Annotated in this window: 97 protein-coding genes and 1 pseudogene (1 of these 98 cut by a window edge); 58 read left to right on the forward strand and 40 right to left on the reverse strand. The window is 39.4% G+C overall.

The window, feature by feature from the left end; all coding sequences use genetic code 11:
• Positions 1–186: 186 nt before the first annotated feature.
• From pgi to ubiA, 3 genes are all read left to right on the forward strand, one after another.
• The gene (gene pgi, locus M1F03_RS01990) at positions 187–1,833 is read left to right on the forward strand and encodes a glucose-6-phosphate isomerase (RefSeq protein WP_154623878.1); all 1,647 of its coding nucleotides are present in this window, start codon (positions 187–189) and stop codon (positions 1,831–1,833) included.
• A gap of 258 nt (positions 1,834–2,091) precedes the next feature.
• A complete protein-coding gene (gene ubiC, locus M1F03_RS01995) occupies positions 2,092–2,598 on the forward strand; it encodes a chorismate lyase (protein WP_154623877.1) in 507 nt (168 codons plus the stop codon).
• A 32-nt stretch (positions 2,599–2,630) separates the two neighbouring features.
• Positions 2,631–3,485, forward strand: a complete 855-nt coding sequence (gene ubiA / locus M1F03_RS02000; protein ID WP_167520930.1) for a 4-hydroxybenzoate octaprenyltransferase — start codon at positions 2,631–2,633, stop codon at positions 3,483–3,485.
• Between the two features lie 80 nt (positions 3,486–3,565).
• Here ubiA and M1F03_RS02005 read toward each other — a convergent pair whose 3' ends face one another.
• The 4 genes from M1F03_RS02005 to plsB all read right to left on the reverse strand — a co-directional run bounded on the left by M1F03_RS02005 (position 3,566) and on the right by plsB (position 10,853).
• On the reverse strand, positions 3,566–4,645 hold the full coding sequence (locus M1F03_RS02005) for a hypothetical protein (RefSeq protein ID WP_272578412.1): 1,080 nt from the start codon (positions 4,643–4,645) through the stop codon (positions 3,566–3,568).
• A gap of 80 nt (positions 4,646–4,725) precedes the next feature.
• Positions 4,726–5,493 carry a ZirU family protein gene (locus M1F03_RS02010; protein ID WP_318840066.1) on the reverse strand — a complete coding sequence of 256 codons (768 nt, stop codon included), beginning with the start codon at positions 5,491–5,493 and terminating at the stop codon, positions 4,726–4,728.
• Between the two features lie 41 nt (positions 5,494–5,534).
• Positions 5,535–7,631, reverse strand: a complete 2,097-nt coding sequence (locus tag M1F03_RS02015) for an inverse autotransporter beta domain-containing protein (RefSeq protein WP_251464940.1) — start codon at positions 7,629–7,631, stop codon at positions 5,535–5,537.
• Positions 7,632–8,384: 753 nt separating this feature from the next.
• Complete coding sequence (gene plsB / locus M1F03_RS02020; protein WP_154623872.1) at positions 8,385–10,853, reverse strand: glycerol-3-phosphate 1-O-acyltransferase PlsB; 2,469 nt, start codon at positions 10,851–10,853, stop codon at positions 8,385–8,387.
• A 114-nt stretch (positions 10,854–10,967) separates the two neighbouring features.
• On the opposite strand from plsB, the gene M1F03_RS02025 reads away from it, so the two are divergent.
• A complete protein-coding gene (locus M1F03_RS02025; protein WP_154623871.1) occupies positions 10,968–11,342 on the forward strand; it encodes a diacylglycerol kinase in 375 nt (124 codons plus the stop codon).
• A gap of 136 nt (positions 11,343–11,478) precedes the next feature.
• Positions 11,479–12,102, forward strand: a complete 624-nt coding sequence (gene lexA, locus M1F03_RS02030) for a transcriptional repressor LexA (protein WP_154623870.1) — start codon at positions 11,479–11,481, stop codon at positions 12,100–12,102.
• A 185-nt stretch (positions 12,103–12,287) separates the two neighbouring features.
• Here the strand turns inward: lexA and zur are convergent, their stop codons facing one another.
• Complete coding sequence (zur, locus tag M1F03_RS02035) at positions 12,288–12,803, reverse strand: zinc uptake transcriptional repressor Zur (RefSeq protein WP_154623869.1); 516 nt, start codon at positions 12,801–12,803, stop codon at positions 12,288–12,290.
• Positions 12,804–13,866: 1,063 nt separating this feature from the next.
• Here zur and M1F03_RS02040 point away from each other — a divergent pair.
• The 16 genes from M1F03_RS02040 to M1F03_RS02115 all read left to right on the forward strand — a co-directional run bounded on the left by M1F03_RS02040 (position 13,867) and on the right by M1F03_RS02115 (position 31,364).
• Complete coding sequence (locus M1F03_RS02040; RefSeq protein ID WP_154623775.1) at positions 13,867–14,448, forward strand: fimbrial protein; 582 nt, start codon at positions 13,867–13,869, stop codon at positions 14,446–14,448.
• A gap of 83 nt (positions 14,449–14,531) precedes the next feature.
• Complete coding sequence (locus M1F03_RS02045) at positions 14,532–17,024, forward strand: fimbria/pilus outer membrane usher protein (protein WP_163860578.1); 2,493 nt, start codon at positions 14,532–14,534, stop codon at positions 17,022–17,024.
• 33 nt (positions 17,025–17,057) lie between these two features.
• Positions 17,058–17,795, forward strand: a complete 738-nt coding sequence (locus M1F03_RS02050) for a fimbria/pilus periplasmic chaperone (RefSeq protein ID WP_163860579.1) — start codon at positions 17,058–17,060, stop codon at positions 17,793–17,795.
• 9 nt (positions 17,796–17,804) lie between these two features.
• The gene (locus tag M1F03_RS02055; protein ID WP_230085856.1) at positions 17,805–18,299 is read left to right on the forward strand and encodes a fimbrial protein; all 495 of its coding nucleotides are present in this window, start codon (positions 17,805–17,807) and stop codon (positions 18,297–18,299) included.
• A gap of 11 nt (positions 18,300–18,310) precedes the next feature.
• On the forward strand, positions 18,311–18,805 hold the full coding sequence (locus M1F03_RS02060) for a fimbrial protein (protein WP_154623778.1): 495 nt from the start codon (positions 18,311–18,313) through the stop codon (positions 18,803–18,805).
• Complete coding sequence (locus M1F03_RS02065; RefSeq protein WP_163860580.1) at positions 18,805–19,338, forward strand: fimbrial protein; 534 nt, start codon at positions 18,805–18,807, stop codon at positions 19,336–19,338. The genes M1F03_RS02060 and M1F03_RS02065 overlap by 1 nt, the downstream gene beginning before the upstream one ends.
• A 71-nt stretch (positions 19,339–19,409) precedes the next feature.
• Positions 19,410–20,270, forward strand: a complete 861-nt coding sequence (locus tag M1F03_RS02070) for a hypothetical protein (RefSeq protein WP_163860581.1) — start codon at positions 19,410–19,412, stop codon at positions 20,268–20,270.
• 1,968 nt (positions 20,271–22,238) lie between these two features.
• On the forward strand, positions 22,239–22,790 hold the full coding sequence (locus tag M1F03_RS02075; protein WP_318840067.1) for a fimbrial protein: 552 nt from the start codon (positions 22,239–22,241) through the stop codon (positions 22,788–22,790).
• Positions 22,791–22,861: 71 nt separating this feature from the next.
• Positions 22,862–23,608 (forward strand): molecular chaperone, encoded by a 747-nt coding sequence (locus M1F03_RS02080; protein ID WP_163860583.1) that lies wholly within the window; start codon positions 22,862–22,864, stop codon positions 23,606–23,608.
• Positions 23,583–24,164, forward strand: a complete 582-nt coding sequence (locus tag M1F03_RS02085; RefSeq protein ID WP_163860584.1) for a fimbrial protein — start codon at positions 23,583–23,585, stop codon at positions 24,162–24,164. The genes M1F03_RS02080 and M1F03_RS02085 overlap by 26 nt, the downstream gene beginning before the upstream one ends.
• Positions 24,165–24,180: 16 nt before the next feature.
• Positions 24,181–24,744 (forward strand): fimbrial protein, encoded by a 564-nt coding sequence (locus tag M1F03_RS02090; protein ID WP_163860585.1) that lies wholly within the window; start codon positions 24,181–24,183, stop codon positions 24,742–24,744.
• A gap of 76 nt (positions 24,745–24,820) precedes the next feature.
• Positions 24,821–25,477 carry a molecular chaperone gene (locus M1F03_RS02095; protein ID WP_318840068.1) on the forward strand — a complete coding sequence of 219 codons (657 nt, stop codon included), beginning with the start codon at positions 24,821–24,823 and terminating at the stop codon, positions 25,475–25,477.
• A gap of 93 nt (positions 25,478–25,570) precedes the next feature.
• Positions 25,571–28,126, forward strand: a complete 2,556-nt coding sequence (locus tag M1F03_RS02100; protein WP_163860587.1) for a fimbria/pilus outer membrane usher protein — start codon at positions 25,571–25,573, stop codon at positions 28,124–28,126.
• 58 nt (positions 28,127–28,184) lie between these two features.
• Positions 28,185–29,393: a hypothetical protein gene (locus M1F03_RS02105; RefSeq protein WP_163860588.1), complete on the forward strand. Its 1,209-nt coding sequence runs from the start codon at positions 28,185–28,187 to the stop codon at positions 29,391–29,393.
• A 39-nt stretch (positions 29,394–29,432) separates the two neighbouring features.
• On the forward strand, positions 29,433–30,209 hold the full coding sequence (locus M1F03_RS02110) for a molecular chaperone (protein ID WP_251464945.1): 777 nt from the start codon (positions 29,433–29,435) through the stop codon (positions 30,207–30,209).
• Between the two features lie 102 nt (positions 30,210–30,311).
• On the forward strand, positions 30,312–31,364 hold the full coding sequence (locus tag M1F03_RS02115; RefSeq protein WP_251464947.1) for an isoaspartyl peptidase/L-asparaginase family protein: 1,053 nt from the start codon (positions 30,312–30,314) through the stop codon (positions 31,362–31,364).
• Between the two features lie 84 nt (positions 31,365–31,448).
• On the opposite strand, the gene M1F03_RS02120 is transcribed toward M1F03_RS02115, so the two are convergent.
• The 8 genes from M1F03_RS02120 to M1F03_RS02155 form a co-directional block, all read right to left on the reverse strand.
• Complete coding sequence (locus tag M1F03_RS02120) at positions 31,449–31,928, reverse strand: FidL-like protein (RefSeq protein WP_154635631.1); 480 nt, start codon at positions 31,926–31,928, stop codon at positions 31,449–31,451.
• Positions 31,929–32,909 carry a winged helix-turn-helix domain-containing protein gene (locus M1F03_RS02125; RefSeq protein WP_154621983.1) on the reverse strand — a complete coding sequence of 327 codons (981 nt, stop codon included), beginning with the start codon at positions 32,907–32,909 and terminating at the stop codon, positions 31,929–31,931.
• 477 nt (positions 32,910–33,386) lie between these two features.
• On the reverse strand, positions 33,387–35,393 hold the full coding sequence (locus M1F03_RS02130; RefSeq protein ID WP_247047403.1) for a TonB-dependent receptor plug domain-containing protein: 2,007 nt from the start codon (positions 35,391–35,393) through the stop codon (positions 33,387–33,389).
• 125 nt (positions 35,394–35,518) lie between these two features.
• Complete coding sequence (modD, locus tag M1F03_RS02135) at positions 35,519–36,364, reverse strand: ModD protein (RefSeq protein ID WP_154621795.1); 846 nt, start codon at positions 36,362–36,364, stop codon at positions 35,519–35,521.
• Positions 36,361–37,179, reverse strand: coding sequence for a class I SAM-dependent methyltransferase (locus M1F03_RS02140; RefSeq protein ID WP_251464949.1), 819 nt, complete (start codon positions 37,177–37,179; stop codon positions 36,361–36,363). Before M1F03_RS02140 ends, modD begins: the two co-directional genes overlap by 4 nt.
• Positions 37,180–37,189: 10 nt before the next feature.
• Positions 37,190–37,957: an ABC transporter ATP-binding protein gene (locus tag M1F03_RS02145; protein WP_251464950.1), complete on the reverse strand. Its 768-nt coding sequence runs from the start codon at positions 37,955–37,957 to the stop codon at positions 37,190–37,192.
• Entirely contained in the window at positions 37,954–38,958 is a 1,005-nt protein-coding gene (locus M1F03_RS02150) for a FecCD family ABC transporter permease (protein ID WP_251464952.1), read from the reverse strand. Before M1F03_RS02150 ends, M1F03_RS02145 begins: the two co-directional genes overlap by 4 nt.
• Entirely contained in the window at positions 38,955–39,992 is a 1,038-nt protein-coding gene (locus M1F03_RS02155; RefSeq protein WP_318840069.1) for an ABC transporter substrate-binding protein, read from the reverse strand. The genes M1F03_RS02150 and M1F03_RS02155 overlap by 4 nt, the downstream gene beginning before the upstream one ends.
• Positions 39,993–40,195: 203 nt before the next feature.
• On the opposite strand from M1F03_RS02155, the gene gntR reads away from it, so the two are divergent.
• From gntR to gntU, 3 genes are all read left to right on the forward strand, one after another.
• Positions 40,196–41,191, forward strand: a complete 996-nt coding sequence (gene gntR, locus M1F03_RS02160; protein ID WP_154621800.1) for a gluconate operon transcriptional repressor GntR — start codon at positions 40,196–40,198, stop codon at positions 41,189–41,191.
• Between the two features lie 193 nt (positions 41,192–41,384).
• On the forward strand, positions 41,385–41,927 hold the full coding sequence (gntK, locus tag M1F03_RS02165; protein WP_154621801.1) for a gluconokinase: 543 nt from the start codon (positions 41,385–41,387) through the stop codon (positions 41,925–41,927).
• Positions 41,924–43,282, forward strand: a complete 1,359-nt coding sequence (gene gntU / locus M1F03_RS02170; RefSeq protein WP_154621802.1) for a gluconate transporter — start codon at positions 41,924–41,926, stop codon at positions 43,280–43,282. The genes gntK and gntU overlap by 4 nt, the downstream gene beginning before the upstream one ends.
• A gap of 74 nt (positions 43,283–43,356) precedes the next feature.
• Here gntU and ptuB read toward each other — a convergent pair whose 3' ends face one another.
• The 11 genes from ptuB to M1F03_RS02225 all read right to left on the reverse strand — a co-directional run bounded on the left by ptuB (position 43,357) and on the right by M1F03_RS02225 (position 55,851).
• Entirely contained in the window at positions 43,357–44,004 is a 648-nt protein-coding gene (gene ptuB / locus M1F03_RS02175) for a retron Ec78 anti-phage system effector HNH endonuclease PtuB (RefSeq protein WP_251464956.1), read from the reverse strand.
• A 2-nt stretch (positions 44,005–44,006) separates the two neighbouring features.
• The gene (gene ptuA, locus M1F03_RS02180) at positions 44,007–45,629 is read right to left on the reverse strand and encodes a retron Ec78 anti-phage system effector ATPase PtuA (RefSeq protein WP_251464958.1); all 1,623 of its coding nucleotides are present in this window, start codon (positions 45,627–45,629) and stop codon (positions 44,007–44,009) included.
• Complete coding sequence (locus M1F03_RS02185; protein WP_251464965.1) at positions 45,626–46,564, reverse strand: retron St85 family RNA-directed DNA polymerase; 939 nt, start codon at positions 46,562–46,564, stop codon at positions 45,626–45,628. The genes ptuA and M1F03_RS02185 overlap by 4 nt, the downstream gene beginning before the upstream one ends.
• A 298-nt stretch (positions 46,565–46,862) precedes the next feature.
• The gene (locus M1F03_RS02190; RefSeq protein WP_251464967.1) at positions 46,863–48,095 is read right to left on the reverse strand and encodes an SGNH/GDSL hydrolase family protein; all 1,233 of its coding nucleotides are present in this window, start codon (positions 48,093–48,095) and stop codon (positions 46,863–46,865) included.
• Positions 48,046–49,233 (reverse strand): DUF459 domain-containing protein, encoded by a 1,188-nt coding sequence (locus tag M1F03_RS02195; RefSeq protein ID WP_163860597.1) that lies wholly within the window; start codon positions 49,231–49,233, stop codon positions 48,046–48,048. The genes M1F03_RS02190 and M1F03_RS02195 overlap by 50 nt, the downstream gene beginning before the upstream one ends.
• Positions 49,220–50,638 carry an MBOAT family O-acyltransferase gene (locus M1F03_RS02200; RefSeq protein ID WP_154621805.1) on the reverse strand — a complete coding sequence of 473 codons (1,419 nt, stop codon included), beginning with the start codon at positions 50,636–50,638 and terminating at the stop codon, positions 49,220–49,222. The genes M1F03_RS02195 and M1F03_RS02200 overlap by 14 nt, the downstream gene beginning before the upstream one ends.
• 257 nt (positions 50,639–50,895) lie before the next feature.
• Positions 50,896–51,702, reverse strand: a complete 807-nt coding sequence (locus M1F03_RS02205) for a protein bax (RefSeq protein ID WP_154621806.1) — start codon at positions 51,700–51,702, stop codon at positions 50,896–50,898.
• 473 nt (positions 51,703–52,175) lie between these two features.
• A complete protein-coding gene (locus tag M1F03_RS02210) occupies positions 52,176–53,321 on the reverse strand; it encodes a DUF4056 domain-containing protein (RefSeq protein ID WP_251464969.1) in 1,146 nt (381 codons plus the stop codon).
• Entirely contained in the window at positions 53,321–54,466 is a 1,146-nt protein-coding gene (locus tag M1F03_RS02215; RefSeq protein WP_154621808.1) for a BamA/TamA family outer membrane protein, read from the reverse strand. The genes M1F03_RS02210 and M1F03_RS02215 overlap by 1 nt, the downstream gene beginning before the upstream one ends.
• Positions 54,466–55,467 carry a hypothetical protein gene (locus M1F03_RS02220; protein WP_272578427.1) on the reverse strand — a complete coding sequence of 334 codons (1,002 nt, stop codon included), beginning with the start codon at positions 55,465–55,467 and terminating at the stop codon, positions 54,466–54,468. Before M1F03_RS02220 ends, M1F03_RS02215 begins: the two co-directional genes overlap by 1 nt.
• Positions 55,468–55,668: 201 nt before the next feature.
• Positions 55,669–55,851 carry a hypothetical protein gene (locus tag M1F03_RS02225; RefSeq protein ID WP_154621810.1) on the reverse strand — a complete coding sequence of 61 codons (183 nt, stop codon included), beginning with the start codon at positions 55,849–55,851 and terminating at the stop codon, positions 55,669–55,671.
• 236 nt (positions 55,852–56,087) lie between these two features.
• Here M1F03_RS02225 and M1F03_RS02230 point away from each other — a divergent pair, with 236 nt between their 5' ends.
• From M1F03_RS02230 to arnT, 7 genes are all read left to right on the forward strand, one after another.
• The gene (locus M1F03_RS02230) at positions 56,088–57,548 is read left to right on the forward strand and encodes a DUF4026 domain-containing protein (RefSeq protein ID WP_196713979.1); all 1,461 of its coding nucleotides are present in this window, start codon (positions 56,088–56,090) and stop codon (positions 57,546–57,548) included.
• A gap of 83 nt (positions 57,549–57,631) precedes the next feature.
• Complete coding sequence (locus M1F03_RS02235) at positions 57,632–58,087, forward strand: regulatory protein RecX (protein WP_251464971.1); 456 nt, start codon at positions 57,632–57,634, stop codon at positions 58,085–58,087.
• Positions 58,088–58,264: 177 nt separating this feature from the next.
• The gene (locus M1F03_RS02240; RefSeq protein WP_251464973.1) at positions 58,265–59,656 is read left to right on the forward strand and encodes a carbohydrate porin; all 1,392 of its coding nucleotides are present in this window, start codon (positions 58,265–58,267) and stop codon (positions 59,654–59,656) included.
• 230 nt (positions 59,657–59,886) lie between these two features.
• Entirely contained in the window at positions 59,887–61,245 is a 1,359-nt protein-coding gene (gene dcuC, locus M1F03_RS02245) for an anaerobic C4-dicarboxylate transporter DcuC (RefSeq protein ID WP_154622210.1), read from the forward strand.
• 298 nt (positions 61,246–61,543) lie between these two features.
• Complete coding sequence (locus M1F03_RS02250; protein ID WP_163860601.1) at positions 61,544–62,782, forward strand: aromatic amino acid transport family protein; 1,239 nt, start codon at positions 61,544–61,546, stop codon at positions 62,780–62,782.
• Positions 62,783–63,063: 281 nt separating this feature from the next.
• On the forward strand, positions 63,064–64,338 hold the full coding sequence (locus M1F03_RS02255; RefSeq protein ID WP_251464976.1) for a bifunctional O-acetylhomoserine aminocarboxypropyltransferase/cysteine synthase: 1,275 nt from the start codon (positions 63,064–63,066) through the stop codon (positions 64,336–64,338).
• A 482-nt stretch (positions 64,339–64,820) separates the two neighbouring features.
• Positions 64,821–66,482 (forward strand): lipid IV(A) 4-amino-4-deoxy-L-arabinosyltransferase, encoded by a 1,662-nt coding sequence (arnT, locus tag M1F03_RS02260; protein WP_154622213.1) that lies wholly within the window; start codon positions 64,821–64,823, stop codon positions 66,480–66,482.
• Positions 66,483–66,527: 45 nt separating this feature from the next.
• Here arnT and M1F03_RS02265 read toward each other — a convergent pair whose 3' ends face one another.
• Together M1F03_RS02265 and M1F03_RS02270 are read right to left on the reverse strand one after the other, a co-directional pair.
• Positions 66,528–66,704, reverse strand: coding sequence for a hypothetical protein (locus M1F03_RS02265; RefSeq protein ID WP_251464978.1), 177 nt, complete (start codon positions 66,702–66,704; stop codon positions 66,528–66,530).
• Positions 66,701–69,805 (reverse strand): MexW/MexI family multidrug efflux RND transporter permease subunit, encoded by a 3,105-nt coding sequence (locus tag M1F03_RS02270; RefSeq protein WP_154622214.1) that lies wholly within the window; start codon positions 69,803–69,805, stop codon positions 66,701–66,703. Before M1F03_RS02270 ends, M1F03_RS02265 begins: the two co-directional genes overlap by 4 nt.
• Positions 69,806–69,954: 149 nt before the next feature.
• Between M1F03_RS02270 and M1F03_RS02275 the strand changes: the two genes are divergently transcribed.
• Positions 69,955–71,226, forward strand: a complete 1,272-nt coding sequence (locus M1F03_RS02275) for an IS4-like element ISPa13 family transposase (protein WP_000813355.1) — start codon at positions 69,955–69,957, stop codon at positions 71,224–71,226.
• Here M1F03_RS02275 and M1F03_RS02280 read toward each other — a convergent pair.
• On the reverse strand, positions 71,223–72,320 hold the full coding sequence (locus tag M1F03_RS02280; RefSeq protein ID WP_318840070.1) for an efflux RND transporter periplasmic adaptor subunit: 1,098 nt from the start codon (positions 72,318–72,320) through the stop codon (positions 71,223–71,225). The two genes, M1F03_RS02275 and M1F03_RS02280, sit on opposite strands and share 4 nt — an antisense overlap.
• A 12-nt stretch (positions 72,321–72,332) precedes the next feature.
• The gene (locus tag M1F03_RS02285) at positions 72,333–72,761 is read right to left on the reverse strand and encodes a DoxX family protein (RefSeq protein ID WP_154622216.1); all 429 of its coding nucleotides are present in this window, start codon (positions 72,759–72,761) and stop codon (positions 72,333–72,335) included.
• A 159-nt stretch (positions 72,762–72,920) separates the two neighbouring features.
• On the opposite strand from M1F03_RS02285, the pseudogene soxR reads away from it, so the two are divergent.
• Positions 72,921–73,408: pseudogene (soxR, locus tag M1F03_RS02290) on the forward strand (redox-sensitive transcriptional activator SoxR).
• A gap of 286 nt (positions 73,409–73,694) precedes the next feature.
• Here soxR and M1F03_RS02295 read toward each other — a convergent pair.
• Positions 73,695–74,690 (reverse strand): Ig-like domain-containing protein, encoded by a 996-nt coding sequence (locus M1F03_RS02295; protein WP_251464982.1) that lies wholly within the window; start codon positions 74,688–74,690, stop codon positions 73,695–73,697.
• Between the two features lie 1,227 nt (positions 74,691–75,917).
• On the opposite strand from M1F03_RS02295, the gene M1F03_RS02300 reads away from it, so the two are divergent.
• From M1F03_RS02300 to M1F03_RS02355, 12 genes are all read left to right on the forward strand, one after another.
• Positions 75,918–76,709 carry an inositol monophosphatase family protein gene (locus M1F03_RS02300; protein ID WP_163860604.1) on the forward strand — a complete coding sequence of 264 codons (792 nt, stop codon included), beginning with the start codon at positions 75,918–75,920 and terminating at the stop codon, positions 76,707–76,709.
• 43 nt (positions 76,710–76,752) lie between these two features.
• Positions 76,753–78,060, forward strand: a complete 1,308-nt coding sequence (gene uhpC / locus M1F03_RS02305) for an MFS transporter family glucose-6-phosphate receptor UhpC (RefSeq protein WP_318840071.1) — start codon at positions 76,753–76,755, stop codon at positions 78,058–78,060.
• A 682-nt stretch (positions 78,061–78,742) separates the two neighbouring features.
• Complete coding sequence (locus M1F03_RS02310) at positions 78,743–80,389, forward strand: Na+/H+ antiporter (RefSeq protein WP_251464983.1); 1,647 nt, start codon at positions 78,743–78,745, stop codon at positions 80,387–80,389.
• A gap of 905 nt (positions 80,390–81,294) precedes the next feature.
• On the forward strand, positions 81,295–81,564 hold the full coding sequence (locus M1F03_RS02315) for a helix-turn-helix domain-containing protein (RefSeq protein WP_154623372.1): 270 nt from the start codon (positions 81,295–81,297) through the stop codon (positions 81,562–81,564).
• Between the two features lie 206 nt (positions 81,565–81,770).
• Positions 81,771–82,322 (forward strand): fimbrial protein, encoded by a 552-nt coding sequence (locus M1F03_RS02320; protein WP_318840072.1) that lies wholly within the window; start codon positions 81,771–81,773, stop codon positions 82,320–82,322.
• A gap of 59 nt (positions 82,323–82,381) precedes the next feature.
• On the forward strand, positions 82,382–82,972 hold the full coding sequence (locus M1F03_RS02325; RefSeq protein WP_244316467.1) for a fimbrial protein: 591 nt from the start codon (positions 82,382–82,384) through the stop codon (positions 82,970–82,972).
• Between the two features lie 59 nt (positions 82,973–83,031).
• Positions 83,032–85,578, forward strand: a complete 2,547-nt coding sequence (locus tag M1F03_RS02330; RefSeq protein ID WP_251464992.1) for a fimbria/pilus outer membrane usher protein — start codon at positions 83,032–83,034, stop codon at positions 85,576–85,578.
• 21 nt (positions 85,579–85,599) lie between these two features.
• Positions 85,600–86,337: a molecular chaperone gene (locus M1F03_RS02335; protein WP_163860606.1), complete on the forward strand. Its 738-nt coding sequence runs from the start codon at positions 85,600–85,602 to the stop codon at positions 86,335–86,337.
• A 40-nt stretch (positions 86,338–86,377) separates the two neighbouring features.
• On the forward strand, positions 86,378–86,785 hold the full coding sequence (locus M1F03_RS02340; protein WP_251464994.1) for a fimbrial protein: 408 nt from the start codon (positions 86,378–86,380) through the stop codon (positions 86,783–86,785).
• Positions 86,778–87,305 (forward strand): fimbrial protein, encoded by a 528-nt coding sequence (locus tag M1F03_RS02345; RefSeq protein ID WP_251464996.1) that lies wholly within the window; start codon positions 86,778–86,780, stop codon positions 87,303–87,305. Before M1F03_RS02340 ends, M1F03_RS02345 begins: the two co-directional genes overlap by 8 nt.
• Entirely contained in the window at positions 87,305–87,826 is a 522-nt protein-coding gene (locus M1F03_RS02350) for a fimbrial protein (protein WP_251464998.1), read from the forward strand. Before M1F03_RS02345 ends, M1F03_RS02350 begins: the two co-directional genes overlap by 1 nt.
• A 14-nt stretch (positions 87,827–87,840) precedes the next feature.
• Positions 87,841–88,944, forward strand: a complete 1,104-nt coding sequence (locus M1F03_RS02355) for an adhesin (RefSeq protein ID WP_249999761.1) — start codon at positions 87,841–87,843, stop codon at positions 88,942–88,944.
• Between the two features lie 140 nt (positions 88,945–89,084).
• Here M1F03_RS02355 and M1F03_RS02360 read toward each other — a convergent pair whose 3' ends face one another.
• Complete coding sequence (locus M1F03_RS02360) at positions 89,085–89,873, reverse strand: AraC family transcriptional regulator (RefSeq protein WP_251465000.1); 789 nt, start codon at positions 89,871–89,873, stop codon at positions 89,085–89,087.
• A gap of 238 nt (positions 89,874–90,111) precedes the next feature.
• Positions 90,112–91,509, reverse strand: a complete 1,398-nt coding sequence (gene chiP / locus M1F03_RS02365; RefSeq protein WP_154623380.1) for a chitoporin ChiP — start codon at positions 91,507–91,509, stop codon at positions 90,112–90,114.
• A 484-nt stretch (positions 91,510–91,993) separates the two neighbouring features.
• Here chiP and M1F03_RS02370 point away from each other — a divergent pair, with 484 nt between their 5' ends.
• Both M1F03_RS02370 and M1F03_RS02375 read left to right on the forward strand, forming a co-directional pair.
• Positions 91,994–93,190 carry an MFS transporter gene (locus M1F03_RS02370; protein WP_154635536.1) on the forward strand — a complete coding sequence of 399 codons (1,197 nt, stop codon included), beginning with the start codon at positions 91,994–91,996 and terminating at the stop codon, positions 93,188–93,190.
• A gap of 2 nt (positions 93,191–93,192) precedes the next feature.
• Positions 93,193–93,543, forward strand: a complete 351-nt coding sequence (locus M1F03_RS02375) for an SDR family NAD(P)-dependent oxidoreductase (RefSeq protein ID WP_318840073.1) — start codon at positions 93,193–93,195, stop codon at positions 93,541–93,543.
• Here the strand turns inward: M1F03_RS02375 and M1F03_RS02380 are convergent.
• Positions 93,479–94,641, reverse strand: a protein-coding gene (locus M1F03_RS02380) for an IS3 family transposase (RefSeq protein ID WP_130574490.1) whose coding sequence is annotated in 2 segments (ribosomal slippage) — positions 93,479–94,377 and positions 94,377–94,641 — 1,164 coding nt in all. Because the reading frame shifts where the segments join, the coding sequence is not laid out codon by codon here. The two genes, M1F03_RS02375 and M1F03_RS02380, sit on opposite strands and share 65 nt — an antisense overlap.
• A 53-nt stretch (positions 94,642–94,694) precedes the next feature.
• On the opposite strand from M1F03_RS02380, the gene M1F03_RS02385 reads away from it, so the two are divergent.
• From M1F03_RS02385 to M1F03_RS02405, 5 genes are all read left to right on the forward strand, one after another.
• Complete coding sequence (locus M1F03_RS02385; protein ID WP_318840128.1) at positions 94,695–96,206, forward strand: SDR family NAD(P)-dependent oxidoreductase; 1,512 nt, start codon at positions 94,695–94,697, stop codon at positions 96,204–96,206.
• A gap of 10 nt (positions 96,207–96,216) precedes the next feature.
• Entirely contained in the window at positions 96,217–97,887 is a 1,671-nt protein-coding gene (locus M1F03_RS02390; RefSeq protein ID WP_251465003.1) for an amidohydrolase, read from the forward strand.
• 62 nt (positions 97,888–97,949) lie between these two features.
• On the forward strand, positions 97,950–99,089 hold the full coding sequence (locus tag M1F03_RS02395; protein ID WP_154624238.1) for a class II histone deacetylase: 1,140 nt from the start codon (positions 97,950–97,952) through the stop codon (positions 99,087–99,089).
• Positions 99,090–99,170: 81 nt separating this feature from the next.
• The gene (locus M1F03_RS02400) at positions 99,171–100,223 is read left to right on the forward strand and encodes a RidA family protein (protein ID WP_251465005.1); all 1,053 of its coding nucleotides are present in this window, start codon (positions 99,171–99,173) and stop codon (positions 100,221–100,223) included.
• Between the two features lie 20 nt (positions 100,224–100,243).
• Positions 100,244–101,032, forward strand: a complete 789-nt coding sequence (locus M1F03_RS02405) for a MoaF C-terminal domain-containing protein (protein WP_154635539.1) — start codon at positions 100,244–100,246, stop codon at positions 101,030–101,032.
• Here M1F03_RS02405 and M1F03_RS02410 read toward each other — a convergent pair.
• Positions 101,020–102,069 carry an AraC family transcriptional regulator gene (locus M1F03_RS02410; RefSeq protein ID WP_154635540.1) on the reverse strand — a complete coding sequence of 350 codons (1,050 nt, stop codon included), beginning with the start codon at positions 102,067–102,069 and terminating at the stop codon, positions 101,020–101,022. The two genes, M1F03_RS02405 and M1F03_RS02410, sit on opposite strands and share 13 nt — an antisense overlap.
• Positions 102,070–102,572: 503 nt before the next feature.
• On the opposite strand from M1F03_RS02410, the gene M1F03_RS02415 reads away from it, so the two are divergent.
• Complete coding sequence (locus M1F03_RS02415) at positions 102,573–102,995, forward strand: DoxX family protein (protein WP_154622989.1); 423 nt, start codon at positions 102,573–102,575, stop codon at positions 102,993–102,995.
• 56 nt (positions 102,996–103,051) lie between these two features.
• Here M1F03_RS02415 and M1F03_RS02420 read toward each other — a convergent pair whose 3' ends face one another.
• The 5 genes from M1F03_RS02420 to M1F03_RS02440 all read right to left on the reverse strand — a co-directional run bounded on the left by M1F03_RS02420 (position 103,052) and on the right by M1F03_RS02440 (position 107,659).
• The gene (locus M1F03_RS02420; protein ID WP_163860616.1) at positions 103,052–103,651 is read right to left on the reverse strand and encodes a glutathione S-transferase family protein; all 600 of its coding nucleotides are present in this window, start codon (positions 103,649–103,651) and stop codon (positions 103,052–103,054) included.
• Positions 103,652–103,701: 50 nt separating this feature from the next.
• Entirely contained in the window at positions 103,702–104,400 is a 699-nt protein-coding gene (locus M1F03_RS02425; RefSeq protein ID WP_154622991.1) for a helix-turn-helix transcriptional regulator, read from the reverse strand.
• Positions 104,401–104,501: 101 nt separating this feature from the next.
• The gene (locus M1F03_RS02430; protein WP_251465007.1) at positions 104,502–105,302 is read right to left on the reverse strand and encodes a DNA polymerase beta superfamily protein; all 801 of its coding nucleotides are present in this window, start codon (positions 105,300–105,302) and stop codon (positions 104,502–104,504) included.
• Positions 105,303–105,310: 8 nt separating this feature from the next.
• Positions 105,311–106,537, reverse strand: a complete 1,227-nt coding sequence (locus M1F03_RS02435) for an RtcB family protein (RefSeq protein WP_318840074.1) — start codon at positions 106,535–106,537, stop codon at positions 105,311–105,313.
• Positions 106,538–106,540: 3 nt separating this feature from the next.
• Positions 106,541–107,659 carry a slipin family protein gene (locus M1F03_RS02440; protein ID WP_251465010.1) on the reverse strand — a complete coding sequence of 373 codons (1,119 nt, stop codon included), beginning with the start codon at positions 107,657–107,659 and terminating at the stop codon, positions 106,541–106,543.
• A gap of 482 nt (positions 107,660–108,141) precedes the next feature.
• On the opposite strand from M1F03_RS02440, the gene rtcR reads away from it, so the two are divergent.
• Complete coding sequence (gene rtcR, locus M1F03_RS02445) at positions 108,142–109,722, forward strand: RNA repair transcriptional activator RtcR (protein WP_196713994.1); 1,581 nt, start codon at positions 108,142–108,144, stop codon at positions 109,720–109,722.
• A 92-nt stretch (positions 109,723–109,814) separates the two neighbouring features.
• Positions 109,815–110,729 carry a ribonuclease Z gene (rnz, locus tag M1F03_RS02450; RefSeq protein WP_251465012.1) on the forward strand — a complete coding sequence of 305 codons (915 nt, stop codon included), beginning with the start codon at positions 109,815–109,817 and terminating at the stop codon, positions 110,727–110,729.
• A 99-nt stretch (positions 110,730–110,828) separates the two neighbouring features.
• Here the strand turns inward: rnz and deoR are convergent, their stop codons facing one another.
• A complete protein-coding gene (gene deoR / locus M1F03_RS02455) occupies positions 110,829–111,608 on the reverse strand; it encodes a DNA-binding transcriptional repressor DeoR (RefSeq protein ID WP_251465014.1) in 780 nt (259 codons plus the stop codon).
• Positions 111,609–111,654: 46 nt separating this feature from the next.
• Entirely contained in the window at positions 111,655–112,323 is a 669-nt protein-coding gene (gene deoC, locus M1F03_RS02460) for a deoxyribose-phosphate aldolase (protein ID WP_251465016.1), read from the reverse strand.
• Between the two features lie 173 nt (positions 112,324–112,496).
• On the opposite strand from deoC, the gene rbsK reads away from it, so the two are divergent.
• The 3 genes from rbsK to M1F03_RS02475 all read left to right on the forward strand — a co-directional run.
• Positions 112,497–113,417 (forward strand): ribokinase, encoded by a 921-nt coding sequence (gene rbsK, locus M1F03_RS02465; protein ID WP_154623537.1) that lies wholly within the window; start codon positions 112,497–112,499, stop codon positions 113,415–113,417.
• An 81-nt stretch (positions 113,418–113,498) separates the two neighbouring features.
• Positions 113,499–114,803 carry an L-fucose:H+ symporter permease gene (gene fucP, locus M1F03_RS02470; RefSeq protein WP_154623538.1) on the forward strand — a complete coding sequence of 435 codons (1,305 nt, stop codon included), beginning with the start codon at positions 113,499–113,501 and terminating at the stop codon, positions 114,801–114,803.
• A gap of 58 nt (positions 114,804–114,861) precedes the next feature.
• Positions 114,862–115,343 carry the 5' portion of an aldose 1-epimerase family protein gene (locus M1F03_RS02475; RefSeq protein ID WP_163860622.1) on the forward strand. Its footprint extends 535 nt past the window's final position, so the window shows 482 of its 1,017 coding nt (coding positions 1–482); its start codon is at positions 114,862–114,864; its stop codon lies off the right edge, out of view.

Raw genomic sequence — 115,343 nt, forward strand, 5'->3', positions numbered from 1 at the left:
AAATCAGTAATTCTAATGATGGCTAATTGATTATCGCTTTTCTCGATGGCTGTAATAAGCTCTGGAAAAATTGTAAAAAATTGACCAATATCATTAGGATGATTAGATCACAGGAAACTGATAGGTCGAGATGTCTCGGCGAGTTACAATTGACTTTTATTTCAAATCTTTTGGAGAGTGTTATCCATGAAGAGTATTAATCCAAGCCAGACGGCAGCATGGCGGGCGCTAGAGCAACATTTTTCGCAAATGAAAGAGACTCATATGCGTGACCTGTTCAAACAAGATAATGATCGCTTTCATAAATTTTCCGCGACATTCGGCGACCAAATTTTGGTGGACTACTCCAAAAACCGAATTACTGAAGAGACCCTGGACAAATTATTAGCGCTGGCGGAAGAGACAGCGCTGAAAAGTGCGATTGAAAGTATGTTCAGCGGCGAAAAAATTAACCGTACGGAAGACCGTGCCGTTTTACATATTGCGTTACGCAACCGCGACAACACGCCTATCTATGTTGATGGCAAAGATGTGATGCCGGATGTCAATGCAGTATTAGAAAAGATGCATCAATTCAGTGAGCGTATCATTAAGGGTGACTGGAAAGGGTATACAGGGAAAGCAATTACGGATGTCGTGAATATTGGTATTGGTGGTTCTGATCTTGGCCCATTTATGGTGACAGAGGCACTACGACCTTATAAAAACCATCTCAATATGCACTTCGTTTCCAATGTTGATGGGACTCAGATAGCTGAAACGTTGAAAACATTGAATCCAGAGACAACACTCTTTCTTATCGCGTCGAAAACATTTACGACTCAAGAAACCATGACCAATGCGCATTCCGCGCGTGACTGGCTACTTGCACAAGCAAAAGATGAACAGCATGTGGCTAAGCACTTTGTTGCGCTATCAACGAATGGTGAGCAAGTTGCTAAGTTTGGTATTGATACAGCCAATATGTTTGAGTTCTGGGATTGGGTTGGTGGTCGTTATTCTCTATGGTCTGCAATTGGGTTATCCATCATTTTATCCGTAGGTTATGATAATTTTGTGCAACTCCTTGAAGGTGCGCATGCGATGGATAAACATTTCACTCAAACCGCCTTTGAAAATAACATTCCTGTGCTACTTGGGCTTATTGGCATTTGGTATAACAACTTTTTTGAGTCGGAAACTGAAGCGATTCTGCCATATGATCAATATATGCATCGTTTTGCCGCTTACTTCCAGCAAGGCAATATGGAATCGAATGGTAAGTATATTGACCGCAATGGCAATAAAGTCTCTTATCAGACTGGCCCGATTATTTGGGGTGAACCGGGGACTAATGGGCAACATGCATTTTATCAATTAATTCACCAAGGAACGAAAATGATCCCTTGTGACTTTATCGCCCCGGCGGTAACGCACAATCCATTAGGTGATCACCACGATAAACTGCTGTCTAACTTCTTCGCTCAAACCGAGGCCCTAGCATTTGGTAAGACTCGTGAAGTGGTTGATGCGGAATTCGCAGCACAAGGTAAAAACCCAGCGGATATGGAATATGTTGCGCCTTATAAAGTGTTTGAAGGCAACCGTCCAACTAACTCGATTTTACTCAAAGAGATAACGCCTTATTCATTGGGTGCATTAATTGCAATGTATGAACATAAGATCTTTACTCAAGGGGCGATCCTCAATATCTTCACGTTCGACCAATGGGGTGTCGAGCTGGGTAAACAACTGGCAAGCCGTATTTTGCCAGAGCTAGAAAGTACCGATGATGTCAGTAGCCACGATAGTTCAACAAATGGATTAATTAATCGTTATAAAGCATGGCGTTAATTAACCTATCAGTGATAGCCTGCTAAGTTAGCAGGCTATTGCGGTTTAGTCATTTCAATATTAATAATTCTTTTATTGTTGATAACTCATTAGTTATTAAAAATTATTTCAAAAAATTTTCACAATTCATGTTTAATTTGTGAGTTTTTAACTAATTTGTTAGCTAACTTTAACCTTACAGCAAAACAACGTGATATCCTTCATAGTATGAACCAATATGATGCACAACCACATATTTTAGTGGTGGAATTATGAGTAATGGATGAAACGCTTTTTACCTCTCACCCGATAACTTGGCTGTCAGAAACGGATAACCTTGTTCCTGAAAATATTTTAGACTGGTTATATGAACTCGGGTCAATGACAAAGCGCTTAGAGCAGCACTGCCAACGTGTCACCGTCGTGCCTTATACACAACGTTATGTGACCAAAGAAGCTTTAAGTGAAGAAGAAGTCCAGTGTTTGCCTCCCAGTGAATATTATTGGTTACGAGAGGTCATTATGTATGGGGATAATATCCCGTGGTTGCTTGGGCGAACCCTGATTCCTCAAGAAACATTGACCGGAGAAGATCGTCAATTGATTGACATTGGTGCCGTTCCATTAGGGCGTTATCTTTTCAGTCATGATAATCTTACTCGTGATTATATCCATATAGGGCAGCAAAATTTACGATGGATCCGGCGCTCCCTATTAAGATTATCAGAAAAACCGTTATTATTAACCGAACTATTTTTACCTGAATCACCTGCATATAAAAGATAAAAAATAAAGGAGCACGACAAATGGAGGGAAGTATGGCGCTAAGTAAATGGCATGCCTACAGCCGTTTGATGCGTATTGATAGGCCCATTGGTTCATTACTGTTGTTATGGCCAACCTATTGGGCACTATGGATTGCAGCTCAAAGTATACCCAGTTTACATATTCTGATTGTGTTCACCGCTGGCGTGTTTTTGATGCGGGCAGCAGGGTGTGTGATTAATGACTTTGCTGATCGCCATTTTGACGGACATGTTGAACGCACGAAACATCGCCCATTACCTAGTGGTGATGTGACCGAAAAAGAAGCCAAAATGTTGTTTGCTGGCCTTGTCGGGTTATCGTTCTTGCTCGTTCTGACATTGAATGCTATGACTATTTGGCTTTCTATTGCTGGATTAGCGTTGGCATGGGTTTACCCTTTTGTAAAACGTGTTAGCCATTTACCTCAAGTCGTTTTAGGGGCCGCATTTGGTTGGTCTATTCCGATGGGATTCTCTGCGGTGAGTGAATCATTACCACTGGTTTGCTGGCTGCTGTTTCTTGTCAATATTTTATGGTCGGTGATTTATGACACCCAGTATGCGATGGTGGATCGCAATGACGACTTAAAAATTGGTGTGAAATCGACGGCTATTTTATTTGGTCAGTATGACAAATTGATCATCGGTATCTTACAAGTGGTGATGATTGGCTTGCTGGTGGCGATTGGGCTACTCGCCAATTTAGGTGTCACTTATTATATTTCGTTATTACTGGCTGCGTTATTGTTTGTTTATCAGCAAAAACTGATGGTCAATAGAGAGCGCGCTCCCTGTTTTAAAGCCTTTATGAATAATAATTATGTGGGTTTTATCTTATTTGTCGGGATTTTAGTCAGTTACTGGTAAACCAGTTTTTGATTAGTCAAAGGGGTAATGCGACTTACATTACCCCTCAGATTGCTAATTAAATTAACGATGCTGCTTGGCTACTCCAGTGTTATATAACCCGAACTGCCTTGTAATCTTTTTCCATTTTGAAAATGAAGGGTGGCATAAACAGAAATTGTAGCCCCCGTATTACTTCGTGCATTTTTTCCAAACTTTATAGCGCTTCCAGAATCAGTAACAAGTGAATGACTGTTAGTGAGTTCGCCAACTTTAACCTCATCTAGAGGATAATTTTTTTCTGGACCTCTTAAGTGCTCTTGAAATACTATTGCCTTAAGAGCACCATAACCAGGGTTCACATAATTTATCTCTATATTGTATCCAGGGCCGGAACGATCCCCTATCTGGTTGCCGTTAAATAGCCGAATTTCCGGTGGTGGTACTGCTTTAATCACATTGAGCGCCTTTGACTGAGCTTGCGCACCGGTATTCGGTATCCCACTGATTGAACGAGGGGTGACGTTAAAAGAAATTGCACACCCGACATCTGCATCTTGTAGGGTATAAGTCTTAGCTGTTGCTAGTGTTTTTTTACTACTACTACGGGAACAAATCCACTCGAATTGGGTACCGCTGCTTGAGGTATCTTCAAGGTCTTTGGGGGTATCACTATCATGGTAGAGATAAGATCCAGTCAGCAATTGTCCTACTTCTGGTTTGCCATAAATTTTCACTGCGACGGCCTCAGGTGCCAGCCCTTGGGTGATGATAGGGGATGAAGTGAATGCTATGCCAGTTGCTGGTTCCGTGATTGCAGGATCGGTTTGCGGTGTGACCATGATGGTCAGTTTTTTCCCGTTGCCATCTCCGGGCACCAGTCGATAGCTATTTTCTGTGGCCTTTGGAATATCTTTACCATCCAGTTGCCACTGATAAAGTGATGTCACTGGCGTGTCATGATCCTCATCTGTTATCGTTGGAGTGGCCGTGACGGTATCATGGACGGCTGGTGTCATCTTATCAAATGTCACATCACTCACGACGGGGGCGTGCCCTATAACGGGAGCGGTTCTTGTATTAACCTCGCTCACAGAAGCGGACACACTTCCTCCGATGATCAGTCCTATTGCTAGTGTTACCAGACAAATAAGATGGTTGATTTTTGTCCTCTTAGCCATTTCATGAATATCCTCTTCTAGTGTCGTCGTTTGTGATAAAAATGACCGCAACGGGAGCAACCCGCCGCGGCTCATACTGATTATTTGTTAGAGACGATAACTTGAATTTTTCGTTTCTGGTCAGTACCCTTAACGGTGTACTCTTTCGTGGTTGCGCTCGGAATATTACTGTATAAGCCTGAACCCACTGCACTCTCAAGCTGCCACTGGTAAGTCAATTTGCTAATGTCACAAGTGCCATGACAGGTAACATCTGCTGTCAGCTTTTTACCAACCTCTGGTTTTCCTGAAGTGAGACCGGAGATGGTCACGGCTTTCACGACACTACCATTCACTGTTGTAATTCCGCTACCGTCCGGTAGCTTGGTTCCTTTAATATCTAGGTAGGTTTTCGCTCCCACGGGTTTGCTCTCTGCGGGATCGGTAGCATTTGGATCAGTGTGCGCAATTGCTTTGACTGTGATAGTTTTCCCCAGCAACTTATTTGTCAGTATTAGCTTGTCACTGGTCTCGCTTGGAATCGTTGTTCCGTCTGCAAGCCACTCATAGCTAATGGTGACTTTATCGCCATCTGCATCGTCGAACGCAAAGCCTGAAGCCTCCAAAGTGTCATTTTCTCCTAAAACATTGTCACCATTTTTGTCATTGGCTTTGATTTGCCCATCTGTTTTCAGAACTGGCGCATGACCGATAACCGATTTTGTCGCGGGGGAGGTCACCGAGACAGGAGTCGTCGTGGAGGCTGCGAGTACAGGCGTACTGACAGCCATGCTCAGAACTGCACCCGTTATCAGGAGAGCGAGTTTGCCTTTGCCTGCTATTAGGTTTGGTTGCTGATTTTTGTTCATCTGATTGTTACCTCATATTTTTAAATGCCCGATGGGCGTATTTAGTGTGCCGTTACTCGCAGTCTGCGCTTTTGCATCTCTGTCGTGACGGTATACGTAATGGCTGTCGCGCCACTTATAGGCTGATACTGTCCTGACCCTTGAGTTGTCTCTACTTCCCACTGCCACGCGGTTGGCAAAATACAGTTATCTTGGCAGTCTGGGGTGGCAGTCAGGACATCACCAACCACAGGATGCCCTGTCATGGCGGTACCGTTTCGAAATATCTGTATCCCCACGGGGGCTGCCATCACTTCTACTGTCGTCGACGCGATACTGATACCATCTACCTGTGGGGTCAGGGTAAGAGTGCCGGGAAGCTTTCCAGCTGTTATGGTGGTGGTGTAAACACCGGGAGCCGTTTCTTTCAATGCCGCCAACTTAATGCCACTTTGCGAAGGCGACAGGGATGGCCCATCTTTCTTTGTTTTGAAGGTAAATGGCAACTGAATAGAAGAAGCTAGCCCCGTTACCGGTGCGTTTTGTTCATCTCGCATCGTCAGAGTCAATATTTCGGATTGAGCGATATTCAGTGAATCTGACCCCACTGTTAGACGTGAGTAGCGGTTAGAAAGCCCAGCGTCCACGATGATCGTGACATAGACCGGTTTTGACGCATTTCCCTTCCCATCCCATGCGCTGGCACTCAGGGTATAGGTATTCGTTGACCCCGCTTGCCAAGCTGGTAGGCGTATCTGCCAAGCAGTCAGACTTTTGCCAGCAGACTGCACTTTCCCGCCTTTGGATGAGAATGCGCTAAGCATTCCCCATTCCACGCGTTCAGCGCCGTATTTTGCGTTCAGAATGGCGTTAACTAACTGCTGGCTAGCGCCACGGCCGCGGATGACCTGTGGCAGTATCAGACTGATAAGTTCCTGTTTACGGTATTCGAGCACGATGTTGTTATTGCGCTCTACCAGTGCCATACGGTTGCCTGAGAGCGTGCGTAGATTCGCTACTGCGGCAGATGACACTTGATCTTTCCAAGGCACGCCTAATGAATAGGTTAGTTTTGCTTGCAGCTGAAGTTCATCGCTCCCGTTTCCTTTACGCCAGTCAGCGCCGAGGGTGACCAATGGGAAAGGGGTATAGTTCACTCCCACCGTGATCGCTTTTGGAGCCTGACTACGCGTATCCTTATCTTTTAGCGCCACTTCATCCCCGAAATATTGTTCATATTTCAGTTTGCCGCCAAGCTGTGGATAAGACGGTAACCAGCCACTGGCGGTCATATCAAACCCATTGGCTGGTCGTTCATCATAGTCGTCAAAATCCCGTGACTGATGCCAGTTGCTGAGTCGTAGATAACCATTAGCAGAGAAACGTAGGTAATCGGACGACAACTCTCCCCCGATACCGGCTCGACGGTTATTACCAGTAATATCGATGTCATAAAAGGTGTTTACACCATACATCCATTGGTCATTGAATCGACGAACTCCACCCCCTAAGTTTAGCGTGGTGCGCTCATCAAGGTTTCGCCCACCGAACTGGGTGAAGACGAGCCAATCCGGGTTTTGATACAGGGGGAGCAGCATGTCAGCAGATAGGGTACTCTGTGACAGTTTGTCTCCCGGCTGCACACCAATCTGTGCAGTGCCATACTGATTCAGCCAGTTTTCTACGGTTGATGAGGCTTTGGTAACGGCCATATTTTTGGCTTGTCTGGAAAGATACTCGTTAGGACTTTGTGTGTTCATAGACTCAAAAAAGTCGGGAGCAGTACGAGACAACCAGTTCTGTATTTCATGATCTTGTTGGTCAGCCTGCTCTTTTGTTGTTGCTTTTTTGTTAGCGGCCTTTATTGCGTGTGTGCTTGGAACATCAATTTCATCTCCTGCCGATAGCTGTTCAAAAGCGCGGGGAAACTGACGCATTTGATTCAGGGTTTTCAGTTCCTCCACGGTCAGATCATACTGATGAGCCACGCTGTAAACGGTCTCTCCTGCTCGCAAATAGTAAGGTTTCACTTCCACCTCACCCACAAAGTCCGTCGCAAATACTGTCGCTGCGGGCATGATGGAGACGGACAGTAAAACGGGAAGTAATAAGTGCCTCTGAGATGATTTGATACTGTGATGGTTAATACCAAAAATCATTGATCTATTCCTTTTATTCCTTCCTTTAGGAAGGTATTTCCATTGCGGATAGCTGGGTAATAAATGCTAATTACCTTACTTAGAGAGATCAGTTATTAGGTTATTTAAACAATAACGATAGCTGAACGCACCAGAGTGCTAAACACCAATAATAAAGTGCGATAGGCAGATATTGAGTTGTATATCTATAATTGATTGCTATATAAGTCTGCGCTTTATTTGGTTTGTGGATATTAAAACCTGACTCAATATTGCTGTCTCGTTTTGACGTGTAATGTATATATTCAGGCTAATAATGAGAACGTACTTGTTTGGATTAAATAGGAAGTCAGAAACGGTGGGATGAATTAAGGAAGGGGAATGTATTATCAATTAAGATCACTTTTTTATACTCGTCATATTCCAAGCCGCGTATTATTGGCTATGTTCATTTGCACTCATCAATTCACAACCTCTTAGCCAATGTTTCTTTAGGTGATTGACGTTTTCTTCTATTAATTCAAAATCACGCCGCGATATGTTGAATTCGTTTTCTGTCAGGAATATTGAACCTTAAAATAATAGGCACTCATTCAGAAACGGTAAGAACGCTTATCGTCAGCACCTTCAACAAGTGACATATTCCTATTTAAGTGGGTCTTGATGAAGCGGTATGTGATTTTGGGCTAAGTCGGTATAGCTGACGAGATGGATACAAATAAGGGGGAATGTTAGACACATTCCCCCTTAGTTTAGGGTTGTAGAGTAAACTAACTAATCTTCTTTTGCGGGTTCTTTCTCAGCAGAACGCTCTTCTGGCTGGCTGACGCTTTCGATAGTTAAACGTATTTCTGGCGACATTAAACGTGAAATAACAGAATACAGTTTTTTCGCGTTGGCCGTAAAAATGTCGTTTTCATCGTTATCGATATAGCCTTCTTCTCGGAGTGTTTCCACTAAAGTTGAAAAGACAGCTTTGTCAAAGAACTCCGGTGCATTAATGCCATGCAGCACAGAAAGTCGCTGAGCAAGCATGCGGCTTTCTTTCTCTAAGGTATTACGGCTAATTTCAGGGCTCGCATTGAGTAGAGAAAGCGTAATCGCATAGCGTTGTAATGTCTCGCGGACACCTGCGGCAAGTAGCTGCAACGGTCGAATACGACGAGGATTGAGTACCACGACGCCGTCTTCTTTCACGCATACCAACTGTTGATGGTTGAGTTCATCAATTAAAGTATCAACGACCTCTATCAAAGATTCGTTATCAAAGCGCATAAATAGTTCCGCTTTGAGGAACGGGTAAATTTGCCCAACCTGATAGTGGATATCTTGGCGACTGATGCGCTCATGGTGTAGCACAATACTTGATATCAGTGATGGTAAGACCAAAAGGTGATGGATATTATTGCGATAATAGGTCATTAAAACAGCATTTTCACGAGGCAGAATAATAATATCCCCCATGCTATCTTTTTCGACTTCAAATTTATCCATCTGCAAAGCATGTTCTAACAATTGCTCGGCGGTTTTATTGGGTGTCGTTGTATCCGCAGTGTAAGGAACATTACGTAATAATTGCAGGTAACATTCGACTTGCTCAATCAGTTGTTCACGCGTTAGAGAGCGTTGACGTGAAGCCAGTAGTGCCGTTGAACAAAGGTTAATCGCATTGGCAGCCGCTGCGTTATTGATATTCACCATAATATTATCGGCCAAACCACTCACAACAGGGTTTAACCAACTTGGTCTTTGAGGCTCAATAGGATCGATAGAATCACGCCAATGAGGCACATGTTTCGTTAAATACTGTGTTAACGAAATCGGCTGGCCAAAATTAACGTAGCCTTGACCTAAATTACGTAATTTACGCAGGCCCCGTACCATCGAAAAGAAGCCTTCCTTCTCCTTTTCAGCACCTCGTAGCTCTTTTGCATAGGTCCCCACCTCCATAACATGTTCATAACCAATATAAATCGGTACGATAGTAATAGGGCGAGAGTCACCACGTAGCATGGCCTGTAGTGTCATCGACAGTGTGCCTGTTTTGGGTTGCAACAAGCGACCTGTGCGAGAGCGTCCACCTTCAACAAAGTATTCAATGGAATAACCCCGTGCAAACAGCTCACTGAGATATTCACGAAATACGGTCGAATAAAGTTTGTTTCCTTTAAACGTACGGCGTATAAAGAAAGCGCCTAAATGGCGGAAAATTGGACCTGCTGGCCAAAAGTTTAAGTTGATACCTGCCGCGATATGAGGGGGGACCAACCCTTGATGATACAGAACATAAGAAAGCAATAAGTAATCCATATGACTACGATGTGATGGCACATACACAATTTCATGGCCATCTTGCGCTAACTGACGAACGCGTTCCGCATGCTGAACATTGATCCCTTGATATAAACGGTTCCAAGTCCAGCCTAATACTCTATCCGTCAAGCGTATTGCTTCATAAGAGAAGTTAGCCGCAATTTCTTCCATCATATTGACGGCATTTTGCTGTGCTTTCTTCAGTGGAATTTTTTTACTACGTGCTTCATCTTCAACCGCTTTTTCAATCGCTTTTGAGGTTAATAGCTTATTGAAAAGATCTTGGCGGGCAGGCAGTTTCGGACCAACTGCCGCGAGGCGTTGACGTGAATAATGGATACGGGCAACACGTGCTAGTTTATTCGCAATAATCGTATCGGTACCATGCTCTTGCGCCATCACTCCCATGGATACGGTTGGCGAAAAACGGACAAAACTATCTCGCCCAAGCCAAATCACGGCAAAGAATTTTTGGATACCGTTGAGTAAGCGTAAGGGGGGAGCCGGTGTATGGCCTTCTCGTCCAGGTGCACGACCAAACATCACGGATGCAGGTAGCATTTGAATATCGAGATTCGGATTACTACGATGCAAGTCTAGGTATGCATGGAATATTCTTACTGACTCTTTACGTGGGTTTGGTGAGTAGTAGCGAAAGACTCTCGGACCATCATCAATGAAGACATAGGCCGGTAATTTAGTGCCATTAATGTCATTATCGACCAACGGGTCAGGTAGACCGATCGATAAGCATTGGTGACGTAATGTTAAAAGGTCAGACTTGGAATGATAAGGCAACACGTATAACGTGGGCCGGCTGGTGTCCAATTCCAGTTCTGATATCGGGTCTGTTGGAACGAGTTTACTCTTTACCAGTAATTTAAGTGGTAAATTCAACGTGTTGTAATATATTTTACGCCATAGTGACATAAATGATTATAGCCTCTTGTTAACAATGCTTCGCAAGCATACCAGAAATCAACTGGCAAATGATTAACTTTGACCGCAAAAAATGATTATTGTTTGTAATTTTGAGGAATAAATATGGCGAACCAAACTAAGGGATTGACTCGTGTAATAAAGGCTGCGGGGTATTCCCTTAAAGGATTAAAGGCGGCTTGGATTAATGAAGCGGCCTTTCGGCAGGAATCTGTTGCGGCATTGATTGCCGTCATTATCGCGCTGTGGTTGGATGTGAGTTATATCGATCGATTATTGTTGATCAGTTCCGTTGTGCTGGTGGCGATTGTTGAATTACTGAATAGTGCAATTGAAGCGGTGGTTGATCGCGTGGGCAGTGAATATCATGAATTGTCTGGTCGAGCTAAAGATATTGGTTCTGCCGCGGTGTTTGTGACCATTGGACTCGCGTTGGTTATTTGGGCAACCGTTTTATGGCAACACTATTTTGCTGGCTAATGTCGAAATTGTCGCAAAGCGATAAATCCTTGATGAGCTTTCAACAAATATGGCACTTCAGTGATTTAAGTGTTTCAAAACTTCATTTACCTGTATATACTCACAGTCTGACTGTATAAACAAACAGGGGAACGAGATGAAAGCACTGACGGCTAGACAACAGCAGGTTTATGATCTGGTGCGCGATCACATTTCTCAGACGGGTATGCCACCTACACGCGCTGAAATAGCAGCAAGCCTTGGTTTTCGTTCGCCTAATGCGGCAGAAGAGCACCTTAAAGCCTTGGCACGTAAAGGGGTCATTGAGATTGTTTCAGGGGCTTCTCGTGGTATCCGTTTACTACTTGAAGAAGAAAATGATGCTGAAGTTCAGGGGCTTCCTTTGATTGGACGTGTTGCTGCTGGCGAACCTCTATTGGCTCAAGAGCACATTGAAAGTCATTATCAAGTGGATCCTGCTCTATTTAAGCCCCATGCTGATTTTTTATTACGTGTTAATGGTATGTCAATGAAGGACATTGGGATTATGGATGGCGACCTTTTAGCTGTGCATAAAACACAAGATGTCCGCAATGGGCAAGTGGTTGTTGCACGTATTGAAGATGAAGTGACTGTGAAACGCTTTAAGCAGCAAGGTAACCGTGTTGAGTTAATCGCTGAAAATGCAGAATTTGCTCCGATTATTGTTGATCTGCGTCAGCAGAATTTTACAATTGAAGGGCTAGCGGTTGGCGTGATCCGTAATGGTGACTGGTGCTAATGTTAGCGCCATAAAATACCCTCAAAAATATTGCTGGCAGATTTACTATGTATCTATTTTAGGAGTCTGCCTGCGATACCTTTCTTTTACTCATTAGTGAGTTTATCTGTGCACCCGACTTATTAAGAGACATAAAATATTACGCTCTACTATAGTGTGTTTTGTCTATTTTATTGTCTTAGTGATTACTTTTTCTTTGTCTTAATAGGTTGTTCATGGTCATGATGACAATGCTCATGGTCTTTACAGCTAGCTAACTCACTGCATACTCGGCATAAACCATGGTTCTCAACGACGGTATGACGGAGTTGAAATTGATTTTGATTAGCTAAATCTAAAATAGCAGCTTCTATGGTTCCGCAATCACTTTCTGCTACGCCACCGCAATGATCACAAATCAACATGACTGAGATATGGCTAGGATTGTCAAAGTGATGGCAGATAACATAGCTATTTGTCGATTCGATTTTATGAATAAAGCTCTGTTCCATTAAAAATTCAAGCGCACGATAGACTGTTGGTGGCTTGGCTTGAGGCTCGACTTCACGCAGCAAATCGAGCAGGTCATAAGCACTTATTGCACCGTGTTGTTGCGCTATTAGCCGTAGAACGGTTTCCCGCTGAGGCGTTAGCCTAACACCTCTTGATTGGCAAATTCTTTCGGCCATCACTAGCAGCTTATCCTCACTCATTATTTTCATGGTCGTTGACCCCACAGCAAAAATCCCAATGATAGTGAAGACAAGTTTACCATAACTTTATGATACATAGAGACTGAAATGAGAATGAATAAAAAGTGAGGCTTAGAAAAAAGCGTATTAGGAAAAAATCACAACCATTTAATATTCAAATAAATAAATCACATCTCACAATATACGTTAATATTGTATTTTAAACATGTTACTAAAAGTGAGTGAAATAGGGTTATAAATGGCACTATTATACTCTGATACAATAAGTAATTTATTATCACGATAAAAACAAAACCAATACAAAATAATAACAATTAAAATGTAACTTTAAATTTAAAAAGTAACCTTCAGTAACACATTTCAATTGGGAGTTTTCTTATCTAAATTTTTCTCTATAGATTTTTATTTTGTTTTTATTGTTTTTTTATTTTTTAATTCTTATTTTTTGTTCTTAATCTATTGATGCCATTGTTTTTTTGCTGTTACTGCGTGTCTCCTTATAAAAAAACGACTTTCTTTTTAGAAAAAATTATTAAGTTTTTATAAATACAAACTTACATTTTTATATATATTTTTCTAATTATTACTACTTTTAGGAGTTGGCGCTGCCTTTTTTAAGGGTTGGAAACTGAAAATAAGAAAATAACAACATAATTGACTGCCTGTGTTTCGTATTCCGGTTAATTTTGACAAAAAATATCGTGTGTGTAGGATTGTCTATAGAAAATATGGGTCATCAAAGTATGGGTAATCCAGTTCTGTTTGAGTTTTGTGGAATATATATTGATTATTTACTTCAACGTTGAAAAAGGTTGGAGAAAAAAGGATTTTACCTCATTAAATATTCCATGTTTAAAGTAACAAATTGAATATTTCAATTTTTTCTTTTTATAAAAATAAATTAAATGAATTAATTTATTTATTTTAAAAAAATCTCTTCCTAAAAGGTTCTAGTGGAATAAGGAAATTTTCACTAATGCTAATTCTAATCGAAAATGAGCTTATGGGTTCATTTCTTTAGAGTTTATCGGGATAGAGAATGCTACTTCCTACATATCTAAAGGAAATCTTTATGAAATTTAATAAATTAGCGGTAAGTTTGGCATTAGGTTTAACTATGGGTGTTTCTATGACTGCGATGGCAGATGATCCTGCTCCAGTTGAAAGCTCACAAGGTAAAATTCAATTCACTGGTTTCATCAATGATGTACCTTGTTCAATTGATGATGATAACCTGAATCAAACTGTTCGTTTTGGTGAAATCGCATTGCACGAATTAACATCTGGTAAGTTCCGTTCAGATAGCCGTCCATTTGATATCGTGCTGAAAAATTGCTCAACTGAAACGTACAAAAACGCAAAAATCACCTTTACGGGTGGAACAATTTCTGGTTTCACAGGCTTTACCGGTGAATTACTTGGTTTAGGTAAAGTACAGAACGCGGGTATTGTTATCACTGATGGTGGAAGCAAAATCGTTGAGTTCGGTAAACCATTCCCAGGTACTGGTAATGGCTATGACCTAAATAACGGTGATGGTTCAGAAACAACTCTGCATTTCGAAGCTTATGTGAAAGGTAACGAAGATCCTAATAACAAAGCAACAACAGGTCGTTTCGATACTGTTGCTAACTTCAAAATCATTTATCAATAAGACTTAATGTGTCCAACATATGGCGTATTTGCGCCATATGTTGATGACCTTATTTTATCTATTCTTATTAGTGGGTTAGTTAAATGAAAAGCATGAAATTAAATGTAATAACAAAAATAATGCTTTTGATGCTAATTCCAACGATAGTTTGGTCTGAAGAGGCTATCGACTTTAATACGGATTTTCTAGATGGTGAGGGAACTGAAAATATAGATTTCAGTAAGTTTTCTCATGCCAATTATGTTCCCCCTGGTGATTATTCTTTAGATCTTGAAGTTAATAACACGAAAATAATTGCTGAACAGCCAGTCATTTTTTTTAATCCTAATTACGATAAGAAAGTCTCTTTGGCTTGTATTACGCCAGAAATATATCCACTGCTAGGATTGAAAGAGGAGTGGGAAAATAAAATTCAATGGCTGAAAGATGGGCAATGTTTAGATATTCGTAGCATCCCTGAAATGAGTTTTCAGGGGGATTTAGCTAAAAACACGTTAAAAATTAAAATACCGCAAGCATATATGGAGTACCAAGATGCAAGCTGGGATCCCCCTACACGTTGGGATGATGGTATTTTAGGCGCTTTTCTTGACTATAACGCAACAGGCCGTTTGGTCAAAGAGCAAAAAGGCAATGGGAAGGGAACGCAAACAGGTATCACTGCAACAGGGACTATGGGCGCCAATATCGGCCCATGGCGTTTCAGAGCGGATTGGCAATCACAAAACGGAGAGCTCAATAAACGTAGCCAATCATGGGCTTGGAACCAACTCTATGCTTACCGTGCAATTCGTTCACTCAGTGCTCGTTTAACTCTCGGTGAACAATATCTATCCTCAACCTTGTTTGATAGTTTTCGCTATCTCGGGGTGAGTTTAGAAACGGATGAATCAATGTTCCCGCCTCGCTTACAGGGTTATGCGCCTGAAATAGCAGGGGTAGCAAAAACTAACGCCACCGTTATCGTTAAACAAGATGGCCGTATTATTTATCAAACAGAAGTGAGTCCTGGGCCATTCCGTATCCAAGACGTTAACTCGTTTGGTGGCGGTACCATGGATGTGACTATTCAAGAGCAGGATGGAAGTGTCACGAGCTATAAAGTGGAAACATCAAAACTGGGGACTTTGACTCGCCCAGGACAACTTATTTATCAATTCGTCTTGGGAAAACCGACCAAAGACGAACATAATACGCAAGGCCCTGAGTTTAGTTTAGGTTCGTTATCTTGGGGGGCGACAAATAATACAACAATTTATGGTGGCTTATTAGCTTCTTCAGAATATCAAAACGTAGCGATTGGTTTTGGTCGTGACTTTGCGCCGTTTGGTGTGTTATCGGGTAACATCAATATCTCTCGGGCGCAAATGGGCAATATTGATAATAATCGTACGTTAAGTGGTAACTCTTATAACATTACCTACTCCAAACAGTTCGATGAAATTAATAGCCAAATTACGTTTGCTGGTTACCGCTTTTCTGAAAGAAACTATATGAGCATGCCTCAGTTTATTGATCGTCGTTATAACGGCGATACGATAGATAGCGGTAAAGAGTTGTATACCATTATTTTTGGTACAGCGCTTCCTGACTACAACACGAACCTGTATTTAAACTATTCACACCAAACTTATTGGAACCGTCCTTCATCGAATCAATATAACATGACGGTATCTAATTATTTCGATATTGGTAAGATGAAAAACGTCAGTTTAAGTTTGACTGCTTATCGAACTAAAAGTCGTGAAACGACTGATGATGGTGTGTACGTTAACTTAAATATTCCATTAGAAAATAACGATTCGAGTATCAGTTATTCTGGCTCTTATTCCAGAGGTACGCACAGTAATAATGTTAACTACTTTAGTCGAATTGATAACAGGCAAAGTTATAACATTTCCGCGGGAACATGGGATAAAGATAAGCTCACCACTTCAGGTATGTATACTTACGAAGGGGATGCGACGCAATTAAATGCGAGTGGTACTTATATTCAAGATGAACAAAGTGCACTATCTATGCAAATTAAGGGAGGGATGACAATCACTCCTGAAGGTGGAGCATTGCATAGAAACAACTCAGTAAGTGGTGGTTCACGTATTTTAATTGATACCAATGGGATTGAAGGTGTTCCAATACATAATTCTGTTACGCCGGTAAGAACAAACAAATACGGTAAAGCCGTTATTACCAGTGTGATGGATTATAACCGTAACAACCTAAAAATTGATTTAGATAAATTGCCTGATAATGCGGAAGCGGTACAGTCAACTCAGTATGCAACATTAACGGAAGGCGCAATTGGTTACCGAAAATTTAATGTGATAGAAGGTCAAAAAATATTAGCGACCATTACATTAGCTGATAATAGTTACCCTCCTTTTGGGGCATCGGTAACCAACAAATCCAATAAGGAAGTTGGGATTGTATCTGATAAAGGGTTTGTATACTTAGCGGGTATTAATCCTCTTGAGTCACTTGACGTTCTTTGGGGAGACGATACTCGCTGCCATATTCAATTACCCGAAAAAATAGATGGAACCATGGCAAATGTTATGTTGTTGCCATGTAAATAATGAAAAATAGATTTTACGGTCAATGGTGAAAATATGTATTTATCAAAAATTATACCGATATTAACTGCAATAACTGCGTCATTATTTGTACAATCTGCTTATTCAGCAATTGCATTGGATAGAACTCGTGTTATCTATAATGAGGGAGAAAAATCTGTCAGCATTGTTTTAACAAATGAAAATAAAAATAACCCTTATTTAGCACAAGCATGGATTGAGAATGAAAAAGACGAGAAGGTGAATTCTCCTTTCATTGTGACACCTCCTGTACATCGTATTGAAGCCGATGCGAAAAGTCAGATTAAAGTACAATCGGTACCCGCTATTTCACAGTTGCCCCAAGACCGTGAAAGTGTCTATTACTTGAACGTTAGAGAAATTCCTCCTCGTAGCGATAAACCTAATGTTTTGCAAATTGCCTTACAAACAAAAATTAAACTTTTTTATCGTCCGAAAGACATTGTTAAAAAAGAAAGAATGGAAATTATTCCTCAAGAGAATGAGATAAAAATTGTTAAGCAAGGCCAAAACTATGTAGTGAAAAACCCTTCTCCATTCTTTATGTCTATTACCCGATTGAAAAAAGGGAATAGCGACGTTGATAAATTTGAACCGATTATGGTTCCCCCTAAGGGAGAAATGGCATTAGGCAGTAGCGCTGGCGATATTGGGATGTCCCCGACCCTGGTTTATCTTAATGACTTTGGTGGCACCGTTGATTTGAAATTTACTTGTAATGCTAGTCAATGCTCTGTGGTACCTAGAAAATAAGGTTATAACATGATGATGTCTATTAAATATTTTACACGGTTATTACTGCTAGGGCTTATTTTCCATACGCCTTATACCTTAGGTTTTTCAGGGTATTTATTTGTGGAAGTGAGAGGTGAAGTTTTAGCAAAACCCTGTTCAATTAATAATGGACGCGCCATTGAGGTTGACTTTGGTGATGTTATGACGACACGTATCGAAGGCGACCTCTATAAGCAACCTTTAGAGTATGAAGTGAGTTGTGTTGGTGGTGGAAAGCCGAATTTAACGTTGTTTGTTGATGGTACCCCTTCCACTTTTGACCAACGTTCTTTAAAGACAGATGTTGATGGTTTAGCGGTGCTGTTTAAAGCGGGTACGGAAGACTTACCTATTAAGAAAAAACGCCCTTTTAATTTAGATACTCCGCCTAAATTATTTGCTGTTTTGGTAAAACAAAGTGGTGTTAATTTGCCTGCACGTAAATTTACAGCCAATGCAACGCTTAAAGTTGAATACCAATAAGGGCGAAATATATGCAAAAGGTAAAAGAATTAGTGTATGCCGTGCTCTGCCTATTCATTGTGTCTCACCATGCGACCGCAAAAGATGGCGAAGCAGATATACGCATTAAAGGTAATTTGATCACACCTCCACCCTGCAAGATTGATAACGGTAAAGAAATCGAAGTTGATTTTGGTAATGTACCCGTTAAGTCGATTCAAGGAAAAGAGCAAAAACGACAGGTTAATTACCAAATTGAGTGTGGTGAAAACAAAAATAACTGGGCAATGTACTTAACGCTTAATGGCGTGAAAAGTAAGTTCGATATTAATGGATTAAATACTGGTATTGATAATTTAGCAGTGAAATTTCAATTAGCAGATCAAGAATTGGAACTCGGTAAAAAATATTTAATTAATCCTAGCTCACCAGGAGTATTGTGGGCGGTGTTAATTCGTAATGGAAACAATGAACTTGCTACGGGTAACTTTATTGCTAATGGTTCATTAGTTGTGGAGTATCAGTAATGTTGAAAAAATGGCTAGCTTATACCTGTATTATCTTCATGAGTAGTTGGTCCGCATTTTCTCTGGCGAATGATCTTAAAGTAAAAGGCACTTTAGTGAATGCTCCTTGTACTATCGCCCCTGAAGATAAGAATGTTGAAATTAATTTTGGTGATATCAGGCTATTAGATATCTATGAGCGTGGTTTTGAGTTCTCCAAGAAAGAGTTAATACTGGTTATTTCTGAATGTGATTTAAGTATTGCGCAAAAATTAAAAGTTAAATTTATTGGTACTCCACATCACCAGTTAGCAGGTTTTTTATCACTTGATGGTAGTGATACAAATCCTGGCTTAGGCATTGGCTTTGAGACGGTTGATGGGAAACCTGTATTACTTAATGAAAATACTGATTTAATACTAATTGAGAAAAATGGCCGCAATGAGTTGAAATTCAATACCTTTTTAAAGGCAAGCCAAGACGCCATCAACAATAAATCAATTAAACCTGGTCGTTTTTCGGCCGCTGCAACATTTTTAATACAATACGAATAGGCAGATAAACCATTTTACATCCTAAGTCATGCCTTATTTTTATCACTAACTTGTTTTATGGGAAGAGAGTTATGTTCAAGATAATTGCTAATTTTGGAGTCGGGCTATTACTAGCACTTTCTTCTTCAGCAATGGTTTATGCATCAACTTATTTTTCGTATGTAGAAGAGGTTGAAAGTCATAGTAAAACCGAAAATACCTACCATTATGTGATTGAAAATTGGAAGGTAAGTTCTCCTTATGAGCCTAATCCGTGCAAAACGATATTAGGTAGCAATGCGAGAGGGTGTTATTTCTCGATTAACCACTTACATGCAGCCCCTTCAAAAGGGGGAACGGCGAGTCGTATTGACTGGTCTTGCTCAATAAATTTTATTAACTATACCTCGATGGCCGCAATTATTAGGGATGCCCAATCTCAATGTGGTTTAGCATTTCCAAAAAGTGGTAAAACTCGCCATAGTGGGCCCATAACAACAGAAGAGTGTGTCGGTATATTTGTTGCGACAACAGACAAAAAAGGCGGAGCAACGATGCTACCTGGTGGTGTCTGTGGGATTGTACCGCCACCAGCAGGAAAATGCGCATTTAAATATATCAATAATCAACAGTTAGTCTTAGATCACGGGGCATTAAATCCGGATGAGCTGAATGGTAATCAAAAAAATAGTTGGTTTTCGGTAATGTGCAACAAAGATATGGCGATTAAAATTATGTCTAACATGGACGGCGACTACGTTAATTTACGTCCCGATGGTTCATTAAAATCGCATATTACCTTAAATGGCTCACCAGCATCAGCTGGAGTGGTTTATAACATGCAGGCCAATATGGAAACGCCTGTCTTTACTGAGTCAACATTAATCACTCATGGCGAAGTCAAACCGGGCAAATTCAGCGGGCGCATTACATTAGTTATGGTTGTACCATAATCATTTGTGGCTATTGTCTATTTCCCTATTATTGAAATGCTTCAATTCAGTGTTCTCTAAGCGTTCACGAAACATTCTCTGAGGGAAATGATTGAAATGTTAGCGTGTTTGGTTTTGGTTATCATCTTGTAGCCAAAACCAAGCTGCTTTTCTTATTTAGCTTAATGAGTTTGAACAATCGGTATTTAAAATTGACAGCGAAATATGCGATTAACTCGTTCCATAAAGTTATTTTATGGTGATGTATTGGGTTTGACATCATTCTTTGATTATTTTACAACAACCGAGTAAAGCAATAACGACCCATGCATTACCCTTACTTACATGAGTTTGTTTCAGTCATCTTTAGCTTATTTTTATGATTGCGCATACGATTTTTTCTCATCTTGCTATTTTCCTCTGAGACTCTTCTCATCTTTTACATCATTTATTTCTGTACCACCACCATACATTCTTCTTCAATCCCCTCCACTGTTGTCATCCTTTTAACAATCTATATCTTCGAGTGCGTGCCTGAATCCGTTAGTTTTAAAATAGTAACGGGTATGAGCTTCCGTAAAACCACATTTTTATCACCCACTCTGTCATTTGAGAGGGTGAAAATCTCATTATCGCTGTTTCATTTTAGCTCGTGATCTAATACGAGAAAAAACACTTGTATTAGCTTAAATGCAAAGTATTCATTGGGTATTAGGCTTTATACATGGCCATTTATATCGTGATAATAAGCTAATGAAATGGAATATAATAAAATATGAATATTGGGTGATTGAGCGTTATTCCTTACCACGTGTTGTTTTTCTGACGCGTATATTGAGAATTTGAAAATCGAAAGAGTGTGAATAAAGTAAGTTTTGTGGTGTGAATGTTAATTAACCTATTGATTTATTAATGATAAAGTTAAGCCTCTATATTATATGTAATCTGATATACATCAACTTATGCTATAAAAAATAAATAAATGTTATGTTTTAGGTTAAATGTTAATTAAGAGTTTTCTGACCTAAGTTTTTTCTTATAGTTTTATATTCTAAAATTTAAGTGTTTTTATCGCCTCAAATTCTTTTTGTGGCCTACATTTTGGTTTTTTTTAATGAGAATGTCGTTGTATATAGTTTTATTTATAATGAAATAACTTTAAATAAATTGACATAGATCAAAACATTTATAAATTTTTTTATTCTATAAAGATAAATTGCTCTAATTATTTTTGCATAAAAAAAATATCTTTAGCTTTGGTTGGATGAAAATTTTGTTTGTTGTCTTGTTTTTGTTTTTAAATTCTAATTGTAATTCTTTATTTGTGTTTTTTTGACAAGGAATATTGATTGAGTAATATTGAAATCAGTCGGGGAGATATTTGAAGGTTTCCTCATATTTAAAATGGTTATTATATTACGACGCTGGGCTATAAAACTAGGAAAGAAGATTCTAGGAAGATTTAATACTTATAGATTCTAGTGCATTGACATATAAAAGGTATTCCTAACATGAGCTGTCTTTCCGTTATTGGGATTTATCTTTGCCAGAAAAGTAGTTAATGAGTTAACTAATTATGTTAGCTAGAAAGTCGATATACTATTCATAGAATAGTTATGCTATTCATGTATAGAAATAGTGAACTTAGTTATCTCATTAGATAAGTCTTATCGGTTTATTGATATATCCCTTAAAAGATAGATGCATATATAAGATGTCATGATTGCTTACAGCATACTTATCAATGCATAAAGGGAAATGTTAGTGTCTTTTTTTATAATCAGATTCTCTTAGTAATTTGATTTTCAAAAAAGGGATTAAAAGGATTTTTTACCCCAAAACGTTAGCTTTTAGGCTAACGAACGTTTATTCAAATTTATATTCAACATTATTAGGAAAGGATCTACAAGGATGTAATGAATTTAAATTTGAACATTGACAACAATGTGTCTTTCACTACTACATGATATAAATACAGAGGTATTTAAAATGTTATTCAACAAAAAATTAGCAGTTCTAGCAGTATTAGCAAGTTCAATGGTAGCTGGTTCTGCACTCGCAGATGATGGTAAAAAAGGAACTGAAGTAACGTTTAAAGCACAACTACGTGCGGCTTCTTGTGACGTAATTTCTACAACTAAAGGCTCAGTAATTGACTGGGGTGTTTTTACAGTTGATCAAGCTGCTGGTAAAGGCGTTAAAGATACTTTAGGTGATGTTAAAGAGTTTAACTTAGTTCTGACTAACTGTTCAAAAGATGGTTCTGACACCACTATGAGCGTTTATGCTCAAGGTCAAGAAGCAACAGGTTTCCCTGAGCTATTTGCTAACAAAGATGCTAAATCTTTAGCCGTTAAATTAGAATCAGGCGCTACTCCAATTCTGCCAAATACGGATTCAGCGGTAACTTTAGCTGAAGGCGTAAAAGCTAACGACGGTGCAACTATTCCAATGAAAGCTTCTCTGCTGTTAACTAAAGCAGATGGCGTTGCTCCAGACGTTTTACAAGTTCCAGTTACTTTCACTGTATCTTATAACTAATAAATTTAGTTAATTGTTAAAGAGGCTTATTTTAAGCCTCTTATTAAGATTTTTATATATGAGATAAGATAATGCAAACAATAGAAACTAAAAAAAATAGACTAAGTAAAGTAGGTGGTTTTAAGCAAAATCTTTTAATTCTACTGTTTTCATTAACTTCTATTTCAGCTTATTCCGCAGGTGGTGGTGTTGGATTAAACTCGACACGCATTATTTATAATCAAGGTGAGAAGAGTGCTTCTATTGGTGCTAGAAATAATACTGACATTAATTACTTAGCAAAATTTATGGTGAATAAATCACCTGATGGTTTAAAGGGAGATGCACCATTTACGGTGACTCCTCCATTGGTTAAGGTTGATAGCGGTAAAACTCAAGAAGTTAAAATTTATGGGCAAACACATAATTTGCCAACGGATAGAGAATCAATTTTTTATTTTAGCGCAACGATGATCCCAGCGACTAATGGGCCAGTGAATGGTGCAGCGCTCAATATTGGCTATAACAATGTCATTAAATTGTTTTATCGTCCTGGAAAATTACCGGTTTCTCCGAAAGAAGCACATGAACAATTAAAGATAGAGTCTAGCGCTACAGGAATAACAGTAGTGAATAACTCCCCTTATTACATCTCATTGAGTAATTTAAGCGTGAACGGTGTTAAGGTTGATATGAGTATGAAAAAACGTAATACCATGATTTCACCTTATGATTCATTTAGTTATATCACTCCTGCGAATGGTCGTAAAGGCGTTGCAAAATGGACTGTTATTAATGATTTGGGAGGTGAAGATGTTTATCACGGACAAGTTCACTAAATCATTAATAAGTGTAGGGAGTACGCTGTTATTTGCCATGCTGACCTTTGGTTATACGATTCAGAGTGTTCAAGCCGTTGAAATGAAGGTTATTGGTAAGGTGATTAAAGGTACTTGCGTTGTTGATGTCGATAGTATGGAAGTTAAATTTAATCAACCTATTTTTATTCCTGAAGTAAAAGAAGATATTAACGATAAAACTTTTTTAAAGCCATTTTCGTTAAAATATAACTGTTCTGGGTTTGATTTATCAACAGGAACAGCTCCATATTTAATGAAAATTACAGCGAGTACGGGAACTTCAATAGATACAAGTAACAAAATTTACCCAACAACAAACAATACAAAAGCCGCTTTTGTATTGAAAAAATGTGATGATAGCAAGGCGAATTGTAATATTGTCGATATTAATGGTGGTGGGGTTGTTCCTTTTCAAGTTACGGAAAATGCAAGTTTAGAAAGTCATTTTGAAGTTAGTGTTGTTCAACTCGGAGCCAGTAAGCCAACGCCTGGAGAATTAGTTGCTGCGGTTGATATTACATTGCTTCAACCATAATAAAAAGGAATAAATAATGAAAGCTTTAAGTTTTTTAATCGGTGGAAGCTTATTTTTATTTAGCAGTATTCTTAATAATTCTCAGGCTAGAAATGATGGCTTACATGATTTTACCTTTAATCTTACTATTCCTAAGAATACCTGTGATATTAACATTGAAGGAACATCTGCGAATGAAGTGGATTTTGGTAATATCCCGATGAATAAATTTAAAGATGATGTTCCTAAAGGTAATTTAAAGCTGCCATTTAAAGTTACGGTTCTAAACTGTAAAACTAAAAATTATGATGGAGCTTATATTACGTTAACTGGTAATTATAAAGAGGAGCAAAATGGCTTCTTGGATGATGTAGGAAAAACATTTGCGATTAGAATATCGAGTAAAGATAATGCAACACAAGATGATCCTGATTTTATTACCGATAAAAATAACAAGTTATTCCCTAAGATAGAGAGTACAACTTTATCAAGAACTTTTTATGCCTATGTTATGTGTCAAACGGGTGCAACAGAGTGCGCGGATGATGTTAACACGGGTAATTTTAAAGCGACACTGACCTTGACCTATATTTCTGATTAAGAGAAATAATATGTTATTTCGATTTCTAATAGTAATCTTTACTTCTTTTGTAACATGTGTTGTCAATGCGGATGGCGTGTCATTAAATCAAAGTCGTATTGTCTTTTCACAGAAAGATAAAAGTCAAGTATTACAAATACATAATGGTACCTCATCGCCAGTTTTAGCGCAGCTTACTGTTTTAGAAGAGGTTGATGGTAAGGCGGTTGATAATTTTATTTTGACTCCACCTCTATTTAGAGTTGATGCAAAGAGTGAATTTGCATCAAGAGTTTTACCCAATAATATTGCATCTTTACCTGAAGATAGGGAATCCATATTTTATTTAAAAGCAAGGGTGATTCCTGCCATAAATAAAACAGAAGAAAAAGATAAACCTAGTTTGGTTTTTGTAACGGCATTTGTTATTAAATTAATTTACCGACCAGACGTAATTAGTGCTCCAGGATTGATGGATTATAAAAAAGTTAATTTAGTCAGGAAAAATGGTAAGTGGGAGTTCCAAAACGTAACACCATATTACATGACTGTGGTTGGTTTAAGTATAGATGGGAGTGTAGAGCAAAACTCATTGCTATTAAAACCATTTAGCAGCTATGAGATAAATAAGAATATTAAAGATCCATCAAGTGTCAGTTGGTATTTTTTAAATGATTTTGGTTCAACAACAGAAAAACAACTAATTAAAAAAGAAACTGAAATAGCGAAAGACTCAATAGTTAAGGATAAATAGGGTCATAGCTAATACTAGGTACATATATAACACTTTAATATCCAATTAAATGTTGATGTGAAACTAATATAAAGATGAATAAAGGCTATAGAAATGGACAACAAATTATTTAAAACAAGCTTATTATCTTCATTGATATGTCTATCTCTATATTCTTATGGTGATGACTATTTTGACCCTAGTATGTTAGAAAGCCAATTGGGGGTTGATCCTAGCCAATTAGATCTTTCTCAGTTTAGTCGTTCTAATAGCATTCCTGCCGGTGATTATCATGCCGATCTTGAAGTTAATAGAAATAGCTTGGGGGATAAACTATTAACATTTTCGCCAAATAAGCAAGGAGATGTTGTCCTTGTTGTCACCCCTGCTTTATTAGAAGAATGGGGTGTCAATGTTAAAGCTATTCCAAGTTTAAAGGCTCTTGAGCCGAATACTAAAATTTTAAATATTGGCGAATATATTAAAGACGCTTCTGTTATTACGGATATGTCTAAATTAACAGTACGTGTTGAAATTCCTCAAATTGCTATGTTGGAAAAATCACGGGGCTATATTGATCCTAAATTATTAGATGATGGTGTATCAGCACTATTCCTTAACTACTTTATTAGTGGTAATAAAAGCCGTAATGATTCTGGCTATTCTGGCGTCAATAACTCAGACAATATTTTTGCGACTATCGCTAGTGGTTTAAATATAGGTGCATGGCGGCTACGCTCAAATATGTCTTATTCCCGTAGTAGTGGTGATTATGGCTCCCAATCTTCAACGAATTTTAATAATACCTATATGATGCGAGCAATACACTCTATTCGCTCTACATTTATGGTAGGGGAGATTACTACTGGGAGTGATGTTTTTGACAGTATCCCTTTCAAAGGGATAAAGCTGACATCTAATGAAGATATGCTACCAAGTAGCCAGCGTGGTTTTGCCCCTGAAATTAATGGAATAGCGTCATCGAATGCACGCGTCACTATTCGGCAGAATGGTTATATTGTTTATCAAACCTATGTGTCCCCTGGTGCATTTAAATTAAAAGATGTGTATGCGACAGGAAATGCGGGTGACCTCGATGTTACTGTAACGGAAGAAAACGGAACTGAAAAAACATTTACCGTGGCTTACTCATCCCTACCTGTCATGTTGCGTCCAGGAAGCTATAAATATGAAACAAGTGTAGGTCGTTTTAATGGCGGTTATACAAAAACATCCAGAGAATCAGATTTTTTCTTAGGCTCTTATATTTATGGTTTACCCACCAATGCCACGCTATATGGCGGTTTATTGATGGCGAAAAACTATTTCTCTGTTGCTGGAGGGGTGGGAATATCATTAGGTTCGTTTGGTGCATTATCTGCGGATGTAACGCATGCAACGGCAAATATGGATGGTGCATTAGGTGATAAATCCGGCCAATCTTATCGTATTCGTTATTCTAAAAGTATGACGACAACAGGGACCTCAATAGATTTAACGGCGTTACGTTATTCGACGCGTTCGTATTTTAGTTTCTCTGACTTTAATACTTATGACCATCGGTTAAAAGATGATGTCGCACCATGGTTAAATCAACGTCAACGTGCGAGCTTCACTACATCTATCTCTCAATCATTAGGTAAATACGGCAGTATTTTCTTATCTGGAAGTATTTCTGATTATTGGGATATTAACCGTGAAGTACGCCAAGTTGCATTTGGTTATAATGGGAGTTTCAGAGAAATTAACTACTCGATTCGTTATAGCATTGACCGAGTGAAAGGTGAATCTGCTTGGCCGGAAAACCGTCAAATTTCCATTAATGTCAATGTCCCATTTAGTCTCTTTTCGAACCATGAAATGGCAAGAAATATGAGTAGCAGCTATATGTTTACTCAAGATAATAACCATAGAATGACGAATCAACTCGCGGTCAATGGTAGCGTTTTAGACAATAAATTGTCATATGGCATTTCCCAAGGATATGAAAATAAAGGGGGGGGTAACACAGGCTCAGTGAATGCTAGTTACTCTGGTTCTAAAGGAAGTGTTTCCGCAGGTTATAGTTACAGTAAAGATAATCGAAGCATGAATGCAAGCGTGAGTGGCGGTGCATTGATTCACTCTGGTGGGGTATTACTTGGAAGGCCAGTGAGTAGCAGTATGGCAATTATTGAAGCTGATGGAGCCGCGGGAGCTGAAGTTGGAAGTAAGGATACGGTGATTAATAGCTCTGGTTATGCGTTATATCCTTATACCTCACCATACAATGCCAATATTATTAATATGGATGTAAACACGTTGCCTAACGATGTCATGCTCAAAGAAACAAGTAAAACGATTTATCCGACCGAGGGTTCAATTGTTAAGGTGAAGTTTGATACCAAACTCGGTTTGCAAGCCATTATTAATTTAAAAACGCCATCAGGTACACCGATTCCATTTGGAGCGGTGGCGGTTTTAGAAGAGCTTAATGTAACAGATGTAAATACGGGAATTGTTGGTGATAACAATCAAGTGTTTATGAGCGGGTTGCCGGCAAATGGTAAGCTAAATGTTAGCTGGGGTAGTAATAATAGCCAACGCTGTACTGCCACTTTCTCAGGATTAGATACATTAAAAGTTAGTCAATCGCAACCCGTGCGTACAATCTCGGCCGTTTGCCAATAAACATATCATCGCAGAACTTGTATGTCATGCTGTATAAAAAATTATGGAAGGATGCAATATGGTCAGTGCTAAGTCTAAAATTTATCGAAAGCTCAGTGTGATGACGCTACTGATGGGCTTGTCCTCTGGTCAAGTGCATGCGGAGATGAATATCATTTTAGATGGATTGCTGGATTTAGATATACCGAAAGCCCCGAGTGATCCCTATCTTGTTGAAGCCCGTTTAACCGGTAGAACCTACCTAAGTACTCAAGGAACCTATGGTAATCATGGTTTCTGGGATCAGGAATGGGCTCTTGTTGGTTTAACGAGCAGTGGTACTTATTGCCAAAAAGAAAACTCAGGATTTGTTGTCTCAATACCCGGTACCAATAAAAAAGGATTTGCATTAGATTTCTACCTTCCTGATGGAACAAAACCTTCAGGCGCAGAAGCTTGGATTATTCCAACAATTAACTACAATGTGAGTATTCTCGGGAGTGATGAAGAGTTTAATAGTCAATGGCGTAATTTAGAGCGTAATTATACAGGCACCTTTTTTAGGCCCACTCCTGGATTAGTCGATACTTATACCAGAGCAAATATCTGTATGTATCCATCAAGGGCCTATCAGCAAGCTTATGATACGACGCGAAAATATATCACATTTAATATCAGTGAGAAATTTGAGTTATATACCAACTTCCCAATGCGGCCCGGACGTTTTCAATTACAAAAAGTGGTATATGTACGCACTGATGGCCCTAGACTTACTCCGCATGGAGCCAAGGATTCCGAGCGTCTTCAATTTGAGACCAACATACGTGTGGTACGTATCTGTAAAATTAAAAATGTGACACAGTCAACTTTTGATATCGTGATGGGGCGTAATAACCAAGAAACACGAGAATCACGCTTCCAATATACTTGTACGGCTGATAATAAGCCTATTTATATTACAGCAATCCCTCGTGAAGGACGTGTGGATTCGAATAACCCAAGAAAACTGTGGTTCAATAAGGTTGATGGAACGGAACTTGATAACAGTAAGTCGCCTTGGTTACTCGCTCTCCCTTACAAAGATGGCGATGATTCTACGCTTTTATGCAGCAATGAAACCAATACTAAATTAATGAAATTTAATAATAGTGACCAAGCGGTTGGTCAGAATTCGGTATCAAATAAGGATGAAAGTCTCAACATTAAATGGGCGATTTGTGCAAATGATAATGTTGATCCAGGTAAATACCGTGCTCGTGTTGAAGTCGCTGTTTATACAAAAATTTAGCTTATACTAATAATTCAATAAATTAATGAAGGTTTACTGATGAAAAACTGGGCAAGTCTTTTGATAACGGGTTTCATGCTATCATTACTCTTCGGTGTCATGCCATCGTCTGCATCTGATTTCGAAAGTGCAAGTTCAGATACCCTTGTTTTTCCTTATGAGCGAAAAACCTTTATTGAAGGGGATAAAAGTGTCTCATTCCGTTTACGGAATGCAACAACTACAACACCCTATTTGGTGCAAGCGAGTATTGAAAAGTTAGATGAAGTGACAGGGGTAAACACCTTGGGTAAAGCGGATGATTTTCCGTTTATGATTACCCCTCCTTTACATAAACTAGAACCTGGCCAGCGTTATGATTGGCGAGTTATGTTTGTTGGTGATACAGCGAAAATGCCCAGTGACCGAGAAACGGTTTATATTGCAAAATTTAGAGCGATACCGCCATCAACACCAAACACAGAAGGTAGTCAAGACACGACCGAATTTGATGCCATTCAAGCATTGCATTTTAAAGTGTATTACCGCCCTAAAAGCATAAAGAATCTGACACTTGAAGATGCACAAAAAAAATTAAGCTTTAGAAAAGAGGGCAATGAATTGGTTGTTATGAATAACTCTCCAATATATCTGGCATTTGATAGCGTCAGTGTAGGGGGAAATAATATCGATAGCAATGAGTTATTCAAACCACTTAAACCTCTGAGTGAGCAACGCTTTAAATTACCAAAAACGATGAATGGCAACCAATTAAAATGGACTGTTTTAGATGAATTAGTGTTGCCAATGAAAGAACAAACAGGCACGCTGCAATAGCTTGCGATGAAAAATAAATGAGATATTCGTTTAGGGTAATGATGACTTACCCTAAATTGATAGGAATTTATTGCATCAAATAAGGTTAATAATAAATAACCTATGAAAAAATTAAATTTATTTAAATATATTTCAGGCTCTATTTTATTATCTGCCATTCTTCTGGCATTTCCATCAAGCGCTCAAAAAAATAACTTTCGTCTAGTGATCCACGGTGGGGCTGGTGATATTACAGAGCAACATATTACTATTGAGCAGAAAAAAGCGCACGAAGAAAAACTGACAGAAGCTTTGCAAGCGGGATACGGTATCCTTGCTCAAGGCGGCGACAGTGTTGATGCCGTACAGGCAGCGGTGATCGTCATGGAAGACTCACCACTTTATAATGCAGGTAAAGGAGCCTCTTTAACTACAGATAATAAAGTGGAATTAGATGCTTCCATTATGGATGGGCGAACTCGGAAAGCAGGTGCTGTCGCGGGGGTGTCGAATGTTAAAAACCCCATCATGGCAGCTTACAAGGTCATGACTAAAACGCCTTATGTGATGATGGGCGGGGTTGGCGCTGAACAATTTGCTAAGTCTGAAGGGCTTGATATCGTAGATCCCACTTATTTTATGACTGAACAACGCGTTGAACAGTTAAATAAAGTCAAAGAAATTAGCCGTAAAATCGACCATGAGAAAGGCGCGAATGCCGCTTTATTTGTTGATCCGCTGATGTATGATTACAAATATGGAACGGTAGGCGCTGTGGCTATTGATACTCGAGGGAACTTAGCTTCCGCCACATCGACTGGCGGTAGTACCAATAAACATTATGGCCGTATTGGCGATTCACCCATTATTGGTGCAGGCACGTATGCGGATAATAAGACAATAGCGATCTCTACAACGGGGCTAGGTGAAGTTTTTATGCGTTCTGTGGCTGCTTATGATGTTGCCGCACAAATTCAATACCAAGGCCTCCCATTATCTGAAGCGGGTATGAATACCTTAAATACGGTGCGCAACCTAGGTGGAACGGGGGGCCTTATCGCAATAGATAAAAATGGCAACTTTATTATGCAATTTAATACCAAAGGCATGTTTAGAGGAACAATTGCAGAAGATGGAATTCCTCAAGTGGCTATTTTTAATTCTAATAGCCATTGATTAGCCACCGCACAACCAGTTTTGAATAGTTTTCCATGTTGGCGATTTGCCTACTTAAAACAGCAATGTTAGTAGGCTTTTTTTTTATTTATCTGCATAACAGGTGAACGATGAATAAGCTTCATCTTTAATAATATAAATATTATCATTCATTTTTGTCACATTAATGTAATAATTTATTTTCTCTTCTTCTAATTGAATGAAGTTAGCGAAGAGGGCTTGAGGGACGTTATCTGAGCTGGTAATAGATAATGTTTTAAAACGAATAGAGTAATTGTTTTTTTTATCAATCGATTGGTAATTAAAATAGAGCGCTCTATCAAGGCGATAGAAAACATTATTCTCTTTGACGTAACCATACATATTCATTCTTCCCATATTATCACTGGTAACCAGAATACTTGTTTTTGATTTTAGCATTAGCCCGTCATCAGTACCGTTATCTTTTATCCAGAGAATATCAGAGTGACAAAGATTTACGTCATCACTCTCAGTGTGCAGGGCAAATGATGTTATTAACACTAAAGTGAAAGAAAATAAAAGCAATAAAATGTATTTTTTCATTTAAATTCTCTGATCATTAATTGATACGCAGTCGTATTGAGTATTTTTTTCCTTACAGATACTAATGGATATGTTTTTATCAACAGGTTGGATGGTGTTTAGTTCTGAAAGTAAGATAACGCGTTTAGGTTCTTGGCAGTTAACATTGTATTTATCGAGTTTCTTGTTGACATAATCGATACTATCTTTTGTTGAACTTTCCACTAAATGAACAGGAACTTGTATTAAACATTTATCTCTCTCACTGACCGTAATATAGTCATTCTCTTTCATGCTCGCGTTAGAGCTTGTTATAAAATGAAAGGCAAAAGTTAATGAAACTGAGAAGAGAGCAATAAAAGCAACTACCATATAACTACTTTTTAACTTACTTTGTTTTCTTATTTTTTTTGTATCTTTTTGTTCTGTTAATGTTAATTCTAATGGTTCATGATGCTGTGTGTTCCTTGGGGGATATTCAGTCACAGGTGGCTGACTATCAATGGGATTAGTGAGCAATTCTTCGCGACTATGCTCAATATTTTGCTGAGGGGAAGGGTCTGACAATATATAATTATTTTTACTTAAAATAATGTTGTTGTCATTGTGAACCACCATTTCTTCCTGTAAAAGGTCAGAATTGTTTTCATTAGTGATTATTTCTAATGACTCACAATCAAAGCGAAAACCTTTTTTAGGAACAGTGATGATAGATTTAGGATCTAAGCCGATGAGTTCGAATTTTTTTCTTATCTCGCTAACATAAGTATTGAGATTATTGTTTGACCCTACAAGGCCATACTCCTCCCAAACATTAGTCAGTAATTCTTCTCTTGTGGCGATTTTTGCACGTTGATTAAGAGTGATGATTTCACTCAATAAGCGTGATGCAGGCTTTGATAACTCTACAAATTTATCGCTTTCATCTTTTAAGAAAACAATACTTTTGCTTGTCTCAAAGATAAATGTATCGTTAATCAGATAATCTTTGTTATTTGTCATAAACACGGTTTGCTCTCTCTAATTCTAACTCTAGAACAGCGAAATTATTATAATCAACTGAATCAGTTTATAATTTTTAGAAAAATTTAATTAATTTATATTTTTATAAATATTTTTAATGCATATAGTCTAAATACGGATTGAATTAACTTCAAGTATATAGAAGTGAGCTTTTTTGTATCTTGCTATCAAATATATTGATCTAAGTGATGCAATGGAGTTATGGTTTGTTTTTTTATTATTTTTTAGTTTTATATTTTGTTGAGGTGCATTTTTTGTGTGTAAAAAACAATATATTTCTAAAATGTGGCTTTTGGTTAGTTAGCGGTCTTAAAAAAGGAGATTAATTGAGAGAAATCCTAAGTGATACTGCTTAATTATTAAATTGTTTTTGAAAATGTCAATTTAATAAAAATGATAAGTGCTTTTTTTTATTATTAGGCGAGAGGGAGAATATCTCGCCTAATTTAATTTTATTTAATAGTTGTATTCAATACCTAACCAGTAGTTACGCCCTTCTTCAATATACCCTTTTGTGTATTGGTATGATTTATCAAACAAATTGTTAATTGATAAATTTATAGATAAACCATGATTTAGATCATAATCCATGCGAATATCTGTTTTTGCAAAACCGTGAATTTTGTCATCTTTATCAATATAATTAAAAGCCCAGCTTCTTGCTTCTTCTGTTGCCGTGATACTGAGAGATTCATATGGGGTAAATTGCACCCAAGCAAAAGCTTTATGTGTTGGCAATTCCGCAACATGTTTCACACTTTTATGTTTGGGATCTGCATGAATATAGCTGTAATTTATGCCTACACTCATCCAATCGGTGATTTCTCCATGAGTGCCTAGATCAATACCAGCATAGTTAATTTTACCGCTATTACGATTTTGATATACGTCAGAACCTGCCACGCTATCATAATACATATGGTGTGCCATAATGGCGTCAGAGACATGATTATAATAGGCGCTAGCATTATAAAACCAAGTTGGTGTGATATGGCCTTTATAAGTGGCATCAAAGGTCAGCGCGCGTTCTGCATCAAGATGAGGGTTAATGATGAAGCTGTCATTATTTTTCATCTTGTTTTTAGTATAACGCTCTTTTTGTGTTGGGAAACGGCTCCGATCTGAAACCGAGAGCTGGACGGTGTCGCTATTTTCTAAGTGGTAACGAGCCATGAATTCCCAGTTAAAAGCCTGCTGGTGGTTATCTTCATAATTCTCAATGCCAGTCACTACATTCTTGTTATTGTATAAATAACGTTTTCCTTCATCACTGCGACGCCAGTCATAACTTATCCCACCAATAATATCGAGCTTATCCGTTGCGACCCATTGATATTCGGTGGCGATTGACCATGTTTGATCTTGATAGCGGTCATAAGGAACGACTTTATTGCTACGTGCGCGATGGGTATCTTCTTTCCAATGCGCCGCAAAAGATAACATGTCTAATTCACGTAATGTAAAGTCCACTCGCATATCAACACCATTACTGTAATCATCATAATGGCTGTAGTTGTACTTGCCGTCTTTATAGTCTTGAACGGATTTATATTGGTGCAGCGTATTTTTGAACTTATCGTGATAGAGTCGACTTTGTAAGGCAATATCACTGGTGAGTTGTGTGGTGCCATTAAAGTAAAGACTCTCTTTATTATATTCTGGCCATTGCCAAATTTGTTGTTTCTTATTATCTGCACTTGGCGCACTATTTTTATCACCATCTTGTTTTAAATAAGTCAGCACATATTCGTCAGTTTCACGTGGTGTCCAACCCATCTTTAGCGTTAGGCGTTTATCATCAGTTGCAGAGTTAGTGCGTCTCCCATGGCTCCCCGCCAACGGATTATTATCAGCGGAATGAGGTAATCCCATAAACCGTTGCTGATATTGACTACCGCTGACTTGAATAAAGCCAAGGTCGTTACGTCCACCCAAGCGGGCACTCATATTATGTGCATTATCTGCACCCCGAGCAAAACCTTGATTCAGGTTAATATTCACTTCAAGAGGTTTTTTCGGTGTTGCCGTTGTTAAGTTTATCGCGCCCCCCATCAAGTTTGGGCCTTGCAACAGAGATGTATACCCGGTGGATAACTCGACGCTTGCGAGTTCACTGGTCATAAAACGCCCGAGGTCTAATGTGCCATCATAGGGGACGTAGGTTGGGATGCCATCGAAAAAAACAGGTATTTGGCGACTGTCGAAGCCACGCACATTCACCTGAGTTTCATTACGATTACCTGATTTTTGAATCACAACGCCTGGCATGGTATTCAGGGCTTGTGCAACATTCGTTCGATTTAATTGTTGCATTTGCGATTGTGTAATGACATTCGCATCAGCAGCAAGAGGCGTACTCCAAACCGTCATGACATCACGGCTCGTTTGGTCTTCTGTGGCGGCGAAACTCGATGCTGTGAATAATGCCATCCCAATCAAATAGCTAATCTTTTTTATTTTCATAGTTAAATTCCAGTTGATTAAATGCAATATGTAACTTTTTATATAACGATGTTGGTGTTTATTGATAAGCGAGATCATCCATCAAATTAGGTGGATGATGCTCTGGGTTTGTATGATTGCTAGGTTCACGCTACGGAAATTTTTACCTTAATGTCTCTCGGTGGGGCGTAGTAGGGAGCCGATGTGACAAATAAAGAAATGCCTGTTTGCGCATATTCTTCTATTGTTTGTAAATTGATGCCACCGGCCGCGGATAAACGGCACAAGCTGTTTTGTTTATAAATATCTTGCTGTAACTGGCGGATCTGTTGTGGTGTAAATTTATCTAATTGCACAATATCAGCCCCTGCTTGAATGGCTAGATTCGCTTGTTCGATATCATCCGCTTCAACAATAATCTGCTGTTCGGGCGCGGCAATTTTTAATGTATTAATATGTGCATGCCAGTCATTAGGTGCTGCGAGACAATTGCGATGATTGGTAAATAATAAAATACTTTCAGCACAGCCTGCTCGATGAATCATTGCGCCGCCTGCCAGTATTGCGGTGAGGGCAAATAATTTTGTTCCTGGTACGGTTTTTCTTGTGCAGGCTAATTGTGCATTGGGCTGGTGGTGCTTAAGTATAGAAACCATTTGGTGGGTGTAGTGGCTGACTCCGCAACACCATTCAAGTATATTTTGTACCGCTTTCCATCCTTGATGAAGAGCTTCTACAGCGCCTGTGGCCTTAATTAGGCCGCTATTCTCTGCAACGATTTCACCATCGCGAAAATAGCCTTGGCAATCAAGACCTAATTTCTTGAGCATTCGTAAGGCGATTTCAATACCACTAATACAACCACCTTGTGTAGAGGTAAACGTCATAGTACCTCGTTGGTTGTGTAGACCTAAAGAGCGTGTGGTTAAATCACCATACAGAATATCATCAAGGAGCAACTGATCGATTATGCTATCAGAGAGATATATCATAGTGTAAGACTCGCTTCATCGACCACGTCCCACGAGACCATCGCCCAATTACGTGAAGGATAAGGGATGCGTTTTCCTGAGCTGATGTGCTGTGCATAGTATTGATGTAATTTGGTTATCTCGTCAGTGGTTAAGTTTTTTAGTGACCAATTGACGCTATCGATAAAAGCATCGACACTCGCAAAGCCGCTATTATCGGAGCTATTAATAAAATCAACGCGAGCATTGATCCCCATCTGATGCAAGATATTAACCGCATAGATATAAGTTGGCAGGCGCACCACTTCACGACCAATAGAGTGAATGATATTTTCATCAATAAAGGTTGGGTTCACGGTATGGGTTGTGTAAACGCGTAAGTTGGCTTGGCGGTTAAGCTTCAGTAAAGCAGCTTTAAGGTCATCGACTAACGTTGAGCGTGATGCAATCGCGATATCGACTTTTGGTAAGTGAGTCCAATCGTCTTCCCATGCTAATTGTTCGAATTGCGCATTATTAATATTCAGCGCGCTAGCGCGTTCTCTGGCCGCGTCTAACATGCCTTGGCTGTAATCAATACCGATGACCGATGTCAATTGGTTTGCAAGGTTTAAACACACAGAACCGGGGCCACATCCAACATCGAGTAGTGTTTTTGCATCTGTAAAATCCATTAACTCACGAAAATGTATTAAATAAGGGTCGTGTGGATTTGCACAAGTTTGTGCCATTTTTTGGGCTTTTTTATCCCAATGCTCGGGTTCTTTACGTGAACGTTGTGCCTTTTGCATATGATCTTGATACATTTTGGCAAAATCTAATTGGTCAATAAGCATAACTGTGGCCTTAGCAAGTAAAATGAGTAGGAAACTGAAAATGAGTAGCAATACTCTTTTCGTCAGTAGAATAGAGTTTTGCTAAGTTAGTGAGTGTTAACATACTCTGAGCTGAACCTTGTCTTGCTCCATACGCTTTATCAAGCAAAATGACGTTATCGGCGATAGCGGCAGCATGTTGTGGATGATGAGTTGACATGAAAATGGTCATTCCATGCGCTTTTAATTGTTCAACTTGTGTTAACAAACGAATTTGGTTGCCAAAGTCTAAACTCGCGGCGGGTTCATCCATAATCAGCATAATTGGGTTTTGGATTAAGGCGCGGGCTATCAATACTAACTGTTTCTCACCACCACTGAGTGTGCAGTATAAACGTGATTCAAGGTGAGCAATGCCCAACTTGTTGAGTTGCTGTAATCCCAGTGTGCGTTCTTTGGCTCTAGGCGCTGAAAATAATGAAATATGAGGGCTGAGTCCCATCATCACCATATCAATAACAGTAAAGGTGAAAGGCGTATCATGCGCTTGAGGTACGTAAGCGATCACTTTGGCGATATCGCTTGATTTATAAGTGCTGAGCGGTTTTTCTTTTAATAAAATACGCCCTTCAATAGCAGGTATAAGTCCTAACAACGTTTTCATTAAGGTTGTTTTACCACAACCATTGGCCCCGAGAAGACATGTTATTGCGCCCGTTTCTAGTGCTAAGCAAAGTTGCGTTAAAATCGCTTGACGATGATAGCCAATAGCCACGTTTTCTAAGGTTATCAGGTTCATTTGACTCTCCGAGTTTGCAACAGGATAGCCAAAAAGAAAGGCGCACCGACAGCCGAGGTTAATATACCAAGGGGCAGTTCAATGGCGGCGATGCTACGTGCTAATGTATCGGTGATAAGTAGCATAATCGCCCCTATAGCCATAGAGGCTGGTAACTGATAGCGAAAGTTAGCGCCTACTATCATTCTAGTGATATGGGGAACGATTAATCCAATCCAACCAATAATTCCCGCAATTGACACTGCACTCGCAGTAATTAAGGTGGCGGAAATAATGAAGACCGCCCTCAGCAAACTGACATTAATACCTAAGCTTTTTGCTTCTTCATCGGAGAGGCTGAGTAAATTCATTCTCCAGCGCAGCAGGAGTAGTGGGATAATGCCCAGCAGCATGATTGGGAAGGCGGAAAGCAGGTCATGTTGTGTGATAGATGAAAGTCCACCTAATAACCAAAAAGTAATCGAAGGCAGTTGTGTATAAGGGTCAGCTAAAATTTTCATAAGAGAGATGGCAGAACCACATAGCGCGCTGATCGCCACCCCCACTAAGACGAGGGATAAGATAGGATCATGTTGGCGTGCCATTCGAGCGATCAAGCAGACTAAGGTCACGGCGAGTAAACCGCCGATAAAGGCAGCTAACTGGATATAGACCAATGATTGCCCTAAAAAAATAGCAATGACGGCACCCACCCCAGCGCCAGCAGATACCCCTAATATATCAGGCGAAACCAACGGGTTACGAAACATACCTTGATAAGCAGCGCCTGCAATGGCTAGCCCGCCACCGATGATGATGGCAGCTAATGTTCGAGGAAAACGAATTTGCCAAAATACAGTAGCAGTACGTGGGTCATCAATCGTTGTGGAAGTACTCAGTTCAGCCATCAATAAATTGAGGAACTGGTTAAATGTTAGTGAATACTTACCACTGTTTAATGCTGTGACAAAACAGATAATAAAAACCACTAAGAGTAGACCCGATGTCATTACGCGACTCATGACATTTCCAGCAATTTATCAATTTGGGCGTCAGTCAGAGGTGAGTGATAAAACAGATGGAAGAATTGTTTTATGTCATCACCTATGACTGATTCTACGTGTTGATCAAAATGACTTTGTAAACGGCGCATGCCTAACAAGCGGTTAATGCCAGGAGGGCCATCAATCCAACCAAATGGCAGACCACCAAAAGTCAGCAAATGCTCAGAGGAGACTGCATGCAAGCCTTTCCATAATGTTGAATGCCTAATAAACTCAGCGGCTTCCGGATATTGCGTAATGATAATGTCAGGGTTCCAATCATACAGCTGCTCCATAGAAACTTCAGTTAAACCTTTAAAGTTAGGGATGTCGACAACATTGCGTAAACCCAATATTTCTATAGCTTCAGTATGAATCGAGCCTTTAGTACCTGTTTGTAGCCCTTTGGCCCCTCTGGCTAGATAGAAACTAGGCGCATTAGCATGGTATTTTTCAGCAAAGGTTTTGGCGTCTTGGAGATAATGTTGGGCAACCTCACTTAGTTGTTTGGCAGGTTGCTGAACCTCTAATAATTCACCTAATTGGCGTAACTGCTGTGGTGAATCATGCAGCCCTCCTGCAATCAGCAAATAAGGAATTCCTGTTTGTTTCGCGATTTTTTCGGCTTGAGAACGATAGGTATCGTCAATATTACCAGTGTCTATAATCAATTCGGGGTTATAATCAATCAGCTTTTCTAGCGATAATGTGCTACCACGACCCGCTAAGCGTCCGTATATAGGTAAATTTCGCCATTGTTTAGCGAATAAATGAGAATGGCCTTTTTGTAAATTAATTGAAGAAAATCCCACCATTTTTTCAGGTGCTAAAGCGAACAACAGCAGATCAGAAGGCGGACCCGCACTAATGACGCGCTGGATTTTACTTGGCTGGGGGATGACACCAAATAGTGCTTGTTCGACGTGATTATTTCTCTTCCCATAGGCAGGAAAATAATAAAGTGCCATGAACGCTGCACAGGATTTGATAAACTGTCTGCGGTTAATTCCCATAGTATTAAAAATAAGATTCGTTATATTTATTGGTATATAGCGCGGAAAGTTAGCGAAGTCATACCTTAGAGTCAACCACAAAAGAGACATTAATAGGAAAACTCGACTATTCTGTGATGTAAATCAGTCACAAACATTGCTATCCATAAAAAGATCGCTGAACATAGTCTTAGACATTGCATGTGCTAGAAATATTGGAATATATGAAGAAAAAAAGACCCTCACTACAGGATGTTGCCGACAAAGTCGGTGTCACGAAGATGACCGTTAGCCGCTTTCTACGAAACCCTGAGCAGGTTTCTGAAGTGTTACGTGGTAAAATAGCGCAAGCGGTTGATGAATTAGGCTATATTCCAAATAAGGCACCGGACCTGCTCTCCAATGCAACGAGTCACGCTATTGGTGTGCTATTACCCTCGTTAACTAACCAAGTGTTTGCGGAAGTTATTCGTGGCATTGAAGCTGTGACAGACCGTCATGGGTACCAAACAATGCTTGCGCATTATGGCTATCTCCCTGAAAAAGAAGAAGAGCGCCTCACTTTTTTACTCTCTTATAATATCGATGGGGTCATTTTAGCGGAACGTACCCATACAGAGCGAACGCTCAGGATGTTAAAGACAGCAGGGATCCCTGTCGTTGAAATCATGGATAGCGTTTCTCCATGTCTCGATGTTGCGGTTGGGATTGATAACTTTGAAGCCTCACGACAAATGACGGCGGCAATGTTAACTCGTGGATGCCAACATGTTGTCTATCTCGGAGCCCGCCATGATGAGCGAACTGTGATTCGTTTACAAGGTTATGAGCAAGCTATGCGTGATGCTGGTCTCGAGCCGCGTAATGTGATGACACAGGTGAGCTCTTCTTATTCATTAGGCGCTAAGCTACTTCATGATTGCATACAAAAATACCCTGAAACAGATGGTTTATTTTGTACCAATGATGACTTGGCGATCGGGGCGATCTTTGAATGCCAACGCCTTGGTATTAAAGTGCCGAATGACTTAGCCATCTCAGGCTTCCATGGCCATGATGTTGGCCAAGTGATGACACCGAAATTAGCCAGTATTCTCACCCCTAGAGATAGTATTGGACGTAAAGCGGCCGAAGTCTTACTGGCGCGTATTAATGGTAAAAAGTTACCACAGACGTTATTTGATGTTGGTTTTGAGTTACTACCAGGTGAAAGTATTTAGAATTCAAAAATGATGCATCACATTAGTGAGAGAAGCATCACAGATCTCTTTATTTCCCCATAAAGATAATTGCTAAAAATAACAGCGCTGCCGATAATGTTACTGGTAACTGTTACCGGTAACAATCGAATGTCTACTATCGGTAAACAAAAAAATAAGTACCTTTTATTATTTAACACCTGAGGAGTTTCCAATGAGTGATACCCAAACACAAAATTATACATTTGTTTTCATGGGGGTATCGGGTAGCGGTAAATCGGCAGTCGCGAACGGTGTCGCTCAAAAAACCAATGCGGTTTTTTTAGATGGCGACTTTTTACATCCGAGAGCGAATATTCAGAAAATGTCTTCTGGTCATGCATTAAATGATGAAGACCGTCAGCCTTGGCTTGCCGCATTAAATGACGCTATTTTTGCTATGCAGCGGACTAACCCTATTTCTCTCGTTGTGTGTTCAGCACTGAAGAAGAGTTATCGCGATAGATTAAGAGAGGGAAATAAAAATCTCTATTTTATCTACCTGAAAGGGGATGCAGAGCTCATTGCGGAACGTCTCAAAGTACGTAAAGGTCACTTTTTTAAACCTGAAATGCTAATTTCACAATTTCAGGCATTACAAGAACCTACATTAGAAGAACAGGATGTTCATGTTATTGATATTCGCCCATCTCTCGATGAAGTAATTGAGAATACTTGTACAGCTATTCACCAAATCGTATCTGGAGGCAATCCATGAACCCCCCTGTTGAAGCATTAAGCACGCTCACTTTAGTTCTGACGGCCGTCGGCTCGGTTGTCTTATTATTGTTCCTTGTCATGTATGCACGTTTGCATGCCTTTGTTGCACTGATGATTGTATCGATTGGTGCAGGGCTATTTTCAGGTATGCCAATTCAAGATATTACGGCAACGATGCAAAAAGGTATGGCAGGAACGTTAGGCTTCTTGGCGATTGTTGTCGCATTGGGTGCCATGTTCGGTAAAATTTTACATGAAACCGGTGCACTCGATCAGGTTGCAACGAAGCTACTGAATTTGTTCGGTGAAAAGCGAGCGCACTACGCAGTTGGTATCGCTGGGTTAATTTGTGCATTACCACTCTTTTTTGACGTTGCCATTGTTCTCTTGATTGGGGTGGTATTTGCGGTGGCAAACCGTACGGGCCATAACGTTGTTCGTATGGCGATTCCTTTATTTGCTGGGGTCGCAGCCGCTGCGGCTTTCTTGTTGCCAGGCCCAACCCCCATGTTGGTGGCTTCGCAAATGGGAGCTGACTATGGTTGGATGATCCTGATTGGCTTGTGTGCGGCAATCCCCGGAATGCTACTTGCGGGCCCTTTATTCGGTAGCTTTATCAGTAAACACGTAACCATCGATATTCCCGCTGATTATCAAGCGCCAAACATGGAACATGGCAAAATGCCTAGTTTTGGCTTTAGCTTGAGTTTAGTCCTGTTTCCGCTGGTTTTGGTGGGTTTAAAGACCATTGGTACCCATTTTGTTGAAAAGGGTTCGAATCTTGAACATTGGCTAGAGTTTATCGGACATCCATTTACTGCTTTGTTGCTTGCGTGTTTGCTGGCTATCTATGGTTTAGGTTTCCGCTATGGCATGAATAAAGAAAAAGTGATGGAAGTGTGTTCAGCCGCGATTCAACCCGCAGGTATCATCTTATTAGTCACCGGTGCGGGTGGTGTGTTTAAGCAAATACTCGTTGATTCAGGGGTGGGTCCTGCTCTGGGGGATTCATTAATCGGTGCAGGTTTACCAATCGCAGTCGCGTGTTTTGTGCTGGCAGGTGCTGTTCGTGTCATTCAAGGTTCGGCAACCGTGGCGTGTTTAACGACCGTGGGTCTAGTCCTGCCTGTGATTGGTGAATTAGGGTATTCAGGTGCACAGTTAGCCGCGCTTGCGACCTGTATTTCTGGTGGTTCTTTAATCCTCAGCCATGTGAATGACTCTGGTTTCTGGTTATTTGGTAAATTCACTGGCGCAACTGAAGCTCAAACATTGAAGACTTGGACCGTCATGGAAACCATTCTGGGTACGACAGGTGCCATCGTGGGAATGATTTTCTTTGCCTTCTTATAATTTAGATTTCTAAGTAACAGTAACCCGTTCAATTTACTCTGATAGTCAGAGGGGATTGAGCGGGTTTTTGTTCGTTAATACCATCTAGTAAAACGGTAAGCTTGAGCCAGTGCAGTACCGAACTCTGTATTTTGCAGCTCTTCTAACTGACTTTGTAATAGTTCATCCCAATCTTCTGGTGGTACATCTTCCTTTAATTCATTAAGGGCATTAATTGCTTCAATTTGTAAAGCAATTGCTTGTCTTCTTCTATTTGTTAACGTGACATCATTATTGAGATTAAAAACACGAATTGTTTCTTCTGCTTTCAATTGATCTCGAGGTGATAGCCCATTGCATGGACGAACAGAACCCGATATGAGAAAACGTAAAAAATCAGAAGGGTTATCAACATCGGGCTTTATAAGATTATCTGGGTTATAAGGTCTTCCATATTGGTCTTTATAGATCCCACATCGTGACCAGCCACCAGCTCTTGATGAGTCACCACAAGAGCCAAATAAATTGTTCCAGTCAAATGTTAGGTGCGAGTAATCATGTTGTGATCGAAAGTGTTCAATATGCTTACGACCTAAATGACACTCACAATAGGCACAAAGGTTATTTTGCATGGCATCAATGGCGATCCATAATTCTAGTCTATCAACATCGTTCCAGCTATTTTGTCCGCCAATTAAATGAGCTAAACAACTAGGAGAGCCTTGCCGCTGCAGTTGTTTCATACCTAGATATCCTTTTCATTTTTCCTTGCTTGTACTTTAAGTTTCATTGCTGCAATTTTTATTAGGTTATCACAACGTTTTAATTCAATACTATTTTCACCGAAATGGTGTTTTATCTTTTGATAGAGAGCTTGTGCGTCAGAATTATGGGAATAGTCAGCGTGTGTTAGGGCTTGGTCAAAATCATCAACCCAATGTGATTCTGCAATCTTAAGTGGTGTCGCTGAAACCTCCATTACGAGTTCTAAAATATCAGAGTTGATAACTCCTTTAGTTTGGAAATCAGGCGTATTCAGCGTTATTTCTTTTCCATTATTTGATTCGTTAAAGATACGCACACAGCGCTTATCAACGGTTGAAAGCACTATTGGGCTATGAGTGGTGACAATAAATTGTAGGTTTGGAAAAATACGGGTTAAATTTGGAATAGCATCTTGCTGCCATTTGGGGTGTAGGTGTAATTCGAGTTCATCTATTAAAACAATACCTTGCCCTTCAAATGGATTATCCAACAGTGGGTTTAACATAATCATCCGTCGCGCGAGATCGGCAACTAAGCCTAGAAGAACGCGCTGTCCATCAGACAACTGTTCAACAGTGACTTTTTGTCCATCGTTAACGACTTTGATTTTATCGATGCCTGACGTAATCTCTACCCAGATATCACTAATACTTGGGACAATCTGACTAATTGCCTTAATGATAAGTTGTTTTTGATATTGCTCTGATAAATTGTCCGCGATCGCATTTTTTTCTAAAGCCGCATTAAGTTTTTTTTGTGCATCTTCCAGCAGAGGTTTTACTGAGACTAAACCGTTGTTAACGGATATTGTTAAATCATTGACGAGTTGTTTTAATTCATTAACTGATGTTGTGTCATGTGTAGTTCGTTTATGAAGAGCAATAAACCATTCAATAAAATGGTCAAAACGACCAGCCCCAGATAATGCATTAGTATAAGCATCAAATCGTTCTTCTCGTATTTCTGATATTTCTCTCGGGCGTATGTAGGGATGTGAACGTTCAACGGAGTAAAAGGCGAAAATAGGTAAATTAACAACTTTTTGTGCATTAATCACACGCCATATATCAGCAATATTTTTAACGTCTTTAACGAGACTATCGCGTCGAGTAGCTGATCCAACGGCAGAGCGGGAAAGGCGAATAGGAATAAATTTTAACCCACGGCCAAAGTAAAAATGACTGAAAACATCAGTATATTCGAGTTCGGCATCATTCTTTATGTCAGTCCATTCATTAAAACGTTGTCCGGCTCCATCTTCCCGTAAAATATTTGCACTAAACCAACTTAGTATTTTTGCAATAGCGGTTAAAATGCTGGATTTTCCTTGTCCATTATTACCTATGATAACAGTAAGATCTTTTTCTAATTGTAATTCTAAGGATGAAAAACGGCGAAAGTCAGTGCATGAAAAAGAACGCAGATAAAAAGGATTAGTCGGTTGAAAAACGCCATTTTTATTTTTATCTCCGCTTTGGAGATAATACCAGCAAAGATCTAACCATTCATTTGATTCTTCAGGGCTATTTTTTGTTATTTGAAATAGCTCAAATGCAGCCAGCAAACTACCGCCTCTGGCTTTTCTTTCTAGTTGTTTAGTCATTTATGACCTCTTCGAATTTGAACCATTAGATCTTCAGTATATTTTTCATTCATCCTAATAATAAACTCAGGTTCTATATGTTGAGCAAAAGACAGTAGCCCTTGTAGATAACCCATATCTGCTTCATCGAGTAATCCATATTTATATTGATTAATGAGATGTTTAATGAAGCGTTTTCGTTCTCTGCCTAAAGAAAGCTGGTTTTCATTATTAATTGTAATACCTGTTACATGGCGATTATGCGCTTTAGACGAAAAAACAGTTTTAGAATGATTAAGACGTAATGCATTGCCATATAATGTTTTTAGTACTTTTTGAATTAAATCAGGTAATTGTTTTAAAACATCTTTGATATTGGTCGAAAACGTGAGGTCATCTGCATATCGTGTATAACAAATATCAAGGTGTTGGCATATCTCACTGAGTTGCTGGTCAAACTCATATAAACAAAAGTTAGATATTGTTGGAGATGATGGGGCACCGACGCTAAGCATTAATAATTGTCCATTATGTTTAGCTGGTTGCCAAAACAATATATTTTCTACATGTATTCTTTCTTGAGGGGAAAATGATAAATGAGATAGAGGCTTATTTTCTATGCAACGCCAAAAAATAGCGGGTGTAATAGAGTTAAAAAAATTCTCTAAGTCAGTTTTTAGTAGGTACTGATTTTTGCTATGAGCCAGTGCATTATCTTTGATGCTCTTCTTATCTCGGTAGGCCATTGCAGAAGGATGAACAGGAAAAGCATATAACTGCAAAAATGCTCGTTGATATTCTTTAAGCTTTTTTGCTGGTTGGGCAATGACTCGAAAGCCTATGGTGCGTTTAGGGATTTTATAGACTTTGTATTTGCATGGTGCATTTTGCAGATAAAGCTTCACATTGGATTCATGCTGATTTAAGTGTGTCGCTAACTTTTTGATAATCTGCATAATATTACCTATAAAACCCGAAAGCGTGTAGGCTTTCGGGTGGACTCTTTACTAGAGGAAGCGGTGTTGCCGCGACCTGATAAAGGGCGCGGCAACACCGCAACCCTAAATGTGTACAATAAATTAGTGTCTGGCTAATCACCCGACAAGACAGAATATGTCCAACGCTAAAGAGCTTAGTAAGACTACCGTACTCTGTTGTTATAAACAATACTGTTTTGGTCGAGGGGGGAACGTGCGATATCTTAAAGGTTGCAATCAAAGATGGCGAGAAAGTTTCTCGCCACCTTTGATTTGATTAGTTTAACATTTGGCTAAGTTGACGATAGAGGCCTTGGGCGCTCTTCTTATAGCCATCGGCAGATAAATGCACGTTATCGGGTCGTGCAAGGTCTTGTGCTGCCCATGAGCGTATTGAACAAGGCCCACCCATAAAGGCTTGCCAATCCCAAAACAGAGCGTTTTCTTGGGCTGCGACAGTTTTTTGGATTTTGATCACATTGGTTAGGTGAACAGGCATTTTCGCTTCGCAGCTTGGCGCATTGCTAAATTTGATGGAATCATTAGGTCCAATCAGCAGAATCACGGCTTCAGGCATACGCTGGCGTATGAGATGAATTTTTTCACGGAGACTTTGCTGATAGGCCACTAAATCCAGATTGTCGTTAAATGCTTCATTGGTTCCATAGGCTAAGACCACCATATCCGGTGACATCTGTGCTAACGTATCCACCCATTGTGGTTGCCATTTATCGAACATATTGATGGTCGCCCCATTAATTCCTATCGCTGATAACATCACCCCAGGATGATTGGCACGTAGCAACCAACCCCCTAATTTAAGATTGTTATCCTTGCTCACCGTCACGTCAGACGGTAGCTGAGTGCTAACAGGGGAAGAAAAACGCCAAGAGTTCCCTGTTGCTGGTAATGCGATAGGAGACGATGAAGCTGGAGAGATGCTCATCTGGCTACCCGAGGTGTTTTGGTACAGAGCCTGTAACTGATACGTCCCATTAGCCACCTGTAATGGCATTAATTGTACAGAGCTCTGTGACGCCATGGGTAGAGCGATTAAGCCTCCAAGAGGGTAGTCAAATCGTTCATCTTTACGGCTACTGAACAGTTCCCATTGATGCTTATCACTTTTACGATTGATAGTCGCGGTACGCTGTCCGGGTATTGAGATGGCAGGAACAAATCCTGGGCCAGCATCACCATAACGTTGCTGGAACATCGTTCTTAACTCACCACTAAAAAAGTCAGCGGCAGTATGAGAATCGCCAATTTGGACAATATGAACCTGCTGATTACCTTGCTTGAGCTTATTGGCAAACTGCTGGAGATTCGGCTCCCCATTATTGATAAGCTGCCCTTGAACATCCACATTGATGGATGTTCTATGGCCTGCCGAGCCGTGACGTGTCTGCTCTGTATCCTGCTGACAAGATAATAAGCTGAGTGATAACAATGCGATGGCACTAGCTGCCGCTAATTTGGACTTGGCCTGACGCAGTTTGTTTTGCTTCATGAAGAACCTTTTCTTCCTCTTCAAAATGAATTAATGAAAACACTTTTTCCGCAATCGCTTGTTGTCCTTTGGGACTGAAATGGATCCCATCACCACTTCTAAGCTTAATTTTGCTGCTTTCATCGCCGAAATAATCAGAGTAAGTCAGGTCCTTGTATTTAAAGACATCATTGACAGAAAAATAAATTTCGCCATTATTTTTGACTTCGGACTGGTAGAGATCTCTTAGGAACTGCATACCTTCTGATAGGCTCGTTTTACGCATGTTGGGAGGGCCAACCCAAATAACATCGACATGATGTTGGCGCGCTGTCATTAATATATCATTAATGCGTGAACGGTACACCTGCTCCCACATTTCACTTTTAAATTTCACATACTTATAACCCGTATCGGGTGGCATATCCCATGGGTCATTAGGACCGAGAAATACAACTAATACTTTGATTTTAGGGTTTTTATTCAATGTGTCCGCAATCGTTTGTGGCCAATTAAAAAAGCGCGGATAAGCAAGGCCAGTACTTTGCTTACTAAGATTAATGCTATCTATATTATATTTTTTCAATAGCATGTTCTTCACATGTGGTGCGACCCCTTGCATCATTGAGTCGCCCGCAAACAGAACTTGGTCACCTTTTTCTAATTTCGCGATACTTTTGGGGACAATAGGATCGTTTTGCAATACGGTTATTGGACTGACCCCTTCCGTTTGCAACGATGCTCTTTGCTGTTGGCGTTTCAATAGCTCAGGAAAGGTCACTGACAATGATTTTGCAGGATAAATATAACCATTTAGAAAATGTAATCCAACTTGATAACCTTCAGGAAAAACAGCTTTACTGCGAGCAGAAGCATTAGCAAGCGCCTCAGCTTCTTCGACGTCTTTGGCATGCTGCCCCGAAGCGTGGTAGGCAAAGGTACTTCCCGCAGCCAGCGTACCATCATACAAATAAGCACCATAATCCCAAACAGGATGACCTGACATGCCAGCCCAAGGTGGATCTCGATGATATTTTTGTTGCCAGAAGCGTTCTAATGAGGCTTGATTCAGCCAAATTAATAATATTCCTGCTACCAAAACAATAAAAAAGACTTGTCCGGTTTTTATTAGATTTTTTTTAAACTCAGAAGTTAGCATAAATAAATCCCGGCATCCCAGAAGGTGAAAGCATAAACATAATCGTTAGTACAATAGCCAGTGGTATAGGGTAATAATACCAAGCAATATTTTGGTATTTCCTTGCAACATAATGATACGACTGGACGAAATAGGGATAAAGCAACAGTAAAGCCCAAAATGCGACCAATAAACCAATACTTGCCCTAATGGAGGCAATAAGGTCAGGAGAGGCGAACTGTGACACCATCATTAATGCATCATCAAAAGTTTGGCTACGGAAAAATATCCAAGCAAAACAGACAAAATGGAATGTGATGATCCGCGATAATAGCGTTGTGACGGTTTTATTAGGAAAGCTTTTTGTCCACCCTAACTTTTCCATACATAAATTCTTAAGGTTAAGCAGTACGATCCCTAAGCCGTGTATTGCTCCCCAAATGACAAAGGTCATCGCAGCACCATGCCATAGTCCTGAAATTACCATGGCTAAAAAGACATTGGTGTTCATACGGCTGAAGCCTTTTCGATTGCCACCTAATGGAATGTAGATATAGTCGCGAATGAAGGTTGATAGGCTAATGTGCCAGCGAGCCCAAAACTCTTTTAAGTTTGCGGCCATATAAGGGGCATTAAAGTTCACAGGAACGCGGAAACCTAATAGTAAGGCGATACCTGTGACTAAGTTAGTATACCCCGAAAAATTAAAATAGATGTTCCATGCATAAGCATAGGTAGCAACTAAGATTTCGCCTGCCTTGAAACCTGCCGGGGCATCGAACACGGGGTTCACAAAGTTTTCAGATAAATAAGCACTAAAGAGAAACAATTTAACCAGCGCTAATGAAATCAGCAAAATTGCTTTTCTAGCATCGAGTATCTCACGACTCTCTGTTTGGATCTGGGGAATAAAATTTTTAGCGCGGTTGATGGGGCCTGCAACAATACTAGGAAAAAAGCTCAGGTATAGCACGACATCAAAAAAGTCCGCTTTAGGAATTTCTTTACGACATACGGAAACGGTATAGCTTACAGAATGGAATGCATAAAAAGACAGTCCAAGTGGAGCTAATAATTCGATAATAGGCAGCCCGACATTAAGGCCTAATTTATCGAAAGTTTGTTGGAGTGTTTCTTGAAAGAATGAATAGTATTTAAACGCAGTAAAACAACCGATGATGCCAAGCGCGAGGAGTGTAAATACCCATTTGTTGGAAAGCCAATTCGAAACCCAATTAGTGAGAAAATAAATAAAGAGGGTATAGCCGAATAATATATAGGCGAAATCAGGATTAAATGAATAAACAAAAAAATAACTCGCGGTAATTAATAGCCCATTTTGAAGCTTTGCACTAGGCTGGCAACTCCAATAAATGAGGAAAAACACCAAAAAAGAGCCAAGAAACTCGAATGAGAAAAAATTCATATAAGACTCAGGTTGTTAATTATTGTTGTATACTCGTTAAGGCCGAACTGTAGCGTGACTGATAGAGGAGACTCTCGAATCGTCGACATCCACATGTTTTCTCGATCCTTTACCTCGATTGTTTAGCTGCATCTCGAATCATTTGAAGTATAAATGAATATTTACATCATATTAATAATCAGCATTGTTGCAATAAGAAAAAATCCACTTTATAAAAAAGTGGATTTCTAGTAGGAACGTGTACCTGGTGATACAAATTAAATACGATTTGATGCCGTTTTTTGAGCCTGTGTAATCAGTTCTTCATTGCTCACGTACATCTCTTGTAGATAGCGGTTATAAGATGAACCTAACTGTGAATACCCTTTCATATCATTGATAAGTTTTGTTGTATCCAACTCATCTTTTGATAGACGCTGTTTCGCTCTAGACGAACGTAGCGACTCATAAGCATTGTGAGTATTCATGTTCTTCATGTAGGCTGAAACTGTTTCTTCAACAGAATCATATGCGGAATAGCCTTTAATCTTTCCTTGTTTTAGTTGGCAACCGCTGCCACATCTCATACCAAATAGGTTACCATTTTGCTGTGCTAGCTGTGATGTTCCCCAACCTGACTCCGTCGCTGCTTGAGTTGCAACCAAATGGGTAGGCATGATATCAACACGGCTCAATAGCTTATCCCAATTCATTTTATTTGGGGTGGTACAGGTCATACCGTAGCTTTTACAAATTTGAGCAAGACGGCGTAGCTCCTGAGCGCTCCATTTTTTATTCGAGCGAACAGAAAGTAACCATTTACGTTCCGCCATTATTTCTTGATTGACCTTTTCAATCACTGGGACAATCGTTTTTAAAAACGCTTTCTTACGTGGTGTACCGGACGGGTATTTTCGCAAATCAGGCAGAGAGGTTTGAGCCTGATTTGAGCTCTGCACGGCCTTGTGAGAATACTCTTTCTTGAGTGTGGTACTGGTACTTGTTGAGCCGAAACTCAAACCCGAAAATAACAATAACAGTAAGAAAGCGAAGACGGCGTTTGTCCTCATCGTTCGAGAGGGCATTTGCTTCTCCTAATTTCTCTGAACAAAAATCGAGCGAATAGTAGCAGAATAATTTTGGGGGAGCTACTTTTATCCGGCTGACTTTAGCTAAATTACTGTATTGTTTTGTCTTTAAAGTGTATTTTTTGTATTTAATTGATTTGAAATCAGTTTTAATTCCTTTTTTTTGTGTTTGATCTGAAATTAATAAATAATGCTAACGTTTATGCGAGTGAAAACATGTTACTTATCCTAAATATGGTCAAAATACATGCAGTTACATGAGTTATTATGGGGTTAATTTGGTTATTTATTAAGCGGTTGATGGCCTGTTTTTTAGGCAAAATAAGAAATTTAACCGTTTGTCAGAAGATGAAGATACAAAAATGTCTCTTTGTGTTGATTCGATATTAAACGAAAAAGTGTGTCGTGTTGAGGAAAGGGTAGGCGAAAAAGTGTTCAATCGTACAATTTCTACCTACCTTTAAAAACGGTCAAAATGATAATATCTGTTGCTGCTGATCTTGTTGTTTTGCTGCTTCAGAGAGCGTGGAAAAATCAGCCGCTGTCCAGTATGTCTGCGGAGTCGGTAAGTGTGCCATTTTTGATGTAGGTAATAACCTAAATTGAGCAAGCTCTTGCAAAGAATATCCTTGATATTCATTAGGTAAGCTTAAACGTAAGCTTTCTGTTGGCACCATTTGCAAAGGCATTAAAGGATAGCGGTTATCGCTAGTATCATAATCGCGAGTTAATACGAGGAATTTTTTAGGAACGCGCTGGTAGCTATTCCACCACAATCCATCGACTCTATCGAACATAGCGCGGGTCTGTAGCTTAGTATTGGCACCAAGTTGTTCCAATGCCGTAGGGAGTATATCTTCCATAGATTGGGAAAATAAAGGCAGTGACTGGGCTCTACCTTGTAAGATCAGTGTCATGGATAGGCGAGCGCCAAGTAGATTGGAATATAAATCCTCCGGAGAAAAAGCAGAAATCCCTTCTGAAAAACCGGGCACAGATTGATAGCCATACCATTGGGCTATTTCATGCCAAGCGGCAAGTTGGAATGCGAGCTTTGCAGCTAAGTAAGCACTGAGAGTATATCGCTGTTCGGTGGAAACCGGTGGTGTAAACGGCTTAAAAACAATTTGCCTGCTAGCGAGTTCGTCACTTAATTTGAGCGTCCAGCTTTCACCGAGCCTTGGATAAATTTGGCTAAACAAAAAGATGGTATAGTCAGCTGTGTCTCTAACATGGGAAATATCAATGAATCCCCCTTTATCCGTGTATAAAAGGCCCACTTTTTCATCACTGACGCCCATTAGTGCGGCGGTAGCACCTAAGAAGCTATCATTGTAATGATGTTCACCTAATTTATCGGCTTCAACAATATTATCGATAGTGTAGAAAGGAACTGGGATCCCCCAAAGTTGTGCTTGCAGGTCATAGCCAAAAGCGCAACAGGCGCGTAAACCTTGAGGTGGTTCTAAAGGCTCAAGGACAGGCCATGACTGTGACGCAAATTCATGAGTATCACTATTAAGTTCAGGTGATACAGCTGCAAGTTTAGAAGGTGCACTATTTTGACAGGCTGTGAGCAACAGAATACCAATAGTGACTATTAATGGTTTCAGCATTAAAACGCTTCCCCTACTTGGAAATAGAAACCTGTGCTATTACGGCCGACACCAAAGTCGAGGCGTACATTCATTCTAGGTTTGAATTCAAATCGATAGCCGACACCGACAGTCGGCAGCCAATGGCCTTCACCTAATTCAGATGGACTGTCACTCATCGTTCCAGTACCGAGCCAACCAACGACACCATGACGCCAATCAAGTTTATGCCGTAGCTCTAATTGGGTCGTAAAAATGTTGTTATCTCGATAGCGCCCTTCGTAATAGCCTCGCATACGATTCGTGTTACCTAATAAAGAGAGTTGATTCCACGGTACTTCACCAGTGGTAAATCGTGCGTAGTTATCAAGTGCAATGACGGTTTTTTCTGTTATCTCATGATAATAAGCATACTGTAGTTGTGTACTCTGAAAACGCGTATCGCTGCCTAGGCTAGGGGAAAAATAGGTATAGATGGCTTCAAAAGTCTGCCCGTGGTGAGCGTTAGGTAAGAAATCGCGTGTATCATAGCTAAAATAAGCACTGATACCTGAGTTGATCACTGAACGACCCCCAATAGCTTGCTGAAAATAGCGTTTAGCACCTTCATCAGGATCACTCGCATTAATAGAGGAGAACTGCCAACCTAATCCCACATAGGTAGCATCTGCCAGACGATATAGCGCTCGGGGCGTTATTTGGAATTCTTGGGAATGATACTTTTCTTTATTATGGTCATTTTTTCCCGCGGCATACCCCTTCCCCCAATAATAAGTAGGGATGTTATTTAAAGTACCTGAAATAAATAATCGCCATTGGTCGTGGTCGATAAAATTATAATTGGTGAAATTAACGCCAAATGCGCCAGTAGAGGAAGCAAATCCACTTAAACCAACAGAGGAGGGCTGAGTGGTTTTATCGTCTTTATCGATACGATATAAACCAACGAGCGCAGTACCAATTCCTACGCCCATTTCTGGCGTATAAAATGGACCGGGTAATATGCCCCAGTCGATGGTTTTGCTTTCATCAAAACTATTTGAGCCACCGAGTTGGTTTAACCAAACATCGATTTTTTGCCGATCAGGCAATAATTCCGCTTGAATGGGTAGGGTAATAAAAAGGCTGAGCAGTGTCAGCCTTTGCAAATATTGTTGCTGGAGCATTAAAAACGGAACTCACCTGAAATATAGAAGCTATTACGGTTATTGAAACCAATTTCAGTTAACACATTAAAGTGACGTGTTAGTTCGACACGCGCCCCTACCGTGTTATTCCATTTATGGGCAAGGTGCTGTTTGACATCGAATTTCATGTCATTAGGCGCTAATACCATAAATTTACTTAACTCGGGAGGGAGATTAAGTTTGCTGACATCCCCTTTAAAACGTTGGGTAATATCTTGGTACATAGCACCCGTCCAAACTTGAATTTTTGTATTTCCTTGACCACTGATCAGAGGATCAAAAATAAACTCATAACCAATACGTGGGGTAATGACTAGGGCTGAAATATTACCATCTAAAATATCTAGGTTTGTTCTAGTATAGTTAGCATCTAGAGTTGTAAAGAATTGGTTATAGCCCCCAGCAAAGGTCACGCCACCACCATAGGTTTTCCCTTCATAATCTAATTCGAATGGTAAATCTTTACCAATAGGGATAATCCAATCTTTACCCCAAGGCAATTTCATGCGCGCTTCTACGTTATTTAGATTGGTTTTTGATGTTCCCTTTGTTTTTCCATAAAGACCGTATACATTCATAAAAGGGAATACCCATGCATCAAGCTTTAATACATGAGATTCATTTTTACTACGGGTATGTCCGGTTTCGATATGAAGCATTTTTTCTAAATCCATATTGGAATTAGAAATAAAACCGATTTTATCCACCACAACATCTTGGCGCAGGTTCATATAGCCGTAGCTTACACCAAAAGGCTCTGGGATATCATAACCGCGAGCGCGTGCTTCATCTCCCCAAATAGGCAATACACGAGATTCGCTAGAAGATGAGCGAGTAATACCGCCTTCGCTGTTATTTTGTGGAACGCCAGACTCACTCATGGTGACGGAAAAAAGTGGACGGTCACTATCTGCAAAGCTGACTGGAATAGAAAAGCAGCAAGAGAGTAGCAACGCTTTGCTAAGTTGAATGCGTGTCATAAATGGACTCTACATTGAAATAAACAAGAGAAAACACATCAATAAAAGATGAGTTCAAGTTTAGCATAATAAGTTAATTAATAGATGGCGTTAAATGCTGTGTTTTATGGAAATAAGGGTTTAATTCGATATTTTTTGATTAAAGTTAAGAAGTAATAAAAGAAGTATTTAAGATCACTTCTTTTATTACCCATTTTGTTGTTATTTTTGCTTACTTTGATGGAAATGGACACGTTCATGGAAATAGGCTTTTAAGTGATCTTCCATTTGATGCACTTTCTGCTCAAGCGCATTGATGAGCACGTCATCATTATTCATGTCATAAACACGTTCCATCGCCAATTGGTCAACGTATTTTTTCTGCTCTTTAGTGAGTTCTGCCATATTTAATATCCATTATTCAGCCCAATTAAAGCGGAGCTACGGTTAGAGAATTACGTTAAGGCTATTGTGCCTGAGTGATCTTTGATTGCAAAGTACAATAACACTTTGTTCGATAGTGACTATTTTAAAATGTACAGGCAAATATTTTAAGATGAATTCGTTAAGATTATTCACAATATAAATGGCTAGACTAAGCTGTTATCCTTGGGCGAGTAAACAAATTATAGGCTTATATAATGAATAATAAACAACAATACCTCGATATCGCTGCCGGTAACGGTGAAAAAGAAGCTTCTTCAATGGTGGCAATTCCTGCTTCAGAATTAACACTCGCGCGTCTAGAACAACGTTTAGAAGAGCAAAACTATTTTACTGATGGAGAGATTGACTACATACCTGAAAGTGAAGGGGAATTTTTCTTTACCTGTAAGCAAGGCGAGGAAGAGCTACGTTTTTATATTTCTCTGGTGGATAGTGACCCTGAATATGTCATTAATCCTTATTTCTCTACAGATCCAATCAGCCCTGAGTTATATGCTGAGGCGAGTGCCGCGCCACAAGCCGTTATCGTTGAATGCCTATTTCAAGATCAGCCTTTAGTGAGTTACTTACAACAGCTAAGAATTATACAGATATTAGTTCCCGACTTATTGTTAGGACTTGATTTGTCCGCGGCGGGTAAGGTCTTTACCCGCGAGTGGCTGAATTTCCAATTGCTTGATGATTTGATGCCAAGCATTGATTCTTTATATGTCGTTCATGCCATCTATGATACTGATGAAATTGAAGAACAATCGGCTGAAGAACGTGGGCCAACAATGTATTGGTTCCACACTCATGGTCTTGCGCGCTGTGGGTTATCGGAAGCGGAAATTATTATCCCACATCCTATCGCGTCTTATTACGGTATTCCTGAGCTGTTCTGGAGTTTTGTTAACAATAGTATTACGCATGGCAAAATTGTGTTTAATGAGCCAATTTTTATTGGTCAAACACAAAGTGGTTACGAATATTTAGTGGCACTACCGTTTGAAGAAGGTTTACAACATGTAGGGCAATCAACGCCAATTGATAATTTGAAACCGCTTGAAGAGATGAATTATGAATTTGGTGACGCGGCGTCAAAACGGTTTATGGGCGATTGGAATGATCGCGATGAATCCCATCAACACCCATCTGTTATGTTATTTAGAGTCACACAAGAAGAGCCAGTTCTAGAAAGCTTCTTTAAAGGTTTTGAAGATCAAAATGCGATGATGTTTATGCGTACTGATGAAGAAACCGCGGATATGTCTCGTAAAGCAAAATTACGTTGGGAATATTTTACCCACATGCTCGATAATTATGGGCCAAAACCGGTTGTACAAAAGAAAGGTTTTCTATCTAAACTGCTTGGAAAATCAGAAGAGCAAGACGAGAGCGAATGGCGTTTCTTGGTGAAGTGTGGAATTGGCTATCGTGATGAAGAAGAAGACTATGAAGGTCATGAGCACATGTGGTTTGAGCCCGTGTCTTGGAATGGTGATCACTTTGAAGGTCGTTTGATCAATCATCCTTTCTATGTGCAGACGATGCAAGAAGGAGAGGTTTATCCGCTTACGCGTGATGATATCACTGATTGGACTATCTACTATCAAGATGGTAACTACACACCTGATACGATTTATAAATTACTTTCGGGTGCTCAAGTTCACTAAGACGCCACTTAACTGCATTTCGAATGCATTAGCATATAGAATGGGTACATTAGGTACCCATTTTTTATTGTTGAGTATTATCTATGACTGAATCTGAATTATATCAATATGCACTATTTATGCTTTCTCGTCGCGATTATGGAACAGAGGAGCTAAATGCGCGTATGAAACGTCGTATGTATGAAAAGAATGAAGGGATTGTTGATGAAACGCTGATTGAACGAGTGATTGCGCGTCTGAGTGAACAACATTTTCTTGATGATACTCGAGTGCTGGAACTGCATTTTCAAAGTTATATCCGTAAAGGTTATGGACCACTGCGTATTAAACAAGAGTTACGACAAAAAGGGTTTGCTGCTACTTTGATTGACCAACAATTTGAGAAGACGGATGTTGATTGGTTTGAACTTGCGGCGACAGTACGTCGTAAAAAATTTAGTGATGATATTCCGAGTGATTTTAAAGAAAAAAGTAAACAGATTCGTTATTTACAATATCGTGGCTTTTCGGGTGACATGATTTTTGAGCAGTTTCGCTAAAAATTTTATCTGATTTATTAATCATTATTCTGCTGTAGGTATCGTTAAAATTGTGATGATACACCGTTTTTTTGGTCATTTAATATGCAGTATTCTTATTATAAAAAATAAAACTTACGGTTAATTTCAGCAATCTTGGTTGGGCGATAAAAACCCTTTCTCCAACTAAGGAATGCTATGAAAATCAACTGGTTAATTAAAGTAATATGCATGTTTTGGGGGGCGTTACCTGTAACCGTTCTGGCCGATATAACGCTAGCGGATATGGCGTCGCGCATTAAAGCGCTTGAGATTTTGACAGCCGAAGCTATTCAGCGAGCGGAGAGTGCTGAAAATCGAGCCAATAAATTAGCACAGATGATGACATTACAGGCAACGACACCATCATCCCAACCTAAAGAAGCGCTAAAGACAGACACAACAAAACCCACTATTAAATTTAATCAGCAGAATGGTGAGTTAAAGATCTACGGAAATATTGAGCTGAATATCGATGGTTCCAGTCGTAAAGGGCAAATGACATCGATACGTGAAGCGGTGAGTAAAAGTGCCAATAGTGGTAAAAATGATAATTGGGATATAAATGGGCGCATTTTGCTGGGTTTCCAAGGTAAACACCAACTCGCCAATGGTAATGAAACTGGCTTTCAAGTTGAACCTCTTGCTAAGGCAGATGGAGATATCGGGTTAGATGATGCTTTCTTTTATTTTGGAAAACATCATGACTGGACAATTAAAGTCGGGCGGTATGAAGGTTATAGTATGTTCCCCCTTGACCAAGATATTTTCATTTCTCACTCAGGTAACACCTCAAATAGCTTATATACCGATGGATATGGTTATGTTTATATGATGAAAGAAGGTCGGGGTCGCTCAAATGATGGTGGAAGTATCCAGCTCTCGAAAAGGTTGGACAATTGGTATTTTGAAGTGAACACCTTAGTTGAAGATGGAACCGCATTATTTGGTGATGAGCGCTATCATGGCTACGACCTTGATAACAGAAAAAGTGCAGTTTATCTTCGGCCTGTCGCTGTTTGGAAACCAAAACCATTGAAAATTGCATTGGCGATGGAGAGCCAAGTTATGCATAACGCTTATGGTGCGACAATTGATGGCAAGTGGCAAGATTTTTCAAGACGTAATGGCTATGGTTTAAATATCACTTGGGATACCACATCAAAAGATAAAATGAGTGGCATTAAAGCCGCTTTTAATACTGCTTATATGGAGGCTAATGCGGAAACGGACTTTTCAGCTGGCGGATATGCAAAATGGCGTCGTTTCGTTTTAGGTTATATATACGCTCACAATAATATTAAAGATTTTAATCCGAATAAATATCAATATGTACTGGATGATGAGTCGGTCCTCAATGGCGTTCCAGGAAAATATGATTTACATACTCTGTATGTTTCTTACGAAATCCCCAATATCTTACACATTGAAAACTATAATATTTATTTGGGTGCTTACTACTCAACGATAGCAACAGCGAAAAGCGAACTCATTGATAAGTCCGATGATGAACGATATGGGTTTCGTATTCGTTTCAAATATCTATTTTAGCCTTTAAATTACTAGAGGGCTTTTTCTTTAAAAAATATTAAAAATATAGAGAAATCGCCCTGAGTATTTCTGCCTTCAAAAATTCTTGTCCATTCTATAAAGCAAAGCGAATAGTTATTTTTTTATGATAATTATCTGTTCATGACATGATCCGCGTCAGTAAATTTCGCTTATATATTGGGCAGAGTACAGTTAACTAAAATTAAAATTATTTCAGGCAGGAGAAATATATGGTTGAACTGTTAATTGGCGTCATCGTCGCAATCGGCGTTGGGCGCTACATTATTAAAGGCTACTCGGCAACGGGCGTGCTGATGACAGGGGGTATTTTACTACTGATCATTACCGCAATTATGGGGAAAAGTATTTTACCTGAATCCGTGAAGGCGACGGGTTGGCGTGTTACAGATATTTTAGAATATATCAAATTCTTATTGATGAGTCGCGGTGGCGACTTAGGCATGATGATCATGGTGCTGTGTGGATTCGCGTCTTATATGACCCACATTGGTGCAAATGATGTGGTGGTGAAAATTGCCTCTAAACCATTAAAAATGATCAACTCACCTTATATATTAATGGTTGCAGCCTATATTGTTGCCTGTTTGATGTCATTAGCCGTTTCTTCAGCCACGGGGCTAGGTGTATTGTTAATGGCAACCTTATTCCCCGTTATGGTGAATGTCGGTATTAGCCGTGGTGCCGCCGCAGCGATTTGTGCTTCACCCGCGGCAATCATATTGGCGCCGACATCTGGCGATGTGATTTTAGCGGCAAAAGCCGCAGAGATGCCGTTGATTGATTTTGCCTTTAAAACAACGCTGCCAATCTCCATTGCGGCGATCATCGCGATGTCGGTAGCGCACTTTTTCTGGCAGCGCTTTCTTGATAGAAAAGAGCACGTTAACGTTGAAATGTTAGACGTGAATGAAATTAAAACGCATGCACCTAGTTTTTATGCCATTTTGCCATTTACGCCAATTATTGGCGTACTGATTTTTGATGGTAAATGGGCGCCTGAACTGCATATCGTAACTATCATTGTTGGCTGCATTATTTTAGCCGCAATTATTGAATTTTTACGTAGCTTCAGTGCTAAGCACGTTTATGCTGGGCTGGATACTTGTTATAAAGGCATGGCGGATGCATTTGCGAGTGTCGTTATGTTATTAGTGGCCGCCGGTATATTTGCACAAGGTTTAAGTACCATTGGCTTTATCAAGGGGTTGATCGACCTTGCACAATCTTTCGGTTCCGGCGCGATAGTGATGATGATTGCATTGGTGATTATTACTATGCTTGCTGCGATGACGACAGGTTCAGGTAATGCGCCTTTTTATGCGTTTGTCGAGTTGATCCCACATCTAGCGAAACAAATGGGCGTTAACCCTGCTTATTTAGTCATTCCTATGTTACAGGCTTCCAATTTAGGGCGTACCTTATCACCTGTTTCTGGGGTGGTGGTTGCAGTCTCCGGTATGGCGAAAATTTCACCATTTGAGGTCGTGAAAAGAACTTCAGTTCCCGTGTTAGTTGGACTGGTTGTTGTGATTATTGCAACCGAAATTTTAGTTCCGGTTTATCTCTAATTATTCATCAATCTAGTATCAAAATGGCTAGAAATAGTCTGTTTCTAGCCAAATTTAATTTATATGTTGATAGTTAATCAGGCTATTAATCGAAAATTTGTTAATTTTACGTGTGTTTTTTTTAAATGAAATGAGGTGTTTTATTTTTCATTTCTGTCTACTTTTCCTTATAAAGACCTTTTTTTGAGATCTACACCAAAAAGCCAAACAAAAGCCAAAAAATAAGCTAGGTACTGAATGGCAATTGATGCAAAATCCGCACATATTTTTTTGTGTTAAATAAATAATGAAAAATGCTATGAAGACGACAGACAAACCAGTTAATAAATGGACCTATAAAGATTTTACGTGGGTTTTATCCTTATTCGGTACAGCGGTTGGTGCAGGGGTGCTATTTTTACCTATTAAAGCCGGCGCTGGGGGTTTTTGGCCATTAGTGATTCTTGCATTAATTGCGACCCCAATGATTTGGTTGGCCCACAAAGGATTAGCCCGTTTTGTTTTATCGGCAAAAAATCCAGATGCTGATATTACGGATACCGTGGAAGAGCATTTCGGTAAAGTAGGGGCAAACGTCATCACATTTGCTTACTTCTTCGCTATTTATCCTATCGTATTGATTTATGGCGTTGGGATTACTAATACCGTTGATTCATTCTTAGTAAACCAAATTGGCATGGAGCCTATTCCTCGTTGGCTACTGTCTGGCGTATTGATTGGTGCAATGACTGCCGGTGTGTTATTTGGCCGTGATTTAATGCTACGCGTGACTTCCATGATGGTTTATCCGCTGGTTTTCATTCTATTAGCGCTTTCTTTGTATTTAATTCCAGAATGGAACACTTCAATGCTTGAAGTGGCACCTGATTGGAGTGCAATGCCAGCGGTGGTATGGATGGCGATTCCTCTGATTGTATTCTCGTTTAACCATAGCCCAATCATCAGCCAGTTCACCAAAGATCAACGTCAACAATTTGGTGACCAAGCCGTTATTAAAACGGATATGATTACAGGTGGCGCTGCGATGATGTTAACTGGATTCGTGATGTTCTTTGTCTTTTCGGTGGTGTTATCTTTAAATCCAGCGGAGCTAGAAATCGCGAAAAAAGAGAACATTAGTGTGTTGTCGCACATTGCTAACATTAACCCATCACCAATCTTATCTTACTTAGGCCCAATTGTTGCTTTTGCGGCTATTGTATCCAGTTATTTTGGACACTTCTTAGGGGCTCATGAAGGTTTAGTTGGATTGATTAAATCTCGTTCATCTTTCTCTGTGAGAAAAATTGAAACGGCTTCTATGTTGTTCATTGTCTTAACAACATGGATCGTCACAATTAGAAACCCAAGCATTTTAGGTATGATTGAAACGATGGGTGCCCCAATGATTGCGGCTATCCTGTTTATTCTACCTGTGGTTGCGATGCGTATTGTGCCAGCGATGAAAAAATTCAGCACATCAGCTCTTGCACAAGTGTTCACTTTAATTTGTGGTTTAGCTTCAATCACATCAGTTATCTATGGTGCGTTTCAATAATTGATGCCCCAGAATAAAAAAAGCCCACAGCAAGTGATTGTTGTGGGCTTTTTTATCTCTTAAATTTATAACAAATAACCTAGTAAATAACGAATTACGGTGAGTTAATACTGTAGAGTCATTAATACTTAAGATATTTGTCTGTGTGAAATAATTTCAAGTTGAGACGGGTTGTCTGCTAGAGACTGTTAGGTAATATCTATTTATATAACAGGTACGTAGTAAATACAGAAGTCATAGAACTGACGGTACCCTTTACTACGGCATAATAAGGATAACAAATGAAATTAGAAACATTGTCGATTCACGCAGGCTACTCTCCTGATCCCACCACAAAAGCGGTTGCTGTTCCGATTTATCAAACGACCTCTTACGCTTTTGATGATACTCAGCATGGTGCCGATTTATTTGACTTAAAAGTCGCTGGCAATATTTACACTCGTATTATGAACCCGACGAATGATGTACTAGAACAGCGGGTGGCGGCATTAGAAGGTGGGATTGCTGGGCTTGCTGTTGCATCAGGAATGGCGGCTATCACTTATGCAATTCAAACTATCGCACAAGCGGGAGATAATATTGTTTCTGTTGCCAAACTTTATGGTGGCACATATAACTTAATGGCGCATGCGTTGCCACGTTTCGGGATTGAAACACGTTTTGCTGAGCATGATGATTTAGCCGCATTAGAAGCGCTGATAGATGATAAAACTAAGGCGGTATTTTGTGAATCCATCACGAATCCAGCAGGATTTGTGGTCGATATTGCAGCATTAGCTGAAGTGGCTCATCGCCACGGCGTACCGTTAATCGTTGATAATACGGTGGCCACACCTTATTTATGCCGTCCCATTGAGCACGGTGCTGATATCGTCGTGCACTCATTGACCAAATATATTGGAGGGCATGGAACCTCTATCGGCGGCATGGTTGTTGATTCGGGTAAATTTCCTTGGTTAGAACATGCGCAGCGTTTCTCACTATTGGTGGAGCCTGATATTGCATACCATGGCGTCAGCTATACGGAACACTTTGGTGCAGCTGCTTTTATTGCTCGTTGTCGCGTGGCGCCTTTACGCGGAACGGGGGCGGCACTTTCTCCATTTAATGCATTTTTGATTCTACAAGGCTTGGAAACGCTGGCTTTAAGAATGGAACGCCACACAGAGAATGCACTAAAAGTGGCTCAATATTTAGAAAATCACCCTCAAGTGGCTTGGGTCAAATATGCGGGATTAGCAAGTCATCCTGAGCATGCATTAGCGAAAAAATACATGCAAGGTAAACCCGCGGGTATCATGTCATTTGGCATTAAAGGTGGGCAAGACGCTGGGGCTCGCTTTATTGATGCATTAAAATTAATTGTGAGACTCGTGAATATTGGTGATGCTAAGTCATTAGCTTGCCACCCCGCTTCAACAACCCATCGCCAGCTTAACGATGCGGAATTAGCCAAAGCAGGGGTTTCGCGCGATATGATCCGCCTCTCTATTGGTATTGAACATATTGATGATATCTTGGCAGATCTTGAGCAAGCATTGAAAACAGCTCAATAACGTTATCTGAACAGAGGTCGCGAATATTAGCGGTTATCGATAAAGTGAGCTTTATTGATAATCGCTTTTTTAATCTCACTATATTTAACGCAATCCTTGTTACTCTTTTTGTGATTATTATTCAACGGTTCGTTGTTAATGATAAGTTTAACCAAAGAATCCCTGATTTCTTATTGCGAGAAATGATAAAGATATTTTATTGTTGACGGTGAACTCTTTGATGAGGAGCGAGTCTTAGCTACCGAGTACTTATTTGATATTTAATAACTCTTTATTTTATATCCATTTATTAATTGTTTAAGGATAATAAATTAATTTTTTACTCGTTTATATCAGGTTTATTTATGTTAGTGATAATGATGGGATGAATGAGCACTAAGCTAAATAATTATAATTGCGTTATGTCGTATTCATGTCGTCAATAACACTCAGATGTATATCTAATAATTATTAAGTTTTTATTAAAAGAATGGTTGAGAAAAATGATGATGGCAAATAATAAGATTGCCTACCTTAAATGGTGCCTGCTATTTGGGTTTGTATTACTGACGTACTTTATTCCGCTTAATGGTCGGCTTCTTTGGCAACCCGATGAGTTACGTTATGCTGAAATTAGCCGTGAATTGATTCTTAGTTATAACTGGAGTGTGCCTGAGCTTCTTGATATTCGTTATTTTGAAAAGCCAATTTTTGGTTACTGGGTGAATGCATTTTTTCAAATGCTGTTTGGCGAAAATAATGTTTCCGTTCGCCTCGGTGTGGTGTTTAGCACCTTAACCAGTGCCCTGTTTGTCTACCTCAGTGCAAAGATGGCATGGAAAAAAAATGACCTTGCGTTTAATGCCACTTTGATTTATCTCTCCATGTTAATGGTGCTCGCCATTGGAACCTATAATGTCCTCGACCCTATTTTGACGGCATTTATCACGATGGCTATCTTCTTTTATCAATGGGGCCTAACAACTAAAAGCTTCTCGCATAAGTTGATCGCATTTATTTTACTCGGTGTGGCGGGTGGCCTTGGATTGATGACAAAAGGCTTTTTGGTTTTGGTTATACCGGGGTTAGTGATTGTTTTAAGTTCGCTTTACTATCAGCAGTTTAAAGAAGTTTTTTGTTTTGCTTTTGTCTCTTTGTGTAGCTTGTTCCTGGTTTGTCTGCCTTGGGCGATTGTGATTGCAGGTCGTGAGCCAGATTATTGGCATTATTTCTTTTGGGTTGAGCATGTACAGCGTTTTATGTCGGAAGATGCGCAAAACCGTTCACCTTTCTGGTTCTATATACCTATCTTGATAGCAGCGGTATTGCCTTGGCTCGGTTATTTTTTAGCCGCGTTAGTGAATGGTTTTCGTCAAAAGGGCTTACACATTTATTTCCTGATGTGGTTCTTGGTACCTTTCCTATTTTTTAGTATTACTAAAGGTAAGTTATTGACCTATATACTTCCTTGTCTGGCTCCCGTTGCCGTCTTAATGGCCGCTTATATCGATAGAATTAGACAACAAAATCGCGTTGGGACGATTCGCCTTAATGCCGTGATTAATATCAGTATTGGCCTGATTCTTGCGGTTGCCTTGTTTGTGTTACCTTATTTCCCACAAGTGAGTCCCTATTCACTCGATGAGGATAACAAAAGGTTACTGGCTGCTGGTGCATTCCTCTTTTGGGGGCTTGCTGGTGTTATCTCATATCATCGTCGATATTGGGCTTGGGCGGCCGCTTGTACTCTTGCGTTGAGTTTGAGTGTAGGCCATGTGATCCCTGATAAGGTTGCCAGTAACAATACCCCTCAAAAATTGATCGAAAAATACCGTCCACAGTTAGCCAATAAAACGTATTTGCTGACAAATAATGTAGGGTTAGGCACTGCATTGGCTTGGGTATTAAAGCGTAGTGATATTACGATGTTACACCAAAATGGTGAGCTGAATTATGGGTTAAAATATCCGGATGCAGCGAATCGATTCTATCGCTTAGATCAACTGCCGACGTTATTAGAACAACATAATTATCAAGATATTGCTGTACTCGTCGAGGCTTCGCAAGATGATATATTAGCCGCTTTGCCGGGGAAACCAATAATTGTCTATGAAGGCAATCTCGTCTTTGTTTTTTATAATGGACGCAACGGATTGATAGAATAGTAAAAAGCCGCATATCTTAGGTATGCGGCTTACTGAATATAGAGTCTATTTTGTCATTTTATACAGAGTGGGCTCCCCTTTTTCATTGGGGGACTTTGTAGCATGACCCGTCAGCCCGTGGTAAATCATTAGCATGGCAAAGCTATTGCTCATGGTACTAATGTCATTGTTACTCATGGCTCGACTGTTTTTTGAATGACGATTCGTGATGCTATGGTTCATTGCGCTTTCTCCTCATCTTCTTTCAGTAGGCGATTCGCTTCGGCTAGCTCGTAACGTCTTGGGGTTAATGCAGTTGAACTGTGGTTACGTGCAAGTAGCGAGTAAATGGTGGGAAGAACAAACAATGTGAATAGAGTACCGACTAACATACCCGTTACGATCACAAGGCCTAATCCAAAACGGCTGTTCGCACCGGCTCCTGTTGCAAAGAGCAAAGGAACTAAACCAATGACCATTGCCGCGGTGGTCATTAAAATAGGACGTAAACGAATTTGTGCAGCTTTTAAAATTGCTTGGCGTTTATCCAATCCTTCGTGCGCCTGCAATTCATTCGCAAACTCGACCATCAAGATCCCGTGTTTACTGATAAGCCCGATTAATGTCACCAATCCGATTTGCGTATAAATATTGAGGGTCGCGTATCCGAATGCGAGAGGAATGAGTGCCCCACAAATGGAGAGTGGTACCGTGATCAAAATAATCAATGGGTCGACTAAACTTTCGTACTGTGCCGCAAGAACAAGGTAAATGATGATGAGCGCCGCCATAAATGCAAAGGCGAGGGTGTTACCTTCTTGTTTATATTGGCGCGAATCAGATTGCCAGTCATGGCTAAAACCAGCAGGCAGCTCATTGGCAATGTTTTCTAAATAAGAAACAGCCTGTCCTAATGTGACACCAGGAGCGGGAATCGCTTGGAATATTGCCGCATTTTGCTGATTAAACTGCGTTAACTTATTTGGCTCAATTTGTGTATTGATGTCGACTACGGTTGACAGTGGGATCATGGTGCCATCTTGTGCTTTGACATAGTGACGAGCAAGCGCATCTGGTGTTAAGCGTTGGCTACGAACACTTTGTGGAATAACATCGTAAGAACGTCCATCCATACCGAAGCGGTTTATGTAGTTCTCACCGACTAAGAGTGTGAGTGATTCTCCGATATCCTGCATACTGATGCCAAGGCTATTGGCTTTTGAGCGGTTAATTTTGACTTCAACCACTGGGTTGTTGTAATCAAGGTCGCTATCTACCACCATAAATAGCCCACTTTCACGAGCCTGTTGCTTGATCTCCTCCATCGTTTTATATAAGACAGGGTAGCCTTGAGGGCTTCTGAGAACCATTTGTATTGGTAGGCCGCCAGTAGAGCCAGGGAGGGCAGGTAATTGGAATACAAAGATGCTATTACCTTCAACATCACCCACCATGCCTTGTAAATCGGCCTGAATGGCGGATGCTGGGCGCTCACGCTCTTCCCATGAACTTAGATTGGTACCACCGAAGCTGGAAGATATACCGTCAGTACCATTAATGATCCATGTACTTTCGGTTTCAGGTAATTCCATCATCACATCATGAAGTTTGCGAGAAAAACGCTCAACATATTCTAAGTTAGCATGTTGTGGTGATTTAATTGCTGTTAACACGGCCGATTGGTCTTCAACAGGCGCTAGCTCGCGGGGGGCGGATTGGTATAACAGTGGTAAGCTAATAAATACGAACACTGCGATAATACCGGTGATCCAGCGGTGTTTTAACGAGAAGTTAAGGCCTTTCGTGTAGTAATTTGCTAAGAAGGTAAAAAACTTTTCCGCAGCATGAGCCATACGGCCTTCATTTTGTTTTGAGTTCAACATAAATGAACTCATTACAGGGGATAATGTTAATGCCACGATACCTGAAACAATGACAGAGCCTGCGAGAGTTAACGCAAATTCTTTGAATAACGCGCCAGTCAAACCTGACATTAAACCTATTGGGGCATAAACTGCTGCCAAAGTAATGGTCATCGCAATGACAGGACCTGCGACTTCACGAGCGCCAATTAATGCTGCCAGTACCGGTGATTTACCTTCCTCAATATGACGGTGAACGTTTTCGACAACAACAATGGCATCATCAACAACTAACCCGATGGCCAAGACCATTGCAAGTAGTGTTAATAAGTTGATACTAAAGCCAAAAGCCATCATGAGTGCAGCCGCACCTAACATTGACAGTGGAATGGCTAATATAGGAATAATAACGCTACGGATGGAACCTAAACATAAATAAATAACAGCAATAACAATCAATAACGCTTCGACGAGTGTATTGAATACCTGATCGATTGAGGCTTTGATAAAGCGGGATGTTTCAAAGGCCATCTCCACTTTCACGTTAGGCGGCAATGTTTTTATGATATCAGGCATTAACTTGTTCATGCCATCAACAATCACCAGAGGGTTTCCGGTCGGCGTTGCAAATAAACCTAAATAAATTGCAGGCTCACCATTCATTAAACCGCTAGTTTCAGTGGCGGATGCACCCAGTTCTATCGTACCGACATCACGTAAACGTACCAGTCCATTGCCGTCATTGCGAATAACTAAGTCTTGGAACTCAGAGACATTGGTGAGATCAGTATTAACATAGACGTTTGAAATGACATATTCGCCTTTCACTTTACCGGGAGCAGCTTGATAGTTATTTTGTCTGACAGCTTGAGCGACATCTGCGGCAGACAGTCCTCGGCCAGCCAGTTTGTCGGCATCTAACCATAAGCGCATAGCTAATTGTTGCCCACCGAATACTTGAACTTTGGCAACCCCTTCAATAGAAGAGTACATAGGCTCAACAACTCGTGACAAATAATCCGTCAGAGCAGGAATGGAAAGGGTGGTACTGGAAAATCCGATATAAGCAACCGCGGTAGACTCACCGGAAGAAAGCTCAATCACTGGGTCATAAGCTTCTTTAGGCAGCTTGTAACGCACTTGATTCACCTTGGCCATCACTTGCGCGAGTGCTTGAGTTGAATCTCGATTAAGTTCCATTCTCACCGTGACTAAGCTACTCCCTTGCACAGAAGAAGAAGATAAATAATCGACACCTTCAACTGAAGAAACAGCTTGGGCAATAGGTTGAGTCACAAAGCCCTGCATCAAGTTAGCGGATGCACCTGGATATTGTGTGGTGATAGTGATAGTGGAACTTTCTAATTGAGGGTATTGGCGAATAGGGAGTTTGCTTAATGCAAATAACCCTATTAAGACAATTAAAGCACTCACCACCAGCGCCAAAACAGGTCGGCGCACAAAAACATCAGTAAATTTCATAGCGCCGTCCTTATGAATCTTGAGCTGTCTTAACGGGTGATTCTGTTAGTGTGTCTTCATAGGTATGATCTTTAGGAGTTGAAGAGGTGCTTCATTCGTGATCTAATTGATTTACCAGAAAAAAAAGATCACCTTTGCAGGAAAAACGAATGAAGCAACAACAAGATACCCGATTTTCGAGCGCTTTTGAACGATTTTTTTCAGCAGCAGAGCTTGATGCGCTTGGCAAGCAATCAGGCTTTATGAAGCGGCGGCGGCAGGTGACGCCACAGAAGTTTTGCATGGCGCTGGTCAGTGCGCTGGGTGCAGGAACAACGAATTCGATTGCCGATGTGCACCGGCAATTTAACCATATGCACTCAACGGACATAAAGCTTAAACCCTTTCATAAACAGTTGGTTAAAATGGCTGCTCCTGAATTTATGCGTGAAGTGTTTGAAAAGGCGCTGGCTCTGCATCTCCCTGATATGTTTGCTATCAGGAATAAATATCAGGACATGTTCAAGCGCATTATTTTACAAGATGGCACCAGTTTCGCTGTACATGACGACTTAATGTTCTATTTTCCAGGACGTTTTAATGAAAATAGTCCGGCAGCGGTTGAGTTACATGTCACTTATGACGTGTTTAAGGGGCAACCTGACGGTGTTAGTCTGACTGAGGACACGGCACCCGAGCGGGACTATTTGCCTTCACCCGCCTCTTTATCAGGCTGCTTATTTATGGCAGATGCAGGTTATTTTTCAAAAGCTTATATACAACAGCTTCAAGAAGCCTGCGCGTATTTTATTATGCGGATGTGTAACCGTGTTAATCCAATGGCGGTTTGTACTAAGACTCAGCAGATGAAGCCGCTGAAAACATGGTTAAAAGAATTACCCAATGCAGGTGTATTGGATTTAGATGTGCAGTGGCCGAATGGCCCGGTTTATCGTTGCGTTGCATTTGCAGCATTAGATCACAAAAAACGTCATGTATTGGTCTGCACTAACCTTGACCGTGAGCAGTTTCCTCCAGCTGTTGTGGGTGATTTTTATCGTGTTCGCTGGCAAATAGAATTATTATTCAAAGAGTGGAAGTCGATGAATAATTTAAATAAATTCGATACAGGTCATGCCACAATCGTTGAGACATTAATTTGGGGTAGCTTGCTGGCAGCAACCTTAAAACGCTGGCTAATCAACGCGGCACAAAAGAAGTATAACCGGGTGTTGTCGCTTTTTACCGGAGCAAAAACTGCCCATATGTGGTGGATACCATTTTGCTTTGATATAGCCATGAGTCGTGGTACGGATTTAGCAAAAGCCATGAATAACGCGCTGGCATTTTTAGCGCAACATTGCCAACGGCAAAATGTTAAACGAGACCAAATAAGTGGCGTATATAAGCTGCTTAATAACACAAATAAATCATTGGGTTAGGTCGTTAAGGTCATACGTATGAGTGTGTCTTGTGCTACAGGGGTAATGGCAGAACCATTATTGAGGCGAAGTTGCCCTGAGGTGATCACCTTGTCGCCCGCTTTTAAACCTTGCTCAATTTCAATTTTGCCATCCCAACGTTGGCCTATTTTCACCGAGACTTGTTTTGCCGTCATATTTTCACCACTACCTTCAGCAATGAAAACGGTGTCACCGTACGCGGTATAAGTGACTGCGGTTTCAGGAATAGTCAGTACAGCAGACTCTGCTTGACGTATCACATTGACGTTAGCGTACATACCGGCCTTTAACTCACCAGCACTATTTTCTAGCGTGGCTTGGAGTTGGATGGTGCGTGACTTACCGACTAACGGATCAATAGCACTGATACGAGCAGGGAAGGTTTTGCCGGGATAAGCATCAACATTGATATCGACAATTTGGCCGACATGCAATTCAGGCGCAGCTTGTTCATCAAGAGAAAAGTTGAGTTTCAATGTTTGAGTATCAACTAGGCTAGCTATCGCTTCACCCGGACTCAGGTATTGTCCTTCATGTACCTGACGAATACCGATAGTGCCATCAAATGGAGCACGAATAGCCTTTTGCGCGATTAAAGCTTGTGTTTGGCGGATTAGCCCTTGCGCTATATCGCGCTCTGCTCGTGTACTGTCCACTTGTGCTTCTGCCACTAAATGTTTGGCTGCCAGTGTACGAGTTCTATCATACAGCCTTGACGCATTACGCAACTGAGCTTGATAGCGAGCCAAGTCGGCTTGCTCGACGGCATCATTCAGTTGTACTAGGAGCTGGCCTTTTTTAACCTGCTGGCCTGATTCAAAATTAATTTTTGTGATGCGACCACTGGTTTCAGCGGCAACAAACACTTGGCTACCGGCCTCTAACTCACCAACACCATAAAAAGTACGTGGAGCATTATCTTGAGTCACTGGTGCTAAAGCGACCTTCACAGGAGGATATTGATAAGCCGCTTGTTCGTCTTTTTCATCTTGAGCATAAGACGTGTAAATCGCGGCTCCACCGCCAGCTACAATAAGTAAAGAACACAGTGTAACAATTGTTTTTTTATTCATTATCAATACCTACTATTTCTGTGCCTTAACAGCGAAATAAAGCTCACGGAAATGACCCGCGATAGCGACTGCCATTAATCCTCCGATAACCGAAGTGTGCTCAATAGCCCAAAACATGGCGATTTTCGCTTCTTCACCGGTATAACTCCAAAAGGTATGAACAACGACAATAGTCAAGAATAAAAATACGGCTAAAGCACCGGTGCCCAGCCATAGTAGTCGGTTAAAGAGTAATAATAGTGAGCCGACTAGCATGACCGCAGCAGAGGCGATATTGAAAAACCAATCTGGATGTAACCCTGCTGCGCGCATTTCTGCTAGGCTATTTTCATAGTCAAAAACCTTTGCTAGGCCAGATGAAATGAACAGAACTGACATCAGCAAACGAGCGATAATCCATAATGTGTTGCTTTCTAAAATTTTGGCAATTACCGATGGCATAGCCTATCCCCTTTAAAAACAAGTTAACCTGCATGTCATACAATGAGTGCTGTCACCACCTCATGCAGAAAATAGAATGGAATAATCTGAATTGACAAATTCAGTGGCTGGCACTATAAAACCTTAAGTTAAGTTGAGGTCAAGAGAAGGGGGGTAAAAATGACGGAGAAAGACACGAAAACGACAAAAAGGCGTGCTAAGGGTGAACATAAGATCGATTTTACAAGGGCATTAACGGTTGGAGAGGTGGCAAAACGTTCTGGTGTACCTGTATCGACTGTCCACTTTTATGAGTCAAAAGGGTTGATTCAAAGTACGAGAACACAAGGCAATCAGCGACGCTTTCCTTCTGTGGTATTACGCTATATCGCAATTATTAAAGTGGCTCAGAGCACTGGTATTCCGTTAAAAGAGATTCAAGACGCATTGGGAAAATTTCCAGCGAATAGCAAACTCACTTCAGAGCAGTGGAAGGAGATGTCAACTGAATGGAAAACGTCGTTAGATAGGAGGATCCGACAGCTCACGCGTTTACGTAATGAACTAGACCACTGCATTGGTTGCGGCTGTTTATCGCTGAGTGAATGTCCACTGCGCAACCCTGAGGGCGTAAAGGACCAGGTGCTCGAATTCTAGAACGACCGTAAACGATTGTGATTATTAACTGGTTAAGTGATGAACCTTTCACTTGGCTGGTAAATACTGGTTGGTGATAAGCTAATCTCATTTGAATACAATGAATAATCAAACATTGAACCTGCTGGAACAGAGTATGACTCGATAACAATCTATAATATAAGGCGGTTTTACTCTGAGTTAGCCAGCAATAATTACTGTATGCGCTGTATGATTAAGCTGCTGACCATGTTTATCAAGCGGTGTTGCCAAATGCACTGTCACCTCACTGATATTCAGCGAGGTGACAGTGATTTTTTACGAAAGAGAAGTGCCTAAATCTTTAAAGATAAAGTGGTGGGTTTCTCCTATGTTAGTAGTAGAGTAGAAATATTCTTTCATTATTGAACCCCCTCTCGAGCAATAGAAAGGTCTACCTTCAATATTAAAATCATCTAATAGCACGGGATCATCGTTAAGTAAGGCACATCTATTATTCAGCCCATTAAATAAAGTTCCCTTAGGGCAGCTAGCTACCCTGATATCGGCTCTATTACTCAGATGAAAAGAGTAATAGCGACCAGGCTCAAAAACAAAATCTTCACCTAAAAGGCCAAAGTGACCGAGAAGACTTCTAGGGCCTTTAATGGTAATATCACCTTCAATCGTACTGGCAGGCACTTCTGGAATAAAGCTAATAAATTGCGGTTCTGCATAGATATTTTCTGTAACCGCATGAGCGGTAATAAACACACTTTCTGCTTTGGTATCCGTAATAGTAATGAGCAATTGTCCATAAGAATCCGTTACGCCGAAAGCAGGCGCAATGTTAGCTGAACTGGTTGCTGGTAATTTATCAAATGTAATATATTCATTTTCTTTTGGCTGACCATTAACAAGTAACTTATAGACGATATAGTTAGTATCTTTTCCGTCAGCTTGGGCATTATTTTTCAGAACGTAAGAGAACAATTCATTATCAGTATTATTATGATCAGAAAATACACTCGTTGTCGACGTTGAGTAATTTTGATTATTATAATTAACTAGGGCAAATACTAATACAGACTCTTCTGTACTCGCTAATAAAACACGACATTTTCCTTCTGAATCTGTGTGTGCCGTTATACTACGTTGGTCATTTGAAAACTTGGCATTTTGATGACTGGTATGAAAACTCACTTGAGCGCCATTAATTGGCATATCACCAAAAGAGAAGACACAGATAATCTCATTATAACTGACACCATCCGCTGATGCGGTATTAGAGCTAGTGATTAAAAATATAACGTTAGAATTTGATTTTTCATTCATAATAGGTCACCTTATCGAGGTTTTTGTTAAAATTAAAATAAACTTACGGGTAAAAAAGAACGACTTTCTTTAATCATTAAAATAAAATAATCAAAAATGCGGAAATATCTATAAACATGAAGCAAACATATCCTTATGAAATTATTATTTTGATTATCAAATTTTAAATATGGTTTAATATAATGTATTTAAATGTCAGCTATTATCTTATTGATAACTAATGCTTAATATTCAGTTGGTTATGCAATTATCAAGTTAACTTTTGATAAATAATGAGTCTAAATTTAGATTATGATCCAGTATGTCTGGTGTATTCATTACTGTGCTGTTGTTATTGTAAGTATCTTTATTTCATTATGTGTTTTTTCTCATATTGATAATCATCTGACTCAGTGGGAATTTAGTGAGTGATTATAAGTATCATCTGTTTTTTTTAATTTACAAATAAAATAGATAAATAATATATTAATTTTAATTTGGTCTTTTATTTCTTATATAAGATGATTTTTTCGATCTTAATGGGATGCGATTAAGGGAATTAATCCATTTAATAATGTTCATCACGGGAGGAATGTGCAATATATTCAGTCGACGAATTTCAGAATGAGAAGGGTTAATTGAGTTCGATTTTTATTTGAATGTTGAAATAGTATTGATAATAGCGAACACGGTTATCTGTTTAGAATCATTCAATAACATTATTTATTAAAAACTATAGATTAAAGAAAATGCGACTTTAGATAATATGAATTATCTAAAACAGCTCAATAAATAAAGCATGCTATATTCTGACTATTATCAAACAGCGATCTTTCAGTATAAGCTCTGTTCAAAGCACACACTCTGACGAATTCATTTCTCTCATTGGTTTTTATTCGTCGAACTTAGGTCTGTATTTTATCAGTGCTAAGCCTCAGTCAATCTCTGGTCACTCTACGTATTATTCCTTGGCTTGACAGCCGTTATGCCGAATTACGCACTATTTCCGTGGAAACTTATCAAGATCATCGAGACAAAATCCCTCAGTCTATAAATTGAAACATTATTGAAACAATAAATTTACAAAACCATCAAGTTGGTTATTGTGTCTCAAGAGTCAAATTTCGATATGGGTAGAGTGATAACTCAATTCATATGTCAACTATTCAAATAAAAAACAAATGGTTAAGTTTTTTAGGTCGCGAAGATGATCGTTAAAAACAGGCAAGCAGAACAAGAGAGGTCACCATGGATTATCGTATTTTTTTACAAGCAGCACATGTTGCCGCAGACAGGGCTCGTTATATTTTAACGGAACATCGTAAAAATAAACTTTATGAGCACATCTATTTTGATACTAAAGATGATGAAAGTCCTGTTACTGAAATTGACCAGTATGTAGAACGAGAAATTAGACAAATTATCCAAACATTTCATCCCGAACATAATATTTTGGGTGAAGAATATGGCTTTCAATTAGGAGAATCAGAGTTTACTTGGGTTATTGACCCTATTGACGGTACTCGGCAATTTATTGCAGGGATTCCGATTTACGGCACACTCATTTCGCTTTGTCACCACGGAGTACCTGTTTTAGGTATTATCGAACACCCTGCCGTCTCAGAACGTTGGGTTGGCGTAAAAGGCCACCCATCAACATTAAATGGCTTGCCCATTCAAACCCGTAATTGCACTCAGTTAGAGTTAGCGCTCATGTCTTCCAGTAATACCGAACCTGTCTTACCTGAACATCGCGCAGGCTACGAACACATTATACCTAAAACGAAATGGCGAGTTTATGGGGCAGCTTGTTACTCCTATGCCTGTCTTGCTACAGGGCGTATTGATTTAAGTATTGATAGTGGTGGCATGCGGGAGGTTGATTACTGTGCGTTAGTCCCCGTTATCGAGGGGGCTGGAGGAAAAATTACAGATTGGGATGGAAAACCGTTAACGATGCATTCAGGAAAAACCGTCGTTGCGGCGGGAACAGCAGAGCTCCATCGACAAGCATTGGAAATATTACAGCAGTTTTTATAAATAACGACAAAAAATAAAAATAATGGTTATTGAGGAGAATGTTATGTTCCGATGGATAAAAACGTTACCCGACCAACCCCCTATAACAGATAAAAAAGAAATAGATAAACTTTATCGTTATTGGCGAATTCATATTATGATTGCGTTATATGCTGGGTACGCAACGTATTATTTCACCCGCAAGAGCTTTAATTATGTGATGCCTGAAATGATTAAAGATCTGGGAATTAGTATTTCTGATGTTGGTATATTAACGACGGCATTTTATTTAGTATATGGCATCTCTCGTTTTGCTTCCGGTATTATGAGTGATGCCTCTAATCCCCGCTTTTTCATGGGAGTGGGATTAATCATTACTGGGTTTATCAACATTTTTTTTGGGATGAGCTCAAGTTTATGGTTATTTACTTTCTTTTGGGTGTTAAATGCGTTTTTCCAAGGCTGGGGATGGCCGCCATGCTCTAAGTCCTTAACCTCATGGTATTCTCGTAATGAGCGAAGGCTATGGTGGTCTATCTGTAATACCTCCCATAATGTTGGTGGTGCTATTATTCCTCTATTAGCTGGGGGGCTAGCAGTACATTATGGATGGCGTTACGGTATGTATATACCCGGTATCATTGCAATTGTTGTTGGGTTATTTGTCTGTTTACGTTTGCGAGATAAACCTTCAACAATGGGGCTGCCAACCGTAGGACATTGGCGTAATGATGAACTTGAATTACAACAAGAAGCCTCTAGTCGAAAATTAAAACTTTGGCCCATTTTAGTTCAATATATATTTACCAATAAATATGTTTGGTTATTAGCCATATCCTATATTCTTGTTTATATCGTACGTATTGGATTGAATGACTGGACTAATTTATATTTAGTCGAAGAATATGGTTATGATTTAATTAAAGCTAACTCTGCCTTGTCATTCCTAGAAGTTGGGGGATTTATTGGCACATTAGTCGCTGGTTGGGGATCTGACTTTTTCTTTAAAGGGAATAGAACACCGATGAATATTATCTTTATGATAGGTATTGGTGTTGTGGCTGCTTTTTTATGGCTATTCCCTGAAATGGGGTATTTATTAATCTCAGTCTGCTTCTTTTTTGTTGGTTTCTTTATTTTTGGGCCACAAATGTTGATTGGTATGGCGGCCGCAGAAGCTTCTCATAAAGATTCAGCTGGTGCTGCAACTGGGTTTGTTGGTTTATTTGGTTATTTAGGCGCGGCTTTGTCGGGATACCCACTGGCTAAGATCATTGAAACCGCAGGGTGGAATGGTTTCTTTATGACAATGATAATCGCCACACTTTTATCAGCAGTATTGTTATTACCTTTATTAATAAAAAAGAAATAACACGTTCTTAAACGTATAAAGAGCGTTAGTGGTAACGACACTAATGCTCTTTTTCTGTATCCCCTATCATCTATTTAACGCCGATATATGCACTCACCTATGCATTGTTTCAATTACATTGCTCATGCATTGAGATTCATCACCAAGAAAGCGGTCTTTGCCATAAGTTCGAATGTTAAATATTGATGCCAGTGATAGCGGGAGTGAATAGTGTCATACGTATCACTGGCATATTTAATCGTTCGTCTGAGTCTGTTAGTGACCATTGAAGATAGGCAACAGTGTTAGCGTGATAGGAAAGGAGATCAGCAGATTTAAGCAACCAACAATATACTGACTCATCTGTTTTCGAGCCTTCAGGCAAACAGAAAGGGCATGACAACAGAAACAACTGGGTGCCTTGATGTTGAAGAGAAAAAAACGCCAGAAAAGCAAAATTAAAGAGGGGAATGTAATTTATCTGTGCTAATTATAATAAATATTTAATTATCATTAAGATAGATTTTCATTCATCACTATTTGATGATAACGGTAATATTTTGTAACAGAATGATTGTGTTATAAGTTTTATGATAATTCTGCTTTTTTATTTTCTGACTAAATAGATACTTTACATCGATTCAATTTATCTATTTACTTTCCTACTGATAACGTCTATTTAGTTTAAAATTGGAGCAAATCCATGTCAGTTGTGACCCTTGTTTTGGTATTTTTACTCGCCGTGATTGTGAGTGTTTTTATCTCACGGTTACTTAAGGATATTATTCCTTTACCTATTATTCAGATAGCGCTCGGTGCTGGGCTATCCGTTTTTGGTTTTACGGTTGAATTTGAACCGCATCTATTTCTATTCCTGTTTATTCCTCCATTACTGTTTTTAGATGGATGGCGTATCCCTAAAGAAGCGTTATTCCAAGAAATAAAACCTATCATGTCGCTGGCAATTGGCCTTGTTGTGGTCACGGTGATTGGGATGGGGTTCTTTATTCACTGGTTGATTCCTGCTATCTCACTCGCCGTTGCTTTCGCGTTGGCGGCCATTTTATCCCCGACTGATCCGGTATCGGTCTCTGCAATGACAGTTAACTCACCTTTACCTTCGCGTATGGCGCATATTCTTGAAGGTGAATCACTGCTCAATGATGCAACAGGTTTGGTTTGCTTTAGTTTTGCTGTCACCGCAGCGCTAACCGGCACCTTCTCATTAGCATCGGCGGCTGGACAATTTGTACTCGTTGCTTTCGGCGGTATTTTAATTGGTTTGTTAGTGGCTTGGGTCATCGGTTGGTTAAACCAATTTTTAGTCAAGCGTACGGGGGAAGAGCCTGCTATCCAAATTATGATCAGCCTATTAATGCCATTCAGTGCATACCTATTGGCTGAACATCTGCATGTCTCTGGTATTTTAGCCGCGGTGGTTGCGGGTATCGCAATGCACTATGAAAAAATTGCAGGACGCATGCAAGCCGCAACGCGTATGCAGAGTAAGGCAGTATGGGATACCGTACAAACAGCCCTGAATGGTATGATTTTCATCCTGTTAGGTGAGCAATTACCAAGTATGTGGAATAACATGCCAGAGGTAGCCGAAGCGGCTGGTGCTAGCCATCCATGGATGCTATTTGTATACGTGATTGTTATTACAGTGGCATTGGCTATTTTACGTTTCGGTTGGGTATGGATATCCATGACATTAACGGTATTCCATAATCGCCGTCGTGGTAAAGAGGCTGATGTATTACATATACGCATGATGGCAGTCATGGCGACAGCGGGAGTACGAGGCGCCATTACTTTAGCGGGTATCTTAACTCTCCCATTATTGATGCCAGACAACTCCTTGTTCCCAAATCGTGATGTTGCAATCTTTTTAGCGATGGGGGTGATTCTCTGCTCTTTGCTGATTGCCTGTGTCGCATTACCTATTCTGACCAAAGGGTTAGTCCAAGATTTACCGTATGATAATGATGAAATTCGTGCACGTATGGCATTGAATGAAGCCGCAATGGCTCATTTACGCGAGCTAATGAATCATCCTTCAGAGGATATGGATGAAATCGCAATGCGTACAGAAGTCGGGGCCCAATTATTGGAAATCTATGGCAGACGTTTAGATAACACCGATGAAACCGAATCCGATGTTTATGATTTACATAAAATGATTGATATGGAACGTGAAATGTCTCGTTCTGCCTTACAAGCGAAGCGCGATGCGCTATATCTCATGCGTAAAGGTAAAAATATCAACGAACGTGTATACCATCGCTTACGTGATGAATTAGACCTCAAAGAAGAGACGCTAAATCATCATAAAAACAAAAAGCATTAATGAAAGCGTGGCCAGACTATATGTTCTGGCCCTTTTTTATCTTTTAAGCATAAAGGCCACTTCCCAGCTCAATAGCTTGATATGCTATGGAAAAACCTTGTTTATCTCCAGCATCTCGTTGTCATCGCAGGATCCTTTTTAGTCATCGATTAAACTATCGTGCTAAGCAATCATGTGTAAAATAAAAAATGATAATAGAATAAGTAATGAGATAATAATTAACTAAACCAATTAATAGCAAAGAGATTATATGGTCATATTGCTCAATGGGTTATTTTAATCACAAGAGAGATAATAATGTGAATTAGATAATAACAAGTTGATATTATTTTAATTATTTTTTGTTGTTGGTGTTTACTTTTATATTTTTCAATTGTTTTAATGTTGCATGATTTTCCTTTTAACTCATTTTTTGGGTAATTGTGGTTTTTATGTTTGATGTAATGATTTTTTATTGATATTAATGTTGTTTTTTTATTTGTTGATGGTTTTATGCTGTTTTTTTAATGTCGAGTTAAATTGTTTTGTTACAAATAGCATTAATGATTAATTTTATATTTTTTTTCATTTTGATATTGAATAATTAATTGTCTTTTATATTATTTAATTTGAATGTGGTTTGTTTATCTTGTTGGTTTTAAAGGGTTAAATTAAATTTGCAATCGTATATAACGATCGATTTAATTGCCTTTGATAGCATTTACCTATGAATTATTAATGATTCGATCGATATAAACGTATTTACAGTCTCTAATGATAACTCTATATTTCATTAAAATTATGTTTTTTTATTTATTATGTTGCGAACCAATTTATGAATTTTATTTTATTCATGATGGTGAGGTTTTTAAATTAAAGATTGGCTTGTTTTTTAAATGTTAACTATATTTTCGTTGGTTTTTAATATGATTAAAAATAGGATTCTACTACGGCAAGATATTGGTGATTTTTTAAGATCAGCAAGAAGACGTAAATCGTTAACTGGGCTTCAAGTTGGAAAGATGCTGCACGTCAGTCAGCAACAAATATCCCGCTATGAACGAGGTGAAACGAGTATCAGTATTGAAACATTAGATGTGTTATTGAAAGCACTCGATATGGATTGGTCTGACTTTTTTTTCAACGTAATGGCTAACTACTCAGCGGAAATAGCAGAAATAAAGCTATATCGATAATATCTAATAATGAAATTATCAGTAAATAATATTATTTATACGCGACGCTCCAATATTGCGTATGAAGGAGGAGAAAGACGGTTTGATCAAGGATGATTTTTTTATTTAGCGATTGAAATTTCAATGAAATATTAAATTTACGTCATTAAAGAATTTTTAATGATGGGGTTGTTTCAATTTAAATTTTATATTGAAAGGAAAAACACATGAGATTAATTAAATTCACGCAGGTGGTTGTTATTGCTACCTCTATGGCCTCTTTCAACACCCTTGCAGATAACACAGGAACATTAGATTTTATCGGTACCGTCGTCAGTACTCCCTGTAATATTGCACAATCCTCATTAAAGCAAACTATTGATTTTGGAAAACTATCTCGCCGTGCTTTAGAGAACGGTAGAGTCGCTGAGGTTGACTTTAATATTGAGTTCACGGGATGTGATTTTACTGATTTTGATAAAGATGCGGGTGGTAAACCAATAGCCGTTAAAGCGATGGAACTTGTTTTTACGGGGCAAAGTTATGCCGATGCGGCTAATACTTTACTGGCGACGTCAGCGGGGAACACAAACAATGTCGGAGTGGGGATTGATGGGTTCGAATTTGGTAAAGCTAAAGATATCTTATCGAGGATAGTGAATAAAAAAGGAAATAATACTTTAAAATTCAAAGCGCTGGCTAAAGCTGTTGATACCACTAAAGAGGTTGTCGAAGGGCAATTTAGCGCAACGTCCAATTTCCGTATTACTTACCAATAAGCAGGATGACTGCCCGCCAGTAAATTGCTGGCGGCATTATTGATATGTGGAGGGATACAGTGAGCGCATACAAACAGCTTATTCGTTTTCATTGCCAAGTAATGTGCTTAATCATGTTATTCACGCTTGAAATCGCTGTTGCATACGCGTCTGTGGATGCTGATGAACGCGCTTTTAATGGGATGACAAGAATAATTGGCAACGTGGTGGCAACTCCTTGTTCCATTGTCATGCCAAATCGCCACCAAACGATTAATTTTTCTCCTTTAACGTTGACGATGCTTTCTACGATGAGTCGTCGGGAACGTTATAACCAGCCATTTATTATTGAGTTACGTGATTGTGGCAGTGTGTATTCCTCTATTGATAGTAAAACATGGTCAATTCGCTTTGATGGTCAAAAGGCACAGCAAATTGAGGCTTTTGTATTGCGTGGCCCCTCTCAAGGCTTGGGGGTCTCAGTATTGAATGATCAATCACAGGTCCTCATTCCTGGGCAAAATTATCCCTTATCTCATCATGTGCTACGACAAAACAAATCTGGGCAAACCCTTTTTCTACGTTATTTTTTACGGCTAGAACTGACAGGGCAACCGATTCAGGCAGGTAACTATCAAGGTTTGATTCGTTTTTTCATCGATTATCAATAAGAACAAAATGAGGAGCCTCATAAGATCTACGTCGAGGGAACTCTTTTGCAGTATTTGGGATGGAACAGAGCATGATGTTCAAACATTGCAAAGTAAGGCAGGTCGTTTTATTTACGTTTGGCTTTATGGCATGGACAGCTGGCGCTTCCGAATTCAATACCGATGTACTGGATGCCCAAGATATCCAACATATTGATATAAGCCAATTTTCTGTCGCAGGGTATGTACCGCCTGGTGACTATGTATTGACAGTATTCGTTAATGGTTTGCGCTTGGGGGCACCCCGAGACATTACGGTGTATGACAAAAACACACAGGCTGAGGTACCGTCACAAAGGGTTTGTATTCCTGCTGATATGTTGGAATTGATTGGTTTGAAAAGTTCGGCAGAAAAAAAGGTCACACTCTCAGATAATGGCCAGTGCCTCGATTTTTCATCTCTATCAGGGATACAAACAAAAGTTGAATTATCAACATTGTCACTGCATATCACGATCCCTCAAATGTGGATGGAATATCGGGATCCGTATTGGACACCACCGGCATTATGGGAAGAGGGCATCAATGGCGGTTTTATTGATTTCAACGCTAATATGTCAGCGACTAAGGAAAAAGGGGGAACCCGAAGAGTTTATTTATCAGCAAATGGCACGACGGGGATCAATATTGGTGCTTGGCGATTACGCGGAGACTATCATGCTAATTATCAAAACCAGCGTGGCTCACACTATCCACAGGAAACCCATCAGTTTGATTTTAGCCGCTTATATGCTTTTACCTCATTAAAAGAATCCGCCGCTATTTTGACGTTGGGGGAAAATGACTTCTATTCGGATATCTTTGACGCATGGCAATACAGTGGTATTTCGCTAGAAAGCGATGACCGAATGTTACCGCCAAAGCTTGTTGGCTATGCACCAGAAATTATTGGCGTCGCCAATACTAATGCAACGGTGATTATTCGTAGTCAAGAGCGGGTAATTGCCGAAACGGCCGTACCACCCGGTCCGTTTCGTATTCAAACATTGGATAGCGGAATACGAGGGGTATTAGATGTCACTGTACGCGAAGAAAATGGCGAGGAGAAAAAATTTAGTATCAGTACTGCCTCATTACCTTATTTAACCCGTCCGGGCAGGTTGATTTATAAATTAGTTGGCGGAAAAACACGTTATGACGGCCGTCATCTGACTGGTCAGCCTATTATTGGCGGTGAGTTCTCTTATGGGGTGTCCAATACTTGGTCAGTGTATGGTGGAACACAGGCAAACGGTTATTATCAAACATTAGCGCTTGGTTTAGGGCGTGATCTTTTTGCTATCGGTGCGATTTCAGCTGATATTACCCAATCGTTTTCAGATCTTCCAGACGAAAGATTACAGGGGCGCTCTTATCGGTTTAACTACGCGAAATCATTTGATGATTTACGCACGGATATCACGTTTGCGGGGTATCGTTTTGCTGATAAAGAATATCGAACGTTAACACAGTTTATGGATGAAGAGCGCATTGGCGTAACACCTCGCGCTCAAAAAGAAAATTATCAAGTTTATCTGAATAAGTATTTTGAGAACTTTAATATCTCTTTGAATTATCAATATAGTACTTATTGGCAAAATGATTCACAAACACAATATGGTTTGTATGCGAGCACGAATATGAGTCTGCCAACGCTATCTCAATATGATACGAATTTATCATTATCGGCGACTCGTACTGAACGTGATAATGGCGTCGCAGATGATGCTATCAACGTGTATTTTTCAGTGCCACTTTATACAGGCCATAGTGTAACTTTCTCTGAACTTTATTCTCGAGCATCTGGTCACCATCAATATAACCATAACATGGGTTATAGCGGTTATAACGCCACTGATAATTACAGTTTAAATATGGGGTATAACCATGGTCAGAATATTGATAATCAAACCAGCCTGAGCGGTTTCTATTCACGAGACCTGTCACAAGCCAATATTTCTGCAAACGCGAGCTATGTACCTCATCAATATCGCAGTATTGGTGGCTCAATCAATAGTGGCGTGACAGTAACGGCGAAAGGCGCTGCATTACATCGGTCTGCTCACGGTGATACTCGATTAATGATCGACACGGCGGGAGCCAGTGACGTGCCATTAGATAATGGCGTGATTAAAACGAATGGCTTTGGTCTGGCAGTTATCCCAAATGTGAATAGCTACCGTAAATCTACCGCATCAATTAATACCAGTAAGCTACCTGATAATTTAGAAACGATGGTATCGACGACAGATATTACGCTGACTAAAGGGGCCATTGGTTATCGTCATTTACCCGTGATGAAGGGAGAGAAATTATTTGCCATTTTATCTTTAGAAAATGGCCAAAGCCTCCCCTTTGGTGCCAGTGTGCGTAATGCGGATAACCAAGAATTAGGAATTGTTGGGGAAGACGGAGTCACTTGGCTAGTCGGTGTTTCTGCACAAGAAACACTGTTTGCTTACTGGAATAACCACAAACAGTGTGAGCTAAGGTTACCAGACAACTTCACGCAATCGTCCAACATGTTGCTGCTGCCGTGTATTCAGAGCGCCGCTTCTTTACCAACCGCGTATTCAAAAGGTCATTAAATTAGGTTAATGGGGTCATTTATGTTGAATTTAAAGTTACATCATGGGCTATTATGGGGCTGTTTTTTGCTAACAATGTCAGTTGCGATGAGTGCATATAGCGCCATTACATTAGACCGAACAAGAATTATTTTTCCCGGAAGCGAACGTTCTATCAATATCCGGATCACGAATGATAATCCTGAAGAAGCTTATTTAGCACAAAGCTGGATTGAGGATTTACAGGGAAATAAATTAACCAAAGGGGCAATTTTATCAACGCCACCTTTGCAGAGAGTCGAAGCAAACAGTGATAGCTTAGTGAGATTGAGTGTAACGCCTTTGCTTGCGCAGTTACCTCAAGATAGAGAGTCGGTATTTTATTTCAATCTGCGGGAAGTTCCCCCAAAATCCACGGAAGGGAATACATTACAAATTGCGTTGCAGTCTCGTGTTAAGTTGTTTTATCGGCCTACCCGTATTTTGGCGGAATCAGAAACGCGATGGGCTCATAAGGTCACACTAACTCGAACGACAAAAGGCTATAAACTGCACAATCTGACCCCTTTTCATTTAACGGTGATTGGTTTAGGCGATAGCAAAACGCAATCAGAGAAAAGCCATTTTGATGTCGTGATGGTGCCACCAAGATCTACGCACGATATGGCATCCTCCAAATTAGCAACCCCCTATCTTACCTATATCAATGATTATGGTGGCAAGCCTACACTGGCTTTTCAGTGTGTCAGTGATGTTTGCACAGTGACAAAAGAGCTGTAGTCGCGCTTCTCAAACAAGATAGTCGAGGGGGAAGGCAATAATGAAACATCAAAGAAGATGGTTATTGTTGGTTACTCTGAGTTGTGTCGTGAGCAATTGGACTCAAGCTGCAACGCCTGTCGCTAATACACCCGCGGAAGAAACCTATTATGAACAGCCACGACAAGGGTGGATTAAGGTTAATGCAGCATTATTTAGTGCCCCTTGTAATTTAGCCATGAATACTGACGTTATTTTAACGGAATGTGGGGCTGGTGTTATTTTTCATAAAAATGATACTCCTGATAGTTCGGTTAAAACACCCGTTAAATTACAATTTTATGATGTTTTGCAGGGGCAAAAATTTAAACGTTCAGCAGCGCAACTAACACATGGAAATAATAAAATACCACTGCCTATTCTCAATGAAAATCAGCATATATTGAGATTGGAGGTTAGCTATGAATAACGTGTTTATTGTTGTCATCATGTTAGTGCTAATGCCAAAAAACGCATTTTGTTATCCACAATTAGACGTGCAATTTCGCGGTGAACTGGTGCACAGCAAATGCCAAATTGCTATTGAATCCGTTAATAAGCAAATTAAGCTAGATAATTTACGTTGGCAATATATTAATGAGTATGGCGCCAGCGAAATACAACCTTTCTTTATTGCGATTAATAAATGCAGTCAATCTGATTTGAATAAAACGATTCGATTTACCTGGCAAAGCCAGCAACTAACCAATATTGGCGGTCATCATTATTTAATGACACAAGGTCAAAGTGGTGCGTTGCTTGGAATTACTGAAGCCAATAAAAATAATCAGCTTATTGTTTGGAATCAACCTATTGATATTGGTGTTGTTTCAGTGGTGAATGACCAGCAACAATTAACGTTTGGTGTCTTTGTACGCAAGCCTGCGACTGAAAAAATAAAGGTTGGTGATTTTAAGGGAACAGCGACATTTTCGGTGGAGTATGAGTAATGAAAAGAGACAGTACCATAATCGCCGTTTGCTTTTTAATGAGCACATTAGCTCAATCTGATGTGTTAGTTGAAGTTAATGCAACTATGGTGGCGCCTAGCTGTAATATTCATAGTGAACATAATGACTCACAACTGACGATAGATTTTGGAAGTATGAAGCCTGAAGCATTAGATAACACGCATATTAATAAAGATTTTCCGATTCATCTTTCAGGCTGTGATTTTAATAAAAACCTAGCGATTATTTTAAATCCTAACGGTACTCATACATTACAACATCATGGACAGACATTGTTAGCGACCACAACGGCAGGGTTAGGGATCCTGTTTAATGAAATAACGGAGGGAGCAGTACATGTACTGGATATTAATAAGCTGCAACGAATTCATCCTAAAAAAATCAGCGCCACCGAATATAGAGCTGATTTACAAGCACGTTTAATCAGCACTATCCCTTCGGAGCGATTAGCTGTAGGTAAGTTTACCTCTGCTATGACTATTTTGGTGACCTATGACTAATGGGAATCGCGGTTATGTTTAAGTTTAAATCTTATGGCGGTATTCGTGTCAGAATTCGGCATGGTAAAGGAATAATCGCTTTATTATTCATTGCGATTAGCTTTGAGGCTATAGCTGACTATGCAGCACAAATCGTCGACCCGAATACAGGCTATGTGATCAAATTAGAACGTGATAGTGAATTAATACCGAAACCGATAGTCGGTTCTAATGGTAAAAATTATTACCGCATCGGTAATACCATGCTTATTGATAGCGCGAGTAAGGATGTCAGCGTTTCTGGGCAGGTTAGGTGCCACGGAAGGCAATGGGGGAAAAAAGAGACCAATATTCCGTCTGATAACGCATTCCACCGTTTATTTATGTATGCACCTATGGCGGGCACCCATATTGAAGGCAAACCGGCTTATCAAATCAATAGCAACTTAATTATGACCGTTGAAACAAACCTAATGAACTGGGTGAATATTGATGCGGCAGTGTGCTCCAATGGTTTTGGTGGTGATGTCTTTCCATCTGGCCAATTTTATAGCCAATTTCCTATTAAGCTAACATTCTATATTGGTGAAAGAATTATTGATGGGCAGTTAGTTATCAATGCAATGGATTTAGGGGGCTATGTGAGAGCGTTTACTGCTAATAGAACGGTACCTCCATATGATAGCTGGCCAATCAATGAAACGACGGTGCCTTTACGATTAGCAGCTTCCCAAATTCATATTGATTCTCTTTGCACGACGACGACAAGCACCGGTCAGGCAGAAACGGTGAGCCTACGCCATGGTAAATTAAATAGTTTGAATTACGATAGCACGGTGACAGAAAAAATTTTTTACAGCTGTAAGTTTAAGTCATCAACCAATATTCGCTTGCGTCTAGATTATACGAAAGACAGTGATCCGCAAAAACGCTTGCCATTGAAAAGCCATTTAAATAGCAATGATGTTATTTATAGCGAATTAACGTTAACGGATGAAGCAACAGGGCAGACAGGACAAAGTTTAACATTAGAAATTCATCAATTAGATACGATAAGAGTGACCAGCCGTATTCAAGGAAAAAATGCGGTAGCTGGGGATTATCAAGGTTCGGCATGGTTGATTGCGACCTATGATTGATGTTGGTTCAGAAATACAAGTATTTGGTTGAGCCGTAGGTATTGTGTGTCTTGAATCTAGACTGAGGTGATGTGACGGAGTCTATTCGATGATAAACAATCGTTTCGCTTATCATCCCCAAATTGGCGTTAACCTACGGCTCAACCAACCCGCGTGGATTTGCCTATATGTTGAATAAAATCTGAGGGCGTTTGCCCTAGCCATTTTTTAAACATGGCTGAAAAAGCCCCCGCACTGTTATAACCTAAGCCAAAAGCAACCTCAGTAATTGATTTATCGGCTGAAATATCAGTCATGGCTCTAAGCAAGCAAGCCTGTTGACGCCATTCAGAGAAAGAGAGACCCGTTTGAGACACAAAAAAGCGACTAAATGAACGCTCACTTTTGTGTAATTGTTTTGCCCATTCATGAGGTAATGAGGTGATTTTCGGATCTTGTAGGAATGCTAGGCACAACTTTGCTAAATGGGGATCTTGAGGAACGGGTGCAAAAAAAGGTAAAGGCTCTGCACGTGAAATCTCATGTAAGATCAACTGGATCAAAATACCATCACGGCCATGGAGATCGTACTCAAGCGGGATGTCGACGGCTTCGAGTAATAGCTGACGTAATAAAGGAGAAACACGTAGTACTTCACATTTATGCGGTTGTCGTGGTGCCGCATGTGGTTCGATATAGAGACTGCGCGTACTCACATTTAGCATTCTCGTTTCATGTGGTGTGTTTTCAGGGATCCATACACCGCAGTCAGGAGGGATGACCCACTCACCATCACGGGTGCTAACCTCGATGAGACCTGTTGCACCGTATAAAAACTGCGCACGTCTATGAACATGTGAATTTAGCAGTACATTAGGTTGATAATCGGTACCAATAGCTAAAACATCACGCTGTATATGATCAATTCGATGAAGAAGAATATTTCGCATAATAGCTCGGGTTCGCCTGAGATTTAAATATCATTATCTATTTTTCACGCATTAGCTACTTTTGTTTGAACAGTCGTGAACGGAGAAAATAATAGCCTGTTTTAAGGTATAGAGAATAGTGATAAGAATGGGGAAATACCGACCATATAGTGATGGCCGGTATTTTAGATGAGGCAATGCGCATTTTTGAGAGAACTCGCGCGCTCAAAAGGGAGAAAAGTTAAAATGTGCGTGCTAATTAGAAAATCGTAAATGGCGCCATTACAATAAACTTAATATCCCTTTCATCTTGGAAGATGTTATTAAATCCACCTCCCCAGCTTGGAATATCACTATGATTATCAAAGCGGGTGTAATGTAATTTGAATGAGGTATCTTTCGCTTTCCCTGACTGAATGGTATAGCCTATATCAACATTCCATGCACTTTCTCTGATACGTTGGCTTTGATCATAAATTGGATTGCTACTTGGTTTTGCATCCCAAGCATGGATATAAGAGGTTCCAATTTTCCAACCTGCCAGATCCCAATTGGATAAATCATAGGTGACCCCCGCAAATAATGCTTTTTCATTATCAGCGTTAAAGTCTGAGCGGCCATCCCACCATATATCTAAACGACCATTCGATGAGCTATAGGCAGATGTCATGCGTGATAAAAAGTATCCTTGTCGGCCTGGTGAATGGACCATCGTTCCTTCTACCTTAAAGTCTAGAGAATCATAGGTATAGCCTAAGGTAAATGCCTGTAGCCATGCTAAACCGTCATAGACATCGTTAACCCCGCCACTATTATCTTTATCTTGTGCACCATAAAACTGATACGAAACTCTTAAATCACGTTCCGCAAGTGGGAATGCATAGGAGATTTTAGCGAAGTATTGATCCATATAGCCTTCTGACTGACCGAAAGCGCCCTCTAATACCAATTTATTTTTGGCATCATATTTGACGCCTAGGGAGTGTAAATAATCAATCGTCGTGGTTGCATCTGCTTCACGATAATCCGCCATCTCTCGATACCATGGCGCCTTATACTCATCTGTCCACATGTATGAAATATTAAATTTACCGCTAGCGTCAGTATCGAATTCAGCCCCAACTTCTAAGCCGCGATATGTTCCTGGTAAGAAACTCCAGTTCGGTGTTAATAAAGTTTGTCCACTCGGTTGTATATAACCTGCTTTAGCCCAAAACGGGCCCATTTTTAATTTAGTTGCTGCGGTTGTAAACGTAAACCCACTACGATCACCGGTCCATTTTTCATCCCAAACATTTTTAGCATCACTAAAACCAATTTCGTTAGGAGCGGCAGGGCCACCATCCGATAATTCAATAGCAGTAAATCCAGCAAAATCGAAACCAATAAAGTCGTTAAGATAACCAGAGGAAAAGTCCAATGCCGCATTTAATGAGGAGTGTCTTAGGTTATCAGTATACTCACCATATTTATCACTACTTGGATTTAACTCTTTTCTTGTTCTATCCCTTTGCCAATAATAGATTCCACCTTTTAATGTTGCATCGTCAAAAAGGGGAGACGCATTGATGGTAGGAATGTAACAGCTTGCAGTTAATATCGAAAATATCTCTAATGCCAACAGCTTTTTAGTATGTTTAATAATTGAATTAGCCATTCTTTATACCTCAATATTGATTGAGTAAATTAATTGATTTTTATTTTTTATAAATAATAAAAGGGCAAAAACGTAGTTCAGGACTAAGCCCATAATAGTTATATTTTGTGATAAATATTAGGCAATCTGAAAATGGTGTATTTACGTATTTAAAGTGAGGTTATTTAAAATTAAACGGTTAAATAGTTATTGAGTTTGCTTTGACATTATTAATGTGGTTTTTTATATCGTCATTTTTTTAGTGCCTAGATAATATGGTTGTGAATTGTCATTGTATTTTGTTTTTTAAGCGAAAAAATATTTTTGGTGCGTTTTTTATTTTTAGTTAAACGCAGGGGTTAATATTTATGAAGTTTAATCTTATATAATTCATGGGGATATTAAAAAAGTGGCGTAATAAAACAAAAAGTTGTCATGTTTAGCTATTAAAAAAATTATTGATTTATATTTATATGATTGAAAATGGAAAATAAGAGAGGGTGATATGAGTGAATCTGTCGGTTCTATAAAGTCTCAAAAAATGCCATTATCAACATGGAAAATCTATCTTGCACCTATTATCGGCGGAATTTTTATTCCAATGATGTTTTTATGGGCTCCGTTAATTACGTTACAAATGGATAAGGAACTTGGTTTCTCCCCAGAAAAAGTTGGTTTTATCTATATGATAGAAATTTTAACTGGGATGTTAGCCAATGTGCTAGCCTTTTTTTGGTTAAAAACAAAGATAAATTGGTACCATATCTATATCGTCATGATTTTATTAGTTTCAGTATTGAATATTGCTTCAGGTTTTTTCATTAAAGATAATTTTAATCTCTATATTGGGATCAGAATTCTAGTCGCCATCTTTGGGTCGACAATATTTATCATTACTAACTCCTGTATGGCATTGTTACCAAACGCATATCGTGCATTCAGTATCTCTTTATTCAGCCAAATCGTCTTAGGCAGTTTAGGTCTTTTTATTCTCCCCATTTTTCTTGATACTTACGGAATAATATCGGCATATATTTTTATATCAATATTACTCGTCTGTGTGTTACCCCTGACAAAGGGGATAGATTCTATTTGGCGGATGAAAGAAGAAAAGATTTTTAAAGAGAAAACACAAGGTGTTGCCAGTAAAAGTGTTTTTAAAAGTGAAATGTATTTTTGTTTGTTTGCTATCTTTTTATTCAATGTTGTGATTGCAGGTGTTTGGACATTTATTGGTGGATATCTTAAAGCAATCAATGTGGAGCTATCAACAATCTACAATATCTTAGGTTCAGCTAGCATGATAGGGATATTAGGTGCAGGAACATCGATTCTATTCAGTAAAAAAGTCAATTTAGTTTTTGTCACCAGCTTTATTTTTCTCATCGCCTCAGTACTTGCAATGTATTTAAATGTTAATACGCTATTTGTCATTGTTAGTTGCTATGTTTTTAAATATATATGGACGTTGATATTACCGTTCACGATGAGTATTGCCGCTGAATATGAAGTGGATGGTAATGTGATGAATCTTACGTCATTAACGTTAGGGTTAGGTATCGCTTTAGGCCCTATGATGAGTGGTATGCTTATTGAAAGGGTCAGCTTTTCTAGCATGTTCTTACTAAATTTAATATTACTAGTTATATCGATGGTAATTATTGTGAAGATAATTTTTAAAAATAATAAATATAAGGGATAACGATGGTAAATAACTTAAATAATTATCATGTATATACGACATGGAGTGAAGTATTAAATGGTGTGTCACTTAAGGGTAAAAAATATTTAATTACAGGAGCAAACTCAGGTTTAGGTAAGGAGTCGGCTAAAGCAATATTAAGTCATGAAGGATATGTGGTTCTGACGGTAAGAACAGAAGAAAAAAGACAACAACTTATTGAAGAGCTTTCTTTGCAGTTTGATAAGACATTATTTGATATTAAGTTACTCGATTTATCATCTCTGAATGATGTTAGGCGTGTACTGGTCAAGTCCAAGTGGACACTTTTAATTGATAATTTTCATACTCAACAGGGCTCACATCCCCGTTAGCTGTATGAAGCCTTTTTACGTTATAATACTTCATGTAAGCCGTAACATCCGCAACCATTTCTTCGTAAGTTGCGTGATGGACTTTTAATATCCAGTCATGCTTTAAGCTTCCAAAGAAGCGTTCAACTACTGCATTATCCCAGCAAGCGCCTGTGTCGCCCATTGATTGCTTTATACCCATTCTGACTAAGGCTTTCCTTAGCTTTTTACTGGTGTATTGCGAACCGCGGTCGCTATGGAAGATAACTCCCTTAGGGTGCTTTCTTAGCCAATAAGCTTGTTGCAATGACTTTAAAACTAAGTCTGTCGTCATGCGTTTACTGATCGACCAGCCAACAATACGCCGCGAATAAAGATCCATGACCACGCTTAAATACATCCAGCCCTGTGCCGTTTTTAAGTAGGTAATATCACCCGCCCATACTTGGTTGGGCCGTTCTGGGTTAAAGTCCATACTGACTAAATTCGGCGCAGCCAAATGACGTTTATCGCGCTGTGTTGTTACCTTGTAAGCTACGCGCTGCCTAACGACAAGGTTAAGCCTTTGCATGATGGAACGCGTTTTATAACGACCAATAGCGAAGCCATGCTGATTCAGTTTTTTCATTAATTCACGGCTACCCAAGCTTTCACGGCTGTCTTTAAAAAGTTGCTTAGCTGTGCGATACAACATCAGTGTATCCTCAGTAATGAGCTGTGCTGGGCGTTTATCCCATGCATAGTAGCCTGAACGACTAAGCCCAAGCGTCTTACAACTTAAGCCTACTGGGTAGCCTTCTTGCCGTGCTTGGTGAATAAACTTAAAGTTTATTTCATTTCCTTGGCGAAGAAGGCCGAAGCCTTTTTTAATATTTCTTTCTCCATGCGCAAACGCTTGTTTTCAGCGCGTAGTTTGCGTAGCTCAGCACGCTCATCATCAGATAGAGCAACACCGCTGGCTTGGTCTTCAAAATGCTTTTTCCAAGCATAAATTTGGTTGGGATTAACACCTACGGCCTGAGCCGCTTCAACCACGCTGTAACCTTGCTCCGTCACCAAGGCAACAGCTTCTTGTTTGAATTCTTTGGTGTAGCTATTATATTTACGTTTCTGATTCATAATCACTCCAAGTCAGACAACTTCTAGTGTCTCAAATTGAAGTGTCTATTTGAATTAGACCAGAACAGCGTTTTACAAAAGCGTTTCTCTTAGAAGCATTAAAACTAGATGGGGTACTGGCTAATGCGGGCATAATGGCAACAGATTTTCAAACAACAGTCGATGGGTTTGAACAACAATTCGCGATTAATCATCTCGGGCATTTTTTGCTCATAAATAAACTAACACCATGTTTATTAAAGGGTGCAAGAGTTGTTGTCATGACATCGGGAGCTCACCGGTTAAGTAATGTGGATCTAAAGGATCCGAATTTTACTTATCGAGCTTATAGTCGTTGGACTGCATATGGCCAATCTAAATCAGCTAATGTGTTATTCGCACTCGAATTTGATAGGCGTTGGAAAAATTATAATGTTCGTGCTTTTGCGGTTGCTCCCGGTATTATTCTGGATACTCATCTTCATATGCATTTACAGCATGATGATTTTAATGAATTAGCCGAGAAGCAAGATACGAATAAAGTGCCTGTAAAATCACTCCAAGCGGGAGTTGCAACACAGATTATGGCGTTGTGTCATCCCGAATTTGCTAATAAAGGCGGGGTGCTTTTAGAACATTGCAACTATTCTCAAATCAATGATGATACTCGGCAGGGAACGGGTGTTATTCCATGGGTATTGGATGAGGAGTTTGCACAAAAATTATGGCAGCTTTCTGAAGAAATGGTGAATGAAACGTTCACCGAAGATGCCAAATTAAAATCAGAAGTTGTCTATAGTGAACTTGCCCATAATCGCTTGCCTCAAAGTCAAAAACTTGATTTGACTGGTATTGAATTCAAAACTGAGAATTCGATTATTGAGCTCTTTTTTGACCATAAAACATGCACTGTTGAAGGTTTTAAACATCAAGGCATTTTTATTCCTAGTGTCGCTAATTATGAAGTGGTTGAGGTTAGGAATGACCTGTACTTTATTGATTTATTATTCCCTGAAAATACTGAAATTACGTTATCTATTACGGTAGATTTTAAATCTAATAAAGCTTTATTTATTCTGACTCAGTATCAACCAACGAGTTTGCCTGATAAAAATAAGCCCATCGCCTTGAAATTAGCTTCTCACTATCATCAATATTTTACACCAGCAGTCGTGTTAACAGGAAATAATCAAATTGATCGTTGTGAGTATCCATTTGTCACTAGTGATTTGATTGGCACACGTGCGTTATATTGCTACTCGAACTCCTCACCGACGGTGTATGAGCATATTTATATTAACTCACATTGGTATTGTTATAATGTGATTAATGGAATAAGAAAGGGGGATGGTGGATGTGACCAAGCGAGCTATTATAAGTTTGATGACTCGACTTATATCGTGACTTGGCGAGAATTATTAATCGACCTATCATTTGTCTTTGTTTATGACTTGGATAATAAAACAACAACTGGGAAAGGTTGGGGAAATATATCTGATACAAATGTCATGATTAATATTCCGGCGGGAGCGAATATTATTTCCTTAAATGCATTAAATTATCCACTAAACTATATTCCTAGCTAAGGTGTTTATAATGAATCAAGAAGCAGATTTAGTCATTATTAACGCTAAAGTGGCTACGGTTGATAGCTTATTTTCATTTGCAGAAGCCATTGCTGTTTCACAAGGACGTATTATTGATGTTGGCAGCAACGATGATATTAGTCAGAAAATCGGTGTACAAACTCAGGTTATTGATGCAAACAAGAAACTTGTTTTACCTGCTGCAAATGATGCTCATATTCATGCCACACATACAGGCATGTTAATTTCAGGTGATTTTTTGGATTTATTTGAAAGCAAAGGGAAAAATGAATTTGATAGCAAACTAGATGCGCATGTGTTCATGAATAACAATAAGGAATGGATATACGGCATTGGATGCCCCTTTGAATTAATCGATGATAATCAAGACAACGTTATTGTGGATAGTCACTATCTAACAAAAAAAACGGAGGGAAAACTTGCTACGTTCAGTGACTTCAGTTTACATAACCTAATTGTCAATAAAAATGTTATCGACTTAGTGGGATTAGGGAAAGAGTTAATCGATTTACCTAAAGAGGTCGGTCGTATTGGCGTAGATAAAAAAGGTGAGCCGACAGGGATTATCTCCGAGTGGGGGGCGATGAATCTTGTTGGAAAATACTTACCTCAGCTATCTGATGAGGCTCTGAAAAACTACATTTTACTCATCCAGAGTCATTTATTAAAAAATGGAATAACCAGTTATACAGATATTCTAGGACCCGGTGGTGATAATTTATTTCATGGTGCATGGAGCTCGAGGATTATTCGGCTCTATAAAGAGCTTTATGATGAAAATAAATTATTGACACGCGTTAGTGTAAACCTATTTGCAGCTAAGGATGGGATTCACAGTTTTAAACATATTATCGCGGGTATCGAAGAGTTTGAATTACCAACGAATATTAATAAATCTTGGCTAAAAATAAATACTATAAAATTATTTGGTGATAGCTCTCCTTGTATTCGGAAAAGCCATAACCATTATCACGGTGAATTAACTTTTCAGGGTGATACCGTTGAAGAACAAATTACTGAGCTAAAAAGAACGATTGTTGAGTTACATCGTTTAGGTTGGCAGGTTGGTATTCATGCTATAGGTGGAAAAACTATTGATGCTGCAATAGAGGCCTTTGCTTATGCTGAAGAGATAATGCCGAATAAAGATTTACGGCACTTTATTATTCACGGTGATGACCTCACTATCGATAATGCGAAAACAATGGCAAAAAATAATATTTTATTATCTTGTCAACCTATTGCTGGGTATAGCATTATCGATAATATTAAGCAAATTATGCCTGATACATATAATTCTAATTTATTTAACTGGCAAGCTTACATTAATGAAGGCGTCGTCGTTGCAGCGGGTTCAGATGCATGTTGTTTTCCTTTCAATTGGTTAAAAGGTCTTGAATTTACACTTACAAGAAAAGCGAAAAATAACCAAATTTATCAGCCCGAATTAGCTTGTCATATTGAAGATGCTATTCGTATGTACACTATAAATGGTGCTAAACAGGAATACCTTGAATATGAACGAGGCTCTATAGAAATCGGAAAATGGGCAGATCTACAAATATTGAGTCACGATATATTTACTATTCCGAGTCATCAAATCGGAGAAACGAGTGTTATAGCAACTATTTGTCATGGAAAAATGGTCTATAAGCAATAAATAGAAATAAATCAGTTTGTTGCTATCACTGGCAATATCGAGTAATTAATTAAGGGGATAGTATGCATTGTAATATTAAAGACTCCACGATTAAAACAGGCTTTTTTTATCATGAATATTGTTTATGGGGGAAAAACCATAAAGCTCCCCCGTTAGCTTATAATCAGATGAATTGGATGCAACCTTTTGCGGTTAATGAATTTGGTGCCAGTTCTGCAAGTTGTATTCGTCGTTTTAAATCATTAATTGACGTTAGCGGAATAAATGAATTTTTATTTTCTTATAGCGCGCCCCCAATTACTTATCACGATGCTGCGCTTGTTCATACTAAGGAGTATTTAAATAACTTTATTGAGCTTAGTGAGAATGAAGGCGGGGAACTGGGATTACAAGCTCCATTTGGTCCCGGTAGTTACCAAATCGCACTACTGTCCGCAGGTCAAGCCAAGGCCGCTGTACATCATGTTATGGAGGGGTCTTTAAATAGAGCTTATGCAGCATGTGTACCCGCAGGGCATCATGCATTAGCGGATAGCGCGATGGGGGCGACTTATCTTGCAAACAGTAGTATTGCTGCTAAGTATGCACTAGAACATTGTTCAGCTAAAAAGGTGGCGATATTAGATTGGGATGTTCATCATGGAAACGGTACGCAGGCTATTTTTTATAACGATAATAGAGTCCTTACTATATCTCTGCATCAAGATAACTGCTTTCCTATTCACTCAGGTACGATAGAGGAGCAAGGAAGCCGTGAAGGGCTTGGCTTTAATATTAATATTCCATTATTACCGGGATGTGGGCATGATGAATATTTGTATGCATTAAGAACAATTGTGATCCCATCACTATTGATGTATAAGCCCGATGTCATTATTGTTGGCAGCGGATATGACGCGAATACCTTTGATCCTCTTGGACATATGCAGCTTCATAGTCAAAGTTATCGAGAAATGATGGAGTGTGTTGTTGCTTTAGCACAAGATATTTGTCATGGCAGAGTCGTGGCTATACATGAAGGTGGATATTCGGAACATTATGTCCCTTTTTGTGCGTTAGCAGCACTTGAAGGATTAAGTGGTATCACTACACAAGTGATAGATCCTTTTATTTCATTTATTCAGCAGCAAACCATTCCTAAAGAATTAAAAGAATTGCAAGAAAATTTGATAAATCATCAAGCCATTAAACTTGGTTTATAGTGTCAGCCGTTAAATAAGCCTTTTTTAATATTTCAATGATGTTTTTAGCCCTAACTTAATTTATTAATCAGGTGGTCAAGAATGAATATATTAAAAACGAATGACTGCGTTATTATTGGGTGGCACTCATCCTATTCTCAAGGTGACTTTGATACACAATTAAAAGAAATTATCCTCGATGTGAATAATGAGCTATTTAAAATGGGCATTCATTATTCTGATATGTTAAAACATACTATTGCTATAAAAAGTGGTCAAGTGGACCCTATTTATGCAATTAATCAATTTCATAAAGTCAGTAAGGAAATATCTAAAGGATATGGGGATAAAAAGCCAGTCGGGACAATTATTAAATTACCTCACTTTAATCTTGATGATGTCTTAGTTTCAATTGAATTTGTTTTTTCATGCAAAAAAACACAGGTACGGTGTTTACCATTCTATAATATGGATATGGATGTGAGTCGTTCTTTAATTCATGAAGAACTACTTTATATTACTGGTACTGAAGCATTAGTTGTTTCTGACAATACGGTAACACCTTATTATATCTGTGATACCTTAGAGGAGCAGGTTAGTGTTATTATTAATAAGATTTATAATTCGATAGTTGAACTAGATTATTCAATAGATGATATTTTTTTATTAAATGTTTATCTCCGTAGTGATATTGCTTATCAGGATGCAATATCACTCATCAAAGATGAGCTAGCGAAGTATACTAACAGCCCATCTTCTATTAATTGCAATATTAATATCACATATTGTGATGGTATGGCAGTTGATAGCTTTTTAATTGAAATCGATGGCTTTGTGAAAAACCATCAATTAAACATTGATAATCCAATTGATTATCAATGCTTTCAATTCAATTTAGATTTATATGATAGCTTTACGAGTGCTAAAAAATACATTGATACAATATTAAAAGATAACAGTTCGCCAAGGATCAGAGTTACAACAAAATATGTTAAAAGTAAGAATAGTAGTGGGGTTTATATCGATATCATACATGATGAGCTAATGATGAAATTAGCGAATGCGAATGTAAGTGATTATATTATAGAAACTTTACCGGTTAGAAAGCTGATGAATAACAAATCTTTTCTTGAAATAAACATTCATTCATTTTAATTCATACAATAGGTGATAATATGGCTGATCAGATAGTTTCAGATACATCATTTGATGCTTTCGCTAAAGAATTAAAAATAAATAGAATAAAGAGGAGTTATAAAATCATTAATGTTGAATTTAACTTGTATTTAAATAATGAAAACTTCTATTTCCGTATTGATGAGCGTGATAGGATCATGACGAATAGTGTTTTTTTGAGTGATTATATCGATAGCAAAAACCAAAAGATTAGCGATTTGACTGAAGTCGCAGAGAACGTATTTTTAATTGAACTATCAAAAGGAAATATCGATTTTGCACATTCCATTTTAGTTTTAGACCTTAACAATAGTAATGTGATTTTATTGAGTTCTCAATATCAACCAAGTAAAAAAATAACGCCTAGGTTTGAGCAAAACTATCATCTCGGAAAGATCATTGGCGATAATTTATATACTGCTGCACCGACAGAAACTCGTGATCTACTTGGTTTGCATATTCTTAATGAGTATAGTGATAGCACGGCAGTTGAGCATATTTATATTAATAGCCAATGGTACGCTTACCATATTTATGGGGGAGTCAGGCATGGTGAATGTGATTGTGACCAAGCAACATATCTGAAAATTAAAGATGATGTTTATTTGCTTGGATTTAGAGAATTGGCTGTCGATGTTGCGATTATTTTAGTGTTAGATTTTAAATTAATGAGAAACACAGGGTTCGCCATTGGCTATACAGATGAACAATGGTTTAGCATCCCAATTGGTGCGCATATGAAAAAGATCAATAAAAGGCTTGATGACTATAATCATCATGCTTTGTGATTGTTATTCTTCTTAATGTATTGGAGTGGCGGGTAACCTGTCCATCGCTTGAATGCTTTTGAAAATGCAGCGCTATCGGTATAGCCTAGTAATTCTGCTAGGCTATCGATTCTAATATTTTCTTCAGTAAGTTTATCAATAGAGATATCACAGCGGATTTTGTCTAGGATATCAGAGTAATTGATACTTTCTTTAGCGAGTTTACGTTGTAATGTCCTAGGGGAGATATACAATTTTGAGGCCACCCATGACAATGAAAGATCTTTCTCCACCAAAATATATTGATAAATAATATTTTGAACTTTGATACTCATTGAATCAGGCATGCAACTTGAGTGTTTAAGTTTATCTAAGTGATTTTTCATGAAAAATATGAAAGTTTCATCTGGCGTTTTTTGGTTTAAATTATCATTTAGCCAATGTTCATCAAATGATATACCATTAAACCTAGCATTATCTTCATAACGAGTTGGGATAATTTTCTTTAGATTTTCCTTGTCTTTTTTACTTAAGCTATATTGAAAGTGGAACGAATCGGGTATCCAATTTTTTCCAAGCCGTTCCCTTAATTGGCTAACTAATCTAAATAAAGTATATTCGATGTCAAACTTATAGTAATCAGGTTTAAATATACTGACTTCATAGTTAACAAATACTTTTTTATTTTCAATAACAATACTGGTATGAGTCTTCCCTTGGAACAAGTCAGTGTATTTATTAAGCTCAATTAAGGCTTCATGCAAAGTTTTAGCAGACATGAAAAGTTCACTTATTGGCGAATAGCAATCATGAGTTCTTGAAATACCTGCCTTTGCACACCATTGCGGATCTTTAGTTTCATGGGCAATTAAGTGTAAAAATTCATTATAAACTTGAATAGGTGCAACTTCTGTTATTTTTAATAGCTTAAATTTATTAAATATTACTTTTGACCTATATGAAAAAGGGATGTTAATGGATTGCAAGTAACTCATAATTTTAGATAATTTTAATTGGTGTATATATGAATGAGAGAAGTGAGATGCATTATTTTTCATATTTATGCCTCGTATAAATGAGATGCGACCTTGATGATGGTTAATTAACATGCATATCCCTATTTAGATAATAAAATTACATGTTAATAATCAAATAGCAATAAAATTATATCACTGTAATATCTTATTGATAAATTAAATCATTCTGCTTTATATTGATAGAAAACGTAAATATAAATATTTATTAATAATAATCAGCCATGTTTAATAAAGGCATATTTTAGTGTTAATAATAGGATGAGCTGTCTCTTATTTTGATAATCCAAATAGGTCGTTCAAGTTTTAATTTAATAATAACGAGTAAAAACTATCACCTTGAATTTGTTTTAGTTATATCTAAATTAGTGGGGAATCCCCTTTCTTATACCCCGAAAGTATTAGTAACAATTTTGAATAAACACGATACTAATATAACAATTAAATATACAAGTCTTTTTTAATATTCGTTTTAAGTCGGTCATAGTCAGTCGTTATGATAAATATTATTACTTGAGGACGTGCAGATGATGGGGTTTATTAATCGCTTACTGGCACATGATGATGCTGGAAAATTATTATTGCGTATGACGATTGGTGGATTAATGCTATTTCACGGCATGAGTAAATTATTAACAGGGGCCAGTGGCATTAAGGTTATGCTTGCCTCATATGGCTTACCTGAGTACATTGCCTATGGCACTATTTTAGGTGAAGTTGTCGCACCTATTTTTATTATTTTAGGGATATTAACTCGTCCGTCAGCATTACTTGTTGCCTTTACAATGTTTATTGCTTGGTTAATGGTCGGTCTAGATAAGACATTCTTGCTGGATAGAACAGGTGCATGGGCAATTGAAAGTATTGTGTATTTCTTTGTGGGTTCGATTGCGCTTGCATTGATGGGAGCAGGAAAGTTTTCTATTATGAAAAATGCGAATTGGCGTTAAGTTTAATCGCCTATAAATATATGGCCATCTGTCAGGATGGCCAATGGTAGGTCATTTTATTGTGTCATTCTTTCGGCAAATTCTTGGTGAGATTTTAGCGTTTTTAAATAGTGCTCCATACTGTCAGTTAGCTCAATAATGCTCTGTTTTTGTAAGAATAATAGGAAAGACCCCACATATACATCGATGGCAGTTAATTGTTCTCCACAAATATAAGGGGACGCATCTGCAATTCCTGTAGCTAAACAGTCCATAACGCGTTTGAGTGAACCAAAACCTGACATTTTTTGCTGTTCTTCATCGAGTACTAATCCTGTCATATGGGCTGTAAATGCAGCTTCAATTGGCCCTGCTGTAAAAAAGAACCAGCGGTAATAAATGGCACGTTGTGGGGAATTCAATGCGGGAGCTAACCCTTTTTCGATAAACTTATCTGCCAAATAAACACAAATGGCCGCGGTTTCTGTAATAACATTGTCACCATCAACTAACGTAGGTACCTTTCCCATCGGATTAAGTGCAAGATATTCAGCCGTATGCATTTGTTCGCCATAATTAAGCTCAACTCGCTTATAAGGCACTGCTAATAATTTAAATAAAAGGTCGACAGTATTTCCGCGTGACATGGAGTTTGTGTACAGAGTTAGTGAGCTCATGAATTGTTCCTTATGATTAAGTAGAGATGCCATCATAAGGTAGGTTACTGTCAGATTTTGTCAGTAGTCATGCACAGCACTTCTTTTTTCCATTGTTCAAATAAATAATGTTTCGGGTAGGGATATTTATCATCAAGTGCGGTATAGGATTGGATCCTATCTAAACGAAAATGGCGATAGCTTTGCCTTAGTTCACACCAAGCAGCAAGCACTTGGGTTTCTTTCATATAGCCAATCGCGATCGGCCAGATAACCCTGTGACTTAACTGTCCACTTCCGTCTTGATATTCAATTTGCGCTTTTATTTCTTTTCGTAAGCTACGCCTTAGATTTTTTGCCATCACATTATCAATAGCCGTCACTTGGGTTGTTGGCGCAAATAAGGTTGTTTGATTGAGAATGCTTTTTGAATTCGGTTTAACTATTGAATTGATTTTATCAAGTGTGCGTATTGCCGATAATTTCAGTTCGTCATCGGCATTATTTTGTACCCAACGTAAACCGAGTGTCAGTGCTTCGAGTTCATTTTCATCGAACATTAAAGGAGGCAGTAATAACCCTGATTTTAATTGATAACCAATCCCTGTTTCGCCTGTTATTTCTGCACCTTGGCTGCGTAATTCATCAATATCACGGTATATCGACCTAATGCTAATTTGTAATTGGCAAGCCAGAGACTCCGCCGTAATTGGGTAGCGGCTTTCTTTTAATATTTGCAATAAAGTCAATAAGCGTTGTGTGCGGGTCATCTGTTACTCGATTTACTCATTGGATGGGCAGATTATAACATTGATGGGCAGAGTGATAGGGGAAAAATAGCGGCAAGTTGATTTTGCCGCTATTTAAAAGGTTACCGCCATTTTATATCATTTGCTAAGATGGTTTTTTGTAAAAAATCATCCAATAAATGACTATCACGGTAATAAGGCTCAGGAAGATTGAGTTTTTCTGATTTTTCAATCGTTTCAGTTATCAATCTATCGATAGCTGATCGATGTGGACCATATCGGCTTTCATCAGCATGTTGTTTCATTACCAATAACTGCTCAATTTCAGCTAGCACCGCATGGTCTGTCACCGTCGCTTGCACTAACTGTGAAAATGCCATGGGCGGCATCATTTTTGAGTGCTCAATCCAACGTAATGCCAGCACCGCTCTTAATATATAAAAGTATTTCTTTAGTCGTATTGTTTCCTCTTTAAAGTCTTCTCGCCAGTTACGTTTTGCGATAGATAAATAGTGGTAACGCGCTTTCAATGGCGAATAGAATTTTGAGGCTAATTGTTCACATTGCTGCATAAATAGCGCGTCTTTTTGGTAAACAATAGGCGAATGTAGCCATTCAATTAACGCAGGGTTAGAATTACGCATTAGTTTTAAGGCTTTTGATAATTCCCAACCGGCCACATCCAGTTCATCATCGATAGGTCTTTCAATCACGTCACGCTTTCTATCAAGTGTTAAATACCAATCTAATTGATGAACATAGATAAATCTGACATCATAATCGCTGTCGCGTGAGGCAAAGCCCCATCCGCGACTTCCTGATTCACAAGCGTAAAGTATTTTTATTCGTTGCGTTTTTTCTATCTGTGTTAATGTTTGTCGTATTCGATCCTGCATTAATGGCGTTATGCTGTCATGTTCCATTAAGCCTCCTATCCTTTAACACACACAACTTGGCGTAGTGTATGTACGATTTCTACTAATGAGGATTGCGCTGCCATCACAGCATCAATATCCTTGTATGCCATAGGAATTTCATCAATCACATCACTATCTTTTCGACATTCAACATGGGCAGTTGCTATTTTTTGGTCAGTCACGGAGTAACGCTTTTTGGCTTCAGTGCGACTCATCACACGGCCAGCACCGTGGCTACAAGAACAGAAACTTTCTTCATTACCTAATCCACGTACAATGAAGCTTTTCGCTCCCATTGATCCAGGAATAATCCCCATTTGCCCCTTTTGTGCGGACACTGCGCCTTTGCGTGTAACCAGAATTTCTTCACCAAAATGTTGTTCTTTCTGCACATAGTTATGGTGGCAGTTAACGGCTTCTTGCTGTGTCGTAAAAGGCTTCGTAATTTCTTTTGAAAGAGCTTCTAATACGCGGTGCATCATCACTTCGCGGTTATGACGAGCGAAATCTTGTGCCCAACCCACAGCGTTCATGTAATCATTAAAGTGTTGACTGCTTTCCTTAAAATAAGCCAAGTCACGATCTGGTAGATTGGCAATATGTTGCTGCATATCTTTTTGCGCTAAAGAGATAAACAGGTTACCAATCGCATTACCCACTCCACGCGATCCGCTATGTAACATCACCCACACGCGATTTTGTTCATCCAAACACAGCTCAATAAAGTGATTACCCGTTCCCAATGTTCCTAAATGCTTGTAATGGTTAGTCGCGCGTAGTTTGGGGTACTTATCACATAAACGTTTAAATTCTTCATCCAGATGCGCCCAATGTTGATCAACAATCTGAGGAACTTGATGCCATGCACCTTTATCACGACCGTGCCGCTGGGTGGTTCGCCCATGTGGTACCGCAGCTTCAATGGCAAAACGAATATTCTGTAAGTTATCGGGGAGGTCAGCAGCCGTTAGTGATGTACGTACCGCTATCATTCCGCAGCCAATATCGACACCCACGGCAGCAGGGATAATGGCCCCTTTCGTTGGGATAACACTACCGATAGTTGAACCTTTTCCAACATGTACATCCGGCATTACAGCTAAATGTTTAAAGATAAATGGCATTTTCGCCGTGTTTTGTAATTGTGTGATTGCTTTTGGGTCAACGGGGACTCCGTGAGTCCACATTTTGACAGGGGCACTGTTTTCCAAAATGATGTTGTTTACATGATTACTAACCATTATTTATTCCTTAATTTTTACCAGTCCGTTTAATACCTGATCTAATCCACCATAAACGGAAATCTGGTCGATACGGTGCGCGATGCTTTCTAATGTTTCGAGTTCTTTTAAACGCAATGCGATAGGATTATTTTCCATCACTTTTGCCGTATTAAGTAGTGAACGTGTTGCGGCCGTTTCTTCGCGGCGGCGGATCACGTTCGCTTGAGCCGCTTTTTCTGCTTCGACGACTTGCGATAAAATTGTTCGCATATCGCCCGGTAAAATGATGTCTTTTACCCCGATACTCTCGACGGTTAAGCCGAATTCCGTCACACAGTGTGTGATCTGCTGTAGCATCAATTCATCGATGAGTTGTTTGTTTTCCAGTAACTCATCTAATGAACGTGTACCAATGATTTCTCGTAGTGCAAATTGCAGTTCACGATATAAATAATCAACAGGCTGACTTAATTTTGCGTATGCGAGTAAAATATCGCTATAGCGCCAGTTGGCAGACAAATTGATACGCAACGTGACCTTATCTTTGGTCAGAATTTCTTGTCCGCTAACATCCAGTGCAAGTAAACGCGTATCAATCACTTCCACTTCTGGCGTGTGTTCAATACACCAATAGCCATATTTGCCAGGCGATAAAAGTGTCTCCACGACACCATCAATTTTTAATACGCCTACATGCCATGCAGGAATCTGCACAAGTAAAGTAAGCTCTCTGCCTTGAATACGTTTTTTGGTATTTAAACGGTTCATTAGCATTTGTGGGATGACAATTTCTCCCGTTTGTTGAGTCTCGACACGCAAGGTGTCCGAGACTTTCCAATATAAGCGGCGTGTTGCTGGCGCTAAAATTTCGCTCAGATTATTATGCAGATATAAAAAAGCGATTTCGTTGTCTAATAAATTAATATCTATGCAATATTCTGCAACCCATTCAGGGTGATACTGGCGTAAATGCTCCGCTAATTTTTCATCAATAGGCTCATGATTGAGTGTGTATAAGGTGACTGCCACTTTATTAAACCAGTCATGAATTTTATGTTCACCTGCCATCAAAATATGCTGAAAATTACCGTTTTTTTCGGTTAATGCGATTTGTCCTTGTGCCACTGTTATTTTTTTCATTATGTGTCCTTTTATGATTCAAATTAACCATCATCGGAGAGAGAGATGAAGTCGCGGGGGGAAAGGTAGAGCACCACCAAAGGGTTGTCTAAATTTCTGCCCGTTACCCGATAAAACGCTCGGATGCTGGTGCTTGCTTAATGACAAAGATAACGTATGTCAGTATGTGTTCTTGGAAGGAACAGGTTTAACTATCATGAAGTTATTATCTTACTGGCGGCAGCATACAGACCATGTAGTGACATCATTGAGTCACCATGTCTGCACGGGTAGAACCGTAGTTCTGACAATTTCCGGCAGCGGATAGGGTTAATATTGCGATAAGCGTGCCAACTTTTTATTTTGATTGAAAAGTATTTGTATCATCATGATATATAAATATTTTTATATTAAGCGTGAGGTTTGGATATTTTTTTAACACAAAATGACCTATGCTATTTATTATCTTTTTTTATCGTCTTTTATAAAATTATATAAATTATATGAGTGGAAAACGTAAAGTAGTTATTGGCGTGTTGGGTACCGTTCTTGACCGACGAGGCAAAAGAGCGAATCGCTGGACGAAGTGGCGACCAACGGTTGGGTTATGTCAGCAAGCGGATTTGAATATTCATCGTTTTGAGTTAATTCATCAGGTGAATGACTATACGATGGCACATCGTGTTAAAGAGGATATTGAGCAAGCATCGCCACAGACTGAAGTGATTTTGCGCGAAATTGATATTGCGGATCCGTGGGATTTCGAAGAAGTGTATACCTCACTCTTAGATTTTTCTGCAAACTACCATTTTGACACAGAGAAAGAAGAGTATTTGGTTCATATCACGACAGGTACTCACGTGGTACAGATTTGTTGGTTTCTGCTAACAGAAGCTCATTACCTACCCGCTAAATTATTACAAACCTCACCATCACAGGCGGGAGGAGAGAAAAATCCAGCGGGTATTTATACGATTATTGACCTTGACCTAAGCCGCTATACGGATATCACTAATCGATTTCAGAAAGAACAGCAAGCTCAGGTTTCTTTTTTGAAATCGGGTATCGCGACGCGTAATGCCAAATTTAATGCCATGATTGCACAAATCGAACGGGTGGCATTACGCTCTAAAGCCCCCATCTTATTGAATGGTCCAACGGGAGCAGGAAAGTCTTTTTTGGCTCGGCGTATTTACCAATTACGTGAAAGTCGTCATCACGTAAAAGGGCGTTTCGTTGAGGTCAACTGTGCGACTTTGCGTGGTGATAATGCGATGTCAACGTTATTTGGACATATCAAAGGCGCATTTACCGGTGCTATCAATCCCCGTCGCGGCTTACTCAAGGAAGCGGATGGCGGTATTTTGTTTTTAGATGAAATCGCCGAATTAGGGCTTGATGAACAAGCGATGTTATTGAAAGCGATCGAAGAGAAAAGTTTTTTTCCGTACGGTTCTGATGAGGAAGTTGAGAGTGATTTTCAGCTTATTGCGGGAACCCACCGCAACCTTGCGCAATGGGTGGAAGAGGGGAAGTTTCGCGAAGATTTATTTGCACGTATTAATATGTGGACTTTCACGCTACCAGGTTTAGCGGATCGTCGTGAAGATATTGAACCAAACATAGATTATGAATTGATAAAATTCAGTCGGGAAGCACAAAGCCAAATTCGTTTTGATCGTGAAGCTCGACAGTTGTATTTGAAATTTGCCAATTCCCCCTCGGCATTATGGCGAGGGAATTTCCGAGAATTGGGCGCCTCCATTAACCGTATGGCGACTTTCGCAGAGCGTGGGCGTATCACAAAAGAGGTTGTCGATGAAGAAATTATACGCTTGAAATCGCTATGGGGAACGAAAACAACGCATGCTCTCCCGCCGGAAATAGGTGAAATCGATCTGTTCGAGCAGCCGCAGTTAGCTACCGTGTTGGAGGTATGTTATCGCTCATCGAGTTTATCGGAGGCTGGCCGAATGTTGTTTTCTGTCTCGAGACTACAGAAAAAGCAACCAAATGATGCAGATAGGCTGCGTAAATATTTGGCTCGCTTCGGATTGGATTGGGATAAAGTGAAAAATCATTAAGAGAATCTGTTAACTTAATGAAATCGTTAGCGATATGTTTAGATATCATTTTTATAAAAATAATAAAGTCATTAAGTATAAGGAATTAAATTATGGAGTTAACTTTTCTTGGCACCAGTGCTGGAGTGCCGACAAAAGAGCGCAATGTCACCAGTATGCTATTAAATTTAACGGGTATTCGTAAGACATATTGGCTGTTTGATTGTGGTGAGGGTACCCAACACCGTATTCTTAATAGCGTATTTAAGGCGCCAAGAATTGAGAAAATTTTTATTACTCATCTGCATGGGGATCATATTTTCGGTTTGCCAGGGTTGTTATGCAGCCGTTCAATGGGAGGATCGACAGACTTGTTAACCTTATACGGTCCGAAAGGGTTAAAACAGTATGTTGAAACGGCGCTCACCATAAGTGGCTCGTATTTAACTTATCCGTTAGACATTGTTGAGATAGAGGCTGGACAACTGTTTGATGATGGCGAGTTGATTGTGACTGCATACGCGTTAAATCATCGTGTTGAATGTTATGGCTATCGTATTGAAGAACATGCGAAAAAAGGCGCATTGAATACAGAAAAACTCGCTCAAGATAACATTCCCCGCGGACCATGGATGCAAGCTTTGAAAGCTGGTGAAACGGCCCAATTAGAAGATGGGCGTACAATAAAGGGGGCTGACTATTTGGGGGAACCCAAACCCGGTAAGGTGATAGCGCTTTTTGGTGATACGGCGCCAACAGAGCAGGCGGTATTGCTTGCAAAAGATGCCGATGTGATGGTGCATGAAACGACGTTAGAAAATGCGTATCAAGAAAAAGCCAATGAGCGCGGCCATTGTACGACAGGGCAAGCGGCATTGGTTGCGCAAGCGGCCAACGTAAAACGTTTTATTGCAACTCACATTAGTGGACGTTATAGCGCTGAAGATGTGCCGATGTTGTTGGCAGAATGTCAGGCTATTTTCCCTAATACAGAGATGGCATCGGATTATTTAACGATTAAAATTTAATGAGTAAGTCATCTACAAAATATCGATGATGTCGACTCGCAAAAATGGCGGGTCGACGACAGTCGCTAAAAGCGACATAAGCAATAGAGAGTCGCAAAGTTAGTAAATAACCTTCACAAATCCATTGCGGCAATAGGTTTCATACTCGTCAGAGAGTGGGCGATTCGTGATAATCACATCAAATTGCGAGAGAGCGCCCATATTCGCCGTCGCTACCTCATCAAACAAGTTGTATGTTGCTAGTAAGATTTTACGGATCGATTTTTCCATCGCTTTTTTCTTCATGGGCAAATCATCTAAGTTATAGCACGTGACACCATAGGTACTGTGTATACCCGCCGCTGAGATAAACGCTTTTTTGGGGTTTATGGAATCAAGGATGGATGGCTGAGTAGGATTATAAAAGGAATCACTTTTTGGACGATATTCTCCGCCACATAGCAGAGCAGTCGCATTTTTTTTCTGACTTAATGCCAGAAAAACGTTATGAGAATAACAAATGCCTGTAAAGCTGATATCTTCAGGAATTAAGGAGATTAGTGTCGCCATTTCGATACCATTATCGAAAAAGATCACATCGTCTTCTGACACCATGCTAGCCGCTAAGTTAGGAATATACAGCTCTTCAGTTTGGTCGGGGGTAAAGATATCGGCTTGTGGATCTTTTGAGGTCAGTGAGGATGGCTGAGTAACAGAAACGATATAGCCGCCAAGTAACGACATCGGGATAGGGCCTTCGGTATCGGCATTAAGGTCACGGCGAATCGTCATTTCAGAGACTTCAAGTATTCTGGCCGCTTCTTTAAGGTGAATTCTTCCTGAGCGTTTGATGCATTCACTCAAACGGCGGAGGCGTTCTTTTTGTTTTGTTTCTATCACCGAGCAATCCTTTTTTAATCGGCGCGGGCCTGCCGCGCCCCATCGTTTAGTACCCACTTGAGGTTACATTATCTCCCGAAACAATCGCGACACTGGCACTTGCGCCAACACGATTGGCTCCGGCTTTGATCATTTTTTCTGCGGTTTCTCGATCGCGTACACCGCCAGATGCTTTTACACCAATTTCATCACCAACGACTTTACGCATTAATGCGACATGCTGTTCTGTGGCTCCCATTGTACTGAAACCTGTTGAGGTTTTCACAAAACCAACTTTCAATGTGCGGCAAATTTCACAAACTTGGATAATTTCTTCATCGGTTAACAAGCAAGTCTCTAAAATGACTTTCAATGTCGCATCACCACATGCGGCTAACACAGCAGCAATATCTTGACGAACGAACTCAAGATCACCACTCTTTAGCATACCAACGTTGATCACCATATCAACTTCATTTGCTCCATGACGAACGGCTTCAGCCGCTTCGAAGGCTTTCGCTTCGGTTAAGCATGCACCCAGCGGAAAGCCTACCACACAACAAACCATAACATCGCTATTTTTTAGGCATTCGCTGGCTAAAGGCACATAGCCTGTATTCACACAAACAGAAGCAAAGTGATGTTCAGCAGCTTCAGCACAGAGCTGTTTGATATCACTAACAGTAGCGTTAGCCGCTAACAGTGTATGATCGATATATTGTGCTAAGTTTTTCATTTAAATGTTTCCTATTAAGAATAAATATGGAGTCAATAACAATGAATGAAAAAATGTGGCGGATATAACACTTGGTCATTCGTTATTCGAGATCTTAATCACAAATGATATTTATGCAACATGATAATGTTATTATCATATCATTATGTGATTTATTTAACACGAGGGACATTATGGATATAGCAGTTATAGGTTCAAATATGGTCGATCTGATCACTTACACTGATCAGATGCCAAAAGAGGGCGAAACCTTGGAAGCGCCTGCATTTAAAATTGGCTGTGGTGGTAAAGGTGCCAATCAGGCGGTTGCTGCTGCGAAACTTAATTCAAAAGTCATAATGTTAACAAAAGTAGGCGATGATATTTTTGCAGATAATACCATTCGCAATCTTGAGTCTTATGGCATAAATACACGCTATGTTGAAAAAGTGCCTTGCACTTCGAGTGGTGTGGCACCTATTTTCGTGAATCCAAATTCTGCGAATAGCATTCTTATTGTAAAAGGAGCAAATAAGTTTTTATCTCCAGAGGATATTGAGCGCGCCGCAGAAGATCTGAAAAAATGTAAGTTAATCGTATTGCAGCTTGAAGTGCAATTAGAAACGGTTTATCACGCGATCGCATTCGGTAATAAGCATAATATACCGGTATTGCTAAATCCTGCACCAGCACAACGCACGTTAGATCTTGATTTTGCTTGTCGTTGTGACTTCTTTGTACCTAATGAAACTGAACTGGAAATTTTGACAAATATGCCTGTTGATACGATGGAAAATATTCGTCGTGCAGCGCAGTCTTTATTAGATAAAGGATTAAAAAATCTGATTGTCACATTGGGCGATAAAGGGGCGCTATGGATGACGCGTGACAATGAGTTATTGATCCCCGCGATTAAAGTCAATGCGGTGGATACCAGCGGAGCCGGTGATGCCTTTATTGGTTGTTTCTCTCACTACTATGTGCACACAGGTAATGTCGCCGAAGCATTAAAAAAAGCGGTGATGTTTTCTGCATTTAGTGTAACAGGTAAAGGTACCCAATCTTCTTACCCTAGCATTGAGCAATTTACAGAGTTTGTTCAACTTAATAGTTAATAGAAAACAATATCCCTCGATGTTAAATGCGGCCGTAGAGCCGCAATTCAGCGGATATTAATAATAAAAATAAGGGTTACTATGAACATCAAAAATATCACTCAGTTGCCTGATGGCTACCTGAGTCGGACTCCTATATTCCAATTTATCCTACTGTCCTGCCTTTTCCCGTTATGGGGGTGTGCAGCGGCACTTAATGATATTCTGATTACACAGTTTAAAAGCGTTTTTGAATTAAGTAACTTTGCCTCTGCTTTGGTACAAAGTGCTTTCTATGGCGGTTATTTTTTAATTGCCATTCCTGCTTCATTAGTAATTAAAAAAACCAGTTATAAATATGCCATTATGGTTGGTTTGATCTTATATATTGCTGGTTGCTCGATGTTCTTTCCTGCTTCACATATGGCAACTTATACCATGTTTTTAGCTGCAATCTTTGCAATAGCAATTGGTTTGAGTTTCTTAGAAACCGCAGCGAATACTTATAGTTCAATGATTGGTCCAAAACAGTATGCAACATTACGTTTAAATATCAGCCAAACTTTCTATCCGATTGGGGCTGCTGGCGGTATTTTATTAGGTAAGTATTTGGTGTTCTCTGAAGGGGAAAGCCTACAAAGCCAAATGGCCAATATGAATCCTGAACAAGTACATCAATTCCGTTTGGAAATGCTAGAAAATACACTAGAACCTTATCGTTATATGATTATGGTGCTAGTGATTGTGATGATTTTATTCCTGCTAACGAAATTCCCAAAATGTAAAGTGGCTGAGACTAAAGATCACAAACGACCTTCCGCATTAGAGACGTTGAAATATCTCGCTAAAAATAGCCGTTTCAGAAAAGGGATTATCGCACAGTTTTTATATGTTGGTATGCAAGTCGCTGTCTGGTCATTCACCATTCGTCTTGCGCTGGAAATGGGCGATATTAATGAACGTGATGCGTCTAACTTCATGGTTTACAGTTTTGCCTGCTTCTTTATCGGTAAATTTGTAGCAAATATCTTAATGACTCGGTTTAACGCTGAAAAAGTGTTGATTATTTATTCAGTGATTGGGGCTCTATTCCTAGCGTATGTGGCCTTTGTCCCAAGTTTCACCGCCGTGTACGCAGCGGTATTGGTGAGTATTCTCTTTGGACCTTGTTGGGCAACCATTTATGCGGGAACGTTAGATACCGTTGATAACGAGCATACTGAAATGGCGGGGGCTGTCATTGTTATGGCAATAGTCGGTGCTGCATTTGTACCTGCGGTTCAAGGCTATGTGGCGGATGTATTGCACTCATTACAACTCTCTTTCTTAGTTTCTATGTTGTGCTTTATCTATGTCGGTATCTATTTTGTGGGTGAACGCCGCTTTAAAGCAAAACAAGCTGAATAAGTTATTTTGAGGCAGGTTAAGCCTGCCTCATTCCTTTAATTTAACCGTGAGTATGAAAATGAACACAATTATTCCGCTTCACAAAAGCTTATTTACGGATAGAGCAAGCCTTATCATAAAAAATAATCAATTTACGGTCAGTGCATTTCGTTATGCATCGGGTGTTGAAGGGCTTCGAGTCGAGAATTCACAAGGATATCTAACAATTTTACCTTTCCTAGGTCAGATGATCTGGGATGCCGAATTTTGTGGACATAATCTGAAAATGGATAATATGTTTTCAGAGCCAAAACCAGTTAAAACCGTAGTAGAAACATATGGTTGCTTTGCTTTTCATTCAGGTTTAATTAGCAATGGCTGCCCATCTCCAGAAGATAATCATCCATTACATGGCGAAATGCCTTGTGCCGCAATGGATCGCGCTTGGTTATCGTTATCGCATGATAGTGTGCGGGTGTGTGGTGACTATGAATATGTTATGGGATTTGGTCACCATTATCTTGCTGAGCCTTCTGTGACTTTAAACGCAAACAGTGCGTT

It is taken from the genome of Providencia sp. PROV080 (assembly GCF_033688105.1).
GTDB classification, from domain to species: Bacteria; Pseudomonadota; Gammaproteobacteria; order Enterobacterales; family Enterobacteriaceae; genus Providencia; species Providencia zhejiangensis.

Bases quoted from the DNA above. Each gene is read 5' to 3' on its own strand.
- M1F03_RS02335 (WP_163860606.1), top strand. From the start codon at position 85,600: ATGTTGAATTTAAAGTTACATCATGGGCTATTATGGGGCTGTTTTTTG.
- M1F03_RS02235 (WP_251464971.1), top strand. From the start codon at position 57,632: ATGACTGAATCTGAATTATATCAATATGCACTATTTATGCTTTCTCGT.
- ubiA (WP_167520930.1), top strand. From the start codon at position 2,631: ATGGCGCTAAGTAAATGGCATGCCTACAGCCGTTTGATGCGTATTGAT.
- M1F03_RS02105 (WP_163860588.1), top strand. From the start codon at position 28,185: ATGGTCAGTGCTAAGTCTAAAATTTATCGAAAGCTCAGTGTGATGACG.
- M1F03_RS02295 (WP_251464982.1), bottom strand. From the start codon at position 74,690: ATGAATGAAAAATCAAATTCTAACGTTATATTTTTAATCACTAGCTCT.
- M1F03_RS02110 (WP_251464945.1), top strand. From the start codon at position 29,433: ATGAAAAACTGGGCAAGTCTTTTGATAACGGGTTTCATGCTATCATTA.
- M1F03_RS02210 (WP_251464969.1), bottom strand. From the start codon at position 53,321: ATGCTGAAACCATTAATAGTCACTATTGGTATTCTGTTGCTCACAGCC.
- fucP (WP_154623538.1), top strand. From the start codon at position 113,499: ATGAACATCAAAAATATCACTCAGTTGCCTGATGGCTACCTGAGTCGG.
- arnT (WP_154622213.1), top strand. From the start codon at position 64,821: ATGATGATGGCAAATAATAAGATTGCCTACCTTAAATGGTGCCTGCTA.
- M1F03_RS02010 (WP_318840066.1), bottom strand. From the start codon at position 5,493: ATGAACAAAAATCAGCAACCAAACCTAATAGCAGGCAAAGGCAAACTC.
- M1F03_RS02250 (WP_163860601.1), top strand. From the start codon at position 61,544: ATGAAGACGACAGACAAACCAGTTAATAAATGGACCTATAAAGATTTT.
- modD (WP_154621795.1), bottom strand. From the start codon at position 36,364: ATGATATATCTCTCTGATAGCATAATCGATCAGTTGCTCCTTGATGAT.
- M1F03_RS02190 (WP_251464967.1), bottom strand. From the start codon at position 48,095: ATGAAGCAAAACAAACTGCGTCAGGCCAAGTCCAAATTAGCGGCAGCT.
- plsB (WP_154623872.1), bottom strand. From the start codon at position 10,853: ATGTCACTATGGCGTAAAATATATTACAACACGTTGAATTTACCACTT.
- M1F03_RS02075 (WP_318840067.1), top strand. From the start codon at position 22,239: ATGTTATTCAACAAAAAATTAGCAGTTCTAGCAGTATTAGCAAGTTCA.
- M1F03_RS02405 (WP_154635539.1), top strand. From the start codon at position 100,244: ATGGCTGATCAGATAGTTTCAGATACATCATTTGATGCTTTCGCTAAA.
- M1F03_RS02370 (WP_154635536.1), top strand. From the start codon at position 91,994: ATGAGTGAATCTGTCGGTTCTATAAAGTCTCAAAAAATGCCATTATCA.
- M1F03_RS02265 (WP_251464978.1), bottom strand. From the start codon at position 66,704: ATGAACCATAGCATCACGAATCGTCATTCAAAAAACAGTCGAGCCATG.
- M1F03_RS02185 (WP_251464965.1), bottom strand. From the start codon at position 46,564: ATGCAGATTATCAAAAAGTTAGCGACACACTTAAATCAGCATGAATCC.
- M1F03_RS02340 (WP_251464994.1), top strand. From the start codon at position 86,378: ATGAAACATCAAAGAAGATGGTTATTGTTGGTTACTCTGAGTTGTGTC.
- zur (WP_154623869.1), bottom strand. From the start codon at position 12,803: ATGAAAATAATGAGTGAGGATAAGCTGCTAGTGATGGCCGAAAGAATT.
- M1F03_RS02345 (WP_251464996.1), top strand. From the start codon at position 86,778: ATGAATAACGTGTTTATTGTTGTCATCATGTTAGTGCTAATGCCAAAA.
- M1F03_RS02420 (WP_163860616.1), bottom strand. From the start codon at position 103,651: ATGAGCTCACTAACTCTGTACACAAACTCCATGTCACGCGGAAATACT.
- M1F03_RS02045 (WP_163860578.1), top strand. From the start codon at position 14,532: ATGAAAAGCATGAAATTAAATGTAATAACAAAAATAATGCTTTTGATG.
- chiP (WP_154623380.1), bottom strand. From the start codon at position 91,509: ATGGCTAATTCAATTATTAAACATACTAAAAAGCTGTTGGCATTAGAG.
- M1F03_RS02220 (WP_272578427.1), bottom strand. From the start codon at position 55,467: ATGACACGCATTCAACTTAGCAAAGCGTTGCTACTCTCTTGCTGCTTT.
- M1F03_RS02070 (WP_163860581.1), top strand. From the start codon at position 19,410: ATGTTCAAGATAATTGCTAATTTTGGAGTCGGGCTATTACTAGCACTT.
- M1F03_RS02330 (WP_251464992.1), top strand. From the start codon at position 83,032: ATGGAACAGAGCATGATGTTCAAACATTGCAAAGTAAGGCAGGTCGTT.
- M1F03_RS02120 (WP_154635631.1), bottom strand. From the start codon at position 31,928: ATGAAAAAATACATTTTATTGCTTTTATTTTCTTTCACTTTAGTGTTA.
- M1F03_RS02060 (WP_154623778.1), top strand. From the start codon at position 18,311: ATGCAAAAGGTAAAAGAATTAGTGTATGCCGTGCTCTGCCTATTCATT.
- M1F03_RS02130 (WP_247047403.1), bottom strand. From the start codon at position 35,393: ATGAAAATAAAAAAGATTAGCTATTTGATTGGGATGGCATTATTCACA.
- M1F03_RS02085 (WP_163860584.1), top strand. From the start codon at position 23,583: ATGTTTATCACGGACAAGTTCACTAAATCATTAATAAGTGTAGGGAGT.
- M1F03_RS02315 (WP_154623372.1), top strand. From the start codon at position 81,295: ATGATTAAAAATAGGATTCTACTACGGCAAGATATTGGTGATTTTTTA.
- M1F03_RS02360 (WP_251465000.1), bottom strand. From the start codon at position 89,873: ATGCGAAATATTCTTCTTCATCGAATTGATCATATACAGCGTGATGTT.
- rnz (WP_251465012.1), top strand. From the start codon at position 109,815: ATGGAGTTAACTTTTCTTGGCACCAGTGCTGGAGTGCCGACAAAAGAG.
- lexA (WP_154623870.1), top strand. From the start codon at position 11,479: ATGAAAGCACTGACGGCTAGACAACAGCAGGTTTATGATCTGGTGCGC.
- M1F03_RS02275 (WP_000813355.1), top strand. From the start codon at position 69,955: ATGAAGCAACAACAAGATACCCGATTTTCGAGCGCTTTTGAACGATTT.
- deoC (WP_251465016.1), bottom strand. From the start codon at position 112,323: ATGAAAAACTTAGCACAATATATCGATCATACACTGTTAGCGGCTAAC.
- M1F03_RS02155 (WP_318840069.1), bottom strand. From the start codon at position 39,992: ATGGGAATTAACCGCAGACAGTTTATCAAATCCTGTGCAGCGTTCATG.
- M1F03_RS02310 (WP_251464983.1), top strand. From the start codon at position 78,743: ATGTCAGTTGTGACCCTTGTTTTGGTATTTTTACTCGCCGTGATTGTG.
- M1F03_RS02090 (WP_163860585.1), top strand. From the start codon at position 24,181: ATGAAAGCTTTAAGTTTTTTAATCGGTGGAAGCTTATTTTTATTTAGC.
- M1F03_RS02255 (WP_251464976.1), top strand. From the start codon at position 63,064: ATGAAATTAGAAACATTGTCGATTCACGCAGGCTACTCTCCTGATCCC.
- M1F03_RS02270 (WP_154622214.1), bottom strand. From the start codon at position 69,805: ATGAAATTTACTGATGTTTTTGTGCGCCGACCTGTTTTGGCGCTGGTG.
- M1F03_RS02215 (WP_154621808.1), bottom strand. From the start codon at position 54,466: ATGCTCCAGCAACAATATTTGCAAAGGCTGACACTGCTCAGCCTTTTT.
- M1F03_RS02350 (WP_251464998.1), top strand. From the start codon at position 87,305: ATGAAAAGAGACAGTACCATAATCGCCGTTTGCTTTTTAATGAGCACA.
- M1F03_RS02435 (WP_318840074.1), bottom strand. From the start codon at position 106,537: ATGGTTAGTAATCATGTAAACAACATCATTTTGGAAAACAGTGCCCCT.
- pgi (WP_154623878.1), top strand. From the start codon at position 187: ATGAAGAGTATTAATCCAAGCCAGACGGCAGCATGGCGGGCGCTAGAG.
- M1F03_RS02285 (WP_154622216.1), bottom strand. From the start codon at position 72,761: ATGCCATCGGTAATTGCCAAAATTTTAGAAAGCAACACATTATGGATT.
- M1F03_RS02125 (WP_154621983.1), bottom strand. From the start codon at position 32,909: ATGACAAATAACAAAGATTATCTGATTAACGATACATTTATCTTTGAG.
- M1F03_RS02065 (WP_163860580.1), top strand. From the start codon at position 18,805: ATGTTGAAAAAATGGCTAGCTTATACCTGTATTATCTTCATGAGTAGT.
- M1F03_RS02430 (WP_251465007.1), bottom strand. From the start codon at position 105,302: ATGGAACATGACAGCATAACGCCATTAATGCAGGATCGAATACGACAA.
- M1F03_RS02205 (WP_154621806.1), bottom strand. From the start codon at position 51,702: ATGCCCTCTCGAACGATGAGGACAAACGCCGTCTTCGCTTTCTTACTG.
- M1F03_RS02230 (WP_196713979.1), top strand. From the start codon at position 56,088: ATGAATAATAAACAACAATACCTCGATATCGCTGCCGGTAACGGTGAA.
- M1F03_RS02150 (WP_251464952.1), bottom strand. From the start codon at position 38,958: ATGAGTCGCGTAATGACATCGGGTCTACTCTTAGTGGTTTTTATTATC.
- M1F03_RS02015 (WP_251464940.1), bottom strand. From the start codon at position 7,631: ATGATTTTTGGTATTAACCATCACAGTATCAAATCATCTCAGAGGCAC.
- M1F03_RS02100 (WP_163860587.1), top strand. From the start codon at position 25,571: ATGGACAACAAATTATTTAAAACAAGCTTATTATCTTCATTGATATGT.
- M1F03_RS02400 (WP_251465005.1), top strand. From the start codon at position 99,171: ATGAATATATTAAAAACGAATGACTGCGTTATTATTGGGTGGCACTCA.
- gntU (WP_154621802.1), top strand. From the start codon at position 41,924: ATGAACCCCCCTGTTGAAGCATTAAGCACGCTCACTTTAGTTCTGACG.
- M1F03_RS02375 (WP_318840073.1), top strand. From the start codon at position 93,193: ATGGTAAATAACTTAAATAATTATCATGTATATACGACATGGAGTGAA.
- M1F03_RS02115 (WP_251464947.1), top strand. From the start codon at position 30,312: ATGAAAAAATTAAATTTATTTAAATATATTTCAGGCTCTATTTTATTA.
- M1F03_RS02410 (WP_154635540.1), bottom strand. From the start codon at position 102,069: ATGAAAAATAATGCATCTCACTTCTCTCATTCATATATACACCAATTA.
- M1F03_RS02200 (WP_154621805.1), bottom strand. From the start codon at position 50,638: ATGAATTTTTTCTCATTCGAGTTTCTTGGCTCTTTTTTGGTGTTTTTC.
- M1F03_RS02425 (WP_154622991.1), bottom strand. From the start codon at position 104,400: ATGACCCGCACACAACGCTTATTGACTTTATTGCAAATATTAAAAGAA.
- ubiC (WP_154623877.1), top strand. From the start codon at position 2,092: ATGGATGAAACGCTTTTTACCTCTCACCCGATAACTTGGCTGTCAGAA.
- M1F03_RS02390 (WP_251465003.1), top strand. From the start codon at position 96,217: ATGAATCAAGAAGCAGATTTAGTCATTATTAACGCTAAAGTGGCTACG.
- M1F03_RS02055 (WP_230085856.1), top strand. From the start codon at position 17,805: ATGATGATGTCTATTAAATATTTTACACGGTTATTACTGCTAGGGCTT.
- M1F03_RS02300 (WP_163860604.1), top strand. From the start codon at position 75,918: ATGGATTATCGTATTTTTTTACAAGCAGCACATGTTGCCGCAGACAGG.
- M1F03_RS02080 (WP_163860583.1), top strand. From the start codon at position 22,862: ATGCAAACAATAGAAACTAAAAAAAATAGACTAAGTAAAGTAGGTGGT.
- rbsK (WP_154623537.1), top strand. From the start codon at position 112,497: ATGGATATAGCAGTTATAGGTTCAAATATGGTCGATCTGATCACTTAC.
- M1F03_RS02050 (WP_163860579.1), top strand. From the start codon at position 17,058: ATGTATTTATCAAAAATTATACCGATATTAACTGCAATAACTGCGTCA.
- rtcR (WP_196713994.1), top strand. From the start codon at position 108,142: ATGAGTGGAAAACGTAAAGTAGTTATTGGCGTGTTGGGTACCGTTCTT.
- uhpC (WP_318840071.1), top strand. From the start codon at position 76,753: ATGTTCCGATGGATAAAAACGTTACCCGACCAACCCCCTATAACAGAT.
- dcuC (WP_154622210.1), top strand. From the start codon at position 59,887: ATGGTTGAACTGTTAATTGGCGTCATCGTCGCAATCGGCGTTGGGCGC.
- M1F03_RS02280 (WP_318840070.1), bottom strand. From the start codon at position 72,320: ATGAATAAAAAAACAATTGTTACACTGTGTTCTTTACTTATTGTAGCT.
- M1F03_RS02140 (WP_251464949.1), bottom strand. From the start codon at position 37,179: ATGCTTATTGACCAATTAGATTTTGCCAAAATGTATCAAGATCATATG.
- M1F03_RS02440 (WP_251465010.1), bottom strand. From the start codon at position 107,659: ATGAAAAAAATAACAGTGGCACAAGGACAAATCGCATTAACCGAAAAA.
- M1F03_RS02355 (WP_249999761.1), top strand. From the start codon at position 87,841: ATGTTTAAGTTTAAATCTTATGGCGGTATTCGTGTCAGAATTCGGCAT.
- gntK (WP_154621801.1), top strand. From the start codon at position 41,385: ATGAGTGATACCCAAACACAAAATTATACATTTGTTTTCATGGGGGTA.
- ptuA (WP_251464958.1), bottom strand. From the start codon at position 45,629: ATGACTAAACAACTAGAAAGAAAAGCCAGAGGCGGTAGTTTGCTGGCT.
- M1F03_RS02025 (WP_154623871.1), top strand. From the start codon at position 10,968: ATGGCGAACCAAACTAAGGGATTGACTCGTGTAATAAAGGCTGCGGGG.
- gntR (WP_154621800.1), top strand. From the start codon at position 40,196: ATGAAGAAAAAAAGACCCTCACTACAGGATGTTGCCGACAAAGTCGGT.
- M1F03_RS02395 (WP_154624238.1), top strand. From the start codon at position 97,950: ATGCATTGTAATATTAAAGACTCCACGATTAAAACAGGCTTTTTTTAT.
- M1F03_RS02320 (WP_318840072.1), top strand. From the start codon at position 81,771: ATGAGATTAATTAAATTCACGCAGGTGGTTGTTATTGCTACCTCTATG.
- M1F03_RS02195 (WP_163860597.1), bottom strand. From the start codon at position 49,233: ATGCTAACTTCTGAGTTTAAAAAAAATCTAATAAAAACCGGACAAGTC.
- M1F03_RS02005 (WP_272578412.1), bottom strand. From the start codon at position 4,645: ATGGCTAAGAGGACAAAAATCAACCATCTTATTTGTCTGGTAACACTA.
- M1F03_RS02040 (WP_154623775.1), top strand. From the start codon at position 13,867: ATGAAATTTAATAAATTAGCGGTAAGTTTGGCATTAGGTTTAACTATG.
- M1F03_RS02225 (WP_154621810.1), bottom strand. From the start codon at position 55,851: ATGGCAGAACTCACTAAAGAGCAGAAAAAATACGTTGACCAATTGGCG.
- M1F03_RS02145 (WP_251464950.1), bottom strand. From the start codon at position 37,957: ATGAACCTGATAACCTTAGAAAACGTGGCTATTGGCTATCATCGTCAA.
- M1F03_RS02415 (WP_154622989.1), top strand. From the start codon at position 102,573: ATGATGGGGTTTATTAATCGCTTACTGGCACATGATGATGCTGGAAAA.
- M1F03_RS02240 (WP_251464973.1), top strand. From the start codon at position 58,265: ATGAAAATCAACTGGTTAATTAAAGTAATATGCATGTTTTGGGGGGCG.
- ptuB (WP_251464956.1), bottom strand. From the start codon at position 44,004: ATGAAACAACTGCAGCGGCAAGGCTCTCCTAGTTGTTTAGCTCATTTA.